This window comes from [Clostridium] scindens ATCC 35704 (genome assembly GCF_004295125.1).
In the GTDB taxonomy this organism is placed as follows: domain Bacteria; phylum Bacillota; class Clostridia; order Lachnospirales; family Lachnospiraceae; genus Clostridium_AP; species Clostridium_AP scindens.
On record NZ_CP036170.1, the window covers coordinates 1,528,186 to 1,638,875 of the forward strand.

General features: G+C 45.3%; 129 protein-coding genes, 1 tRNA gene and 8 pseudogenes (2 of these 138 only partly in view). 112 read left to right on the plus strand and 26 right to left on the minus strand.

What is annotated here, in order from left to right:
• Window positions 1–262: the 3' portion of an ABC transporter permease family protein gene (locus tag HDCHBGLK_RS07785; RefSeq protein WP_004605376.1), read on the plus strand. Its footprint begins 449 nt before the window's first position; only the last 262 of its 711 coding nucleotides appear in the window; its start codon lies off the left edge, out of view; its stop codon occupies window positions 260–262.
• An 89-nt stretch (window positions 263–351) separates the two neighbouring features.
• Window positions 352–894 carry a Cys-Cys-COOH (seleno)protein SaoC gene (saoC, locus tag HDCHBGLK_RS07790; protein ID WP_004605377.1) on the plus strand — a complete coding sequence of 181 codons (543 nt, stop codon included), beginning with the start codon at window positions 352–354 and terminating at the stop codon, window positions 892–894.
• Between the two features lie 55 nt (window positions 895–949).
• Here the strand turns inward: saoC and HDCHBGLK_RS07795 are convergent, their stop codons facing one another.
• Window positions 950–1,645, minus strand: coding sequence for a response regulator transcription factor (locus HDCHBGLK_RS07795; RefSeq protein WP_004605378.1), 696 nt, complete (start codon window positions 1,643–1,645; stop codon window positions 950–952).
• Window positions 1,646–1,732: 87 nt separating this feature from the next.
• On the opposite strand from HDCHBGLK_RS07795, the gene HDCHBGLK_RS07800 reads away from it, so the two are divergent.
• Both HDCHBGLK_RS07800 and HDCHBGLK_RS07805 read left to right on the plus strand, forming a co-directional pair.
• Complete coding sequence (locus HDCHBGLK_RS07800; RefSeq protein ID WP_004605379.1) at window positions 1,733–3,382, plus strand: sensor histidine kinase; 1,650 nt, start codon at window positions 1,733–1,735, stop codon at window positions 3,380–3,382.
• Window positions 3,383–3,532: 150 nt separating this feature from the next.
• Window positions 3,533–5,287 (plus strand): IS1182 family transposase, encoded by a 1,755-nt coding sequence (locus HDCHBGLK_RS07805; RefSeq protein WP_330578474.1) that lies wholly within the window; start codon window positions 3,533–3,535, stop codon window positions 5,285–5,287.
• Window positions 5,288–5,467: 180 nt separating this feature from the next.
• Here HDCHBGLK_RS07805 and saoX read toward each other — a convergent pair whose 3' ends face one another.
• Together saoX and HDCHBGLK_RS07815 are read right to left on the minus strand one after the other, a co-directional pair.
• Entirely contained in the window at window positions 5,468–6,748 is a 1,281-nt protein-coding gene (gene saoX, locus HDCHBGLK_RS07810; RefSeq protein WP_004608625.1) for an ABC transporter substrate-binding subunit SaoX, read from the minus strand.
• 175 nt (window positions 6,749–6,923) lie between these two features.
• Complete coding sequence (locus HDCHBGLK_RS07815; protein WP_004608624.1) at window positions 6,924–8,078, minus strand: double-cubane-cluster-containing anaerobic reductase; 1,155 nt, start codon at window positions 8,076–8,078, stop codon at window positions 6,924–6,926.
• Between the two features lie 185 nt (window positions 8,079–8,263).
• On the opposite strand from HDCHBGLK_RS07815, the gene HDCHBGLK_RS07820 reads away from it, so the two are divergent.
• Window positions 8,264–9,166 carry a selenium metabolism-associated LysR family transcriptional regulator gene (locus HDCHBGLK_RS07820; protein ID WP_009249858.1) on the plus strand — a complete coding sequence of 301 codons (903 nt, stop codon included), beginning with the start codon at window positions 8,264–8,266 and terminating at the stop codon, window positions 9,164–9,166.
• A 108-nt stretch (window positions 9,167–9,274) separates the two neighbouring features.
• On the opposite strand, the gene saoP is transcribed toward HDCHBGLK_RS07820, so the two are convergent.
• The gene (gene saoP, locus HDCHBGLK_RS07830; protein WP_405054987.1) at window positions 9,275–10,108 is read right to left on the minus strand and encodes an ABC transporter permease subunit SaoP; all 834 of its coding nucleotides are present in this window, start codon (window positions 10,106–10,108) and stop codon (window positions 9,275–9,277) included.
• A gap of 190 nt (window positions 10,109–10,298) precedes the next feature.
• Between saoP and saoT the strand changes: the two genes are divergently transcribed.
• The 5 genes from saoT (at window position 10,299) to saoD (ending at window position 13,829) form a co-directional block, all read left to right on the plus strand.
• Window positions 10,299–10,556, plus strand: a complete 258-nt coding sequence (gene saoT, locus HDCHBGLK_RS07835; RefSeq protein WP_267899453.1) for a thioredoxin-like (seleno)protein SaoT — start codon at window positions 10,299–10,301, stop codon at window positions 10,554–10,556.
• Window positions 10,550–11,692 (plus strand): efflux transporter SaoE, encoded by a 1,143-nt coding sequence (gene saoE / locus HDCHBGLK_RS07840; protein ID WP_004608619.1) that lies wholly within the window; start codon window positions 10,550–10,552, stop codon window positions 11,690–11,692. The genes saoT and saoE overlap by 7 nt, the downstream gene beginning before the upstream one ends.
• 3 nt (window positions 11,693–11,695) lie before the next feature.
• Complete coding sequence (gene saoB / locus HDCHBGLK_RS07845) at window positions 11,696–12,487, plus strand: ABC transporter substrate-binding (seleno)protein SaoB (protein WP_004608618.1); 792 nt, start codon at window positions 11,696–11,698, stop codon at window positions 12,485–12,487.
• 1 nt (window position 12,488) lies between these two features.
• Window positions 12,489–13,346 carry an ABC transporter ATP-binding protein SaoA gene (gene saoA / locus HDCHBGLK_RS07850; RefSeq protein ID WP_004608617.1) on the plus strand — a complete coding sequence of 286 codons (858 nt, stop codon included), beginning with the start codon at window positions 12,489–12,491 and terminating at the stop codon, window positions 13,344–13,346.
• A 150-nt stretch (window positions 13,347–13,496) separates the two neighbouring features.
• The gene (gene saoD / locus HDCHBGLK_RS07855; protein WP_004608616.1) at window positions 13,497–13,829 is read left to right on the plus strand and encodes a DsrE-related protein SaoD; all 333 of its coding nucleotides are present in this window, start codon (window positions 13,497–13,499) and stop codon (window positions 13,827–13,829) included.
• Here saoD and HDCHBGLK_RS07860 read toward each other — a convergent pair.
• Entirely contained in the window at window positions 13,819–14,088 is a 270-nt protein-coding gene (locus tag HDCHBGLK_RS07860) for a DUF3343 domain-containing protein (RefSeq protein ID WP_004608615.1), read from the minus strand. The genes saoD and HDCHBGLK_RS07860 overlap by 11 nt on opposite strands.
• 179 nt (window positions 14,089–14,267) lie before the next feature.
• On the opposite strand from HDCHBGLK_RS07860, the gene HDCHBGLK_RS07865 reads away from it, so the two are divergent.
• From HDCHBGLK_RS07865 to HDCHBGLK_RS07915, 11 genes are all read left to right on the plus strand, one after another.
• Window positions 14,268–14,915 carry an endonuclease III domain-containing protein gene (locus HDCHBGLK_RS07865; RefSeq protein WP_004608614.1) on the plus strand — a complete coding sequence of 216 codons (648 nt, stop codon included), beginning with the start codon at window positions 14,268–14,270 and terminating at the stop codon, window positions 14,913–14,915.
• A gap of 84 nt (window positions 14,916–14,999) precedes the next feature.
• Complete coding sequence (locus HDCHBGLK_RS07870) at window positions 15,000–15,581, plus strand: SOS response-associated peptidase (protein WP_004608613.1); 582 nt, start codon at window positions 15,000–15,002, stop codon at window positions 15,579–15,581.
• Window positions 15,582–15,593: 12 nt separating this feature from the next.
• Window positions 15,594–16,067: a YaiI/YqxD family protein gene (locus HDCHBGLK_RS07875; protein WP_004608612.1), complete on the plus strand. Its 474-nt coding sequence runs from the start codon at window positions 15,594–15,596 to the stop codon at window positions 16,065–16,067.
• 465 nt (window positions 16,068–16,532) lie between these two features.
• Window positions 16,533–16,736 (plus strand): hypothetical protein, encoded by a 204-nt coding sequence (locus HDCHBGLK_RS07885; RefSeq protein ID WP_004608610.1) that lies wholly within the window; start codon window positions 16,533–16,535, stop codon window positions 16,734–16,736.
• Window positions 16,721–17,047 carry a PadR family transcriptional regulator gene (locus HDCHBGLK_RS07890; RefSeq protein WP_004608609.1) on the plus strand — a complete coding sequence of 109 codons (327 nt, stop codon included), beginning with the start codon at window positions 16,721–16,723 and terminating at the stop codon, window positions 17,045–17,047. The genes HDCHBGLK_RS07885 and HDCHBGLK_RS07890 overlap by 16 nt, the downstream gene beginning before the upstream one ends.
• A 1-nt stretch (window position 17,048) precedes the next feature.
• Window positions 17,049–17,948 (plus strand): DUF2812 domain-containing protein, encoded by a 900-nt coding sequence (locus HDCHBGLK_RS07895; RefSeq protein WP_004608608.1) that lies wholly within the window; start codon window positions 17,049–17,051, stop codon window positions 17,946–17,948.
• 141 nt (window positions 17,949–18,089) lie between these two features.
• The gene (locus tag HDCHBGLK_RS07900) at window positions 18,090–18,677 is read left to right on the plus strand and encodes a TlpA family protein disulfide reductase (protein WP_004608607.1); all 588 of its coding nucleotides are present in this window, start codon (window positions 18,090–18,092) and stop codon (window positions 18,675–18,677) included.
• Window positions 18,674–18,820, plus strand: coding sequence for a CD1871A family CXXC motif-containing protein (locus HDCHBGLK_RS18940; protein WP_004608606.1), 147 nt, complete (start codon window positions 18,674–18,676; stop codon window positions 18,818–18,820). Before HDCHBGLK_RS07900 ends, HDCHBGLK_RS18940 begins: the two co-directional genes overlap by 4 nt.
• Before the next feature lies 1 nt (window position 18,821).
• Window positions 18,822–19,697: a 4Fe-4S binding protein gene (locus HDCHBGLK_RS07905; protein ID WP_004608605.1), complete on the plus strand. Its 876-nt coding sequence runs from the start codon at window positions 18,822–18,824 to the stop codon at window positions 19,695–19,697.
• A gap of 204 nt (window positions 19,698–19,901) precedes the next feature.
• Complete coding sequence (locus HDCHBGLK_RS07910; protein WP_039910109.1) at window positions 19,902–20,321, plus strand: RrF2 family transcriptional regulator; 420 nt, start codon at window positions 19,902–19,904, stop codon at window positions 20,319–20,321.
• Entirely contained in the window at window positions 20,309–20,521 is a 213-nt protein-coding gene (locus tag HDCHBGLK_RS07915; RefSeq protein WP_004608603.1) for a DNA glycosylase, read from the plus strand. Before HDCHBGLK_RS07910 ends, HDCHBGLK_RS07915 begins: the two co-directional genes overlap by 13 nt.
• An 80-nt stretch (window positions 20,522–20,601) precedes the next feature.
• Here the strand turns inward: HDCHBGLK_RS07915 and HDCHBGLK_RS07920 are convergent, their stop codons facing one another.
• Entirely contained in the window at window positions 20,602–20,847 is a 246-nt protein-coding gene (locus tag HDCHBGLK_RS07920; RefSeq protein ID WP_039910108.1) for a hypothetical protein, read from the minus strand.
• Window positions 20,848–20,927: 80 nt separating this feature from the next.
• Between HDCHBGLK_RS07920 and HDCHBGLK_RS07925 the strand changes: the two genes are divergently transcribed.
• From HDCHBGLK_RS07925 to HDCHBGLK_RS07945, 5 genes are all read left to right on the plus strand, one after another.
• Window positions 20,928–21,734 carry an alpha/beta hydrolase gene (locus HDCHBGLK_RS07925; protein ID WP_004608601.1) on the plus strand — a complete coding sequence of 269 codons (807 nt, stop codon included), beginning with the start codon at window positions 20,928–20,930 and terminating at the stop codon, window positions 21,732–21,734.
• Window positions 21,735–21,852: 118 nt separating this feature from the next.
• The gene (recQ, locus tag HDCHBGLK_RS07930; protein ID WP_004608600.1) at window positions 21,853–23,721 is read left to right on the plus strand and encodes a DNA helicase RecQ; all 1,869 of its coding nucleotides are present in this window, start codon (window positions 21,853–21,855) and stop codon (window positions 23,719–23,721) included.
• A 3-nt stretch (window positions 23,722–23,724) separates the two neighbouring features.
• A complete protein-coding gene (locus HDCHBGLK_RS07935) occupies window positions 23,725–24,513 on the plus strand; it encodes an HD domain-containing protein (RefSeq protein ID WP_004608599.1) in 789 nt (262 codons plus the stop codon).
• A gap of 154 nt (window positions 24,514–24,667) precedes the next feature.
• Entirely contained in the window at window positions 24,668–27,109 is a 2,442-nt protein-coding gene (locus HDCHBGLK_RS07940; RefSeq protein ID WP_004608597.1) for a cation-translocating P-type ATPase, read from the plus strand.
• A complete protein-coding gene (locus HDCHBGLK_RS07945) occupies window positions 27,106–27,318 on the plus strand; it encodes a macro domain-containing protein (protein WP_004608596.1) in 213 nt (70 codons plus the stop codon). Before HDCHBGLK_RS07940 ends, HDCHBGLK_RS07945 begins: the two co-directional genes overlap by 4 nt.
• On the opposite strand, the gene yfcE is transcribed toward HDCHBGLK_RS07945, so the two are convergent.
• The gene (yfcE, locus tag HDCHBGLK_RS07950) at window positions 27,307–27,837 is read right to left on the minus strand and encodes a phosphodiesterase (RefSeq protein ID WP_004608595.1); all 531 of its coding nucleotides are present in this window, start codon (window positions 27,835–27,837) and stop codon (window positions 27,307–27,309) included. The genes HDCHBGLK_RS07945 and yfcE overlap by 12 nt on opposite strands.
• 150 nt (window positions 27,838–27,987) lie before the next feature.
• Between yfcE and HDCHBGLK_RS19980 the strand changes: the two are divergent.
• Together HDCHBGLK_RS19980 and HDCHBGLK_RS07965 are read left to right on the plus strand one after the other, a co-directional pair.
• Window positions 27,988–28,116, plus strand: a pseudogene (locus tag HDCHBGLK_RS19980) (cation:proton antiporter); the annotation flags it as partial.
• A gap of 117 nt (window positions 28,117–28,233) precedes the next feature.
• On the plus strand, window positions 28,234–28,752 hold the full coding sequence (locus HDCHBGLK_RS07965) for a GNAT family N-acetyltransferase (protein ID WP_004608593.1): 519 nt from the start codon (window positions 28,234–28,236) through the stop codon (window positions 28,750–28,752).
• An 11-nt stretch (window positions 28,753–28,763) separates the two neighbouring features.
• Here HDCHBGLK_RS07965 and HDCHBGLK_RS07970 read toward each other — a convergent pair whose 3' ends face one another.
• The gene (locus HDCHBGLK_RS07970; RefSeq protein ID WP_039910106.1) at window positions 28,764–29,573 is read right to left on the minus strand and encodes a tyrosine-protein phosphatase; all 810 of its coding nucleotides are present in this window, start codon (window positions 29,571–29,573) and stop codon (window positions 28,764–28,766) included.
• A 113-nt stretch (window positions 29,574–29,686) separates the two neighbouring features.
• On the opposite strand from HDCHBGLK_RS07970, the gene HDCHBGLK_RS07975 reads away from it, so the two are divergent.
• The 3 genes from HDCHBGLK_RS07975 to HDCHBGLK_RS07980 are packed head-to-tail and all read left to right on the plus strand — an operon-like array spanning window position 29,687 to window position 31,531.
• Complete coding sequence (locus HDCHBGLK_RS07975) at window positions 29,687–30,622, plus strand: alpha/beta hydrolase (RefSeq protein ID WP_130574574.1); 936 nt, start codon at window positions 29,687–29,689, stop codon at window positions 30,620–30,622.
• Window positions 30,623–30,674: 52 nt separating this feature from the next.
• Complete coding sequence (locus HDCHBGLK_RS18945) at window positions 30,675–30,836, plus strand: hypothetical protein (protein WP_004608590.1); 162 nt, start codon at window positions 30,675–30,677, stop codon at window positions 30,834–30,836.
• 17 nt (window positions 30,837–30,853) lie between these two features.
• Window positions 30,854–31,531: an HAD family hydrolase gene (locus HDCHBGLK_RS07980; RefSeq protein ID WP_004608589.1), complete on the plus strand. Its 678-nt coding sequence runs from the start codon at window positions 30,854–30,856 to the stop codon at window positions 31,529–31,531.
• A 54-nt stretch (window positions 31,532–31,585) separates the two neighbouring features.
• Here the strand turns inward: HDCHBGLK_RS07980 and rd are convergent, their stop codons facing one another.
• The 3 genes from rd to HDCHBGLK_RS07995 all read right to left on the minus strand — a co-directional run bounded on the left by rd (window position 31,586) and on the right by HDCHBGLK_RS07995 (window position 33,118).
• A complete protein-coding gene (gene rd, locus HDCHBGLK_RS07985) occupies window positions 31,586–31,747 on the minus strand; it encodes a rubredoxin (RefSeq protein ID WP_004608588.1) in 162 nt (53 codons plus the stop codon).
• A 22-nt stretch (window positions 31,748–31,769) separates the two neighbouring features.
• Entirely contained in the window at window positions 31,770–32,144 is a 375-nt protein-coding gene (locus HDCHBGLK_RS07990; protein WP_004608587.1) for a desulfoferrodoxin family protein, read from the minus strand.
• A gap of 113 nt (window positions 32,145–32,257) precedes the next feature.
• Complete coding sequence (locus HDCHBGLK_RS07995) at window positions 32,258–33,118, minus strand: class I SAM-dependent methyltransferase (protein WP_004608586.1); 861 nt, start codon at window positions 33,116–33,118, stop codon at window positions 32,258–32,260.
• A gap of 197 nt (window positions 33,119–33,315) precedes the next feature.
• Here HDCHBGLK_RS07995 and HDCHBGLK_RS08000 point away from each other — a divergent pair, with 197 nt between their 5' ends.
• From HDCHBGLK_RS08000 to HDCHBGLK_RS18950, 14 genes and pseudogenes are all read left to right on the plus strand, one after another.
• Window positions 33,316–34,227, plus strand: a complete 912-nt coding sequence (locus tag HDCHBGLK_RS08000; RefSeq protein WP_009249089.1) for a substrate-binding domain-containing protein — start codon at window positions 33,316–33,318, stop codon at window positions 34,225–34,227.
• A gap of 1 nt (window position 34,228) precedes the next feature.
• On the plus strand, window positions 34,229–35,104 hold the full coding sequence (gene pstC, locus HDCHBGLK_RS08005) for a phosphate ABC transporter permease subunit PstC (protein ID WP_004608584.1): 876 nt from the start codon (window positions 34,229–34,231) through the stop codon (window positions 35,102–35,104).
• A complete protein-coding gene (gene pstA, locus HDCHBGLK_RS08010; protein ID WP_004608583.1) occupies window positions 35,097–35,960 on the plus strand; it encodes a phosphate ABC transporter permease PstA in 864 nt (287 codons plus the stop codon). Before pstC ends, pstA begins: the two co-directional genes overlap by 8 nt.
• A gap of 12 nt (window positions 35,961–35,972) precedes the next feature.
• Window positions 35,973–36,722 carry a phosphate ABC transporter ATP-binding protein PstB gene (gene pstB / locus HDCHBGLK_RS08015; RefSeq protein ID WP_004608582.1) on the plus strand — a complete coding sequence of 250 codons (750 nt, stop codon included), beginning with the start codon at window positions 35,973–35,975 and terminating at the stop codon, window positions 36,720–36,722.
• 1 nt (window position 36,723) lies between these two features.
• Window positions 36,724–37,395, plus strand: coding sequence for a phosphate signaling complex protein PhoU (gene phoU / locus HDCHBGLK_RS08020; protein ID WP_004608581.1), 672 nt, complete (start codon window positions 36,724–36,726; stop codon window positions 37,393–37,395).
• Window position 37,396: 1 nt separating this feature from the next.
• A complete protein-coding gene (locus HDCHBGLK_RS08025; protein ID WP_004608580.1) occupies window positions 37,397–38,071 on the plus strand; it encodes a response regulator in 675 nt (224 codons plus the stop codon).
• A 26-nt stretch (window positions 38,072–38,097) separates the two neighbouring features.
• Window positions 38,098–39,408, plus strand: coding sequence for a sensor histidine kinase (locus tag HDCHBGLK_RS08030; RefSeq protein ID WP_004608579.1), 1,311 nt, complete (start codon window positions 38,098–38,100; stop codon window positions 39,406–39,408).
• A 70-nt stretch (window positions 39,409–39,478) separates the two neighbouring features.
• A pseudogene (locus HDCHBGLK_RS19985) lies at window positions 39,479–39,637 on the plus strand (BCCT family transporter); the annotation flags it as partial.
• 92 nt (window positions 39,638–39,729) lie between these two features.
• Window positions 39,730–40,629 carry a hypothetical protein gene (locus HDCHBGLK_RS08040; protein WP_004608577.1) on the plus strand — a complete coding sequence of 300 codons (900 nt, stop codon included), beginning with the start codon at window positions 39,730–39,732 and terminating at the stop codon, window positions 40,627–40,629.
• Between the two features lie 94 nt (window positions 40,630–40,723).
• On the plus strand, window positions 40,724–41,416 hold the full coding sequence (locus tag HDCHBGLK_RS08045) for a response regulator transcription factor (RefSeq protein ID WP_009249088.1): 693 nt from the start codon (window positions 40,724–40,726) through the stop codon (window positions 41,414–41,416).
• Window positions 41,389–42,474 carry a sensor histidine kinase gene (locus tag HDCHBGLK_RS08050; RefSeq protein WP_233440747.1) on the plus strand — a complete coding sequence of 362 codons (1,086 nt, stop codon included), beginning with the start codon at window positions 41,389–41,391 and terminating at the stop codon, window positions 42,472–42,474. Before HDCHBGLK_RS08045 ends, HDCHBGLK_RS08050 begins: the two co-directional genes overlap by 28 nt.
• A 104-nt stretch (window positions 42,475–42,578) precedes the next feature.
• Window positions 42,579–43,247, plus strand: coding sequence for an ABC transporter ATP-binding protein (locus tag HDCHBGLK_RS08055; RefSeq protein WP_004608574.1), 669 nt, complete (start codon window positions 42,579–42,581; stop codon window positions 43,245–43,247).
• A gap of 1 nt (window position 43,248) precedes the next feature.
• Window positions 43,249–45,741, plus strand: a complete 2,493-nt coding sequence (locus tag HDCHBGLK_RS08060) for an ABC transporter permease (RefSeq protein ID WP_004608573.1) — start codon at window positions 43,249–43,251, stop codon at window positions 45,739–45,741.
• Between the two features lie 675 nt (window positions 45,742–46,416).
• Entirely contained in the window at window positions 46,417–46,563 is a 147-nt protein-coding gene (locus HDCHBGLK_RS18950) for a hypothetical protein (protein WP_004608570.1), read from the plus strand.
• Between the two features lie 194 nt (window positions 46,564–46,757).
• Here the strand turns inward: HDCHBGLK_RS18950 and HDCHBGLK_RS08065 are convergent, their stop codons facing one another.
• Window positions 46,758–47,165: an AraC family transcriptional regulator gene (locus HDCHBGLK_RS08065; RefSeq protein ID WP_004608569.1), complete on the minus strand. Its 408-nt coding sequence runs from the start codon at window positions 47,163–47,165 to the stop codon at window positions 46,758–46,760.
• A gap of 260 nt (window positions 47,166–47,425) precedes the next feature.
• Between HDCHBGLK_RS08065 and HDCHBGLK_RS08070 the strand changes: the two genes are divergently transcribed.
• The 4 genes from HDCHBGLK_RS08070 (at window position 47,426) to HDCHBGLK_RS08080 (ending at window position 50,297) form a co-directional block, all read left to right on the plus strand.
• A tRNA-Ala gene (locus HDCHBGLK_RS08070) sits at window positions 47,426–47,498 on the plus strand.
• Between the two features lie 212 nt (window positions 47,499–47,710).
• Window positions 47,711–47,911 carry a hypothetical protein gene (locus HDCHBGLK_RS19330; RefSeq protein WP_004608568.1) on the plus strand — a complete coding sequence of 67 codons (201 nt, stop codon included), beginning with the start codon at window positions 47,711–47,713 and terminating at the stop codon, window positions 47,909–47,911.
• A gap of 8 nt (window positions 47,912–47,919) precedes the next feature.
• On the plus strand, window positions 47,920–48,027 hold the full coding sequence (locus tag HDCHBGLK_RS20180) for a hypothetical protein (protein ID WP_230104861.1): 108 nt from the start codon (window positions 47,920–47,922) through the stop codon (window positions 48,025–48,027).
• Window positions 48,028–48,395: 368 nt separating this feature from the next.
• On the plus strand, window positions 48,396–50,297 hold the full coding sequence (locus tag HDCHBGLK_RS08080; protein WP_004608567.1) for an endonuclease MutS2: 1,902 nt from the start codon (window positions 48,396–48,398) through the stop codon (window positions 50,295–50,297).
• 23 nt (window positions 50,298–50,320) lie between these two features.
• Here HDCHBGLK_RS08080 and HDCHBGLK_RS08085 read toward each other — a convergent pair whose 3' ends face one another.
• Window positions 50,321–51,214: a LysR family transcriptional regulator gene (locus tag HDCHBGLK_RS08085; protein ID WP_004608566.1), complete on the minus strand. Its 894-nt coding sequence runs from the start codon at window positions 51,212–51,214 to the stop codon at window positions 50,321–50,323.
• 183 nt (window positions 51,215–51,397) lie between these two features.
• Between HDCHBGLK_RS08085 and HDCHBGLK_RS08090 the strand changes: the two genes are divergently transcribed.
• The 10 genes and pseudogenes from HDCHBGLK_RS08090 to HDCHBGLK_RS08135 form a co-directional block, all read left to right on the plus strand.
• A complete protein-coding gene (locus tag HDCHBGLK_RS08090) occupies window positions 51,398–52,855 on the plus strand; it encodes an SLC13 family permease (RefSeq protein ID WP_039910102.1) in 1,458 nt (485 codons plus the stop codon).
• 31 nt (window positions 52,856–52,886) lie between these two features.
• A complete protein-coding gene (locus HDCHBGLK_RS08095) occupies window positions 52,887–54,143 on the plus strand; it encodes an FAD-dependent oxidoreductase (RefSeq protein WP_004608564.1) in 1,257 nt (418 codons plus the stop codon).
• Window positions 54,144–54,168: 25 nt separating this feature from the next.
• Window positions 54,169–54,729, plus strand: coding sequence for a chorismate mutase (locus HDCHBGLK_RS08100; RefSeq protein ID WP_004608563.1), 561 nt, complete (start codon window positions 54,169–54,171; stop codon window positions 54,727–54,729).
• A gap of 227 nt (window positions 54,730–54,956) precedes the next feature.
• A complete protein-coding gene (locus tag HDCHBGLK_RS08105) occupies window positions 54,957–55,283 on the plus strand; it encodes a helix-turn-helix domain-containing protein (RefSeq protein ID WP_009249079.1) in 327 nt (108 codons plus the stop codon).
• A 163-nt stretch (window positions 55,284–55,446) separates the two neighbouring features.
• Window positions 55,447–56,001: a response regulator transcription factor gene (locus tag HDCHBGLK_RS08110; protein ID WP_004608561.1), complete on the plus strand. Its 555-nt coding sequence runs from the start codon at window positions 55,447–55,449 to the stop codon at window positions 55,999–56,001.
• The gene (locus HDCHBGLK_RS08115; protein ID WP_004608560.1) at window positions 56,001–57,188 is read left to right on the plus strand and encodes a sensor histidine kinase; all 1,188 of its coding nucleotides are present in this window, start codon (window positions 56,001–56,003) and stop codon (window positions 57,186–57,188) included. Before HDCHBGLK_RS08110 ends, HDCHBGLK_RS08115 begins: the two co-directional genes overlap by 1 nt.
• A 70-nt stretch (window positions 57,189–57,258) precedes the next feature.
• Complete coding sequence (locus HDCHBGLK_RS08120; RefSeq protein WP_004608559.1) at window positions 57,259–58,314, plus strand: sensor histidine kinase; 1,056 nt, start codon at window positions 57,259–57,261, stop codon at window positions 58,312–58,314.
• The gene (locus HDCHBGLK_RS08125; RefSeq protein ID WP_004608558.1) at window positions 58,304–59,002 is read left to right on the plus strand and encodes a response regulator transcription factor; all 699 of its coding nucleotides are present in this window, start codon (window positions 58,304–58,306) and stop codon (window positions 59,000–59,002) included. The genes HDCHBGLK_RS08120 and HDCHBGLK_RS08125 overlap by 11 nt, the downstream gene beginning before the upstream one ends.
• Window positions 59,003–59,063: 61 nt before the next feature.
• On the plus strand, window positions 59,064–60,458 hold the full coding sequence (locus HDCHBGLK_RS08130; protein WP_004608557.1) for an alanine/glycine:cation symporter family protein: 1,395 nt from the start codon (window positions 59,064–59,066) through the stop codon (window positions 60,456–60,458).
• A gap of 201 nt (window positions 60,459–60,659) precedes the next feature.
• A pseudogene (locus HDCHBGLK_RS08135) lies at window positions 60,660–60,764 on the plus strand (transposase); the annotation flags it as partial.
• Between the two features lie 310 nt (window positions 60,765–61,074).
• Here the strand turns inward: HDCHBGLK_RS08135 and HDCHBGLK_RS08140 are convergent.
• From HDCHBGLK_RS08140 to HDCHBGLK_RS08175, 8 genes and pseudogenes are all read right to left on the minus strand, one after another.
• Window positions 61,075–61,476 carry a winged helix-turn-helix domain-containing protein gene (locus HDCHBGLK_RS08140; protein ID WP_004608555.1) on the minus strand — a complete coding sequence of 134 codons (402 nt, stop codon included), beginning with the start codon at window positions 61,474–61,476 and terminating at the stop codon, window positions 61,075–61,077.
• A 99-nt stretch (window positions 61,477–61,575) separates the two neighbouring features.
• Window positions 61,576–62,391 (minus strand): DUF368 domain-containing protein, encoded by an 816-nt coding sequence (locus tag HDCHBGLK_RS08145; protein WP_004608554.1) that lies wholly within the window; start codon window positions 62,389–62,391, stop codon window positions 61,576–61,578.
• Window positions 62,392–62,400: 9 nt separating this feature from the next.
• Complete coding sequence (locus HDCHBGLK_RS08150) at window positions 62,401–62,670, minus strand: NAD(P)-binding domain-containing protein (protein WP_230104890.1); 270 nt, start codon at window positions 62,668–62,670, stop codon at window positions 62,401–62,403.
• A pseudogene (locus HDCHBGLK_RS08155) lies at window positions 62,610–63,907 on the minus strand (TrkH family potassium uptake protein). Before HDCHBGLK_RS08155 ends, HDCHBGLK_RS08150 begins: the two are co-directional and overlap by 61 nt.
• On the minus strand, window positions 63,907–64,620 hold the full coding sequence (locus HDCHBGLK_RS08165) for a response regulator transcription factor (RefSeq protein ID WP_004608550.1): 714 nt from the start codon (window positions 64,618–64,620) through the stop codon (window positions 63,907–63,909). Before HDCHBGLK_RS08165 ends, HDCHBGLK_RS08155 begins: the two are co-directional and overlap by 1 nt.
• 57 nt (window positions 64,621–64,677) lie before the next feature.
• Window positions 64,678–64,899 (minus strand): ATP-binding protein, encoded by a 222-nt coding sequence (locus HDCHBGLK_RS19340; RefSeq protein WP_004608549.1) that lies wholly within the window; start codon window positions 64,897–64,899, stop codon window positions 64,678–64,680.
• Window positions 64,900–64,902: 3 nt separating this feature from the next.
• On the minus strand, window positions 64,903–65,673 hold the full coding sequence (locus HDCHBGLK_RS08170; protein ID WP_004608548.1) for a sensor histidine kinase: 771 nt from the start codon (window positions 65,671–65,673) through the stop codon (window positions 64,903–64,905).
• A gap of 161 nt (window positions 65,674–65,834) precedes the next feature.
• Window positions 65,835–67,076 (minus strand): HlyC/CorC family transporter, encoded by a 1,242-nt coding sequence (locus tag HDCHBGLK_RS08175; RefSeq protein WP_004608547.1) that lies wholly within the window; start codon window positions 67,074–67,076, stop codon window positions 65,835–65,837.
• A gap of 712 nt (window positions 67,077–67,788) precedes the next feature.
• On the opposite strand from HDCHBGLK_RS08175, the gene HDCHBGLK_RS08180 reads away from it, so the two are divergent.
• The 32 genes and pseudogenes from HDCHBGLK_RS08180 to HDCHBGLK_RS08330 all read left to right on the plus strand — a co-directional run bounded on the left by HDCHBGLK_RS08180 (window position 67,789) and on the right by HDCHBGLK_RS08330 (window position 87,914).
• Window positions 67,789–68,667 carry a DUF6017 domain-containing protein gene (locus tag HDCHBGLK_RS08180; RefSeq protein WP_330362668.1) on the plus strand — a complete coding sequence of 293 codons (879 nt, stop codon included), beginning with the start codon at window positions 67,789–67,791 and terminating at the stop codon, window positions 68,665–68,667.
• Between the two features lie 15 nt (window positions 68,668–68,682).
• On the plus strand, window positions 68,683–68,895 hold the full coding sequence (locus tag HDCHBGLK_RS08185; protein ID WP_003819042.1) for a DUF5348 domain-containing protein: 213 nt from the start codon (window positions 68,683–68,685) through the stop codon (window positions 68,893–68,895).
• Window positions 68,896–68,965: 70 nt separating this feature from the next.
• Complete coding sequence (locus HDCHBGLK_RS08190) at window positions 68,966–69,301, plus strand: PcfB family protein (protein WP_456300766.1); 336 nt, start codon at window positions 68,966–68,968, stop codon at window positions 69,299–69,301.
• Window positions 69,298–70,357, plus strand: a pseudogene (locus HDCHBGLK_RS08195) (VirD4-like conjugal transfer protein, CD1115 family); the annotation flags it as partial. The gene HDCHBGLK_RS08190 and the pseudogene HDCHBGLK_RS08195, both read left to right, overlap by 4 nt.
• A gap of 133 nt (window positions 70,358–70,490) precedes the next feature.
• Window positions 70,491–70,718 (plus strand): hypothetical protein, encoded by a 228-nt coding sequence (locus HDCHBGLK_RS08200; protein ID WP_004608542.1) that lies wholly within the window; start codon window positions 70,491–70,493, stop codon window positions 70,716–70,718.
• A gap of 95 nt (window positions 70,719–70,813) precedes the next feature.
• Window positions 70,814–70,954: a Maff2 family mobile element protein gene (locus HDCHBGLK_RS08205; RefSeq protein ID WP_004608541.1), complete on the plus strand. Its 141-nt coding sequence runs from the start codon at window positions 70,814–70,816 to the stop codon at window positions 70,952–70,954.
• A 142-nt stretch (window positions 70,955–71,096) separates the two neighbouring features.
• The gene (locus tag HDCHBGLK_RS08210; protein ID WP_009249065.1) at window positions 71,097–71,300 is read left to right on the plus strand and encodes a helix-turn-helix transcriptional regulator; all 204 of its coding nucleotides are present in this window, start codon (window positions 71,097–71,099) and stop codon (window positions 71,298–71,300) included.
• A complete protein-coding gene (locus tag HDCHBGLK_RS08215; protein WP_004608539.1) occupies window positions 71,297–71,566 on the plus strand; it encodes a hypothetical protein in 270 nt (89 codons plus the stop codon). The genes HDCHBGLK_RS08210 and HDCHBGLK_RS08215 overlap by 4 nt, the downstream gene beginning before the upstream one ends.
• Before the next feature lie 96 nt (window positions 71,567–71,662).
• Window positions 71,663–72,715, plus strand: a pseudogene (locus tag HDCHBGLK_RS08220) (DUF4368 domain-containing protein); the annotation flags it as partial.
• A 78-nt stretch (window positions 72,716–72,793) separates the two neighbouring features.
• Window positions 72,794–73,222 (plus strand): desulfoferrodoxin family protein, encoded by a 429-nt coding sequence (locus tag HDCHBGLK_RS08225; protein ID WP_004608537.1) that lies wholly within the window; start codon window positions 72,794–72,796, stop codon window positions 73,220–73,222.
• Between the two features lie 179 nt (window positions 73,223–73,401).
• Entirely contained in the window at window positions 73,402–73,881 is a 480-nt protein-coding gene (locus tag HDCHBGLK_RS08230; RefSeq protein ID WP_233440748.1) for a GNAT family N-acetyltransferase, read from the plus strand.
• 22 nt (window positions 73,882–73,903) lie between these two features.
• Complete coding sequence (locus HDCHBGLK_RS08235) at window positions 73,904–74,776, plus strand: DinB/UmuC family translesion DNA polymerase (RefSeq protein ID WP_004608535.1); 873 nt, start codon at window positions 73,904–73,906, stop codon at window positions 74,774–74,776.
• Entirely contained in the window at window positions 74,766–74,888 is a 123-nt protein-coding gene (locus HDCHBGLK_RS19685) for a hypothetical protein (protein ID WP_004608534.1), read from the plus strand. The genes HDCHBGLK_RS08235 and HDCHBGLK_RS19685 overlap by 11 nt, the downstream gene beginning before the upstream one ends.
• Complete coding sequence (locus HDCHBGLK_RS19690) at window positions 74,875–75,051, plus strand: hypothetical protein (protein WP_004608533.1); 177 nt, start codon at window positions 74,875–74,877, stop codon at window positions 75,049–75,051. Before HDCHBGLK_RS19685 ends, HDCHBGLK_RS19690 begins: the two co-directional genes overlap by 14 nt.
• 8 nt (window positions 75,052–75,059) lie before the next feature.
• Complete coding sequence (locus HDCHBGLK_RS08245) at window positions 75,060–75,338, plus strand: hypothetical protein (RefSeq protein ID WP_004608532.1); 279 nt, start codon at window positions 75,060–75,062, stop codon at window positions 75,336–75,338.
• A 39-nt stretch (window positions 75,339–75,377) separates the two neighbouring features.
• Window positions 75,378–76,091, plus strand: coding sequence for a DUF5131 family protein (locus tag HDCHBGLK_RS08250; protein ID WP_039910096.1), 714 nt, complete (start codon window positions 75,378–75,380; stop codon window positions 76,089–76,091).
• A gap of 6 nt (window positions 76,092–76,097) precedes the next feature.
• The gene (locus HDCHBGLK_RS08255; RefSeq protein WP_004608530.1) at window positions 76,098–76,724 is read left to right on the plus strand and encodes a CatA-like O-acetyltransferase; all 627 of its coding nucleotides are present in this window, start codon (window positions 76,098–76,100) and stop codon (window positions 76,722–76,724) included.
• Between the two features lie 23 nt (window positions 76,725–76,747).
• Complete coding sequence (locus HDCHBGLK_RS08260) at window positions 76,748–77,212, plus strand: hypothetical protein (protein ID WP_004608529.1); 465 nt, start codon at window positions 76,748–76,750, stop codon at window positions 77,210–77,212.
• A gap of 39 nt (window positions 77,213–77,251) precedes the next feature.
• Window positions 77,252–77,611, plus strand: a pseudogene (locus tag HDCHBGLK_RS08265) (pyridoxamine 5'-phosphate oxidase family protein); the annotation flags it as partial.
• Between the two features lie 46 nt (window positions 77,612–77,657).
• The gene (locus HDCHBGLK_RS08270; protein WP_161567388.1) at window positions 77,658–78,278 is read left to right on the plus strand and encodes an SGNH/GDSL hydrolase family protein; all 621 of its coding nucleotides are present in this window, start codon (window positions 77,658–77,660) and stop codon (window positions 78,276–78,278) included.
• Window positions 78,275–78,421: a hypothetical protein gene (locus tag HDCHBGLK_RS19345; RefSeq protein ID WP_004608526.1), complete on the plus strand. Its 147-nt coding sequence runs from the start codon at window positions 78,275–78,277 to the stop codon at window positions 78,419–78,421. The genes HDCHBGLK_RS08270 and HDCHBGLK_RS19345 overlap by 4 nt, the downstream gene beginning before the upstream one ends.
• Window positions 78,411–78,761, plus strand: coding sequence for a class I SAM-dependent methyltransferase (locus HDCHBGLK_RS08275; RefSeq protein WP_050755160.1), 351 nt, complete (start codon window positions 78,411–78,413; stop codon window positions 78,759–78,761). Before HDCHBGLK_RS19345 ends, HDCHBGLK_RS08275 begins: the two co-directional genes overlap by 11 nt.
• A 52-nt stretch (window positions 78,762–78,813) precedes the next feature.
• Window positions 78,814–80,106, plus strand: a complete 1,293-nt coding sequence (locus HDCHBGLK_RS19695; protein ID WP_009249052.1) for a GNAT family N-acetyltransferase — start codon at window positions 78,814–78,816, stop codon at window positions 80,104–80,106.
• Between the two features lie 47 nt (window positions 80,107–80,153).
• The gene (locus HDCHBGLK_RS08285; RefSeq protein WP_004608523.1) at window positions 80,154–80,495 is read left to right on the plus strand and encodes an MmcQ/YjbR family DNA-binding protein; all 342 of its coding nucleotides are present in this window, start codon (window positions 80,154–80,156) and stop codon (window positions 80,493–80,495) included.
• Window positions 80,496–80,499: 4 nt separating this feature from the next.
• Window positions 80,500–81,099 carry a GNAT family N-acetyltransferase gene (locus tag HDCHBGLK_RS08290; protein WP_004608522.1) on the plus strand — a complete coding sequence of 200 codons (600 nt, stop codon included), beginning with the start codon at window positions 80,500–80,502 and terminating at the stop codon, window positions 81,097–81,099.
• 123 nt (window positions 81,100–81,222) lie between these two features.
• Window positions 81,223–81,471 carry an alpha/beta hydrolase family protein gene (locus tag HDCHBGLK_RS08295; RefSeq protein ID WP_004608521.1) on the plus strand — a complete coding sequence of 83 codons (249 nt, stop codon included), beginning with the start codon at window positions 81,223–81,225 and terminating at the stop codon, window positions 81,469–81,471.
• A gap of 34 nt (window positions 81,472–81,505) precedes the next feature.
• Entirely contained in the window at window positions 81,506–82,390 is an 885-nt protein-coding gene (locus HDCHBGLK_RS08300) for a DMT family transporter (RefSeq protein ID WP_039910093.1), read from the plus strand.
• A 308-nt stretch (window positions 82,391–82,698) separates the two neighbouring features.
• Entirely contained in the window at window positions 82,699–84,747 is a 2,049-nt protein-coding gene (locus HDCHBGLK_RS08310; protein WP_004608519.1) for a penicillin-binding transpeptidase domain-containing protein, read from the plus strand.
• Window positions 84,748–84,825: 78 nt separating this feature from the next.
• Window positions 84,826–85,596: a polysaccharide deacetylase family protein gene (locus tag HDCHBGLK_RS08315; protein ID WP_004608518.1), complete on the plus strand. Its 771-nt coding sequence runs from the start codon at window positions 84,826–84,828 to the stop codon at window positions 85,594–85,596.
• A 40-nt stretch (window positions 85,597–85,636) separates the two neighbouring features.
• Window positions 85,637–86,266 (plus strand): lysoplasmalogenase, encoded by a 630-nt coding sequence (locus tag HDCHBGLK_RS08320; protein ID WP_004608517.1) that lies wholly within the window; start codon window positions 85,637–85,639, stop codon window positions 86,264–86,266.
• A 169-nt stretch (window positions 86,267–86,435) separates the two neighbouring features.
• Window positions 86,436–87,635: an FprA family A-type flavoprotein gene (locus tag HDCHBGLK_RS08325; RefSeq protein WP_004608516.1), complete on the plus strand. Its 1,200-nt coding sequence runs from the start codon at window positions 86,436–86,438 to the stop codon at window positions 87,633–87,635.
• Window positions 87,636–87,668: 33 nt separating this feature from the next.
• The gene (locus tag HDCHBGLK_RS08330; RefSeq protein ID WP_009249045.1) at window positions 87,669–87,914 is read left to right on the plus strand and encodes a TM1266 family iron-only hydrogenase system putative regulator; all 246 of its coding nucleotides are present in this window, start codon (window positions 87,669–87,671) and stop codon (window positions 87,912–87,914) included.
• Here the strand turns inward: HDCHBGLK_RS08330 and HDCHBGLK_RS08335 are convergent.
• Window positions 87,909–88,553 (minus strand): PduL/EutD family phosphate acyltransferase, encoded by a 645-nt coding sequence (locus HDCHBGLK_RS08335; RefSeq protein WP_004608514.1) that lies wholly within the window; start codon window positions 88,551–88,553, stop codon window positions 87,909–87,911. The two genes, HDCHBGLK_RS08330 and HDCHBGLK_RS08335, sit on opposite strands and share 6 nt — an antisense overlap.
• Window positions 88,554–88,895: 342 nt before the next feature.
• Here HDCHBGLK_RS08335 and glnA point away from each other — a divergent pair, with 342 nt between their 5' ends.
• From glnA to HDCHBGLK_RS08355, 4 genes and pseudogenes are all read left to right on the plus strand, one after another.
• Window positions 88,896–90,227, plus strand: a complete 1,332-nt coding sequence (gene glnA, locus HDCHBGLK_RS08340) for a type I glutamate--ammonia ligase (protein WP_004608513.1) — start codon at window positions 88,896–88,898, stop codon at window positions 90,225–90,227.
• 49 nt (window positions 90,228–90,276) lie between these two features.
• Window positions 90,277–90,825, plus strand: a pseudogene (locus HDCHBGLK_RS08345) (ANTAR domain-containing response regulator).
• A 29-nt stretch (window positions 90,826–90,854) separates the two neighbouring features.
• Window positions 90,855–91,688, plus strand: coding sequence for a diaminopimelate epimerase (gene dapF, locus HDCHBGLK_RS08350; RefSeq protein ID WP_004608510.1), 834 nt, complete (start codon window positions 90,855–90,857; stop codon window positions 91,686–91,688).
• A gap of 33 nt (window positions 91,689–91,721) precedes the next feature.
• Window positions 91,722–92,936 carry an LL-diaminopimelate aminotransferase gene (locus HDCHBGLK_RS08355; RefSeq protein ID WP_004608509.1) on the plus strand — a complete coding sequence of 405 codons (1,215 nt, stop codon included), beginning with the start codon at window positions 91,722–91,724 and terminating at the stop codon, window positions 92,934–92,936.
• A 130-nt stretch (window positions 92,937–93,066) separates the two neighbouring features.
• On the opposite strand, the gene HDCHBGLK_RS08360 is transcribed toward HDCHBGLK_RS08355, so the two are convergent.
• Entirely contained in the window at window positions 93,067–93,414 is a 348-nt protein-coding gene (locus HDCHBGLK_RS08360) for a YmaF family protein (RefSeq protein ID WP_009249041.1), read from the minus strand.
• 185 nt (window positions 93,415–93,599) lie between these two features.
• Between HDCHBGLK_RS08360 and HDCHBGLK_RS19360 the strand changes: the two genes are divergently transcribed.
• A complete protein-coding gene (locus HDCHBGLK_RS19360; protein WP_039910089.1) occupies window positions 93,600–93,824 on the plus strand; it encodes a hypothetical protein in 225 nt (74 codons plus the stop codon).
• A gap of 360 nt (window positions 93,825–94,184) precedes the next feature.
• Here the strand turns inward: HDCHBGLK_RS19360 and HDCHBGLK_RS18775 are convergent, their stop codons facing one another.
• Window positions 94,185–94,394 carry a hypothetical protein gene (locus HDCHBGLK_RS18775; protein WP_154648395.1) on the minus strand — a complete coding sequence of 70 codons (210 nt, stop codon included), beginning with the start codon at window positions 94,392–94,394 and terminating at the stop codon, window positions 94,185–94,187.
• A gap of 86 nt (window positions 94,395–94,480) precedes the next feature.
• On the opposite strand from HDCHBGLK_RS18775, the gene HDCHBGLK_RS18955 reads away from it, so the two are divergent.
• Window positions 94,481–94,633 (plus strand): hypothetical protein, encoded by a 153-nt coding sequence (locus HDCHBGLK_RS18955; RefSeq protein ID WP_004608504.1) that lies wholly within the window; start codon window positions 94,481–94,483, stop codon window positions 94,631–94,633.
• Window positions 94,634–94,744: 111 nt separating this feature from the next.
• Here HDCHBGLK_RS18955 and HDCHBGLK_RS20185 read toward each other — a convergent pair whose 3' ends face one another.
• Together HDCHBGLK_RS20185 and HDCHBGLK_RS08375 are read right to left on the minus strand one after the other, a co-directional pair.
• Complete coding sequence (locus HDCHBGLK_RS20185; protein WP_368444949.1) at window positions 94,745–94,909, minus strand: DUF6774 domain-containing protein; 165 nt, start codon at window positions 94,907–94,909, stop codon at window positions 94,745–94,747.
• 171 nt (window positions 94,910–95,080) lie between these two features.
• A complete protein-coding gene (locus HDCHBGLK_RS08375) occupies window positions 95,081–95,386 on the minus strand; it encodes a hypothetical protein (protein WP_004608502.1) in 306 nt (101 codons plus the stop codon).
• Window positions 95,387–95,850: 464 nt separating this feature from the next.
• Here HDCHBGLK_RS08375 and HDCHBGLK_RS18780 point away from each other — a divergent pair, with 464 nt between their 5' ends.
• The 15 genes from HDCHBGLK_RS18780 to HDCHBGLK_RS08445 form a co-directional block, all read left to right on the plus strand.
• Entirely contained in the window at window positions 95,851–96,027 is a 177-nt protein-coding gene (locus HDCHBGLK_RS18780) for a hypothetical protein (protein ID WP_004608499.1), read from the plus strand.
• Window positions 96,028–96,076: 49 nt separating this feature from the next.
• Entirely contained in the window at window positions 96,077–96,286 is a 210-nt protein-coding gene (locus HDCHBGLK_RS08380) for a hypothetical protein (protein WP_004608498.1), read from the plus strand.
• Between the two features lie 278 nt (window positions 96,287–96,564).
• On the plus strand, window positions 96,565–97,260 hold the full coding sequence (gene deoC, locus HDCHBGLK_RS08385; RefSeq protein WP_004608496.1) for a deoxyribose-phosphate aldolase: 696 nt from the start codon (window positions 96,565–96,567) through the stop codon (window positions 97,258–97,260).
• A gap of 14 nt (window positions 97,261–97,274) precedes the next feature.
• Entirely contained in the window at window positions 97,275–98,597 is a 1,323-nt protein-coding gene (locus HDCHBGLK_RS08390) for a beta/alpha barrel domain-containing protein (protein ID WP_009249037.1), read from the plus strand.
• A 208-nt stretch (window positions 98,598–98,805) separates the two neighbouring features.
• Window positions 98,806–99,576 (plus strand): DeoR/GlpR family DNA-binding transcription regulator, encoded by a 771-nt coding sequence (locus HDCHBGLK_RS08395; RefSeq protein WP_004608494.1) that lies wholly within the window; start codon window positions 98,806–98,808, stop codon window positions 99,574–99,576.
• A 118-nt stretch (window positions 99,577–99,694) separates the two neighbouring features.
• Window positions 99,695–100,660 carry a substrate-binding domain-containing protein gene (locus tag HDCHBGLK_RS08400; RefSeq protein WP_009249036.1) on the plus strand — a complete coding sequence of 322 codons (966 nt, stop codon included), beginning with the start codon at window positions 99,695–99,697 and terminating at the stop codon, window positions 100,658–100,660.
• A gap of 11 nt (window positions 100,661–100,671) precedes the next feature.
• Window positions 100,672–101,454 carry an SDR family oxidoreductase gene (locus HDCHBGLK_RS08405; RefSeq protein WP_004608492.1) on the plus strand — a complete coding sequence of 261 codons (783 nt, stop codon included), beginning with the start codon at window positions 100,672–100,674 and terminating at the stop codon, window positions 101,452–101,454.
• Window positions 101,455–101,473: 19 nt separating this feature from the next.
• Window positions 101,474–102,415 carry an ABC transporter ATP-binding protein gene (locus HDCHBGLK_RS08410; protein WP_009249034.1) on the plus strand — a complete coding sequence of 314 codons (942 nt, stop codon included), beginning with the start codon at window positions 101,474–101,476 and terminating at the stop codon, window positions 102,413–102,415.
• A gap of 13 nt (window positions 102,416–102,428) precedes the next feature.
• Window positions 102,429–103,133 (plus strand): ABC transporter permease, encoded by a 705-nt coding sequence (locus HDCHBGLK_RS08415; protein WP_004608490.1) that lies wholly within the window; start codon window positions 102,429–102,431, stop codon window positions 103,131–103,133.
• The gene (locus HDCHBGLK_RS08420; protein WP_004608489.1) at window positions 103,133–104,548 is read left to right on the plus strand and encodes a GldG family protein; all 1,416 of its coding nucleotides are present in this window, start codon (window positions 103,133–103,135) and stop codon (window positions 104,546–104,548) included. The genes HDCHBGLK_RS08415 and HDCHBGLK_RS08420 overlap by 1 nt, the downstream gene beginning before the upstream one ends.
• Window positions 104,545–105,897: a DUF4340 domain-containing protein gene (locus HDCHBGLK_RS08425; protein WP_004608488.1), complete on the plus strand. Its 1,353-nt coding sequence runs from the start codon at window positions 104,545–104,547 to the stop codon at window positions 105,895–105,897. Before HDCHBGLK_RS08420 ends, HDCHBGLK_RS08425 begins: the two co-directional genes overlap by 4 nt.
• 86 nt (window positions 105,898–105,983) lie before the next feature.
• Window positions 105,984–107,225, plus strand: coding sequence for a sugar ABC transporter substrate-binding protein (locus HDCHBGLK_RS08430; protein WP_004608487.1), 1,242 nt, complete (start codon window positions 105,984–105,986; stop codon window positions 107,223–107,225).
• A gap of 89 nt (window positions 107,226–107,314) precedes the next feature.
• A complete protein-coding gene (locus HDCHBGLK_RS08435; RefSeq protein WP_004608486.1) occupies window positions 107,315–108,826 on the plus strand; it encodes a sugar ABC transporter ATP-binding protein in 1,512 nt (503 codons plus the stop codon).
• A gap of 3 nt (window positions 108,827–108,829) precedes the next feature.
• Window positions 108,830–109,804: an ABC transporter permease gene (locus HDCHBGLK_RS08440; protein ID WP_004608485.1), complete on the plus strand. Its 975-nt coding sequence runs from the start codon at window positions 108,830–108,832 to the stop codon at window positions 109,802–109,804.
• An 18-nt stretch (window positions 109,805–109,822) separates the two neighbouring features.
• A protein-coding gene (locus tag HDCHBGLK_RS08445) for an NAD(P)-dependent alcohol dehydrogenase (RefSeq protein WP_004608484.1) crosses the window boundary here: on the plus strand, window positions 109,823–110,690 show its 5' portion. It continues 143 nt past the right edge of the window; only the first 868 of its 1,011 coding nucleotides appear in the window; it begins with the start codon at window positions 109,823–109,825; the stop codon falls past the right edge of the window.

The following is a 110,690-nucleotide window of genomic DNA, read 5'->3' on the forward strand; positions in this document are numbered from 1 at the left end:
AAGCGTCTCCTTCTATATCCAGCTGCTTATAAGGTCTGCTGCCACCATCAGCATCAGCCTGCTGGCGCTGTTGATCGGAATGATAGCAAAATCATCCAAGGTCACAGTCATATCGTCCTTCCTGCTGATTATCCTGATGCAGGGAAACGTTGGCGGAGCCACGTTCAAAGACAATTTGGCGGTACCGATCGTGTTCATGGCGATATCCGTGCTGGCTGCCATATTGATCGTGCAGAGGGTGGAGAAGAGAGACGTTATGTGATTTATCAAGAATTTCAATATTAATTGCCAAGATTCATTGGATGTTATAATATATCTGTATGCGAATGTGAGAACATAAGAGGAAAATGTATGGATATATTTAAAAAGTTTTGGAGAAGTGTCAAGGGTAAATGCCTGATAGCCGTCCTGGTCTTGCTGGCAGCCTTTGCAGTTCATAATGCCTTGGAGGGAAGGGAAGGCGACAAGCAGATTACGCAGACTGAAGCCAGAAAGACCAAAAGAGAAGTTAAGTATGCCAAGCCAGTGGATGATAGCAATCAGATACTTGGGAAGTTCAAGGAACAATTTCCGGAAGCCTCTGTAGTGCTTGCCTGCGAGGAAGATGTGACGGACGATGGATGCAAGGATCTGATCGTAATCTATACCGAGAAGGAACTTACAAGGACGGTAGCTGTGATAGACAGCGGAGACGGAGTAAATTATAATTTTTCCACGCCGATACCGGGGCCGATTGAAAACCAGAAGATACAGTTTAAGAATATCGATAAAGAAGGAGAGATTGAGATAATCGTAACAGGAGAGAAAAAGGGAGCGGTAGGCTATGCCATCTACCGTATGATTGATGGAGAAATGGTCGATCTGTTTGGGGAAGGTATGGAAGACTGCTGCTAGAGTGCAAAAAGGGGATGTTTTCGCATCCCCCCTTTTCATTCTTTGCTATTTCATCTTACAGGAAGAACTGATACCCCTTTCCCCATACCGTACGTATATGGAATGGCTGGGAAGGGTCGTCCTCGATCTTGCTGCGTAGCTTTTTGATATATACCAGAATCGTATTGTTATCGGAACCATCATTTTTCCAAACTTCCTGAAATAGTTCCTGTTTCGAGAATGTATGCCCGGGATGATCCATAAACAGGCAGAGAAGGGCGAATTCCTTGGAAGTAAGCGCAATCTCTTTCCCATTCTTAAATATGGTCTGAGAATTCATATGCAAGGTAAAAGGCCCCTTTAGGATAGGTGACTGTATGCTCTCTGCTGTTGTGGCGTATTGGCGTGTGCGGCGCACAATGGCCTGGATTTTGGAGACAAGCACAGTCTTGCTGAAGGGCTTTGTTATATAATCGTCTGCGCCAAGACCCAGGCCCTCTACCTGGGCAGCGTCTTCCGTTTTGCCGCTGAGCAGGATGACAGGCGTATAGATCCTGCGCCTGCGCAGTTCTGACAGCAGGTCAAAGCCGTCCTGCTCCGGCATGATAACATCCAGGAGAATGATATCAAAGGTATTTTCTTTGAGGATATCCAAGGCAAACTGTCCGCTGCCTGCGCAGGATACTTCCATTTGCTCGCGCTTTAAGACTGCGCTGACAGCCTTCTGAACGGCAGTTTCATCATCAATGATCAGGACCGATATATCTGACATATTGTTGCACCCGCCTTTCTGCTATAATAGCCATAGGTAGATTATATCTGCCTGGAATTTTAAAGTCAACCGTCGAAGGAGCATAAGATGAAGAAGGGAAAGAAGACCAGACGAACACGGATAGGGATTACAGCGGCAGTCACGGCGCTGATTCTTTTGATTGCATTCTTCTGCTACCAGACTGTCAAGAAGACGATTGTCAATAACGAGAAAGAAAGCATGGCAGGCATTGCAAGAGTAAGCGCCCATAGTCTTGAGACGAGCCTTAAGGCAAAGAGCAATCTGGTATATGCGGCGTTATCCGGAGATATGGACAATGAAGAGGATATCCAGCAGAATATGCTAAAGACAGGCGAGAAAAGCAGATATATCCCGGAAGATAAGATGGCGGCTTTAAAAAAATGGGAGAAAGAGGCATGCAAGGAAGCCGGGATAAGGCCCGGAGAGGTAATTGCGGGGCCGGTCTTTCATCAGGAGGAAGGCTATTACGCTTTATATTTGACGAAAGCCGTGTACATAGACAGAAGTCTTGCAGGGTATGTGCAGGTAGAATTAAACCTGGATGATATCTATGAAGAAGAGCAGGCATTGTCCAACCTGAAACTTGGAAATCAGGGATACTGCGTGGTAAAAGAGGCTGACGGGACTACGGTCATGTCAGGGGAGCATGTGGAGGCAGAAGAATTCTCCCTGGCGGGGGATGAAGGCGATGGATGCCGAATCGTCTGGTCCTATCAGGTTCAGCAGGGGACTCCCGAGCGCACGCGCAAGCTGGTTGCCTATGACACGGCAGAATTCGCGGGCGAGAAATTCATTTTATGCATTATAGAAAATTATGACAGTATTGTGGAGCCTATAGACAGGATCGCCCTTTATCTTGCCATGCTGGGACTGGCTCTGCTGGTATGGCTTGGCATCTTCTTATGTCGCATGGCAGAGCAGCATAGAGAAGAGGAAAAACTGAAGATGGAATTACAGCATGAAAAGGAACTGAATGAAGCAAATAAGGCGCTTGAAAACCAGGAGAATCTTATGCAGAAGTATAATCATTCGAAAACAATGACGGTGCTATCAGGGGCTATTGCACATGAATTCAATAATCTTATGACGCCGATCGTGCTGTACAGCGAATTGCTCTGTGAAAATGAGGAGGTACAAAAGGAGATGGCCCAGGAGGCAAAGGAGATGTCGGATGCGGTCAGCCGCTGCGAGGTGCTTGCGCGCCAGCTTTTGGAATATAGCAGGCAGGGGAGGGCGAAGAAGGTAATGACCGTCTATAATGCAACCTTCGCAGTCGAAAGCAGCGTAAGGATGGTAGAGCGCCTGATTCCCACTAATATAAAGATTCAGACATCTATATGCAAGACCAAATACTATATCAAAGGACAGATAGGGGCCCTTAACCAAATTATACTGAACCTGGTAACCAATGCAATGAACGCGATCGGGGAGAAATGTGGAAAGATACAGATACAGTTCGGACTGAGCACGCAGGATGAGCGCATGGTCAGGCTTGTGGTAGAAGACGATGGAGGAGGAATACCGGAAGAGATCCGGCAGCGAATCTTCGAGCCATTTTTTACAACAAAGGAGGAAAATGAGGGCAATGGGATAGGTCTTACCGTCGTCAAACGGCTGACGGAAGAGCATGGCGGAGTCATCCGCGTAAAAAGCCAGACGGGAAAGGGAACCACATTTATTTTAGATTTCCCATGGATAGAGAGCAGTCACGAATAAAAGAGATGGGGCTATCGGGAAATAGATAGTTCCAAATAGGGGCAGATGTGACTCATACCAGGTCACATCTGCCCCTGAAATTTTTCCATAAAAGAGAAAAAGATGGCTAACGACAACCATCTCTTCTCCGTTACATGTTATAATGTAACTATGCTAAACAATAAGTATTATAACGAATTTTTTGAATTAGGGCAACAGAAAATTAACTTCAGTTTCTTCGAATTGTGTTTACCTGACGACGATCCAGTCTATACCCTGAAAAAAGTGATGGAGGAATTAGATTTTTCTGGCTTGTTGGCCAATTGTTCAGATAAGGGAAGAACCGGGTATAACCCAATTATGATGTATGCCGTAGTTACTTACGCAAACATGCGTGGGATTAGAGCTGTTGACCGTATTGTGGAATTATGCGAAAGAGACCTTGCATTTATCTGGCTTACCAAAGGTCAGAAACCAAAAAGGGATGCTTTTTATGAGTTCAAGAATAAAAGACTGACTGCAGATGTATTGGATGAGTTGAATTACCAGTTTCTCCGCCGCCTGCAAAAAGAAGGACTGATCACATTGAAATCCCTTTTTATTGATGGAACAAAAATAGAGGCCAATGCAAACCGCTATACATTTGTGTGGAGAGGGACGATCAATTATCATCTCGCAGGCTTACTCGATATGATTGATTCACTGTATCAGAAGTATAATGCATGGATAGATGAAAATGAGTATGGCATAAAATATGACATTCCCCATGCACATATGTTTGTGATCGAAGGAATGGATAAGGTAAGAGATGTCATTGAAAAGAACCGGAAGCGAAAACTGACAAAACATAAAAAGTTGTCCAATAATACGATCATCGAGATTGACAACTGTTCCCCATTGGAGATTTTGAAACTTCAGAAAAATCTGACTCAGATCGCAGAGAAGGAACAGATTGCGTTTGTTTACGGAAAAGGGAAGAGGAAATCGGAGCTCCAGCAGCTTTATGAGGAATTAGAAACCTGCGGCGAACGCCTTATGGGATACAAAGAATGTTTTGAGATCATGGGAAAGGACAGGAACAGCTATTCCAAAACAGATTTAGAAGCCACCTTTATGAGAATGAAAGAAGATCACATGCTGAACGGACAGTTAAAAGCCGCATATAATGTTCAGATCGCAGTAGAGAATTATTTCATTGTCCATGCTTATGTAAGCAATGACCGGACAGACTATAACACACTGATTCCGGTTTTAGAAAAGCATAAAAATGCATTTGGGGAGATTTTGGAAGAAGTAACCGCAGATAGCGGTTATTGTAGCGAGAAAAATCTTCTGTATTTAAAGAAAAATAAGATATCCAGTTACATCAAGCTGCAGGATCATGAAAAACGGAAAACACGCGCTTACAGAGAAGATATTGGAAAATATTACAACATGAAAACACAGATATTTGAGGATGAACGGTATTATGTTTGTCATGACGGAAGAGGATTGCATCATATCCGCACAGAGACCAAAAAACAGCCGGGTTATACCCAGACTTTTGAGGTATACGGATGTGCAGACTGTAGTGGTTGTGAACACAAAGCGAAATGCTTATATAAATATAACGCAGAAAAAGATGCTGAGAAAAACAAAGTTATGAAGATCAATGAACAATGGGAAACATTGAAAGAGGAATCCCATGCAAACATCCAAAGTGAGAAAGGGATTCTAAATCGTCAGATCCGTTCCATCCAGACAGAAGGACATTTTGGAGATATCAAGGAAAATGATAGTTTCCGAAGATTCAACTACCGAACGTCAGAGAAGGTGTATAAAGAATTCATGCTGTATGCCATTGGTCGGAACATGAATAAATATCATCGTTTTCTTCATGAAGAGATTAAAAAATTCGAAGGAAAAACCGAGGAAAAGACGGCTTAAAAAATGTGCATGTTCAAAAATGCAGTTATGGGTGTTTTGCGCCCTAAAATATATACAGAAAAAGAACAATAAGAATCTCCCAAAGAATATCAAGTATGAAAAACACTGATTTTTATGGGAGATTCTTATTTTAGGATTTAGAGTTTAAAAATCGGTATTAACCGACATCCCCATTTTGCTTTATTCATAGGTTTCTCTGTCTTTTAGATCTTTATTCAGATAAGAAGTGGCTGTATCGGCTATATCTACTGCTTCCTTATCTGAGATGCCGTCTATTTCTTTTACTTTGTTATACCAGTCTTCAAAGGTCATGCCTATCGGCATCACCGGATCAATGTTTTCCTTTATAAACGACTCGAAATCATCGACGCCTGCATCCTCAGATATCTCGGTTGATATAAATTTGCTGACGTCATTTACCTGAGGAATTTCTTCTTCCGGTATCTGAGGATACTGTGTGAAATAATGTTCATAATTCTCAATATTCTGTTCTGTAAAATGCCAGGTGATGGTGCGGCCTTCCGCTACCGTCTTCATGTAGATCGTGCGCAGGGCAACGTAAGGATCAACATCAAATCCGTCTGCAAACATCATGGCAGCATTGTAAGGATGCTCGTACATATATTTGATTGCCAGTTGGTGGGCGTATACAAGCCGCCTTGCAAGTTCCGGGTGATTGTCTTTGAACTCGTTGGACATAGCATAGATGCAGCAAAGTCCCCATGTGTCTGCGGTTGATTCGGCATCCACGTCAGCGGCGCCCCAGCCAATTCCCATAATTTTTCCAAATCCTTCAAATTCAGCGATGGACGCATAAGGATCGCAGCAGGTAAATGCATCGATCTGGCCTGCTTTTAAGGCAAAGCAGGCATCCTGCTGACCCATATCTACGATGTTATAACTGCCGGCATCCGCCGGGATTCCAAGTTTCTCGGACCATGTAAGGAATTCCGGGTCAATTTCTGGGGTGGCGGTCATGGAACCAATAGTCTTGCCAACCAGCTCCTCCGGCTTTTTGATATCATTGCTTACGACCAGATAGCGGGAGCCTCCCATGTGGTTCGCGGCAGCCATGCAGAACGGAGCCCCCTTATTGACTGCCAGGATCGCGCCTTCGATACCGGTATAGCCGACATCCATTGCGCCGCTTGTGAGAGCCTTTAAGGTCTCGGCGGATTTGGTCACATTTACATTAAGACCCATGGCCTTGTAGATGCCTGCCTTTTCGCCGATAATCCCGGCAACCATGTGATCGCAGTTGAAATAGCCCATTTCGATGGTGTAGTTCTTTTCCTCTTCCGACAGATCACCGAACTCGAAATCCTTAACCGCTTCTTTGGGATCATATCCCGTAGCCTTTACATCTTTGGTAGCGGTCTGTGTGCTGCTGTCGTGGCAGGCGGTAATCACCGGTACCAGAAGCGTAACGACAAGAAGAGCCGCTAGAAATCTTCTCTTCATAGTTCATCCTCCTTGAAAATATTAATTTTTGTTAATATTTGGTAATATGATAATACCAGAAGGAACGTCGAATATAAAGTTGACGGTCTCAATATCGTAATTTCAAATAAATAAGTAGATAAATATAGGAAATGCAAATAAAAGAAGACAGTCCGCAAACTGTCTTCTATAAATGCTACTGTAATAATTCGATAAAGGCGCCCAGACGGGTATTGATCTGTGCCTGGTCGGATGGAGAATAGTCGGTATTGATAGCAATATAAGGAATGTGCTTTTCCTTTGTGACGAAGGTCTTGACCGCATCAGACTCTATGGCAAATGTATGGCAGGCCTGCAGAAGCACCTCCACGACTCCATCCACCTGATATTCATCGATTTGAACGTCAAGCGCTTCCAGCCTTCCAGGGTTCGGACTCATGACGGAGCAGTTTACCCGGAGATACTTTTCGGCAATTGCGGTGATTGGATCTTTCGTTTCGTCGATGGGATCCTTTTTCTCGCGGGGACCGCAGCAGTTCTCGAATCCCACAACGTCCGCCCCCAGTTCCTCGATACGTCGTATGATTTTGTCCATTACGCCGGTAGTCGGGCATCCGGTAATCAGAATCCTGGGCCTGGAAGGCTTGCCTTGATATTCACGTTCGTACAGATCCTTTAGTTCGGCGGTACGTTTTTCAAGGAAAGCGATCTTCTCTTCCAGGTCAGGGGAAAACTCATTGGAGGAGATGACGGTACTGATTTCGTATCCAGTGATTGGGGAAGGCTTGAGTCTTGCAACCTCAAAAAAATCAAGAACGGCCTTGCGTTCCCTGTTTCTTAAGCGAATAGCGCTTCGTAACTTGTCATCCGTTATCTCGATGTTATAGAACTGTTCCAGGTCTTCCTTCACGCTGATGACTTCCTGCTTCCAGAAATCCAAGGCTCCGCGGCCGGTCTTTCCAGGCGGAAGCTGCATGATATGGCAGTGCTTTAACTCCCTCATCAATTCATACATTTTCTTCTTCCCGTCACAGGTCGTCTCCGCGAGGACCATATCGGAAAAATAGAAGAATGGACAGCGATCCGTTACGGCCGCGCCATAACTTGCCTTGATCAGCGGACACAGGTTTTTGGGAAGCCTGATCTCGGCAGCCGGAATATTGTCATCTCCGATGCCGCATAGCACCACGGCAACCGCATCGGCCGCGTTGATCAGTTCCCAGGGAGTATAAGTACAGAAGACCCCCACGATACGCCGGCCTTGCTCTTTTAGTTCTTTCATAGTGAGAAATGCTTTTTTTCTGGCCTCAGGATAGGTCTCGAAATTATCCGGCAGAACGAATTCAGGCATATGAAATACCTCCTTTGTATTTAGTAAGATTCATTAGATTCATTACTAGATATTATAGAGGAGATTGTACTGAATTTGAAATCGAAATAGTCAATAACTATATAAATACAATCTATTAGACATAATTTAGAATGACTTTTAAAATAAAGGAAAAGACTTACATTTTTGGAGAAAAGAGGAAGCATATGCGCCTGGAGTACATAAGAAGTTTTATCAGTGTCGTGAACTGCAAAAGTTTTTCTGTGGCTGCAAAACAGATTTTCTTATCGCAGCCTACGATCAGCACGCATATCAAGCAGCTGGAATCGGAACTGGGTGTCCAGCTTCTGGTGCGTTCGACCAAGGATGTGATTCTGTCCGATGCAGGCGTTATCTTCTATCCCTTCGCAATGCGGCTTCTTGAGACGGAGAGCGAAGCGCTTGCACAGATACACAAGAATGAAATGGAAATAAAAGGAACCGTGTCGATCGCTACATCTTCGGTTCCCGGTAATTATATCCTTCCGCAGTTTTTTGCATATTCAAGGCAGGCATACCCGGATATCAATTACAGGATATCCGAAGGGGACAGCGCCGAGGTACTGCAGTCAATTTTACATTTTGAGACAGATATAGGGATTGGGAGCATCAGAAGCAATAACGACAAATGCATGTGCCAGCCATTGGCAAAAGACAGGATTGTACTCGTGACGCCGAATACGGAGGAATACCAGAATATGAAGGGGAAGTTTCCTATCGACAGGCTGAGGCAGGAGACGTATGTGCTGAGGGAGTCAGGAAGCGGAACCAGGTTTGCCTCAGAGAGTATCGAGCGGGCGCTGAATCTGGATGCCAGGCCTTTAAAGGTGGCGCTGCAGGTTGAGACTAGCGAGATGGTAAAAAGGGGAGTGGAGCAGGGAATTGGAGTTGCATTCATCAGCAGCCTTGCAATTAAGGATTCGGTCGCGCAAGGGAAGATATTGAAATTCGAGTTTCCGGATATAGATACAAACAGGCAGTTATATCTGCTGTACCACAAGGATAGGATGATGCCGCTTCCGGTGACGAGCGTCATCAAGATCTTGAGGCAGTTCTGCCAGAACTTATAGATTGTTTGGACGCAAAAAGACAGATCTCTTAAATAGCAGACCTGTCTTTTTAATTCCTGAAATATCTGCGATAGCAGGCAATCTGGTGGCCATGCCTCCGTATGCTATCTATTGAGCCCTCCATTTTAGAAGGACCTTTTCTGCCAGAACCATCAATGTGTCAATTAAGAAGCCGATCAGTCCGGCAATTACCATATAGGCAATTACTTTTTCTGTCTGCATCTTTGCCTGGGCTTCCACCATGCAGTAGCCGAATCCGGCACTGGTCGCGATAAACTCCGCTCATATGACGGACATCCAGCCAAGCCCTACGGCAAGCCTGAGCCCGGTCAGCACTCCGGGGAGGGACCCGGGAAGGACGACATCCTTGATGACGCCGAAAGTGCTCGCTCCCATAGACCTTGCAGCATGATAATAATCTTTGCTGATATCCTGTACTCCGGATATGGTGTTCAGAATGATTGTGAAGATGCCGCTGAAAGCAATCAGGAAAATGGTTGGTCCATCTCCGATTCCAAACCATACGATTGCAAGAGGAACCCATGCCATAATCGGAACTTGCCTTAACGAATTCATAAAAGGAGACAAGGCCTTTAGAATCTGGGGGGAGTATCCCATCAGCATTCCCAGAGGGAATCCAATGATGAACGCATAGAGAGAGCCCGTTAGAACTCTTCTCATGGTTATTCCAAGGTTGCGCAGCACGTACAGATCCGTAAGAGAGAATCCCACCTCCTTGAACACATCTTCCAGATACGGAAACAAGAAAGGCTTATCTACAATGTGTGCAGCGGCAAACCAGATGATACAGATGACTGCTAGACCGATAAGCGCCGCGACATTTCGATTCCTGCCCCCGAATTTGCGCCATCTTCCCCGGTCGCCGGCATTCGTGGCGGCCCGCATCCGATCTACCTGCTGGTCATGATTTTCTTCCAACATATTTCCTCCTTTCTTCCAAAATCAGTAAGAAAATCATAACAAAATCAATAAGCGGAAAGTAGGATTATTAAGGAATAAAATATTAACATTTGTTAATATTAGGATTTTTAATAAAGAAACAAAAAAAGCAGATCAACAGATATAATGAGGGTGCTTGTACAAATATTTATTATTAGAAAAGGGTGGGAAAATGGAAAAACCATGTATTGAATATATTAGCGCATGTGCATGATGCGAGGTGTTTGGGGACTTGGTTCAAGTTCTGGAGAAGGAATATGAGGGCAAGGTGCATGTAAAGATTTACCGTGCGGGAAAAGACTTTGACTATATTCCGAAATATGGGGCGGTTACGAAGAGCATGCTGGTGATCAATGAAAAGAAAGCCGTCACAAAACTTACAAAGCCGGCGGTGCGCGATGCTTTTAAGGAGGCACTGAAGTCATGCTAGTGGATTTTGGAAATTTTATACTCAGGATTCTGAATTCTTCATGGAATATGCTGAACAGTTCGTCGGGGTGGATGATATTCAGTTTTATCGTTGCAGGAGTGCTGCATGAATTTTTGAAGCCTGAGAAGGTGCAGAAAACGGCTATTGGGTCATCGAGGGTGAGCGGCGTCTTTTGGACCACGATATCAGGAATGTTTATACCGATCTGCAGCTGTGGTACGATTCCGCTTGGAATCAGCATGTATTATAGCGGCGCGTATCTGGGACCTACGCTTGCATTTATGACGAGCACGCCGATGATCAATCCGATTGCCCTTCTGCTTGCCTTTGGCCTTTTGGGCAAGGAAGTGGCTATCATATATCTGATTACCGGATTTGTAGCGCCGATGATTATCGGAATTGTAGCAAATAGATTTGCGAAAGAGGAATTACATATAGGAATGAAAAGGCAGAAAGAAGAGGCATCGCTTCAGATCGATACCGATGAGGAGGATGGAAGCGAGCCTATGATACAGCTGGAATTCGAGGAGCCGGGGTTCTGGGAGAAGATAAAATCAGGGCTTCGCTGGTCTTTGACGGAACTCAGCGTGACCATCAGCAAGTATACCGTGACGGGTATGCTGATTGCAGGCGTGCTGTTTAATATCGTGCCGCAGTCTTTTATTCAAGATTATCTGGGGAATCCCGGTTTCGTATCTTTATTTGGAATTACGGTGGTAGCGGCGCCGATGTATGTGTGCGCGGTCGGACATATTCCGTTTATTGCCGCATTGGTGGCAAGCGGAGCGGCGCCAGGAGTGGCCATCACATTTCTGATGGCCGGAGCAGGAACGAACATTCCGGAACTTCTTACCATAAGCAAGACGATTGGGAAGAGAGCCATGCTTATGTATTTGGGGATGGTGGTGGTTATTTCCAACATTGTCGGCTATATCACCAACAGGCTTCTGATGCCGGGATTTACGCCGGTGCTGAATTATGATCAGACACAGCATACCATATCCTATGCGAATAAAATGATCGTAGTCATGCCAGGATGGATACAGAATTTATGCAGCGGGATACTTGTATGCTATGCGCTGTATTCTCTTTTCAAGATTATCAAAGGCAGGGCCGGAAAGCAGTGTGTGGCATAAGTCATGAAGATTCAGAGAGCAATCGTCATAACGCTGATCGTTTTTTTGGCAGCCGGACTTGGAGCGGCGTTGTTCCTTCCAAAAGAAAAGCGGTGGAACAAGGAGGCTGAGATAAAGATAGGCGCCGGTGATGACATATCAGGAGTTTTAATGGATGAAACGGTAGAGGCATTAAAGGACTATAAGGTTTCCAGGACGCATCAGAGTTCTTCTTTTCAGGATTGCTGCAGCAATACGGCGCAGTGGGCAATGAATGCTAAGGAGATTAATGTGGGATTTTACTGTACCCATATTGCCAGGCATACGGTGATGCAGAATCAGGATGTAGAGATATATGGCCCAGTGATTATGAACGGCGAGACTATCGTATATAAGGATCACTGGGAGAATGTAGAGAACCTTGCGGTTACGCAAGGCAGAGAAAAATCCAAGGATTTGGCCCAGGAAACGTATCCCCAGATCCAGGGATTCAATGAGATTACCCAGAAAGGAATCCTGTACGCATTGGAGGATGAGCAGGTAGACGCGGCGATCCTGGACATTACGAAGGCGGCCAAAGTGCCTGATTATCGGAATATGCCGCTGTCAGATACGGATTATATATCTTATGTACTGGTGGTGGATAAAGAATTCGAAAAGACAGAGGCATTCCGGGATTTTATCGACAGTTATAACCGGGCGGTATCACGTTTGAGCAATAGCGACTATCTGGCCTGGACGATGGGCGTAAAAGAAGAATGGCTGGAAAATAAGAATATAAAGTTTTTAACATTAGAAGGGACAGGAGTAGATTAGAATGTCAATTTCAGTGCAGGGAATTTCAAAGAGTTTTAAAGGAAGAAGAAAAGGCGAGCCAGAAAATGAAGTATTAAAAGATGTGAACTTTGAAGTGGAAGAAGGGCAGTTCGTATCCTTGCTCGGACCTTCGGGATGCGGGAAGACGACTACGCTTACAATCATTGCGGGGTTTCAGAAGGCAACGGACGGAGTCATAAAGGTCAATGGCGCAGAAGTGGAAAAACCGGGGCCGGACAGGGCGTTTATGTTCCAGAATTATGCCTTGTTCCCATGGCTTAAGGTGGGAGAGAATATTGAATATCCTATGCGGAAGATGAAGATACCGAAGAGCCAGAGAAAAGAGCGGCTCAAAGAACTGCTGGAAATGGCCCAACTGACGGAGTATGAGCATTATTATATCCACGAGATATCAGGAGGCATGAAGCAAAGAGTGGCTCTGCTGCGGGCGCTGGCCTGCGACCCCAAGGTGCTTCTGATGGACGAGCCTTTAGGGGCAGTGGATTTCCAGATGCGCCAGCTTCTTCAGGTACAGTTAGAAAACATGCTGGGACAAAAGAAGACGACATCTCTTATGGTTACCCATGATGTAGATGAATCCATATATCTAAGCGACCGGGTGATCGTCATGTCCAGGAATCACGGAAAGATACTGGAAGACGTAAAGATTGACCTTCCAAGGCCAAGAGACCGCACGACGCCGGAATACCATGCATATGTAGACCATCTGACAGAGATACTGAAGTCTGCATTGGATGGAGGCGTATTTACCCAGGAAGACAAGGATATTATGGAATTCATCCAAGGCGTGGAGAGTGGAAAGGAACCGCTTAGGGAGGCGATGGGCACATCCGCATAATTGAGAGAAAGGATAATGGAGACTTAAGAATACGTTACGGATATGGAACTGGATGCGGCTTCCGTGATTAAGGCAGATATGTTAAAGCAGTGGAAGAGGCGAAAGCGACATTTGAAGTATAATTAGAAAAAAACAGGAGGTACAAAGAGAATGAAGGTAGCTTACTTATTGGAATCAGAACATGCAAGGGAAATCCTGGAGACGATGATTATCCCGCAGTTAGAGGAAGACCGCCATGGCGCAGAGGTGGCAGGCATGATGTTTTTCTTCGACAATGCCTATATGCTGGTAGAGGGCTGTGATATTGCCGCCAGGCTGCAGGCAATAAGCGAGAAGACAGGCATGCTTCTTATGGCCTGCGACCGTTGCTGCTATCAGAGAGATATTGCAGATAAGCTTGTTGCGCCGGCAGGTATCGGCTGCTTCCCTAATGTATACGCAGCGCTTGCGCCAGCTGGCGTTGATCAGGTAATCACATTATAAGGAAGACAGGATGATGTCCATCTACCTTTTGGGTAAACAGTTTATAGAGATGGCCATTGACGGGGGCATCCTTGCAGAAGGCAAGGATGCTTTCTTCATCTTCCTCCATAAATCTTAGCGCCAGCCCGCAGCCGCTGCTGATGGCGCCCGGGATGGGCATGATGGCCGCCTTTATCCGTTCCTTTGCATGTCTTTCCGCCTGCATGGCATCGGTAGTGGTATCGAATGCCATGATATAATAATATTCTGGTCTTCCCATATCAAAAAAACTCTCTTTCTGCTATGCTTGATCTTAAGACTTATTATACCATAGATGCCGGGGAAGCGTAATAGCAGAAGCGAAAGGAAGGCGAGGTCTGGACAAGGCAGATCTGGCATGCTATTATCGAAAAAGACGGTGTAACGATTCATATTTACCAGAAAGATAAGGAGTAAGGTATGATGAAAGAACAATTAGCAGTAGAAGTGATAGAGCGTCTGAAAAAGGAATACCCGGATGCCGGATGTACCCTGGACTATGACCAGGCATGGAAACTTCTGGTCAGCGTCCGTCTGGCGGCCCAGTGTACGGATGCCAGGGTAAATGTCGTGGTGGAAGATCTGTATGCCAGATACCCGGATGTGGAGGCGCTGGCCGCGGCAGACGTAGAAGACATTGAAAGGATTGTAAGGCCCTGCGGGCTTGGAAAGAGCAAGGCCAGGGATATCAGCGCCTGTATGAAGATATTAAAAGAAGAGTATGACGGCAAGATTCCGAGAGATTTTAACGCGCTGCTAAAACTTCCGGGAGTCGGAAGAAAAAGCGCTAACTTGATCATGGGGGATGTCTTTGGCGAGCCTGCCATCGTGACGGATACCCACTGCATCCGGCTGACCAACCGTATCGGCCTTGTGGATGGAATCAAGGATCCGAAGAAAGTGGAGATGGCACTGTGGAAGATCATTCCACCGGAGGAAGGGAGCGATTTCTGCCACAGGCTGGTATATCACGGAAGAGATATCTGCACGGCCAGGACGAAGCCATTCTGTGACAGATGCTGCCTGGAGGATATCTGTGCGAAAGCCGGGGTTGAAAGTTCAATATAATGGATATAATCATAAGACAGGAGTAGCATCGTATTCATGATGTTACTCTTTTTAGCAAGAACCTGAGAATGGAGGGACAAAGGCATGTGCGGCAGATATTATATAGGAGACTATGTTTCTGAAAAACTAGAAGACATTACATCCGGAAGGGGAATCAGCCAGATCAAGACTGGGGATGTATATCCTTCCCAGGAGGCCGCCGTATTAGTAGGAGGCGAAGATGGAGCGCAGACGAGAATGATGTGCTGGGGATTTCCACAGAGCCGTGGCAAGGGACTTTTGATTAATGCCAGGGCGGAGACGGCAATGGAGCGTCCCCTGTTTCGGGATAGCATCCGCAATCGGCGCTGCGTGGTTCCGGCCAGCCATTTTTATGAATGGGATCAGTCCAGGAATAAGGTGACCTTTTGTAGAGAGGATTCGCCGGTACTGTATATGGCAGGCTTCTACCGGTTGTTTGAGGACAAGGAGCATTTTATTATCGTGACTACGAAAGCCAATGATTCCGTGTCCGGCGTTCACGACAGGATGCCGCTGATACTGGAGCAAGAGGAACTAGAAAACTGGCTGCATGACGATGACTGCCTGGAATTCCTGCTTGGCAGAATCCCGGCAGCGCTTAAAAAGGAGCAGGAATATGAGCAGCAGGCGCTGCCATTTATATAGGAGGGATCAGTTATGGCGAGGATACTGGTAGATGCGGATGCCTGCCCGGTGGTGGCGGGAGTTGAGGAGATGGCAGAAAAATACGATCTTCCCTGTAAATTATTCTGTGATACGAATCATGTGCTGAAGTCCTCCTACAGCCAGGTGGAAGTCGTAGGAGCAGGGGCAGATGCAGTGGATTTCGCCCTTATCAGCCAGTTAAATGAGGGCGACGTCGTGGTGACCCAGGATTATGGAGTGGCGGCCATGGCGCTGGGAAAGGGCGCATATGGAATCCATCAGAGTGGAAAATGGTACACAGACGAGAATATCGAACTGCTTCTGATGGAGCGTCATATGGCTAAGAAAGCACGTAGGGAAAAGAGCAGGCATCATCTGAAGGGGCCGGCGAAAAGAACCAAAGAAGATGATGAAAGATTCAAGATTTCCTTGGAAAAACTTATTTTGCAAAAGATCTTTTGCAAAGATTCCAAAGATAATTGCTAGCCAAAAACACAGGCATATATTACAATATGAGCATGCATTTGAAAGTAATGAGGTATAGACTGCGATGATATGTCTCTGGCGCTGGACCTGGAAGGATCAAGCTGATCGAAATGTCGGCAGTCAAGGGCTTTCAGATCATGTAGGACGAGTAGATGGTAGGATTTATCGCTTGCGTGGCGCTCGTATTTAGCATATTATGCTTCTATAAAATACACACGCTAAAAAAGGATAAGACTAAGGAGGACAGGGGCAAGTCCCGGGAAACAGAGGCTGTTCCGGATATCCTTGATCAAGGATGTAAAAGAGATTATTCAGTAAAAAAGCAGTTTAAAACAGTTGCATTGTGCAGCTGTTTTTCTTTTTTTAATAAAACTATGTTGACAGACGACATATGTCGTGGTACGATATAGAAAAATAAGTCGTCAGACGACATAGCGCATGGCGATATATTAGGAGGAATTAGATATGAGAAAAGAATTATATATAGGAATCCTGTTGTTTTTCCTGACACTTTGCGTAAAATACGTAGGGCAGATCCCGGAATTCGCCTCAGGAGCGCTGCTGGGTCTTTCTATCTGCCTGGAAATCATCGGGATACTGCCCCAAGAAAGATATATGAAGTTAAAGAACTTTAAGAAAAGGAGTCTGGAAAGATGGGTAAGAAAGTAGAGCCTTTAACGGAGAGTTATTTCTACATTCTGCTTTGCCTGGCAAATGGACCGAATCATGGATATGGAATCATGCAGCGGACAAAAGAATTGTCTGCAGGGGAAGTAAAGATCGGATCAGGCACGATGTATGGCGCAACCGGAAATATGACAAAGAAGGGCTGGATCGTAGAAAGCAAGGGCAGTACAGAGGATTCTGACCGGCGCAGGATGTATGAACTGACGGAAGAAGGAAGAGAGATCCTGGATACGGAGATTAGGAGATTAAGACGGCTGCTGGCAGGCGCAGAAGAAGTTTTGGAGGGAAAGTGATATGGGCAAGCAGAAAATAAGCCATGCTGCATATGCTGCATGGGATTATAAGAAAGAGATTGAAGACTTGAACAAGAAGTCGCAGGAAGGCTGGCAGCTGGTAAAGGGAGGATGCTTCAAAAGCATATATGAGCAGAATGATCAAGTATGCTACCGCTATCAGCTGGATTATAATACCGATATAGAGAATAAGGTGCTTTATTTGGAGATGTTTGAGGATCAGGGATGGGAGTATATTAATTCTACTTTTAATGGCTGGCATTTTTTCCGGAAGCCTTATAATCCGGAATTACCGGAAGAAGAGTATGAGATTTACACGGACTCTTCGGCAATTCCGGATATGGAGCGCAGGTGGGTACGGCTCGCCTATAGTTTTACTGCCGTGATTTCTGTTTTCCTGATTTTTATGATAGTAAGAATGATACAGTATCCGGAATGGACCAGAATTCCATTGATACTTTTGGAAATCGACTTTATTGTTTTTCTCGGATTGGGAATCTATCGCATCCGGAAAAAGGAACGGCATTTTAAGAAGATATTTTCCTTATCCACGATGATGATTATAGCGGTTGTATGCTGGACCGCGGGGAGCGTATTGGGAGCCTTAAAGCCTGATTGCAGCAATACATTGGAAGGAGATACCAATGGGGGGACTTATTATAAGGATTTTACCGTGCATTATCCAGATAATTTTTATCTGGATCTTGAGATGGATAATGACAGCCCAGTGACGTTTCGTATTGACGATGCAAACGGTGAAGCGGTATATACTAACAGCGATAAGAAAACAAGAGTAGAAAACAAGCGTATCTGGCTGAAAAGAGGAGACTACAGGATCGGCATTGCCAGCGAGAAGGGCGATAAAGCCCGTAAAATAAAGATTTCCTACGAACTTGACTAAAATGATGATAGAGGAGTATGGCGTGCGGCATTAATAAATGATGCTGCGCGCCTTTTTTATATTGACAAAAATAACTGTAACAAGTATAATTACATATAAAATAACTGGAACAAAAGTAATTACAGATAAAAGGAGGCAACTATGAGAAATAAGAAAGCAAAGTCTATTACCGTATTAATACTTAGCCTTGCCCTTGTGCTTACGGCATGTGGGTCAAAGCCAGCAGAAGGCAGTACTGAAAACAAGGCGGAAGAGACAACAGAAGAAGATGGCGGCGGCCAGGCGTCAAAAACAGTTTTTGGCACGTTCGAATCCAAGACTCTTGACGGAGAAGATGTATCTCAGGACATATTTTCCAAGGCAGATCTTACCATGGTGAACATCTGGGGAACCTTCTGCGGACCGTGTATCAAAGAGATGCCGGAACTGGGAGAGTTAAGCCGCCAGTATGCGGACAAGGGCGTTCAGATCGTGGGGCTTATAAGCGATGTATCCGATCCGGGAGATGAGACGGCAGAAGATATTATTTCAACTGCAAAGGCGGATTATACGCATATGGTAGCCTCTAATGATCTGCAGAATGGAATTTTAAAAGAAGTATATGCTGTTCCTGCCACATATTTCGTTGATAAAGACGGAAACCAGGTAGGCAAGGCTTATCCGGGCGCAAGGGATATGGATAGCTGGGCCAAGATCATAGATGAGATGCTTGCCGAGGTACAGCCATGAGCAGGCGCAAGATAATCGGAATCCGCATTGCGCTATTTGCCGCTGCGGCAGTATTTCTCTTCGTAGGCGCTGCTCGCGGCGAAGCCGGTACCGTGTTTACGAAAGCCGTAAATATTTGTCTGGAGTGTGTAGGAATTGGCTAATATGATAAAAGTAATAAAGAACCGTATGAGGCTGTGGGTACAGATCGTCTTTACAGCCGTAACAAATGGATATCTGCTTGGTTTTCTTAGAGGCCGGATATATACCGGCCCAACTAAGGCGGCCTGCGTGCCAGGTCTGAACTGCTATTCCTGCCCGGGAGCGCTTGGATCATGCCCCATAGGCTCCCTTCAGGCAGTTCTGGGAAGCCGGGATTATAAGTTTTCCTTTTATGCAGTAGGATTTCTGCTGTTTTTTGGCTCCTTATTTGGAAGGTTTGTATGCGGATGGCTGTGTCCCTTTGGGCTGGTGCAGGATTTGCTGTATAAGATACCATTATTTAAAAAGAGGAAGAATCTTCCGGGCCATAAAGTGCTGATTTGGGCAAAATATGTTATACTTGTATTATTCGTAATCCTGCTGCCGCTTCTGGTGGTAGATTTCACTGGCCAGGGAGCCCCCTGGTTCTGCAAGTACATCTGTCCCAGCGGTACGCTTGCTGCAGGAATTCCCCTGGTTCTTCTCAATGAGAATCTGAAACTTGCGGTAGGAAATCTGTTTTTTTGGAAGGCAGCAATCCTGATTGTACTGATTATACTGGCTCTATGGGTTTACCGACCCTTCTGCAAGTATCTGTGTCCTCTGGGCGCTATCTACAGTTTCTTTAATCCGGTGGCGCTGTACAGATATCAGATCGATGAGAGCGCCTGTACCAAATGTGGAAAATGCAAGAAGGCCTGCAAGATGGATATCAAGGTATGGGAGAAGCCGAACAGCCTGGAATGTATTCGCTGCGGAGACTGCGTGAGGGCGTGTCCTACGCAGGCGATCAGCAGAAAAAAAGGAGGTTGCCATGAAAAAAATCGTGAAGCGGATTAGTTTTGCCCTGGCAGGCGCAGCATTAGGATTTGCGTACTATTCATTTATCAGCTGCAGCAGCGGGGGATGAGCGATCACATCCAGTCCGGTATGGACGGTGGCTGTAGGAACAATATTGGGCCTGCTCTTGTCCTATTGTTTTGAAGACAGTAAGGATATGAAGGAATAAAAAGGTTACGGACGAATAGAAAAGGAATGAGAGAAATGACGAGTGAATTTGCAATTGCAGTGCATGCGCTGGTGTATCTGCATCATAAGAATGCCGTGCTCTCAAGCGAAGAGTTGGCGGAAAACATCTGTACCAACTCGGCACGGGTAAGAAAGGTCATGGCAAAACTTAAGAAAAAGGAATTGATAGGTACAAAAGAAGGCATAAAGGGAGGTTATCATATGTCCCTGGATGCCTCCGAGATCACTCTTGGGGATATCTGTGAAGCGCTGCAGGTGGATATTGTAAAGGCCGCGTGGCGTTCGGGAAGTATGGACATGGACTGCATGATTGCATCCGGAATGGCGGGGGTCATGGATGGGATTTATGCAGAACTGGACGAAATATGCAAGAAGCGCCTGAAAGGGATTACGATCCAGGATGTGGAAAAGAAAGTAGCCGGATGCAAGAAGTAAGAAGGCAGCTGGATTATTTTGATATTTCGCAGATCTGCGACTCAGGCCAATGCTTCCGCATGTCGCGGCTGGAAGATGACAGTTACGCTGTAATAGCAAAAGACAGGTATCTGAGACTTATACAGAACGATAAAGAGTGCTTGTTTTACTGCAGTGAAGAAGAGTTTGATACCATCTGGAAGGGATATTTTGACGCTTAAGGAATGCAACCTGGGCTATCGCAGCAAATATGTGGTGCGAACGGCGAGTATTTTATCATGAGTTAATGGGCAATCGCTGATCAGCGATTGCCCAATGTTTTTAAGCAGTCTACAAACTCCAGATCTTCGCTGTTCAATTTGATATTAGAGCAATAATTCCTGCCATCCGGGGCGGTGACGGTTATCTCGATGACTGACCCTTCCACAAGCGCTTCCTGTGAGACTGCCTTTAAAAACAGCGGAAACTTCGGATGGCCCGCACGGAAACGGTCCAGGCATCCCTTTAGTTTCTGAAGCATCGCGATCTGGTTAAAATCCATATTCATTGTTCCATCAACTCCTTTGACTATTTCTCTATGAGGCATTATACTTGAGTTAGTAGAAATAGTCAAAGGAGGTATTATTTATGGACGGAATTATGATTCCTTCTTTTGATGGAACGAAACTGTTCCTGAAGAAAGAAGCAGCGGCAGATGCCAGTGCCATATGCGTGATCGTGCATGGACTTTGCGAGCATCAGGGAAGATATGATTATCTGGCAGACCTGTTCCATACGTCGGGAATCGGGACCTACCGTTTCGACCACAGAGGACATGGAAGGTCAGAAGGGGAGGAGTCCTATTACGGCAATTACAATGAGATGCTGGATGATGTAAACGTGATCGTAGATAAGGCAATTGAGGAGAATCCGGGACTTCCGGTATTCCTTCTGGGACATAGCATGGGAGGCTTTGCCGTATCTTTGTATGGCGCCAAATATCCGGATAAAGCGTTAAAAGGCATTGTAACCAGCGGAGCATTGACATTTGATAATGCAGGATTGATCACGGGGGTGCCCAAAGGTCTTGATCCGCATCAGAAACTGCCGAATGAACTGGGCGGGGGCGTGTGCTCAGTTGCGGAAATCGTGGACTGGTATGGCAAGGATCCATACAATAAGAAGACCTTTACTACCGGATTGTGTTATGCGATCTGCGATGGACTGGAGTGGTTCCGGGAGGCAGGCAAGGAATTTGCCTATCCTGTACTGATGATGCACGGGGAGGCAGATGGCCTGGTGGCGGTTCAGGACACCTACGATTTCTTTCAGATGGCAGCATCCAAAGACCGCCAGATGAAGATATATGGGGGCCTGTTCCATGAGATCTTTAATGAGTATTGCAGGGACGAAGTTATCAGGGATGCTATCAGTTGGATTAGAAACCGTATATAAAGCATAATGATTGTATAAGCGAGGGATTCCCGGGGAGCGTCACATCTTTCCGGGATTTTCATTAGACGGTCGGCGGAAGATGCTGATTACCAGAAAAGATTAATCGAGGAATATAACATTGAGTAAAAAAACTGCGGAAAAACTTCTGAAACAATATTTTGGCTATGATGGATTCCGGGAAGGGCAGGAACAGTTGATCGAGGCTGTCCTTTCCGGCAGGGATGTTCTGGGTATTATGCCTACCGGTGCCGGAAAATCTATGTGCTTCCAGATACCGGCTCTGATGATGGAAGGAATTACCTTGGTGATTTCTCCATTGATCTCTTTGATGAAGGATCAGGTAGGAGCCCTGAATCAGGCGGGCATTCATGCGGCATTTTTAAACAGTTCTCTTAGCGTGGGGCAGTATGCAAAGGCCTTGGCGTATGCCCGGGAGGGGCGGTACAAGATTATCTATGTGGCGCCGGAGAGACTGGAGACGCAAGGGTTTCTGGATTTTGTGATGTCGGAAGGCATTAAGATTTCTTTCCTTGCGGTAGATGAGGCTCACTGCGTCTCCCAATGGGGACAGGATTTCAGGCCTAGTTACTTAAAGATTCTGGATTTTCTGAAGAAACTGCCTTACCGTCCGGTGATAGGAGCCTATACGGCAACGGCTACCACGGGCGTGCGGGATGATATTATGGACATTTTGCAGTTGCAGGACCCTTCTGTGATTACGACGGGATTTGACAGAGAGAATCTCTACTTTGCTGTCAGGAAGCCGGTAGATAAGTATAAGGAACTGGTGAGCTATATTCGCAGGAAAGAAAAAGAGATGCCTGGAAGCAGCGGAATCGTCTATTGTCTGACCAGGAAGAATGTGGAGGATGTCTGCTACAATCTGAGAAAAGAAGGATTTTCAGTTACGAGATATCATGCGGGCCTAAGCGATATGGAACGCAAGGAAAATCAGGATGATTTTATTTACGATCGCCGACAGATCATGGTAGCGACCAATGCGTTCGGAATGGGGATTGACAAGTCGGATGTCCGATTCGTCATCCACTATAACATGCCGAAGAATATGGAGAGTTATTATCAGGAAGCCGGGCGTGCGGGGAGAGATGGAGAGCCGTCGGACTGCATTCTGTATTATGAGCCTATGGATGTGCGTACGAACCGATTCTTTATCGAAAATAATGAGGACAATGAAGCGCTGGATGAGATAACGCGCAGGCTCGTAAAAGAACGGGATGAAGAACGGCTTCGCCAGATGACCTTCTATTGCTTTACGACTGGCTGCCTGCGCAATTACATACTGGATTATTTTGGAGAGGCAAGTCCTGGATATTGTGGAAACTGCTTGAATTGCATAACCCAGTTTGAGGACGTGGATATCGCCAGAGAGGCCGCGTCCATTCTCAGATGCATAAAGGCGAATCATATGAACTATGGAGTTACGGTTATCATAGATATCGTGCGGGGAGCAGGCAATCAGAAGATACTTTCAAGAGGCCTTGACAGGAATCCGGAGTATGGGAGCCTGAAGGAGGTTACGGTGCCGAGACTTCGCCAAATAATCCAGGAGTTATTGTTCCGGGGGTATCTGGAATTATCAAATGACAATTATCCGGTGCTGAAAGCAGCAGATGCAGCAGAGCAGTTGCAGCAGGAAAAAGTGCCTCTGCTTATGAAACTGGCGAAAGAAAGAGAGCCGGAAAGATCCGCCGGAAGAGGGAAAGTAAGACGCAAGAAGGCCGGGGCGGCTGCATCCCTGGAGGAAAAGGATTTGGAACTTTTCGAGGCGCTGCGCGCATTGCGAAAGGAGATTGCGGCGGAGGAGAAAGTGCCGCCATACATGGTATTTTCCGATAAAACACTGGCGCTCATGAGTGCCGCCAAGCCAGAGAATTCGAGCGAGATTCTTACGATCAGCGGTGTAGGCGATTATAAGATGGAGAAGTATGGGGCGAGATTTTTAGAAGTAATAGCCCGGAGGATATAAGTTATGGATTTACAATATGCAAGGGAAACGTTTGAACGCTATCTGGAACAATATGATCAAAGTGACGATAAAATAAGGCTTAAGATCGTCCATACTTATGGCGTGGTAGATGCCAGCCGCCAGATCACGGAGCGGATGGGACTTAGCCCGGAGGATATAGACTTAGCCCAGTTGATCGGCCTGCTTCATGATATTGGAAGATTTGAGCAGTTAAGGATATTCGACAGTTTTGAGCCGGATACCATGAATCATGCAAGGTTTGGCGTTCGAATCCTGTTTGAAGAGGGGCTGATCCGGAGATTTGTAAGAGAAGATAAATGGGATGACATTATTCGAACTGCTATTATAAAGCACAGTGATTTTAAACTGGGAGGAATCGAAGACAGCCACAAACTGTTACACGCCAGAATCATTCGGGACGCGGACAAGTTGGATAACTGCCGAGTAAAATTGGAGGATGCTATAGAGACCATGCTGCAAGTAACGGCCAAAGAGGTAGGAAAGAGCGCGATCAGTCCCGAGGTTATGGAGCAGTTCCGGAGGAAGGAGTCCATACGCTCACTGACGAGAAAGACGAAGATGGATTATTGGGTATCCTACCTGGCATATTTTTTTGATATAAACTATCAGGTTACTTTTGATATAATTGAGGAAAACAATTATATAGAGAGATTAATTGCGAGGATTCCTTATTCGAATCCGGAGACTGCAGAACAGATGTTGGAGATAAAAGAAGGATTAAAGCAATATGTAAGCGCTGCCAGATGCAGCAAACATTCCAATTATTTATGAAAATATAGGAGGAGAGCAGGCACAGATCCTGGTGGTGGAAAGTACGCCTGGTAAAGGCTCACGAAAGTCTAAGACATTTTTAAGAAAGTGTTTATAGAATTCCAAGATTTCCCGGCGTATAATAACTACCATACACATGAGGAGGTTTTTTTGTATGTGGCGGAAGTCAAGAAATGCAGTACAGGCAGAGGAAGAAGTATACGGTCATGAATATGAGACACCCAGAAGGCCGACTACCCGTTATCAGCCGGATTACAGAGAGGGGCTTACCAGCCAGCAGGTAAGGGAGCATACGCAGGATGGATGGACAAATGTGGCGGTAGATCCTCCATCTCAGACGACCAGGGAGATCATTCATGAAAATGTATTTACCTATTTCAACCTGATTTTTACGGTGCTGGCAGTACTTCTGTGTCTGGTGGGGTCGTTTAGGAACCTTACTTTTCTGCCGGTCATCATTATTAATACGCTGATTGGGATCATTCAGGAGATTCGGGCTAAAAATACATTGGAGAAACTGAGCATGTTGAATGCGCCCCGCGCCAATGTCGTGCGGGATGGCAAGACGTTAAACGTGGATTCGGAGGAACTGGTTTTGGATGATATCGTCCTGTTTAAAGCAGGGAACCAGATCTGTGCGGATGCCATCGTAGTAGACGGGGAGGTTCGGGTCAATGAATCCCTGCTGACCGGAGAGTCGGACGAGATTACCAAGAAGCAGGGCGACCATCTGATGTCCGGCAGTTTCGTAGTTGCAGGCCAGTGCTTTGCCAGGCTGGAATCTGTGGGAGAGGATTCCTATATCTCCAAACTGACGCTGGAAGCCAAGGCAATGCAAAAAGGCGAGCAGTCAGAGATGATCCGTTCGCTGGACAAGCTGGTCAAGTTTGTCGGCATTGCTTTGATACCGATAGGGATCGTGCTTTTCGTGCAAGGATTCTTTTTTAATGGCGAAGGATTTCGCAATAGCGTCACATCCATGGTTGCGGCAGTCATTGGCATGATTCCCGAGGGACTCTATCTGCTGGCCAGCGTAGCCCTGGCGGTAAGCGCAATGCGGCTTGCGCATAAAAAGGTGCTCCTCCATGATATGAAGAGTATCGAGACCCTTGCCAGGGTGGATGTATTGTGCGTAGACAAGACGGGCACCATCACAGAGAATTCTATGAGTGTAAACAAACTGGTGCCTACAGAAGAATATGACAAGGAAAATATGCCGGAGTTATCCAAACTGGTGGGCGATTTTGTAAAGGCCATGAGCAGCGACAACAGCACCATGGAAGCCATGAAGGAATATTTCAAGGAAGGCACTGGCGCAGTGCCGGCCAAGGTGGCGCCATTTACATCCGCTGCGAAGTATAGCGGAGTTGCTTTTGAAGAGAAGGCATACGTCCTTGGAGCGCCCGAGTTCGTGCTGCGGGAGGATTATGATACCTATCGCACGGAGATTCTTACCTATGCCAAGAGAGGCTACCGGGTGCTGGTATTTGGAAGTTATGCCGGTGTTTTGGATGGAAAGAAATTGACAGAGAAGGTCACGCCTCTTGGCTATGTGCTTCTTTCCAACCCAATCCGCAAGGAGGCCCCGGAGACCTTCCAATATTTCGCTGAGCAAGGCGTGGAGGTCAAGGTTATTTCCGGGGATAATCCGCTAACCGTATCTGAAGTAGCCAAAGAAGCGGGGATCAAGAATGCGGAAGAGTATGTAGATGCGGCAACTCTTGAGACGGAAGAGGATGTAAAGAATGCAATCGCAAAGTATACGGTATTCGGCCGTGTGACTCCGGGACAGAAGCGGCAGTTCGTGCAGGCTTTAAAAGAGCAGGGAAAGACGGTTGCCATGACCGGAGACGGGGTGAACGACGTATTAGCCCTGAAGGATGCGGACTGCAGCGTGGCCATGGCATCGGGAAGCGATGCGGCCGTCCAGGCGTCTCAGGTAGTGCTTCTGGAGTCGGATTTTGCATGCATGCCATCCGTGGTGCTGGAAGGAAGAAGGGTGGTCAACAACATCCAGCGTTCTGCCAGCCTGTTCCTGGTGAAGAATATTTTTTCCTTCCTGCTGTCCTTATTCTCAGTGGCATTTATGATCACTTATCCGCTGGAGCCTTCGCAGATATCGCTGATCAGCATGTTTACGATCGGCATACCGGCGTTCTTCCTGGCGCTGCAGCCGAATAAGGAAGTCATCAAAGGACATTTTCTTACCAATGTATTTTTAAAAGCGCTGCCTGCAGGGCTAACGGATGTGCTGGCGGTTGGGGCGCTGGTCGTATTCGGACAGACCTTCGGGGTGGGCGCCAAGGACATTTCCACGGCAGCCACCATGCTTCTTGCCATCGTGGGATTCATGATCTTGTACAAAATATGCCAGCCGCTGAATACGATCCGTGTTATAGTTTGGGCAGGCTCTATTATTGGCCTTCTGGCATGCAGCATATTCCTTCCGGATTTATTTGCGATTACAGGGATGTCCAGCAAATGCATCATGCTGTTCATCGTATTCTCCATCGCCACGGAACCGGTTCTTAGATATCTGACGCTGCTGGTTGGCGGATTGAAAGGCTTGCATAAGAAGGTCTTTCACAAAGCGTGATAGAAGGCGGGTATGTCGCAAGGAGGCGGATACCAGCCCTACGTGGTTCCGGACAGATGCAGGCTGTGGATGGATCTGAAAAGGCAGCGCCTAGTGCTGTCCATACCATCCGTTCTTTCTTAAAGGAGCATCCGGAGATAGAAGAAGTCCAGATGGTATGTTTTGATGAGATTACAAAAAAATATTATGAAAACGCGCTAGATGGATAAGAGGTTTCCATCCAGATCTTTCCACAGGAACTCGCCGTCATAGGTCATATAGCCGCAGGCGGAGTTTTCTTTTGGAATGGAGATAGAGCCGGGATTCATATAAGTATAAGTTCCCATATTCCGATTGGCCGGTACGTGGGTATGACCATTGAGCAGAATGTCCCCTTCCTTCAGCATCGGAAGGCTTTGGGGATTAAAGTGGTGGCCATGGGACGCAAAAATGCTACACCCGTTAAGTTCAAGAAAGCAATAGTCCGCCAGGATAGGAAACTCCAGGACCATCTGGTCAACTTCCGTATCGCAGTTTCCTCTGACGCACAGGATTTCCTGCTTCATGGGATTCAAAAGGCTGATCACTTCCTTAGGATTATATTCCTTTGGCAAGTCGTTCCTGGGGCCATGGTAGAGGATGTCGCCGAGCAGAAGCAGCCGGTCAGCCTGCTCGCGTTCATAGGCAGCCAGCATTTTCCGGCAATAATAGGCAGAACCGTGAATATCAGATGCAATCATTAATTTCATATATATTTACCTCGCTTTATACGGATTATGAGGGAATTGTAGCATAAAATTGGTGCAGAGTAAAATTCATTTTTCATACGTTCAGGGTTATGTTATACTGGTAACGGAGGTGAACTATGCTGATTTCCCTTACCATAATAGCAATCGTAATCGGATGGAATTTTTAAGATACCGTTTGACGACTTTGAGTTCGTGGAGCAGGTATGTACAGTTGCCTTGATATTTATCATGTTTTATGGAGGATTCGGAACGAATTGGAAGGAAGCAAAGCCTGTCGCCCACTGTTGCCATCATAAAACTTGGCGGCCAGACATTTGTACCGGTGGGAGATACCAGGATACTGGAAGGCGATATGCTTTTAACCATTGAAGATATGCCGCGAAAGGAGAGGGGAAGATGGACCAAAAGATTGAAATCTGTTATGCAATAGAAGATGATGTCCCGGATATTATGTCTATAATGGATATAGCCTGCCAATTAGCCAGGGATGCGTCCTGGTATAGCGCGGATGATGAAAACTATGTCAGAAAGCATCTTCATGAGAACGGGTTTATATTGAAGGCAAAGGCAGATGGCTGCCTGGCTGGATTTCTCATCGTCCGCTTTCCCAAAGACGCAGGTGATAACTTGGGCAGTTACGTACGCCTTACGAAAGAGCAGAGGCAGTATGTGGCACACATGGAGTCCGTTGCAGTAAGCCCGGATTACCGGGGAAATAAACTGCAGAGATGCCTGATGGCAGAAGGAGAAAAGAATCTTAAGGATACGCAGTACAAGTATCTTATGGGAACAGCGCACCCGGAAAACATTTATAGCGTGAATAATTTTCTTCAGCTGGACTATGAGATAGTAGCCGAAGATAATAAGTATGGCGGCCGGCCCGGATATGTGTTCTTCAAGAAGATAGAAAAATAAGAAAAGCGCTGTTACTCAAGGTACAGCGCTTTTAATGTATCAGCCAGGGATTCAGAAAGTCCGATCCTGTCTTTTAGAAATTGCCGGATGCTGCCGGAGGTTTCTTCCATAATCTGAAAGACTCTCTTTATGTAATTTTTCTTGACGCCCATACAGATTCGAAGGCTTTCAATTTGACCGGGATCGGTAATGGCTGCGGACAGTCTTTTGAGTATCAGTTCTACCTCATCTTTTAGAAAGGCAGCGGTCATCATATAATCATCAATAATAGTATCCATATCTACATCCAGGGTATACAGCAGCATGGCAGTCCCCATGCCTACGCGGTCCTTTCCTGCGCTGCAGTGCCACAGCGTGGCCCCTTCTTCCTGCCCGGCTAGAATACGGAAAAACTGTGCATACTGCTTCAGGGAATAATCGCTGGTGATGATATCTTCATATAATTTCTGCATATAGAATGACGGGTCTACGCCATTCTCCTTCATAGCCAGCGTGGCTTCCTCCAAAGTCATTTTTTCGGATGCCTCATCGTGGGTTATGCCGGCAGTCATAGTCTGCAGGATGGGATTGCTGATGTGCGTAGCGCCTTCTATATGAGGATCAGGCTTCTCAGCCTGTTCATCCAAAGTCCGAAAGTCTACGATGGACTTTAAGCCGTATTCATCTGAGAGCACCTTTTTGTCGTTCTCCGTCATGTGGTAGAGCTGCCCGCTGCGTATCAGCCGCCGTGGACGGACGCGGTATCCGTCCATGGTCTCTATTCCTCCCAGGTCCCTGGTATTAAAAAGACCCTCAAGTGGGATTCGTTGTATAGGATTCATAATAAGCCTGCCTTTCCAAATGATATTTCTAATTATTACGTTACTTTTCAGTATAGCATATTTCATGCTATAATGGACAAATGAATATCTTAAGAGACAAAAGAGGAGATGTTATGGGGAAATATATTCGCAAAATTATGGTTGCGCTGCTGTATGTAGCCACCTTTGGCATAAGCGTGGCAATCTTTGTCAGCAATTATCTGTGCAAATTCATGCTGGGATCAAGAAAGCATTTGAGAAAGGCGAAAGAAAAGGATCTGCTGACCCGGAAACAGGAACAGAACCGGCTCTTCATGAGCGCCAATGGAATAGACGCGTACATAACCAGCTGGGATGGCCTGGAACTTCACGCTCTGGAGATTCCGGCAAAGGAAGAGAGCCATAAGTATGTCATTATCTGCCATGGCTACAAGAGCAATGCGCTTAATATGGGAGGCGATGCGATCCGCTTCCGGGAGGCGGGCTACCATATCCTGGCGCCGGATGCCAGGGGGCTTGGCGAGAGCGAGGGAAACTACATCGGAATGGGCTGGCCCGAACGCCGGGACGTAGTGGACTGGGCAAGACGGATCATTCAGGAAGATGGACAGGCGAGGATCCTGCTGTTCGGCCTTTCCATGGGAGCGGCAACCGTCATGATGGCGGCTGGAGAGGAAGACCTTCCGAATCAGGTCAAGGCAGTCGTAGAAGACTGCGGCTATACTTCCGTATGGGAAGAATTCCAGGTGCAGATCCGTAAGATGTGCCATCTTCCGGCATTTCCATTCCTCTATATAGCATCGGCGATCATGAAGAGAAGGGCCGGCTATGATTTTAAGGAGGCCAGCGCCCTTGCGCAGGTGGCAAGATCAAAGGTCCCGATCCTGTTCATTCACGGAAGCGAGGATCTGTTTGTTCCCTATGAGATGCACGGGCGTCTATTTGAGGCTGCAAGGTGCGAGAAGGAAAGGTTTGTCGTTGGCGGCGCCGCCCATGGGGAGGCCAGTATTATCGACGAAGACAGATATTGGGAGCGCGTGATAAGTTTTGCGGACAAATATACGTCATAGATGGGAGAATATGTTATACTGGATATATAAAAATAATTAAGGGGGTATTCTTATGACAGAAGAATTGATTAGAGAAGTTAAGCATATCCAAAAATGCCTTGTAAACAAGGAAATGACGGGTGAGGAATGGGAAGAGAAGATGGCGGCTGTCAATAAGCTGGAAGAAGTATCGGACTATCTGAAGGATGCCCTTGGACGGGGAATTGAGTTTTAAAAAGGAATTTGAACAGGATGATTGATGGAAGTGTAATTGAAGGAATTGTATTTGACATGGATGGACTGCTGTTCGATTCGGAGCGTATCGTTCAGCGGTCCTGGGAGGATGCCGGGAACGAGCTTGGCATCCGGCATATGGGAAGCCATATCTACCATACGCTGGGGATGAATGTGGTAGGAAGGAATGAGTACTTCCTGCGGGTATTCGGGCCTGATTTTCCCGCGGAAGAGTTTGCTGGCAGGACGAGAGTCCGATTCCGGGAGATTGTAGAGGAAGAAGGCCTTCCAATCAAGCCGGGCGTATTGGAACTTCTGGAATATGGGAAGAGCAGAGGCTATAAGATGTCTGTGGCTACGTCATCCAGAAGCGGCTATGCTATACATAATCTGGAAGAAGCAGGGATATACAGGTATTTTGACGGGGCCATATTCGGAGATATGGTACACCTGGCAAAGCCCGACCCTGAGATATACTTAAAGGCATGCGAGGCCATTAAGACAAGGCCGGAGTGCAGCATTGCCCTTGAGGATGCCCCGGCGGGAATCCGCTCCGCGTATGCGGCCGGCATGATTCCTGTTATGATTCCGGATCTGGTGGAGCCGGATGAAGAGATCAAAGCATTGGTCCACAGGCAGTTTAAAACTTTGCATGAGGTGATTGGACTTCTGGAACAGATGGACATTGGAAAATAGCAGGAATGACAGGCATTTTGCCTTTCATTCCTGCTATTTAATAAACCTGGCTTTTTATTCTTCTACAATGAATACTTCTTTCCCCATTCCGCAGATCGGGCATACCCAGTCGTCCGGAATATCTTCGAATGGTGTACCCGGGGCGATTCCGCCGTCCGGATCTCCGATTTCAGGATCATATACATATCCACATGGTTCGCATAAATATTTCTGCATGACTTCTTACCTCCAATTATTTTTAGTTATTGTCTTTTTTCCATAATCCGTGAAGATTACAGTATTCATATGCCGCAACAAACTCGTCCCCTTCCGGAAGAATGAATACAGCCTTGGGATCCATACCCGGCGCAAGTTTTCTGTACTGCGCGCCAAGCTTAGTCTCGATATAGATGCCTGTAATGTAATGCTCATCCAGCATAGGGTGAGTCACGGAGCCGACCGACACCTCCACTACATTATCTTTTATGGTAACGACAGGAACGTGTTTTTCCTGTGCGGCATCCGTTGTGTTCGCCTTGATTTCCTCAAGTGACGGAACAGAAGCGCTCTCGCTAAGAGAGATCAGCTCCTGGAATATATTATGTGAGTTCTGGTCTTTATAGAATCTGCCCATAAAAAAGCCTCCTTCATGTTTTCTATTAGTTTTTGCTGTTTCTGTTAATAGAATACATCAAAAAGGAGGCTATTTCTGTGACTTGGTTACAAAACTATCCGTTTTTTAAAATTTTACCGGGATTCCCATCTGCCGGAGGCGCCGCATGGAAGCACCAGCCCGGAGCGTGTCACCGGAAGTCCGATCTCCTGCGAATCTACATTCCCGTCATAGTTCTTTAGTTCCGTGGCCAGCATGTAGGTGAGCACGGCAGGCGCAAGGCCCGTAGTATAGGAGTTGACCAGAAAAAACAGAGGCTGGTCGGACAGGATCTGCGTGCAAAGTCTGATCAGAGGATGGATGGCATCCTCGATCTTCCAGATCTCGCCTTTGGGACCCCTTCCGTAGGAAGGCGGATCCATAATGATGGCATCGTAATGGTTCCCCCTTCTGATTTCCCGCTCCACGAATTTGACACAGTCATCCACCAGCCACCGGATCGGCTTGTCGGACAGGCCGGAAGAAGCCGCATTTTCCTTGGCCCAGTTTACCATGCCTTTGGATGCGTCTACATGGGTGACGCTGGCGCCGGCCCCTGCTGCTGCCAATGTAGCGCCTCCGGTATAGGCAAAGAGATTTAAGACCTTTATCGGGCGACCGGCCTTTCGAATCTTTTCTGAAAACCAGTCCCAGTTTGCAGCCTGTTCCGGGAAAAGACCGGTGTGCTTGAAACTAAAAGGCTTCAGATTAAAGGTTAAGTCTTTATAATGAATCTGCCATTGTTCTGGGAGGCTTATGAATTCCCATTCTCCGCCGCCCCTTTTGCTGCGGTGATAGTGCCCGTTCCTATGCTTCCATCCACGGTCATTTCTGGGAGTGTCCCAGATGACCTGGGGATCCGGTCGGACAAGGATGTATCCGCCCCAGCGCTCCAGTTTCTCTCCCTTGCTGCAATCTATCACTTCATAATCTTTCCATTGATCTGCAATCCACATGATTATCTATTCTCTCCTGTTTCTGACATTATAATCCACAATCACTTAGGATTATAGCATGAAGGAATGAAAAAGAAAAGAAGAGGGTTTTGGAACTTTACATAGATTTAACATTGAGCGGATTTCAGATTTTACATTCATCCTTTATGATAGCAATTGTGAAGAAGATATTTGATTGATAAAGGAGAGAAATGACTATGAGATTGAAAAAGTTTATCGCAGTATTGGCAATTGTAGGTATGGCAGCGGGACTTGCCGTCGGCTGTGGAAAATCAGATGCTGGTGATGGAAATGATAAAAAGGCAGAAGCATCTGAATGGGATGCTTCCAGGGATATCACCATTGTATCCAGGGAAGATGGATCTGGGACAAGAGGGGCATTTACCGAATTGTTCGGGATTGAAGATGAGATAGACGGCGAGAAAGTGGATATGACTACGCAGGAGGCCCAGATTACCAATAGTACTTCTGTAATGATGACAACCGTTGCAGGAGATGATTATGCGATCGGCTATGTATCCCTTGGCTCGCTTAATGATAGCGTGAAGGCCATGAAGATTGACGGGGCAGAGGCAACCGCTGAGAATATTAAGAGCGGCACGTATAAGGTGTCCAGGCCGTTCAATATTGCAACCAAGGAAGGGGCAGATAATGCGGTGGCTGAGGATTTCATCAACTTCATCCTAAGCGAGGAAGGACAGAAAGTAGTAGCGGACAATGGATACATTTCTTTAGATGAAGCAAAACCATATGAAGGAAGTGCGCCGGAGGGAAAAGCGGTCGTTGGAGGCTCGTCTTCTGTTTCACCCGTGATGGAGAAGCTTATCGAGGCGTATAAAGCGGTGAACGACAAGGCAGAAATCGAACTTCAGACTACCGATTCTACCACCGGCATGACATCCGCTATTGACGGAAGTTATGACATTGGCATGGCATCCAGAGAATTGAAGGATACAGAGACGTCCGAAGGCCTGGTTCCCCAGGTGATTGCGACGGATGGAATTGCAGTCATCGTAAATAAGAACAACACGACAGATGAACTGAGCAGCGATCAGGTAAAATCCATTTACACCGGAGAGACGCTTACATGGGATGAGGTAGTAAAATAAAATGAAATCAAAAGCATGGACTGAAAAATTCATGCGGGGAGTGTTCTTCATTGCCGCCTGTACTTCGGTACTGGCGGTAGCTCTCATTTGCTTATTCCTTTTTGCGAATGGCATCCCCGCAATGAAAGAAATTGGATTTGGCAAGTTCCTGACCGGCCAGATGTGGAGGCCCAAGAACCAGATATTTGGAATCTTTCCGATGATTATAGGAAGCTTGTATGTCACTGCGGGGGCCATACTCTTCGGAGTGCCGGTGGGAATCCTGACCTCCGTATTCATGGCTCATTATTGTCCAAAGAAGATCTACAGGCCGCTCAAAGCGGCGACGGAACTGCTGGCAGGCATTCCATCGGTTGTATATGGGTTCTTCGGCCTGGTCGTGCTGGTGCCATGGATCAGGGAGATGGGCCGGGGGCTTGGCTTCGGAGGAAACGGGAGCAGCATCCTTACGGCATCTCTTCTGCTTGGCATGATGATCCTTCCGACGATTATCGGCGTGACAGAGTCGGCAATCCGTGCGGTGCCTGCCCAGTACTATGAAGGAGCCGTGGCTTTAGGCGCCACCCACGAGAGGGCGATCTTCCGGGTGATCCTGCCGGCGGCCAAGTCCGGCGTCGTAGCGGGGATCGTGCTTGGCATCGGCCGGGCGATCGGCGAGACGATGGCAGTCATCATGGTGGCAGGAAACCAGGCCAGGATGCCGGCTGGCATCTTCCGCGGAATCCGGACTCTGACAGCCAATATTGTGATAGAAATGGGATATGCCACAGACCTGCACAGGGAAGCGCTGATTGCAACAGGCGTAGTTCTCTTTGTGTTCATCCTGCTGATTAACTTCAGCGTAGCACTTCTAAACAGGAGGGGAAGCCATGAGTAGTAGCCAGGAAAGATTCAAGCAGAGACTTAAGTCGTACGCCAGGACGCCGGGATCATTCATCGTAATGCTTCTGGTCGTACTGTCTGCGGTTCTGACTTTTACCGTACTGATATTTCTGATCGTCTATATTTTGATTCACGGGATTCCGTATATCAAGCCATCTTTATTTTCTCTGACCTATACGTCGGAAAACGCGTCGCTGATGCCGGCACTGATCAATACCATTGCCATGACGTTTTTGTCTCTGGTGATCGCAGTGCCTTTTGGCATATTTTCCGCCATTTTCCTGGTGGAATATGCCGGACGGGGCAACAGATTTATTGAAATCATACGTCTGACTACGGAGACCCTATCAGGCATCCCGTCCATCGTCTATGGATTGTTTGGCATGCTGTTCTTTGTGACTGCATGCGGATGGGGATTCTCGATGCTGGCTGGCGCATTTACCCTGTCTATCATGATCCTGCCGCTGATCATGCGAACCACGGAGGAGGCCCTTAAGTCGGTGCCGGATTCCTTCCGGGAGGGAAGTTTTGGCCTGGGCGCGGGAAAACTGCGGACGGTGTTTCGAATCGTTCTTCCATCCGCGGTGCCAGGCATTCTCGCCGGGATAATCCTGGCGGTGGGAAGGATTGTGGGAGAGACGGCAGCCCTGATCTACACGGCGGGTACGGTGGCCGATGTGCCAAACGGCGTCATGGGATCGGGCCGGACTCTGGCCGTACATATGTATAATCTGGCGAGCGAAGGACTGTACATGGATCAGGCGTATGCCACAGCGGTCATACTGCTGCTTCTGGTAGTGGGAATCAACACTTTGTCCGGCGTTGTGGCCAGAAGATTAACGAAAGCGTAGAGAGGAAGAATCATGGGGAAAATTAGTATTAAGAATCTGGATTTATATTATGATGATTTCAAGGCGTTAAAAGATGTGAATCTGGAAATAGAAACGAATAAAATCACAGCGTTTATCGGGCCTTCAGGATGTGGAAAGTCTACCCTTTTAAAGTCCATCAACCGCATGAATGATCTGGTGGAAGGATGCAGGATAGAAGGGGATATTCTTTTGGATGGGCAGGATATATTTAAGGAGATTGATGTAAACCTGTTAAGGAAGCGGGTGGGCATGGTGTTTCAGAAGCCCAATCCATTTCCGATGAGCATCTATGACAATATCGCTTATGGGCCAAGGACCCATGGAATCCGTTCCAAGTCCCGGCTGGATGATATTGTGGAGAAATCCTTAAGAGACGCGGCAATCTGGGAAGAATGCAAGGACCGGCTTAAGAAAAGCGCCCTTGGAATGTCAGGCGGGCAGCAGCAGAGGCTGTGCATAGCCAGAGCTCTGGCCGTGCAGCCGGAAGTCCTTTTGATGGATGAGCCCACGTCTGCTCTGGATCCCATATCTACATCGAAGATTGAAGACCTTGCGATGGAATTGAAAAAAGATTATACTATTATAATGGTAACGCATAATATGCAGCAGGCGGTCCGCGTGTCCGACAATACGGCTTTCTTTTTGCTTGGCGAGGTTGTGGAGTACAATGATACGGAGAAACTTTTTTCCATACCATCAGATAAGCGTACGGAAGACTATATTACAGGGAGGTTCGGTTAGGATGCGGAATAAGTTTGATATGCAGTTAGAGCGCCTCAATGAGCAGCTGACTTATATGGGAGAATTGTGCGAGATTGCCATTAACAAGGCGACCAAGGCGCTTCAAAATGGAGACATGGAGCAGGCAAAGGCGGTTCGGGAGGCGGATGATGAGATTGACCAGATGGAAAAGGACATTGAACGTCTGTGCCTGAAACTGCTGCTTCAGCAGCAGCCGGTGGCAAGAGATCTGCGGCAGATATCCGCGGCGCTTAAGATGATTACGGATATGGAGCGGATCGGGGACCAGGCGTCTGATATCGCTGAGATCATTATCTCTGCCAGGATGACGGAGGCGATGGACATCTCGAGAATTGGGCAGATGTCGGAGGCAGCGGCAAAGATGGTACGTGACAGCGTCACGGCCTATGTAAAGAAGGATCTGGAACTATCCAGAGAAGTGATGGCTTCCGATGACATCGTGGATGAGATGTTTGAAGAAAATAAGAGAGAACTTGTCAGTTTTATTGCGGAAAATAAGGGCGGATATGGGGAGCGGGCGATCGACTTGATCATGGTTGCCAAATATCTGGAAAGAATCGCCGATCATGCCACCAATATTGCTGAGTGGGTGGAATTCTCCATCACTGGAGTACACAAGGGAATGGAAACAATGAAGCTAAAGGAGAATTAGCATGATATTTTGCGTGGAAGATGACAGCAACATACGCGAACTGGTCGTATATACACTGGAAAGCACCGGGCTTAAGGCGCGGGGATTTGAGGAGGGAAGTTCCTTTCTGGAAGCGCTGGCGCTGGAAACGCCGGATCTTGTCCTGCTCGACATCATGCTTCCGGGAGAAGACGGCATGGAACTGCTGAAAAAACTGAAGGCCTCGCCTAAGACGAGGGATATTCCGGTCATCATGGTTACCGCCAAAGGCGCGGAATATGATAAGGTCATGGGACTTGACACCGGGGCGGACGACTATGTGACTAAGCCATTCGGAATGATGGAACTGGTATCCAGAATCAAGGCCGTCCTAAGGCGAAGCGCCAGAGAAGGAGTCCGGAAGGAAGACTCCATCGTGATTGGCGAGATAGAGATGAATCTGAAAAAGCATGAGGTGACGGCAGCAGGGGAAGTCATAAGCCTGACGCTCAAGGAGTATGAGCTCCTGAAGCGTCTTATGAAGAATTCCAACATTGTGCTGACCAGAGACCAGCTGCTGGAAGATATCTGGGGCTATGACTTTGACGGAGAGACCAGAACCGTGGATGTGCATGTCAGGACTCTGCGCCAGAAGTTAGGGAGCGCGGGGGAGCGGATTGAGACGGTCCGCGGCGTTGGATATCGGATGAGAGAATAACTTGCTTGAAGGGACAGGAATCAGTAATGAGAAGAAAGATACAGCGAAGCATGATACTGGTAATCACCACCACCTTGCTGATTACCTATGCGATCACCACATTCGTGGTGTATCGCCAGACGATCAGCCTTATGGAAGATGAGATCCGCCAGGAGGCTGACTATATCTGCGCAGCCGTCGGAATCTCCGGCGAGGCATACCTGAAAGAGATGGACGCGGTGCGAAAGAACACCAGGGTTACCATGATAGACAGGCAGGGCAAGGTGACCTATGATTCCAAAGAAGACGAAGTGACTTTGGAAAACCATAAAAGCAGGCCGGAGGTCAAAGAAGCGCTTAGTACCGGAAGCGGCCAGGATATCCGCAAGTCCGATACCCTGGGACAGGAGATGTTCTATTATGCTCAGAGGCTTGCGGACGGCAACGTCTTAAGAGTTTCTAAAACGGTTGATACGGCATTCTTTACGGCAATAAGAATCCTGCCGGCAATGGGCGTGATAGCCGTGATGATGCTTTTAATCGCATGGATTCTGGCAAGATGGCAGGTAGCAAGACTGATCCGGCCGATTAATGAACTGGATCTTGATAACCCGATGGAAAATGATGTGTATGAAGAATTGACGCCACTGCTTATGAGCATAGACAGACAGAACAAGGAAAAAGACGCGATCGCCAATATGAGAAAGGAATTCTCGGCCAACGTTTCCCACGAATTAAAGACTCCGCTGACCTCCATATCAGGCTATGCGGAGATTATGAAGGACGGCCTGGTAAAGCCGGAGGATATGAAGAAGTTCTCAGAGCGTATTTATAATGAAGCCAGCAGGCTCATTACCCTGGTAGAGGATATCATTAAACTGTCCCGGCTGGATGAAGGAAAGGTAGAACTGGAAAAAGAGGAAGTGGATCTCTATCAGCTTGCAAGGGAGGTATGCAGCCGGCTGGCTCCCCAGGCGAATGCAAGAGACATCCGTATAGAGGTTACCGGGGAATCCGTGGTTTACCGGGGAATCCGTCAGATCTTGGATGAGATGGTATATAATATCTGCGAGAATGCAATCAAGTATAATAAGGACGGCGGTACCTTAAGTGTCTGGGTAGGCAGCACGCTGAAAGGAAAGAAGATAATCGTGACAGACACCGGCATTGGGATTCCGGCGGATCAGCAGGAAAGAATCTTTGAGCGGTTCTACAGGGTGGACAAGAGCCACTCCAAAGAAAGCGGGGGAACCGGCCTTGGCCTGTCTATCGTAAAGCACGGGGCGATGATCCATGACGCGGATATCCGGGTGGAAAGCGAAGTGGGAAAAGGCACCAGAATGGAACTTACATTCTGATGCCTGCAATAAATGCAATGGCTTTTATGATGTTCTCCTTCAACTGCCGATCATCCAGCTGTACCCGATCGGTATCGTGCAGTCCCTGATGGCAGCGGGTCTTTTGATTGAAGGAGGCCTTAAGCCGCTGCAGATTATCTCTATAGCGGCAGCGTTCCCATTTATATTTATCATGCTCTTTGCCTGCGTATCTCTGGTAAAAGCGCTGAAGACAGAGGATGTATCATAAGAAATAGTCTGGAAAGTGGCGTCTTGACGTGTCAAGGCGCCACTTTCATTTATGCTCTGTTCATCTTATAATTTAAGCAGCGAGGTGTGAGCATGGAAGGAATCTTGAATTGTACGATACCCGGAATCAAAATATGCATATTGTGGAGGCAGATTGCAGGAAGCGCTCTGCTTGCAGCGGTATTGGCATGCCTGTATATCTTTGCATGGTTCCAGAGCACGGCATATGACAGCCTGCCGCAAGGACGGTCTGCCAGTCCCGTGATGAACGGACAGACGGGTAGAGTCGTAAGCGGGATGTTTCCGGAAATTGCATTGGGAATTACAAAACAAACGGTAGTGCTGTCTCTTGATGAGAGGAAAGAAGAGGCGAGAATATTCCCGGAAGTGAATCAGAAAAAGAAAGAGGACCTGAATGTTCAGGTTATGACATCTTCGGACTCCCATCCGGCGGAGACGCCGTTGATAGTTGTCTGCCTATATGGAAACGGAGGAATGCCAGAGAAGACCATATATTCCTGCGAAAGTACTAATATAGAAGTAGATGCTTTTCAAAGACCCAGAAGGCTTGGCAAAGAATTTACCGGCTGGTATCTGGACCCGGCATGTACCATGCCCTTTACAGGTGTGGAAGGAACCCCGGTGAATTTGGCGTTATATGCAGGATGGAAGGAATTCGACGGCTTTGTGTCCGATGAGAACGGACGGATCATTGGATGTACAAGCCCATCGGTTGCCACTGACGGCATCCTGACATTTCCAAGAAGCATGGATTGTACAGGAATTGAAAGGAATTCCCTGGGAGGGCTGGAAGAAGAGGTGATTGAGGTCTACATTCCTTCCAACATCACCTATATTGCGCCGGGAGCCTTTGATCACCTCCATCTCCTGATGTTCATCGAGGTGGCTGAGGATAATCCGGCTTATTACAGCGAGGATGGAATTCTGTATGCGGCAGATGGAGAGATCATCGCATATCCTGGCGGAAGGTAGGCTTTTGCCTGTTGCAAAGAATCCTGGGAAATATTATAATCTAGGAAAATGGCATTTTTGTATGATGATGCATAAGTATAAATGGAGTGTGGACATGGGGAAGATATTACTGCTGGAAGATGATGAAAGCCTGAATCGGGGAATAAGCCTGAAACTTAAAAAAGAAGGGTACGAAGTTTTAAGCGCCACCGGAGTGGCGGAGGCGAAGGAGATGTTCCGGGAAAATGAGGTAGACCTGATCATCAGCGATATTTCCATGGAAGATGGGAATGGGCTGGAATTTGGACAAAGCGTTCGCAAGGTCAGTGATGTATACCTGATCTTCCTTACAGCGCTGGATCAGGAAGTCGATATTGTAAATGGATATGATGCGGGGGCAGACGACTACATTACCAAGCCTTTCAGCCTGATGGTGCTGATATCCAAGGTCAATGCGCTGATGCGCAGGATTGAAAGTACGCACGAAGAGGGAAATGTGCTGACATCCGGAAGCATGCAAGTGTGGTGCAAGGAGATGAAAGTATTTCAGAAGGAACAGGAACTTTCTCTTAGCAAGAAGGAGATTCAACTGCTGCTTTATTTTCTGGAGCATCCGAAGCAGATTATCTCGAAGGAGCAGATATTAGAATCGGTATGGGATATGGACGGGCAGTTTGTAGATGACAATACGGTGCCTGTAACCATCAGCAGGCTGAAAAAGAAACTTGCGACAGAAGAAGACTATGAATATATCAAGAATATAAGGGGGATTGGCTACCTGTGGACGACAGAAGTATTGAAAAAATGATAAAGAGCCGGGAACAGGGATATATCTGGCTGGAGCAGGAGTTGAAGATGAAACTTGGCATAAGTACTGCATTCATTGCAGTATTTTTCTTTGTAATACGCTGCCTTGAACAGAATTTCCGTTATTGGCTGCCCTTTCTTGTGGGCGCGCTTGTAACGAACGGTATATGGAATTATTTTTTGTATAAGCGGGAATACGGCAATTACCTGTCCATCAGTCGATATCTGAATGCGTTTGAGGAAGGAGATTATGATTTTCATACAGAAGAAGATTATATGAAAAGTGGGATTCATTCCCAGATTACAGAGCATCTGGAACGGCTCGGAAGCGCATTTGGAACACTTCGGAACCGCCTGGTGGAGGAGAAGGAGAATACAAAGGCGCTAATCACAGATATTTCCCATCAGCTGAAGACGCCGATTGCCGCCCTTGGCTTGAGTTTTGAACTGGTGAAGGATGAAGATATCACAGCGGCGGAGAAGATGGAATTCCTGGAGCGCGCAGAGCAGGAAGTGGGGAAATTAAACTATCTTCTGGGGACGCTTTTGAACCTGTCAAGGCTGGAGGCAGACATGATAAGGCTTGAGCCTAAAGAGGCCAGCCTTAAGGAAACGCTGGTCCGGGCAGTCAATGGCATCTTTATCAAAGCAAATGAAAAAAAAATAGAGATAGAAATGGAAGGTTTTAAGGATGTGAGCCTACAGCATGATCCAAGATGGACAGCGGAAGCATTTGCCAATGTTATGGATAACGCTGTAAAGTATTCGCCGGAAAAATCTAGAATACAGATACGTGTTGAACGGGAGGTATCCTATGTACTGATCGAGATCGAGGATGAAGGAATCGGAATACCAAAAGAAGAATATTCCAATATATTCAAGCGATTCTACCGCGGCAAGTCTCCAGAAGTGGAGGCCATGGAGGGGGCAGGCGTCGGCCTGTATCTGGTACGCGAGATCATGGAAGCGCAGGGAGGCAGCGTGCGCGCCCTCCCTTCCCACAGGGGAGGAACCATATTCCAGATGATGCTGCCGAAAAAGAAGTATTCTCTAGAATAACAAAACTGTTATTTTATCTGATATGTTCCTGTAAGACTCCTTTGGTAGGATAGATACAGACAAAGAAAGAATGCCCGGTCGGGTGTTAAGAAAGGGGTTCAATTATGAGAGCAATATTAGAGACTGGAGATCTGGTAAAATATTATGGAGATGGAGACAACTTGGTTAAGGCCATCGACCATACAGATATATCCGTGGAGCGTGGAGAATTCGTCGCGGTGGTGGGCCGCTCAGGCTCAGGCAAGAGCACGCTGCTTCATATGCTGGGGGGACTTGACCGTCCCGACAGCGGCAAGGTATTCATTGAAGGAAGGGATATATTCGGGCTGAAGGATGAGCAGCTGGCCATATTCAGGAGAAGAAAGATCGGATTCATCTTTCAGGATTATAATCTGATGCCTGCATTGAATGTATGGGAAAACATTGTGCTTCCGATTGGATTGGACGGAAAAAGAGTGAATAAGGATTATGTGATGGGCATTGTAAAGAGCATTGGCATGGAGGACCGTCTGACTGCCACTCCAAGCATGCTGTCAGGCGGGCAGAAGCAGCGCGTAGCGATCGCAAGGGCAATCGCCTCAAGGCCGGCGATCATTCTTGCGGATGAGCCTACTGGCAATCTGGACTCCAAGACAGAGATGGAAGTCATCTCAATCCTCAAGAACTGCGTTTCCAAGTATGGGCAGACCCTGGTCATGATTACCCACGACGAGACCATTGCCCAGATGGCAGACCGCATTATCATTATTGAAGATGGTAAGGTGGTGAAATAAAATGAATATTATTACGAAGACCGCAACATCGAACTTGAAAAGAAATAAAAGCAGGAATATTCTGATCGGAATTGCGATCCTTCTGACGACGCTGCTTCTTACGATCGTGCCGACGGTTGTCTTTGATGCTATAGATATGGAATTCGTAGCAGTAAATAAGGCTTATCCTACCTTTCACGCAATGTTTCGGAATGTAGATGAAAAGTCTGCCGAAGAGATGCAAAAGGATGAAAGAATTACGAAAGTAGGCTTAAGGGAGGACCCTGCCTACATGGTGTGTAGCAATCCGGATGTAAATATCAGCATGGTATACTGTGATGCCAATGCCGCCAAGTTAAACCGGCTGAAGCTTAAGGAAGGAGATTTGCCGGAAAAGGCAGATGAAATCGTCGTGTCCAGGCACCTCCTCAAGGCTATGGGGCTGGAAGGAGAGATTGGCGATAGAATTACGGTGCCGTTTCAAGCAGTAGAAGACGGCGGGCTTGGGATGGAACAGGTCAAGGAATTTACCATTACCGGTTTTAGCAAGGATTCCAAAGCGACGATTGAAAAAGGGATATATTCTGCCATGGTTTCTAAAGCATTTACAGAAGAAATCATTCCCGAGGGAGCCCACAAGTACCGGGTATATTTTCGGATCGCCGGACCAGAGCGCATGACGACGGATGCGATCGAAGCGCAGATTAAAGAGATTGGAGAGGAATATAAGCTGAATGCCACTGACATCGTAGATAATGGAGAGTATCTCAACGCCAATTATGTGGACCCGGCAATGTACAGCGGTATGGCAGGGCTGATGGTTATAATCGTCCTGGCGGGCATCATTACGATCTACAGCATCTATTACGTGTCCATGATGAACAAGGTACAGGAATATGGAAAGTTAAGAGCGATTGGCGCGACAAAACGCCAGATAAGGAAACTGGTCTTCCGGGAAGGGTTCGCAGTGGCTCTGATCGCAATCCCTATTGGTTTGGCACTTGGATCGCTGGCAAGCATACTTATCGTCCATGGGATGCTTGATACCAGTACGGGCGTGAGCAATTCCCTGGCGAAGTATATGAGGGAAGCTGTGGAGTCATCAGAAGTAGCGCTGATCAAGCCGTGGATACTTCTTCTGGCAGCCGTGGTATCTCTGGCAGCCGTATATCTGTCTCTGGTGCGCCCGATGCAGGTGGCGAGCAAAATATCAGCAATTGAGGCAATCCGCTATCAGGGCCAGGGAAGCAAGAAGAAAAAGGCAAAAGAAAGAAAAGGCTATCAGGAACTGAATACCAGGAAGTTAACGATGTCCAATCTGGGTAGGAATAAGAGCCGTACCGTGATTACCATAGTGACTCTTGGCATTACCGGCATCTTCTTTATGGTGGTAGCGACCGTGCTAAGCTGCATGACTCCAGAATCCATGACCACCCAGGACATCCGTGGAGACGTGTCCATTTCCATAGATTTCGAGAGCGGAAACCAGATGCATCCGGAAAGAGAATTGTATAAGATACAGCAGAATAATCCGCTGTCGGAAGAGTTAAAAGAACAGATACTGGCAATTGATGGAGTAAAAGAGATCGAAGTGCAGACAACGGCTCAGGCAGCAATCCAGGAAGTGCTGGAAGAAGGAAAGCCAATGGAGACTTTTCCGACAGGCATCGAGGATGGCGCGCTTGAGGAATTGAAGAAGTATGTGGTAGAGGGAAGCCTTGACGATGCGAAATTAAAGGATGGAAAAGGAATTATCCTTAATTCGAATGGCTTTCTACTATCCCAAAGTGGAAAAGGATTCAATATCGGAGACAAGGTGCATCTGGATATCAAGGATGGAGAAGACTCTGTCAGCAGGGAATTCGAGATTGTCGCGATTACTAAGCACGCGCCATATTCGCTGGCGGGCTACGATATTTCTCTGCCAAGTTCGGCGCTTCAGGAACTTTGTAAAAACAATCTGACAGACAGATATAACATTATGGCAGAAAAAGGAAAAGCAGCCAGTGTTACCAAAGCGGTAGAGGCGCTGGTAGAAAATCAGGAATTTCTGGATATTGATACTTATCAGGAATTATATAAGCAGGCGGAGACGCAGATTGGCTTCATGATGTATGGATGCTACGGACTGCTGTTCGTATTCGGGCTGATCGGCATCCTGAACCTTGTAAATACCATGATCAACAGCGTCTATGTCAGGCGGAGAGAACTTGGCATGCTGCAGGCCATCGGCCTGTCAGGGAAACAGACTGTGAACATGCTGCAGCTGGAGGGCCTGTTCTATACGGCGGGCACGCTGGTACTGTCCCTTGGCCTGGGCAGCCTTCTGGGATATCTGGCCTTCCTTTGGGCAAGGGAAGAAGGGATAATGTCCATCCGGACCTATCACTATCCGGCAGGGCCGGCAATTATACTGGTAGTGGTGGTACTGCTTGTGCAGCTGCTGATTACCTATTTGGTAAATCTGAACTTTAAGAAATCAAGCTTGATTGAGAGAATCAGGTTTGCAGAATAAAGGATAGGAAGGAAAGGGATGAATCCTTTTGGAGGGCTTCATCCCTTTCTTTATTTACAATTTTGGATAATCGTAAAAGATTAAGAATGGTATCACGTACCTGTCGCGCCTGAGGGGAGAGGCTATAATCTTTTGCGGATATAAGAGCTAGTTCCCAGTGCGCCTCTTCTGACGGAAGCGGGACTACTTCCTGATCCGGACAGACTTGCATCATATTTTCTACCATAACTGCCGTATCATAGATCATCGGTTCAAAGCCGTGGAGGCGGCAATTTCTTTGCGGTATCTTTGGAATCGTCCTTACTCTGGCAGGCCGCCAAAGATAGCGTCAGTACCGCAATCATCAGCACGGCGATCAGTTTCTTTTTCATAGATATTTTTCCTTTCTTTCCTTAAGGTGGGGCTTGCTAAGACCATGATAATTATATATGGAAAAATGATGAAAGTATATGGGGGCCTTTGTAATGACATATTATTCCATAATATTACAGTTTAGAATTCGGCATTCCGAATTCCTGAGTTGACGCAATACATTATAAAGAATGTAATTGCAATATGAAGTTCGAACTTCAGAATTAATGGAGGCACCTTGAAAATAGAATAATAAGACTGGACGAAGCGTCTTTCAGTACATAAAAAGCATCTATTCTGGCATACTAATTCCGGGGTGATAGTATGGATAAAAAGCAGCAGGAGAAACAGAACCGGCAGAAGAATTTGGATCAATACAACAGTGTGACCGAGAAGGTAAAGCCGGAGAATCAAAACCAGGAGCATAACGCAAGAAAAGAAGCAGTAGATGTGAAAATGAGACAGGTATAAGACTGGAACAAAGCAAAGAAAGGCATCCGCAATGGGTGCCTTTCTTTGCTTTTGATATCCAAAAATAGTAGTATGTGTTGTTCTTAACGTACAAGTCTATCATAAGCCATTTTTTGTCCATTTCCTTGTACTTTTCTGCCATAAATGGCTTTGTAACCAATTTGTGATTTGGAAGCCAAGTTTCAAACAGATATTTATTTGCTTGATTTAAAGCAGTAGAGACAAGGTACATCGATTCCCGTACTTTCTCCAACAGGAATTTGTTCAGCAACATTTACTGGTTTTTCAAAACCAAAATATGTTTCAGTTGTCCTTAATGTTTTTCTTTGAATTTCTAAAACAATATCGCCTACAATCAATGGGACATTTTCATCAATCATGACATAACGTGAAGAAAGTTTCGGCTTATCAAATGTATTTAACATTGGAATACTCTTTCTATATTCATCAGGTGATGATTTCTTGACTAATCTTTTAAACAAGTGTTGATAATAGAATGTAGAGAGACAAGCGATTTTCGCCAATTTCTCTGTTTCAATTTTCTCATTCAAATGCTGTTCAATATAATTTAATGACATCTCAATAGTTTCATATGCGTACATATCTGTACCTCCTAATATAATTCATAGTTAAAGTATATATAAAAAATTTTTATTCGGCTTGTCGCACAATGCTAATTTATTCAGTAATTAAGAAAAACACTTGGATAATACGTTTTATATTTTCCCTTGCAAATCCACCTACTGTTTAATATTATCCTATAATCTTCCGGTTACTATCTTTATGTCGTAGAAATAATAAAGAAAAGGATTTTTTAATGCAACTCTTTACTTTTGGCTGGTAAGTGTTATACTAATTTCATGGGGTATTAGCGCAGTTGGGAGCGCGCAACATTCGCATTGTTGAGGTCACGGGTTCGAATCCCGTATACTCCATTTTTTATTTTCTTTCATAAATCCGCAAATCCCGTATTTTCAAGGGACTGCGGATTTTAAAGTTATAGGGTATATTTCTTTTTAACTAAGAAAACATACCCACGTGCAACACGAAATAGTATAGAGACTTTGCCGAAACTTCCTAAGGGCATGAAGCCGCGGCATGTCCATGTAATGGATGTAATCGGAGAAATGGAGGAGCGAGGGCGGCTATGGCAGAGGAGAATAAAAAGGAAGCATCATTTACACAAGGTCCTATCTTTGGCTTAATTGTAAGATTTGCCCTGCCAGTGCTGGTGGTCCTTGTGCTGCAGGCAGCCTACGGCGCCGTAGACTTACTGGTAGTCGGGCAATTTGGGGATGTTGCCAGCATATCGGGGAGAAGAGACCTAAGGCTGCCGGAGACGCGGTAGGGACGACAATCGTACTGTTTTTCATCATTGGCATTACGCTTACCGTGATTTTAGAAATCTTTGCGGGAAATATCGCCGAGATCATGAGAAGAAGAAAACAGAAGAAAACAGCCTGAAAAGATGTATTGACATGAGGTGTTCCATAGTTTATAATTGAGACAAATTTTTAGACAGAGGTAGTTTATGTTAATTGTAGGGAGAGTCTTATAGACAACGAATTGAAGAGTTGAGAAGAGGTAACTATAGGTTAGAGGTATAGTTATGTTCTTTTTGTCTGCCTTACAAGATGCTAACATACACTTCTGACAGAGAACGGTAAATGGAATGATAAAGCATGGCTGTATGGTCATGCTTTTTTTATCCTATTTTGTAGAATTCTATTTAAGATAACTCTGTCCGATAACGCCACAGAAGCGGTATGCCCATACAAAGGCAGAAGTTTTTGTGGCGTTTATAAATATATGATTCGAATGGAGAGATTGAAATGACAGATACGGAAAAGATATTAGAATTTGACCGGATAAAGGAAAAACTGGCAGAATTGGCATGCACAGAAAAAGCCAGACTGCAGATACAGGAGCTGAAGCCCAGCTTAAGCGAGTTGGAGGTAAAGGCCTTTCAGAGGGAGACTACGGAAGCCAGAAAAATGATAGAAATCTGCGGAAATCCGCCGGTCACGGCACTACAGGGAGTTGACGGATGGATAGAATTTGCGTCCAAAGGCGGCTGTCTGACTCCCCGGCAGCTGGAACAGATATCCATGGTACTGGCTGCGGTAAGGCGGCTGAAGGACTATTTGCGCAGGGGAAAGGAGCATGAGATAGGCCTGGCTTATTATGAGGAGAATCTGGACGGACTCGATGACATTCGAGAGGAATTGGGCAGCAAGATCAGGAACGAAAGGGTGGACGATTATGCGTCCAAAACGCTTAAGTCGCTGCGGGAAGCGATCGATCGGGCGGAAACAAAGATGCATGAAAAGGCAGACGCTATCCTGAAGGCAAATAAGCAGTATATGGCAGATAATTTCAGCACGTTAAGAAATGGGCGCATCTGCGTACCAGTGAAAAAGGAATACAAATTCAAGATCCAAGGCTCCGTCATAGATAAATCGTCCACAGGGAGCACGCTGTTTATGGAGCCTTTGCAGGTTGCCAGACTTTACGATGAAGTGCAGGAATTGAAGATTGACGAAGAAAATGAGGAAATCCGCATTCTGTACACGCTGTCTTCCATCCTGTCGGATAAGGAAGAGATAATCCGGTCAAACAGCCGAACCGTAGAAAAACTGGACTTTATCTTTGCAAAGGGTAAGCTAAGTCTGGAACAGGAGGGGATTCAGCCGGAGATAAATACGGACAGACATATCCGGATCAAGAATGGAAGACATCCTCTGATGGATAAGGCAGTGAACATACCATTGAACTTTGAGATCGGAAATGGGATCAATGGGGTGATCATTACCGGTCCTAACACAGGGGGCAAGACGGTGGCGATTAAGACCGTGGCCCTCAATTGCATGATGGCCCAGTGCGGCCTTCACGTACCCTGCGAGGAGGCGGAGATCTGCATGAATAATGCGATTCTGTGCGACATAGGGGATGGGCAGAACCTCTCTGAAAATCTGTCCACATTCTCGGCTCACATCACGAATGTCCTGGACATTCTCAAAAAGGCAGGAAGAGATAGCCTGGTTGTTATGGACGAACTGGGATCAGGGACGGATCCGGCAGAAGGCATGGGGATTGCCATAGCCATCTTGGAAGAATTGAAGAAGAGCAAAGCATTATTTCTGGCTACCACGCATTATCCGGAGGTAAAAGAGTATGCCCGCAGAACAGAAGGGATCATCAATGCCAGAATGACCTTTGATAAGGAAAGCCTGAGGCCTCTTTATCAACTGGTTATCGGAGAGGCTGGGGAGAGTTGCGCCTTTTATATCGCCGGGAAACTGGGAATGCCGGGATACATGCTGAGCAGGGCGGCAAAGGCGGCCTATGGCAGCGAGGGAGAAACTAAAATAGAAGGAATGGCAGGAAATGAAGGATTGAAGAAATCTTCCCATCCGAAGATACAGAAAATAAAGAAGGCCGTCACGCAGAAGGAGGCTAAGAAGTACCGGATCGGCGATAGCGTGATGGTATATCCGGAGAAGAAGATTGGGATCATATGCAGGATGGCGGATGAAAAAGGGATGCTTCAGGTACAGATGAAAAAGGAAAAGAGGTGGGTCAGCCATAAGCGGATAAAGCTGCATGTGGCGGCGGAACAGCTTTATCCGGAAGACTATGATTTTTCTATTATATTTGACAGCGTCGAAAAACGGAAGGCGCAGCATGACATGAAGCGCAAATACGTGGACGCCGAATTGACATATGAAGAATAAAGTAGATCTGCTGCCTTGGAGGCCTAGAAGAAGGGATATTGGATGACAAAGTCAGTGAAGGACCGTATGGCTGGATAATCCAACAGTTCCTTAAGCGTGACGTAGTAAATGGTACGAAGGAGTACATTTTCCAAAGGAACAATCCTGCAGTCCTCCGTTTTCAGAGCCTGCGCGATAGAGTTTGAGGCAAATCCTATAGCCAGGTTCTGGCTGGCCAGCTGCATGACGATATCAGACTGGCTTGTCTCGCAAAGTATGCGGGGCGCAATATAATGCTGATCGAAGACCTGCTCCAGTTCCTTGCGAAATGCAGACTCTTTTGCAGGCATAATGATATTTTCCGACTGCAAATCCTGCATGGAAATAAATGGCCGGGCAGATAGAGGATTCTGCCGGGAAACAATGGCCACATAACGGTCATCCATAATCCGGTGGGAAAATAAATCTTCCTTATGCTGGAGCGCAGCCTCGGAACTGATTACAAACGCCGCGTTGATAGAGCGGGAATCCAGCATCTGCAGCAGCGTATTGCTGCCGTCTACGGTCAGCGAATAGGAGATGCCAGGATAAATGCGGTGATAATCCGTAAGTATATGAGAAAGATTCAGATAGCTGGCTACCCATAAAAGCCCTATGCGGAGCGTTCCATTCTGAAGCTGGCTGTGCTTCTGCATCAGGTCCGATAATTGATCGACTTCATTTACGATACGCCGGGCAGACTTTAGAAACTGCTCTCCGGCATCCGTCAGGGTGACGGATTTGGGGTGGCGCACGAACAGGGCAATGCCAAGTTCTTTCTCCAGATTGATGATCTGCTGGGACAGAGATGGCTGCGCGAGGAATAATTTCTTCGCGGCGGCAGAAAAACTTTTATTTTCAGCAACTGCAAGGACGTAGCGTAATTGGTGGATTTGCATAATAAATCTCCCCTCATGAAAGTGAATGGCGTGCAGGATTGGGCATTCCTACGAAAATTGAAATACCTATAGGATTAAACTATCGACTATATAATATATGAATATTTTACAAATAGCAAGCGGACAGATATGATAAACCTATCAAAAATAAAAGACTTGAAGGATGAGAGGAGAAGAAAGAACATGGGAAAAAGAGATACAAAAGCAAATGTATTCTTAATACTGGCTCTTGCAGTTATCATAGGGTCAAGGCTGATGCCGGGAATAGGAGGATTGTCGGCGGATGCGATGGCAGTGCTGGGAGTATTCTTCGGATCATTGATTATGTGGATCGGGATATCCATTGACTGGCCAAGCATGATCACGCTGCTGGCGCTTGGAATCATACCTGTATTTGGATTTTCCGGCACCTTTGCCGGAGCCTTTGGCAATACGACGGTGGCGTTCTTGATATTCACGTTCATGCTGGTATATCCGTTGTCAAAGACAAATTTTGTAAGAAGATGTACGATATCATTTATTACGAATAAAATTGCGCGCAAGGGTCCGTGGTATTTTATCTGCTTCTTGTTAGCGGCAGTGACATTTATGGGATTATTCATTTCCCCTTCCGTGCTGTTTGTAGCGTTCATGCCATTCCTGGAAGACATTTTCCAGGTTTTGGAGTTAAAGAAAGGCGGAAAGGCAGCCAATGTAATCATGATGGGAACGGCATTCTGCATAAGCCTGTCCTCAGGCATGACTGCCATCGGGCACGTATGGCCGACTATGGCCATTGGCTACTATACGGCAGCGACAGGAAATGACGTGAACCAGTTCCAGTATATGGCAATGGGGATTCCTACGGGAATCATTCTGATCATACTTCTGATTCTGGTATTTAAGTTTCTCTATCGCCCGGATGATGTAGGGGAGATACGGCCGGAAAAGGCAATGAATCTTCGGGGGACTGTGCCTGCGGCTGACCGGAAGGAAAAGATTATTCTGGGAGTCATGTTTCTGACCGTCTTGCTTTGGGTTGCGCCAAGCCTGATCAAGGGAATTCTGCCGGAAGTATATACGATGGTAAACAGCTGGTCAACGGCAATGCCTCCGCTATTGGGCTGCGTACTGCTCTTTATCTTCCAGGTTGACGGGGAACGGATTATGAACTTCCGGGAAGTTGCCAGCAAAGGCGTATTATGGGGCAGCGTACTGATGACCGCGGCAGCCACCCAGTTAGGCGCGTGCCTGACCAATGAGAACATTGGCATCAGTACATGGCTGACTGGTACGCTTGAGCCGCTGACCAAAAGCCTGCCCGTGATCGGACTGATCCTATTCTTCATGACATGGGCGGTTGTAGAAACGAATTTTTCATCCAATATTGTTACGACGACGGTTGTCAGCGCGGTCGCGTTATCGGTACTGACCGCGTTGCCAGAAGGCTCTGTCAATGTTGGGGCGGTAGTGTGCATGGTAGGATTTGCGGCAGGAATCTGCAATATGACTCCGGCAGGGCAGAGCACAGTCAATACGGTTGCCATTGGCTCAGGATGGACGGATACGAAATCCATGTTTGTCTGGGGCGGCGTATTTGCGGTAATGGCGATTCTGGTGCTGAGTTTTATCGCATATCCGTTGGGAACGCTCGTAATCTAGGAAACGCAAAATAGCAGGGAGGAACAGTAGCGTGAGAGAATATCAGTATGATGTTGTGGTGGCAGGCGGCGGCGCAGCCGGAGTGGCGGCTGCAGTAGGCGCCAGAAAGGCAGGAGCCAGAACTCTTTTGGTGGAAAGGAATCCCTATCTCGGAGGCGAGGCTACCCATTCCGGGGTAGCGGCCTTTTGCGGATTCTATACATGCGGCGGCAACCCTGTGAAGGTGGTGGACGGAGTTGGCGGGCTGGTTTTAAAGGAGATGGAGCGTCTGGGGCCAACCCTGGATTATATCGTATCTCCGACCGGCAACAAGAATATTAATTTCCAGCCGGAATATCTGAAATGCGCGCTGGATAATCTGGTGAAGAAAGAAGAAGTGTCCTGCTTCTTACATACAAGAATCATCGCGGCCAAGGCGGAAGACGGACGGATATGCGCAATCATCTGTTCCGACGATGAAGGCGTATTTTCCGTGGAGGCCTCCTGCTTTGTAGATGCGACAGGGGACGCGAACCTGGCCCATCTGTGCGGTGCAAAAACCGTGTGGGGGGATGCGCAAGGCCATGTCCAGGCCGCAACCCTTCCGTTTCGCCTCAGCGGCGTTGACACGTCCTGCGATATGTCTCCTGCCGCAGTAGAAAAGGCTATTGTGAAGGCCAAGCAGGAAGGGATTCCGTATTTGACCAAAGAAAAAGGGTTTATTCTAAAAAAAGAGAATTCCGATACGGTAGTGGTACTTCTCCCCAGCGTTATCCCAGAAGGCTTAGACGCTGAAAAACTGACTGCCATAGAGCAGGATGCCAGAAGACAGGTCCTCTATTATGTACAGGCTTTACGAAAGTATATGCCTGGAATGGAGAATTGCGAGTTAGCGGTAATAGGGCCGGCGGTAGGCTATCGGGAGACCAGAAGAATGGCCGGAAAGGATCAGATAGCCACGGAAGACGTCCTAAGAAGGCGTAAGCGCGAGGACGGCGTGGCAAGAGGAGGCTGGAAGCCGGAGATCCACAAGGATGTCAACAAGATGGCAGATTATATAGAAGTAAAAGAAGGAAGTTACTTTGACATCCCGATCGGCGCGCTTCAATCAGTAAATATTGAAAATCTGTATGGAGCCGGAAGAATCGTATCATCACAGGAAGAAGCGTTTGCGGCAGTGCGCGTTATGGGCACCTGCTTTGCCACCGGACATGCGGCTGGCGTTGGAGCGGCAGTACAGGCCGGGACTGGGCAGGCAGATATCGAAGAGATACGCAGGGAACTAATGGAACAGAATGCATTGATATAGACAGATGGATTAGGGAGGGAACAGTATGACGTTAGACGAGATCCGTGTACGGATAGATGCAATAGACACGCAGATGAAGCCATTATTTGTAAATCGTATGGAATGCGCGGCACAGGTGGCGGCAGCAAAGGCGAAGACGGGAGGAGACGTATTCGTATTAGAACGCGAACTGGCCATTATCGAAAAACGCGCATCTGATATTGACGCTGATATCTACGATGAATATGTAGCATTTCTTAGACACATGATGAGCGTAAGCAGAAGATATCAATATGGGATTCTTACGGATATGCAGGAGAGAGTCCTTAAGGACGCGCTTGAAGAGTCCGGGTTTGACGGGGGCAAGCCTCATGATCAGGTAGAGATTTCATTTACCTGTAAAAAAGAAGCAAGCGATCTTAACCTGTTTATGAATATGATCAGACTGAATAAGGTAGAGATAGACGGTATGAATCTTACGTCAAAAGACGCCGTTCAGACGATTGATATGACACTTGACGGCAATATTCATGACGGCAATATGAAACGCCTGCTCTGCCAGATTGGAAAAGAGGCAGATGGATTCAAAATCCGGGATTTAAAGTAGTATCCTGCCGTATCTACGCAGCGTAGGTTGTAAGTAAAAAACTCCTGAATTAAGATAAAGACAGCGAAAGAAAGGAGCAAATATATGAACTACGTTGTTAGAGTACGCTTGAAATAGCCAGCCTAAGACCAACAGAAACAGCTAATCTCAGTCCATTAGAAAAAGCCATTACCGTATGGTTTCATACTCTATAATGGTGTTAGCCAATGCACCATGAAAGGAGAAACATGAACGAAATCAACAACAGTAATGACTTGCAATCTATCATAACACAAGCCTTTGAAGAAATGAAGTCAGAACAGGCAGACAGGTTCGACATCAATAAAATCAATCTTGCTGAACTTGAACGTCGCACTGGTCTGACAAGAGCCCAATTACGGCGGTTAAAAAAGAATAATTTTCAGGTAATACCGCATGCACTTACCGGAAGAAAGGCTGATACTACAATCATTTCAGGTTATTCCGGTGTGATCGATGACCTTCTGAAAAAAGGAGTATCTAATTCAGAAGTTATTCTTGAAAGGATCCAGGAACAGGTGTTTATTGTAAAATAGAATTACCGAAAGTTGCAAACGGGAATTGGAGAATGTTACATCTCCAAATTGGAGAAAGTTGCAAGGCATTCGCTAGAAGCTCTCAGGAACGGTGTAGCGCTTGAGTGGCAGCCACCAATTATTCCGCCGATGCGGATTATGACTGTGTTGAGGCCTGGAGTATTTGGATTCGAAAAACTATGACGGTTTGATCCTTGATATTATGATGCCAAAGCTGGATGGCATCTCCGTACTGAAAAAAATAAGATCCGAAGGAAATTCGATTCCGGTGCTGATGCTTACCGCCAAATCCGAGATAGATGATAAGGTGCTGGGATTGGACTGCGGTGCGAATGATTACTTAACGAAACCTTTTAATACAAAAGAGCTATTGGCACGGATTCGGGCGATGACGCGCAGAAAATCTGAGCAGATGGATTCGAAGGTGAAATTCGGCAATGTTGTGTTAGACCGGTCCACTTTTGAACTTTCCTCACTCTACGGAAATTTCCGGTTGGCAAATAAAGAATTTCAAATGATGGAAATGATGATGATGAATCCGCACAACGTCATTTCAGCAGACCATTTTCTGGGAAAGGTTTGGGGATATGACAGTGATGTGGAAATTAATGTGGTGTGGGTGTATATTTCTTATTTGAGGAAAAAGTTGACGGCGCTTCATGCAGATATACAAATAAAAGTACAGCGAAATGCCGGCTATTCATTGGAGGAGATGTAATGCTGCAGAAACTTAGAATTAAGTTTGTCGCATTAGCGATGTGCGTACTGTTTATTGTACTTGCAATCATTATCGGCACAGTAAACCTGCTGAATTACCGGCACATAGTGACTTCTTCGGACAGCACTTTAGAAATCCTGATGGAAAATGACGGCAAATTTCCCGATGCATTTGGTATGAGAGGCAAGCCTTTTCGCAGGATGGAATCCGCTGAAATTCCATTTGAAACCCGTTTTTTTACAATCCGGCTGGATAAAGGAGAAAATGTTCTATATGTGGATACGATGAAAATTGCCGCTATTACAGAAGACGATGTGGTCAGTTATGCGAAACAGGCTCTCAATTCAAAAAAGGACAGGGGATTTATCGGCGATTATCGATATGCGGTACAGGAAAAACCAACAGAATATTTAATTGTGTTTCTGGACTGCGGCAGGCTGTTAAATGCAGTAAAATCCTTTTTGATGATCAGCGCAGGAATCTCGCTTGCGGGATACGGTATTGTTTTCGTTTTCCTCTATATCTTTTCAGATCGAATTGTAAAGCCGATTGCTGACGGTTATGAAAAACAAAAGCAATTTATCACCAATGTCGGACACGACCTTAAGACGCCGCTTACAATCATAGATGCGGATACAGATATTCCGGAAATGGATTATGGTGAAAATGAATGGTGTCAGGATATAAAAAAACAGACGAAAAGGCTTACCGGACTGATACAGGAACTGATATTCCTCTCGCGCATGGAAGAAAAAGGGAATCAGTTCCAAATGATTGATTTTCCGATATCCGATATCGTAAGCGAAACAGCACAGTCTTTTGAATCTCGTGCGCTTACGCTGGAAAAGAATCTTGTTATACAAGTAGAACCCTTTCTGTCCTATTGTGGTGACGAAAAGTCTGTTCGGCAGCTGGTAACGATTCTATTGGACAATGCGTTGAAATATTCTGATGATAGGGGAAGTATTGTGCTTTCTCTTACGAAAACAGAACGCATTCTTCGATTGACGGTGGAAAATACTTGTCCGCCGATTGCGGCAGAAGATATGAAATACCTTTTTGACCGGTTTTATCGTACGGATAAGTCAAGAAATTCTCAGACCGGCGGATATGGAATAGGATTATCTGTTGCAAAGGCCATTGTGGAAGCGCACAAAGGCACAGTGAAAGCTATAATGGGCTCATAAATTAAGACACTTTTTGCCGGATCTTAACCGCATATATGATAAAATGAAAACAATCTCAAGGAGACGCATCATGAGAAAAAATTTGATCCGCAATATAGGAATTTCAGTAGGAATATTTACACTTGCTATTGCAGGAAGCAGGATTCTGCAGATACTTGATGTACAGAAATACAGTACAACGGTTTTCATTTTTGCAGTCTTTCTGATTTCTCTTTGTACAGACGGCTATGTGTACGGCGTGCTTTCCGCATTTGCCGGAATGCTGATGGTTAATTACGCTTTTACATATCCGCTTCTCCAGTGGGATTTCATTGCTACAGAGAATGTGATTTCAGCGTTTATTATGATCATCATTGCTATACTTACCGGAACGTTGACCACTAAGCTTAAGGCTCATGAAGCAATAAAAGCGGAGAGCGAACGAGAGCGTATGAGAGCGAATCTGCTGCGTGCCATTTCCCATGATCTTCGCACACCGCTTACGACGATCTACGGCGCAAGTTCTGCCTTGCGCGAGAAGGGGGACAGCCTTTCAAAGGAACAGCAGGATACGATTCTTAAGAGTATACAGGAAGATTCCAAGTGGCTGATCAAGATGGTGGAGAATCTTCTTTCCATTACAAGAATCGGCGACGGGCGGATTAAGATCATTAAGACGCCGGTAGTTCTCGATGAACTGATCGACTCGGTCATGACAAAATTTAAGGCAGGATATCCTGACCGGGATGTTCAGGTTCATGTGCCGGATGAGATTATTATTATTCCGATGGATGCGATTTTGATCGAGCAGGTGCTTGGAAATATATTAGAAAATGCGGTTATACATGCAAAGGGAATGACCAGACTGTCTTTGAACGTATTTTCATTAGGTAATAAAGCGATATTTGAAATAGAAGATGACGGCTGCGGTATTAAAAAAGAGCGGCTGAATCATATATTCAAAGGAGATTATGAAGTGTTGGAAAGCAGTTCCGACAGCCGCAAGAAGAATGCGGGAATAGGATTGTCAGTCTGTGCAACGATTGTCAAGGCGCACGGCGGAGAGATCAGCGCGGAAAATAAAAAGAGCGGTGGTGCGGTATTCCGTTTTGAACTCGAGAAGGAGGAAATGACTGATGAAGAATAACAAATACAAGATTCTCCTTGTGGAAGATGACGGTAATATCAGAACCGTAATTGCCGCACTTCTGGAAACTTCGGATTATCAGGTGATACAGGCAGAGACAGGAGCGATGGCAGAAACTTTGTTTTCCTCTTATCAGCCGGATCTCATCATACTGGATCTGGGACTTCCGGATATGGATGGAATGGAATTTATTTCTTTTGTAAGAAAAGAATCACTGACACCGGTTATTGTCCTTTCGGCAAGAACGAATGATGATGATAAAGTGCGGGCGCTGGATGAAGGAGCCAACGATTATGTGACAAAGCCTTTCAGTTCGGCAGAACTTCTTGCACGTGTCCGTACAACGCTTAGAAACTACAGACACAGTTCTATAGAAGGAAAATTTCCGGGAGGAAAATTCAAACTTCGTAAGATGGAGATAGATTATGATGCGAGACAGATATTTGTCTGTGGAGAAGAAATAAAATTGTCGCAGACGGAATATAATATCGTGGCATTACTATCTGAACACTGTGGAAAAATGATGACGTACTCATCTATCATAAAGGCAGTGTGGGGCTATTCGAATGAAGGCAGTACGAAGAAACTGCAGGTGAATATGGCAAATATACGAAGGAAGTTTGGTGTGAAGCCGGGTGAGAGCTGGTACATTACCAATGAACTGGGTGTCGGCTACCGTATGAGCTGATAACAAAGGATAATAACAACAAAAGTTGTTGTTATAGATAATGCGATAGGAGGGAAATTATATGGTAGAAACAATTCAAACAGTTGTACAGACGATCAATGCTTATCTCTCAGACTATATTCTTGTATTCTTGCTGATCGCAGTAGGTCTTTGGTACACAATCAAAACGGGGTTCGTGCAGGTACGTTATCTTGGAGCGGGTTTAAAGAAAATCTTCGGAGAACTTTCTTTCAAGGGTGGAGATCACGGCGGCGGAATGAGTTCATTCCAGGCAGTAGCAACAGCTATCGCGGCACAGGTAGGTACAGGCAATATCGTGGGTTCTGCAGGAGCTATCTTAACAGGTGGTCCCGGGGCAATCTTCTGGATGTGGGTTATCGCGTTCTTCGGTATGGCAACAATCTATGCAGAAGCAACATTAGCTCAGAAAACACGTGTAGTTGACAAAGACGGCAACATTCAGGGTGGTCCTGTTTACTACATAACAACAGCATTTAAGGGTGGCTTAGGAAAATTTCTTGCAGGATTCTTTGCAATTGCAATTATCCTTGCACTTGGTTTCTTCGGATGTATGGTACAGTCTAACTCTATCGGGTCTACGATCAGCACAGCGTTTGGAGCTCCGTCATGGATCGTTGGAGCTGTATTAGTCATCATCTGTGCATTTATTTTCATAGGCGGTGTATCCCGCCTGGCATCTGTTACGGAGAAACTTGTTCCGATTATGGCGCTCATATTCTTACTTGGCGGACTTGGAGTCCTTGTTGTGCGTATCGCTTACATTCCGGAAACATTCGGTTTGATTTTCAGATATGCATTCCAGCCACAGGCAATCATCGGTGGTGGATTTGGTGCGGCCATTAAGATCGCTGTCAGCCAGGGCGCAAAACGTGGTCTTTTCTCGAACGAAGCAGGTATGGGTTCTACACCACACGCACACGCGCTTGCTCAGGTTAAGAATCCTCATGAACAGGGTATAGTTGCCATGGCGAGCGTATTTATTGATACGTTTATCGTATTAACATTAAATGCATTAGTAATTATCTCAACATTATATGCAGGAAATGGTCCTTTGGCAAACGGATACACGGGAGACGTAGTAAATACACTGAACAATACAAACCTTGCGCAGACAGCATTTGGTTCTGTATTTGGCGAGAGTATGGGCAACATGTTCGTAGCAGTATGCTTATTCTTCTTTGCATTCTCTACGATCCTTGGATGGAATCTTTTCGCAAAAGTGAACGTAATTTACCTGTTTGGCAGGAAAGCACAGATTCCGTTTATGCTGATTGCATTAGTATTTATTTTCCTCGGAACAATCGCATCAAACTCTTTAGTTTGGGATCTTTCCGATATGTTCAATCAGCTGATGGTTATCCCGAATGCCCTGGCATTATTTGCTCTGACAGGCGTAGTAGTCAGCAGCTACAAAAAGGATACAGGAAGAAAATAGTGAATAAATAAGCCAATTTCCGCAGGCGGGCAAGGATGTCCAAAAAAATCCTTTGCCCGCCTGTTTTTTTGTGTCACAGTAAAAATAAACCCCCTGCTATGCAGGGGGAGGGCAGATCTTTAGATATAAGTATGAACTCCTGTGCTAGAATAAAAGTGGGTCTGCAAAACCACAAATAAAACAGCACAGGAGGTCCTAAGAATGGACGTAAATAGTTTAGCTCATACAAAATGGGAATGCAAGTATCATATCGTTTTTGCACCAAAATATCGCCGTCAGGTAATCTACAAAGACATAAAGGCAGATAAGAATTCAGAAAACATTTGAAATCTTTTTTTATAAGATTTAACCATATACACCCCTGTCTATATTTTAACATAAAGAAAGGAACCTGTGGTCAGATTCCTTTTCGTTTTCCTTAAGTTTATGATGTTGGGCTAAGCCGGTGTTCTTGACTGTCTTGCCCGGTAATAAATTGGAGATGGAAAAAGCATTGCACAAATACAAAAAAGACGAAAAATGTTAAAAAGTTAACATAAAATCGTTCGTGTAACTATGTGCAGTAATTTAATGGATTGCTATAGTAATCGAGCCGCCCATTACTGGACGGCTCCTTTTATGCCCGGAAGCGGTAACCCACGCCACGTATCGTTTCAATATAGCGTGGTGCTTCCGGCTTATCTTCTATTTTCTTTCTCAGGTTCTTAACCAATCCATAGACACGGTTATTCACTTCTGCTTCCACATCCTCATAAATATGCTGATAAATCTGTTCTTTCGTAAATACCCGATTGGGAGATGAGGCAAGATAAAGAAGCAGGTCATATTCATATTTGGTAAGCTCCACAACCACATCTGCTCTTGTAACTCTCCGCTGAAGCTGGTCTACTTCCAGACCTCGGAATATCAACTTTTCAGAGTGTGTAATCTTCATAAACTCTATCGTACTTTCGCAGGCTAGAACTGATTTTATCTTATTCAGAATTTTCTCCTCGGAATCAGAAACTGTAAGAATCATTACTTTCCCACCTTATCACCTACTTTTCAAACATATCACGTCTATCACTTTTCTTTTAAGTATTGTCATAGTTAGGAGCAGCAGCAGATAAAAAGCTTTTTATTTTTTATTATTTCCGCTGATATCTCCTAAATAATACGAAAGTATAAATCCAAACACTCCAAATAAGCTTGCTTCGAACAGACTATTAGGATTATCTATAACACAACTGCTATTTAATATACTGGGGATAATTGACAAAAATAGCCCGAAAATCACGGAATAGGTTATGGTATAAAAACGATTAATTAAAAAACTCATAATTGTTGATATTATAAATGCACCAATCACAAGACCAATCCCTGCCGGAATTAAAATCTGCATATTAAAATCAGCAATTGAACTTACATATAATTCATATAAACCGAGTGCTGACAATATGACGGCACTATCTACCCCCGGTATAATTGATGAACCAGCGACTGCCACGCCTAAAAAAATTGATTGAAATAAATTAGGATCAGTCACAACCGAAAATAAGTTTTTATTAAACGAAAACAAGAAAAATCCCAAAATCAAAGCAACAGCAACCATAACATAGTTTCTTTTTTCAAATCCATTTTTTCTTACTGATTTGTAAAAAAGCGGAACCGTTCCAATTACTAATCCAAAAAATAAATATCTTGTTTGAAATTCATAATGTTCTAATAAAAAATCTACAACTTTACTAAAAACAAGTACACCACATCCAAATCCAAGAACAAGCGGCATAAGAAACATACTATTTCCTTTAAAATCTTTAAATAGAGTGCTTATGGCTTTAAGAGCTTTTTCATATAATCCAAGAATCAAAAGCATGACACTACCACTTAAGCCTGGAGCTATACCTCCTATTCCCACAACCATTCCTTTAAAAAAATCAACTAAAAATCTCATATAAAACGATTACTCCTCCATTCTATCTTCTTTGTTATGGTCTTCTTTATCTTTGCTTTTACCATTTTCTAACCTATATCCCCATATTGTTGCTTTATCTATTACAAGAATCTCTGCCCCTGCTTCTGCAAGATTCATTGCAAGAGCCTTACCAAATCGTCCGAGACCTATAATCCCATACGTTGTTATTTTATTATTCTTAAACATATTTTCACCTATTACCCAATCATTATATTTCCTTCTGGATATTTGATTCTTTCGCCTTTCCCAAAATGCCATACAGTTGCCACCGTCAGCAGTCCAAGTCTGCCAATCAGCATGATTAAAATCGATAACAGCTTACTGTCCACTCCTAATGTTCTTGTAATTCCGGTAGAAAGTCCTACTGTTCCAAAGGCACTTGTTATCTCAAATAAAATATCCATCAGTGCCAACTGCGGCTCAAAGAGCACCATTAGATATGTCCCTGTTATCACCACTCCAAGTGCTAATAGAAAGATTACCGATGCCTTTCGGAACGCATCTTTTGGCAGAGCGTATTTAAAAGCCTTTTCTGAACAATTTGTTGATGATGCTTTTATTCCCTGCAATAATACAAAAAATGTACTTGTCTTGATACCACCTCCTGTTGAACCAGGAAATGCACCTATAAACATCAATACAACTAAAGTAAGTAAACCGGCATTTGAAAATGAACCCAAATCATAAGAAGAAAAACCTGCCGTTCTCGCAGACACACTGTGGAAGAATGCACCGAGCCATGTAATATTTTCTGTCATTCTTAAAAACACTGTTCCAACAGCGATAAGCAATATACTTACACTCAGCACAACCTTCGTATGCATGGAAAACTTCTTCCATTTAAATCTGGTCTTACCTATTTCCCAAATAACCAAAAAACCTATACCGCCCCAAAATATAAATCCACTTGTTACAAGGTTCAGTAATACATCACTCTGATACGGAATCATATTCTGATAGTTCCCAAGGATATCAAACCCTGAATTGTTAAATGCAGCTACGGAATGGAAACAACTGATGCCTATCGCTTCAAGTAGCGGATAATCTCTGGAGAATACAAGAAAACTGAGAACAGCTCCTGTTACTTCAAATAATACCGTTACATAATTACTTTTCGAATCAGTATAACTAATCCTTTTCCTGATCCTACATTTAAAGTTTCCCGTATAAGAGTTCTACCCTTCAGGTTGATTTTCTTACCCATTGCAATAATTACGCCTGCTCCGACTGTTGTCACACCAAGACCACCAAATTGGATCAGCATCGCAAGGAAGAATTGTCCGATTGGCGTAAAGGTATCTCCTGCATCTACTGCAATCAATCCGGTTACACACACAGCACTTGTTGATGTATAAAGTGCATCTATGTATTTCAGTTCCACTCCGTCCTGCACACTGATCGGCAGACTTAGAAGTATTGATCCGATCAGAATCAACAATGCAAATCCCAGCGTAATAATCTGTGCCGGTGTTAATCTTTTTATCTGTGCAGTCATTATAGTGATTCCTCCTGTTCACACATTCGGTATCCTACTCCAAGCTCATTTTCTATATAATTATGTTTGCCGGGCTTTGCACCAAACTTCTTCCGTATATTCGCCATGTTTACCTGCAGTTTCTTTTTACTGTTCAGATCATTATATCCCCATATTTCCTTAATAATCGCTGCATATGTCATAACTTTTCCTGCATGTTCGGATAATACGGTAATAATGTTATATTCTATCTGGGTAAGCTTAATTTCTGTATTATCAATAAAAACTCTTCTGGCATCATAATCGATCAGTAATCCTTTAGACCGGAACGTTCCACCCGGAAGCTTTCCATCCTCACTGCTGTGTCTAGTTATTCTAAGTGCTGAACGGACTCTTGCAACTAACTCTGCAGACCTAAATGGCTTTGTTACATAATCATTCGCTCCCATGTCCAGTGCACCAACCTTATCCGATTCATCTGTTCTTGCAGAAAGTACAATTATCGGAGTTAATGAAACTTTACGAACCTCGTTTATAAATGTAGTCCCATCTATATCCGGAAGTCCAAGGTCTAAAATAACCAAATCCGGTCTATGAGACTCATACATCATTTTTCCTGTTGTATAATCACCTGCCACAATCGCTGCATATCCATTCGTCTCTAACAATGCCACTAGCAGATTTCTAATATTTATTTCATCTTCCACAACAAGAATTTTATACTTATTATTCATTGGCTACCTCTTCCATATCTAAAATAAACTTGAATTCACAGCCACCTTCTTTTAAGCTCACTGCCTGAATATCCCCCCATGTGCCTTAATGATGGTTGCACATACAGACAAACCTATCCCGGCATTACTCTTGCTTCCATCCGCCGGAATATTCTCTTTATAAAACTGACTGGTGAAAATATTCTTTAATTTTTCTTTTTCAATACCACAACCATTATCATTTATTTGAAAAATCACTTTATTTCCCTTTACAATTACTCTTAACAACAGTTTTGTCATACCTTACGCATGCTCTACTGCATTTTCCAGCAAATTTATTACGACCTGTTCAATAAGGATTGCATCCATTGGTATCACAATAAAGTCATCCGGTATATCAACTTCCACTGTCTGATCAGGATATCTTTTTGCAAATTTAATTAATATAGAATCAATAAGTTCATCCAAAACCGTTTCTGTCTTTACAATTTTTACTTTCTGACCGTCAATTCTTGTTACGGTCAGAAGATTTTCAACCATTCTACTTAGCCACAGTGAATCCTCTTTGATTCCCTGAATCATCTGCCTGTTTTGTTCCTCGCTAAACTCATCATAATGTTCTAATAGTGCAGAACTGGAACCGAAAATAGTAGTAAGCGGTGTTCTTAAATCATGTGAAATTGCCCGAAGCAGATTTGCCCGCATCTTCTCTTTTTCACTTTCTGCCTTGATCGCTTCCTGACGCTTTATGGTCGTTGTCAATCCACAGGTAATCACTGCAACAACAAGCAAAATAACTCCTGAAATTATGTTTTCCATTACCGTAAAATCAAATGAAAAATACGGAAAAGTAAAAGCAAAATTAACAGCCAAGACACTTACCAGTGCGGATACAACCCCATAGATATACCCTTCTGTAATTACAGATGTCAAAAATGCACCTAATACAAAAATAGTCGGAATCAGGAAATTATCTTCAAATATATTTTGGTTACACAAACATAATAAAAAACTCATCATTAATATCACAATCGTTATCACAATATCTTTTATTACAGAGTGCTCTTTTTTCATATTTCACATCACCTCGATTACATATATTAACAACAAACCGGTAAATTAGTGGTTAAGAAAATATAAAGTTATACTGTTTTATATTCTCTAAAATCAAAAAACAAATACCGGCTCAAAAACAAATTAAAAGAATCTGTTCTTCATCCGGCTTTTTACTTCTGTTAATTCTTTTTAATCAATACTTTCTCTACACGCTTCTCATTTACACTGAGTACGGTAATCTTATATCCCTTATACTCAAATGTATCACCCTTAACTGGTATACGTTCTAATTCCTTCATAACCCAGCCGTTTACTATTACCGGTATTTCTTCATCCTCCGTAATTTCAATATTTAATACTTCAAACAGTTTTTCTACATTAGCACTGCCTAGTGCTATGACTTCATCTTCTGATTTTATCTCAATTTCCGAATTTACTTCATCATGTTCATCCCAGATTTCTCCAACGAGTTCCTCTAAGATATCTTCCAATGTAACAATACCGATTGTTCCGCCAAACTCATCCAACACAACCGCAAAATGCATTTTTCTCTGCTGTAATTCTTTCAATAAGACACCAATTTTCTTATTTTTATGTACATATAATGTAGGTCGCACAATTTCAGAAATATCTTTATCTGTATGATAAACGTAATTATGAAAATCTTTCTGATAAATAATTCCTATAATGTGATCCACAGATTCATCATATAGCGGAATCCTTGAATATGCTGTTTCTGCAAATATTTCTGCAATCTCTTCCTTAGTGGCCTGTGTCGAAACAGCTGTAATATCAATTCGCGGAGTTAAAACATCAATTACTTCCTGTTCCGTAAACTCCAGAGCACTGTGTATTAATTTACTTTCCTGTTCGTCAATTCCGCCATCCTGCTCTGCTTCATCTACGATGAAAAGCAATTCTTCTTCTGTAATCCCTGTGTCATCAGAAGATTTAAAAAGCAGGGACAATAACTTTTTCCACTGTCCAAAGAGAAAATTGAACGGAGTCAGAATCTTGACCAGCATATTTAAAATCGGAGCTGAAAACATTGCAAATTTCTCAGGAGATTCCTTTGCAATACTCTTTGGTGAAACCTCTCCGAAGATAAGCACAACTACCGTTGTTACAGCCGTAGATACACTTGGTCCAGCTTCAGCACCAAGCATATTCACAAACAGTACCGTTGCAAGAGATGCACTGGCAATATTAACAATGTTGTTACCAATCAATATGGTCGATAATAAACTGTCATAGTTTTCAGAAAGCTTCATAACAAGCTTTGCTTTTTTGTTTCCTTTTTCTGCCAGATTTTTCACACGGATTCTGTTTAATGATGAAAACGCTGTTTCCGTCGCCGAAAAATATGCTGACATAACAATACATGCTACAATAATTATGAGTGAAATTGAATCACTACCCATTTATTTTACCTCGTTCTTTCAAAATACTATTTTAAAGTTTCTTTCATTTTCTAATTGTAACTCCTGCCTTTGTCCATAAAAGCACAAAAAGACACAGCCCATATTTATTCTCGTAAACACAGGCTATGTCCCATTATAGTTAAAATATGGCTCGATGGTGGCTTACAACTGTCGCCGTCGTCATTCATAATGCATGATCTCCTTAATTAAAATAATTTTATGGTAGTTTAGCAATTATGAGAAATGATGTCAATCTAAGCGGATACTTCTTAACCAAAACTTAGCCAACAATGAGATATTTTTAGAATATCTTTTTCATCTACAGTACACAGCACACAAATAAATTAAAATATTATTATTTTTAATATAACAACTCTGATTATCTCCAAAAAGCCCGGAAACACGGGCATTTCACGGGATATAAGAACTGAATTTACTACCGATTTACTACTTTCGGATTGAGCTTTGACACGCTTCTGCCTCCCGTGAAGCCCACCGCCCAAATAGTGACACATCGAAAATTGAATACGACACCGCAGATCATTTTGACAACGGCGAGGCCGGAGCGCCGGAGGACTGCGGCACCTGCCGTTTCTACCGCCCGCACTGGAAGTACCAGTTTTGTGTGTATGATGAATGTCCCTACCAGCCGGGCAAGCTCACCGCCCTTGACGGCGCGGTGAAATTTCAAGTGAAAGGAGTGGACGACGAGATGGCAGTTTTTCGAGTGGAGAAAAACCGGGGCTACACGGTGATGTCCAACCACCACCTGCGGAACAAGGATTTGTCCCTGAAAGCCAAGGGCCTGCTGTCCTTGCCGGAGGATTGGGACTTTACGCTGAAAGGCTTGTCCCTTATCAACCGAGAGCAGATCGACGCAATTCGGGCGGCAGTTAAGGAACTGGAACAGGCGGGCTATATCGTGCGTTCCCGTGAGCTTGACAGCCAAGGCCGCCTGCGCAGGGCGGATTACATCATTTACGAACAGCCCCAGCCTGTGCCGGATTCACCTACATTGGAAAATCCAACATTGGATAATCCAACGCTGGAAAAGCCTACGCAGGAAAAACCAACGCAATTAAATAAAGATAGATCAAGTAAAGAGAAATCAATGACTGATGGATCAAATACCGATTCCATTCCTATCCTTTCCCCGCCCTCTCCTTTGGGGGAAGAAGCGGCTGCGCCGCCAGAACGGAAAGGAACGGGAGCGAAATCACAGAGCGCCGTAGAGATTTATCGGGAGATCATCAAGGACAACATCGAGTATGAACACCTTTGCCAGTATGCCAAGGGGATTGACCGGGATATGCTGGACGAGATCGTGGACTTGCTGGTGGAAACCGTATGCAGCGCCCGAAAGACCATCCGCATTGCCGGGGACGATTACCCCGCCGAGCTAGTGAAATCCAAGCTGATGAAGCTGGACAGCTCTCACATTGAGTTTGTCTTTGACTGTATCAGCAAAAACACCACGGAAATACGGAACATCAAAAAATACCTGCTGGCGGTTCTGTTCAACGCCCCAAGCACCATCAACGGCTATTACACGGCGCTGGTGGCCCACGACATGAATAATGGCAAAATCTGAAAGGAGGACGCCCCTATGAAACAGGGTGCTTTGATTTTTGACGAGCAGACAGACCGCTACGACATCCGTTTTGACCTTGCGGATTATTACGGCGGCCTGCACTGCGGAGAAACTTTTGATGTGATGGTGGGCGGCAGATGGAGGCCGACCCGCATTGAAATGGCCGAGAACTGGTATCTGGTGGGAATCCATGCCGACGATCTCTCCGGCCTGCGGGTGAGGATTTAAGCCATCCGCCTGCCTGCTGACTTTCCAAAGGAGGGAGAAAGGGACGGGCAAGGCCCATCACGGCCAGCAGATCTTACGGCAGCTCAAAAAGGACGGTTCCGCCCTGTCCAACATTGAGATCACCGACGCCAACATCGGCTTGTTTAAGCCCTGCGCCAAGAAATACGACATTGATTTTACCCTGCGGAAAGACCGCACCACCCATCCGCCCCGGTATATCGTAATCTTCAAATCCAAGCAGGCGGACAATCTGGAACAGGCGTTTAAGGAGTTTACGGCCAAGAAGCTCAAACAGCAGGAACGCCCCTCCATCCGAAAGACCCTTGCCGTCCTGAAAGAAAAGGCAGCGGCCAGAAGCAGCCAGCAGACCAAGGAGAAAATCAAGGAAAGGGGGCTGTCACGATGAAGCCGGAAATGAAAAAGCTGATAATCGTCAACCTGCCCTACCTGCTGTTTGTTTACCTGTTCGGCAAGCTGGGACAGACCTACCGGCTGGCGGCTGGGGCGGACTTGTCGGAAAAACTATTGCACCTTGCGGACGGCTTTTCCCTTGCCTTTGAAAGCGCCGCCCCCAGCTTCCACCTGTTCGATCTGGCGGTGGGCGTGGCCGGTGCGGTGGCACTGCGGCTGATGGTGTACCCCCAAGACCGCCCGGAACAAAAATGTGCTGGTGATCGGCGGTTCCGGCAGCGGCAAGACCCGGTTCTTTGTGAAGCCCAACCTCATGCAGTGTCCAAGGACTACCTGACCTCATTCGTGATTACCGACCCGAAAGGAAGTCTGATCGGCGAGGTGGGCCAGCTCCTTGTACGGTGCGGCTACCGACATCCATTCGGAAAAGGACATTTTGAAGATGGTAAACACGCTGATCTGCAACACCAAGGGCGAGGGCGAAAAGAGCGCCGAGGATTTTTGGATCAAATCGGAACGCCTGCTGTATTCGGCCCTTATTGGCTATATCTGGTACGAAGCGCCGGACGATGAAATGAATTTCACCACGCTTCTTGAAATGATAAATGCCAGCGAAGCCCGCGAGGACGACCCGGAATTTCAATCCCCGGTAGACCAGATGTTTGAACGGCTGGAAGAAAAAGACCCGGAACATTTTGCGGTGCGCCAGTACCGCAAATTCCTGCTGTCGGCGGGCAAGACCCGCAGCTCCATTTTGATAGGCTGCGGAGCCAGATTAGCGCCTTTTGACATCCGGGAGGTGCGGGAGCTGATGGAGGACGACGAGCTGGAACTTGACACCATCGGGGATAAAAAAACGGCCCTGTTCCTGATTATGTCGGACACGGACACGACCTTTAATTTCATTCTGGCAATGGTACAAAGCCAGCTTATCAACCTGCTTTGTGACCGGGCCGATGACAAATACGGCGGGCGGCTGCCCGTCCATGTGCGGCTGATTCTGGACGAGTTCGCCAACATCGGCCAGATTCCAAACTTTGACAAGCTGATCTACCTGTCGTCCCTGCGCCGGAAAAGGCGGCGCGTGGTAACGGAGGACGAACCCTTTGACCTCTACGACATTGAGCTGTCGGATGAGGATTTTACCGCGGAATAAAGCGGCCATAGAGAAAGGAGCGTGACCGATGGGACACTCGGACGAATCTACATTTGCGGATTATTTCAAGTATGAGCAGGAAATCTACCGGGCTATCATTTCCGCTGCGGTTCTGTGCCAGTGGATCGCAGAACATGATACCCCGCCCACGGACGGGAAAGCCGAAGAACTGGCAAGGGAAATAGACCGCAGACTGTGTGAAGCATGGGGCGAGATTTTTTCGCTGGCTGTGCTGGAATGGCGGGACGGCCAGTAACTCCGGGTCGTCTGCGGATTGTGAGGCTGCCGCTGTGTACGGCGGCTTTTTTGCACCCAAACACCATCACAATCTGAATTTATGGAGGTAAATTTATGGAATTTTTCAATAGTGCAGTTGATACTTTGCAGACCATCGTTGTGGGCCTCGGCGGCGCGCTTTGCGTATGGGGCGGCGTCAATCTTTTGGAGGGATACGGGGCGGACAACTCGGCAAGCAATGCTCATGTGCCATAAAGTAACACATAAGAATTTGATAGACAGAAGCCCACTATTCCATAAAAAATACACCCATAATGGAAAGGACACTTGACATACAAAACCTCTGTTGCTATAATAGGTGTATGGAAAGGATGCTTTCCATAAAAAGGAGGTCTTTATGAAAAACCGCTTAGAGGAATTGCGAAAAGAGAGAGGTATCAAACAGGAAGAATTAGCTGCTGAATTAGAAGTTTCAAGACAAACTATTGGTTCGTTGGAAAACGGAAGATACAACCCATCTATTTTGTTGGCTTTCAAATTGTCGAAATATTTCGGCTTAAAAATCGAAGATATTTTTATCTATGAGGAGGAAGAAAAATGAAACATAAAGAATTGTTGACACAAAGCGAAAGAAACGAAATAAAACAATTAAAAATCGAAGAAAAAGACGAAAGAAATATAGCATTAGCCAATGCAGCAAAAGCCAGAGCATACGAATTGATGATGTGGCTCTATGCAATATCAATTTCATTGCTTGCACTTTTTAATATTATCAGTGTGTTAGCCTTTTTTATCTTGTTGAGTGTATTTGCTATTTGTCAAATATATTTTATTATCAGGCTATGGAAATATCATAAAGAACTATAAAAAAGTGTCTTCGACACTTCAACTCCCCTGCCCCTCAATCATGAGGGGTTAGGGGTTTCTTTTTGTGTCGTTATGCTTCATAATAGACAATATCAGGAGAAGATTTTTGACCTTGCCGTACTCGGACGGGGAGCCGCCAGCATTACAAGGATTCTGGTGGAGGAAAAAGTACCTACCCCCGGCTGGTTGAACTATGACAGGTACGGGACTTTCGCAAATATCTACGCCGGTGCGCCCGCAGAAAAAGCCTATGCGTGGACGATTGCACAGGTCAAGAGCATTTTGAAAGAGAAAACCTACATCGGTCACAGCGTTCACAACAAGCAGAGCAACATTTCATTCAAGAACAAGAAAAAGGTGCGGAAGCCGCAGGAAGAATGGTATCGTGTGGAAAATACCCACGAAGCCATCATTTCCGAAGAAGTGTTCCAAAAAGTTCAGGAGTTGATTGCAAGCAGACGCAGGAAACGCAGAAACGGTATGACGCAGATTTTCGCAGGATTGATAAAATGTGCAGACTGCGGATGGTCTTTAGCCTATGGGGAAAACAGGCAGAACAAAAACCCATACGGGTACTACCATTGCAGTAAGAACGGACAGGGATTACGCCAGTGTTCCATGCACTATATCCGCTATGATGTGCTGTATGCCTATGTGCTTGCCAGACTGCAATACTGGTCTATGCTGGCACAGAAAGACGAGGACAAGCTGCTGAAACGGCTGCTCAATGCCAGCGACAGAGAAAGAAACTCTGCGAAGAAAAAGCAGGCTGCGGAGCTGAAAAAGGCGGAGAAGCGCAAAGTCGAGGTTGACGGGCTGTTTGCTAAAATGTATGAGGACTGGTCTGCCGGACGAATTACCGAGTATAACTTCAATATGCTGTCCGAGAAGTACCAGAACGAGCAAAAGGAGCTTGAAATAAAAATCCGGCAGCTTCACGAAACGATGGAAGCCGCCGTACAGACCGCAGCGGACGCTGAAAAGTGGATTGCCCTGATGAAGCAGTATGTCAACCCTGTGGAGTTGACCGCCGAACTTCTGAACACTCTAATTGAAAAAATAACCGTCCACGAAGCTGTCAAGAGCGAGGACGGAAGCCGTGAGCAGGAAGTAGAAATCTACTACCGCTTCATCGGCAAAATCGACTGACCTTTCTTTTTTACCCAACAATATCTTTAATTAAGGGAAACGGGTAAAGGCCTGCCTGATATTGGAATTATCAAGGAATTGGCCGAAGCGCTGCAGGTATCTATTGCAGAACTGCTGACAGGAGACGTGGTGAAAAACGAGAACATTTCAGGGAACATGAAGAAAATGAGTTTTTACGTGTGCCCCATCTGCGCGAATGTGATACAGTCGGTTGGCGAAGGCGCTTTCTGCTGCTGCGGGATCACGCTTCCCAGGCTTGAAGAGGAAGAAAAGGATGATATCCATATGCCGCAGGTGGAAGTTATGGACGGTGAATTCCATGTATTCCTGGAGCATGAGATGACCAAGGAGCACTACATCTCATTCTTTGCATATGTGACATCCAACTATGCCCAGTTTGTAAAACTGTATCCCGAGCAGAACGCAGAATGCCGCTTTACCAGACGGGGGCATGGCGCTGTCTATGCTTATTGCAACAGGCACGGGCTATATAAAGTGCTGGTCTAATGTGTCTATAAGGCATCCGGAGGGACATTCCGGATGCCTTTTCGTTATAGATGGCGAATAGCAAAATTTATTTTTATACGAATCGTAAATTATGATAGAATAAAAGTAGAAATGATAGATTTTGCATCGTTTTCTGAACACTATTGGCAGTTAGGGATCTTAGAATGGAGATGCACCCTATGAAAAAGATGAAAATGGAATATAAGAAGGCTATGGCAAATGATACGGGAAGGATCGTAAGCCTGGTACATCATACGATCATGACGGTCTATCCCCAGTATTATCCGGAAAAAGTGGTGGATTTTTTCTGCGGCCTTCACTGTGAGAAAAACATCAGGCGAGATGTGGAAAAGGGCAATGTTGGCATCGTATATTCCGGAGAACGGCTGGCGGGTACGGGCAGTTTTGACAGAAATCATATCACAAGGGTGTATGTGGCTCCTGAATTTCAAAGACAGGGATACGGCAGTTTTATCATGGAGCAGCTGGAGGAGCGGATCGGCCAGTATCATGATGAGATTATTCTGGATACCTCGCTTCCGGCAAGCACAATGTACGAAAGGCGCGGATACAAAACACTGAGGCATGAACGTATAGACGTTGGCGGCGGGGTTATGCTAGTCTATGAGGTTATGAAAAAAGAGTGCAAGGAAAGATAGGTGATTCAAGGAGGAGACTAAAATGTCCCAGGATAGAACCTACATCTGCATAGATTTGAAATCTTTCTATGCTTCCGTGGAGTGCCGGGAGCGCGGGCTGGATCCGCTGATGACGAATCTTGTGGTCGCCGATCATATCGGAATCCTGGAAGAAGAGTCCTACAAAAGAACCTTGTGGAGCCATAGGCCCCTGACGGATTTCTGGAGAGTCGGATCCGGCATTGCCAGGCGCTTGGAGAGTGCAGGAATCTACACGATGGAGGACATTGCAAAAGCGGATGAGGATATGCTGTACCGCATGTTCGGCATAGACGCGGAATTGCTGATCGACCATGCCTGGGGAAGGGAAACGACGACCATAGCCGACATCAAAGCCTACAGGCCCAAGGAAAATTCTATTTCAAGCAGCCAGGTGCTGGGATGCGACTATGACTTTGAGGGTGGAAGGCTGATCGCAAAGGAAATGGCGGATCTGCTCTGCCTGAAACTGGTGGAGAAAGGGCTGGTTACAGACCCTATTTCTTTATATGTAGGATACTCCAGACGCCTGCAGAAGAAGTCCGCCCATGGGACTATCACCATGCCCGTAACTACAAGTTCCGCGAAAAAGATCATGGGCTATACCCAAGAACTATTCGAGCAGATCGTCGACAGGAATGCGCCAATCCACAGAGTGACGCTGGCATTTAACCGCGTGGTGGATGAGATGTACCAGCAGTATGATTTGTTTACCGACCCTGCGGAGATAGAAAGAGAGCATAAGATACAGAAAACCATGCTTGAGATCAAAGAGAAGTTTGGGAAAAATGCAATCCTTAAGGGAATGAATCTGGAAAAGGGTGCAACCACGAAAGAACGCAACAGGCAGATCGGAGGACACAAAAGTGGAGAATAAAATGAGCCGGGAAGACCGGGCAAAACAGTTTATGCCGTTTGCCGCATTAAAGGGATATCCGGAGGCGCTGCGCAAGAAGGAAAAGGAAGCTCTGCCAGGTGCGAAAAAATGACAGGGTGACGGTGGTTTATTTTTGCAAGGATGAATATCTGAAACTGACGGGAATGGTTACAAGGATAGATGAGACGGCCAGAGTGCTGAAGATTGTCAATACGAAGATTGCGTTTGAGGATATCTATGAATTGATCTGTGAAGAGAGGGCGACCGGAATATAAGGCGGCATATGCATTTAAAGAAGTTGGAACAGGATTTTTCTGTCTGCAAGGTAGAGGATCTGTCAAAGGTGAATCTGGATAGCGAATTCTGCTTTATTGGAAAGACGGATGAGGAAAGATCGGTCGTATGCGTAACGACGGACATCCCCTGTAATGTCGTAGAGAGGGAGGATGGCTGGAAAGCCTTTCGGATAGAGGGAACCAATACGGACTATATCCTGACCAAGTCAGATAATTATGACAGAGCCATAGAAGTGCTTGAACAGGCAGGATACCAGTTTATATAGACGGGAGAGACAGAATGATCAGGAACGGAGGTGATTTCCATGTCCATGTGGAATCCCTGGCGGGGCTGCCACAGGCATAGCGAAGGGTGCAGATATTGTTATATCCATAAGGGGGATAAGAGGAAAGGGATTGATACCGGGCAGGTGGTGCGTACGGAGAAATTCTATGCGCCTGTGGAAAAGACCAAGTCCGGCATCTATAAGATGAAGCCTGGGCAGACGGTGTATCTGTGCTTTTCTTCGGACTTCCTGGTGGAGGACGCGGATCCCTGGCGCAAGGAGTGCTGGGAGATGATGCGGGAAAGGCAGGATCTGCAATTTCTCTTCCTGACAAAGCGGATCGAGCGGTTTGCGGCCTGTATGCCCGCTGACTGGGGCGACGGGTATGAGAATGTAACGGTGGGATGTACCGTTGAAAATCAGGAGATGGCAGACTATCGGCTTGCGATTTTCCAGGAACTGCCGCTTAAGCATAAGAATATTATCTGCCAGCCTTTGATTGAGGCGATCGATATCAGGAAATATCTGGATGGAGTGGAATTGACGGTAGTAGGAGGAGAATCCGACAAAAATGCCCGGCCCCTTTCCTATGAATGGGTACTATCCATCCGGCAGCAGTGTATCAGTCAGAACTGCGCGTTTGAATTCCGACAGTGCGGCACTCATTTTATAAAAGATGGAAAACAATATATGCTTAAGGTAAAGGATTTGGGAAGCCAGGCGAGGAAGGCGAATATTAATTGGAAGGGATGATGAGATATGAGTAATAAGTATGAACTGATCGACGAAAAGAACTGGAAGCGCGCTATGCATTGCATGGTATTTAGGGATAGCGTTGAACCGGCATTCTGCGTCACGTTCGAATTGGACATCACGAAGTTTTTAAGGAAGATAAAAGAGAGCGGGTATTCATTTACCATGGCTATGATCTTTGTTGTGTCAAAGTGCGCCAATGAGATAGAAGAATTTCGCTACCGTTTTGTTGATGGCCAGGTAGCGCTGTTTGAGAAGATTGATACGGCGTTTACCTACCTTGATCAGGATACGGAATTATTTAAAGTAGTCAATGTGCCTATGCAGGATATCATGGAGGATTATGTAGAACTGGCAGCCAGGACGGCAAGAGAACAGAAGGAATATTTTACCGGACCGCTTGGAAATGATGTATTCCAGTTCTCACCCATGCCTTGGGTGTCCTATACGCATATCTCTCATACGAATTCGGGAAAGAAAGATAATGCGACGCCCCTGTTTGACTGGGGAAAATATTTTGAACGGGATGGAAAGGTGCTTCTTCCATTTTCTGTACAAGCGCATCATTCTTTTGTGGACGGCCTACATGTGGGACGGCTGGCAGAAGCAATCCAGGACTATCTGGAACAGTAGAATGTAGAGAGGAGGTAAGAGGGATGTGTAGGGAGTGTTATGCAGATGACAACAGAATCACGCCTCTATTGAATCCGCAGGATTGTCTCAGGAACCATACCCAGTATATCTGTGGATCCTGCGGCCGCTGCATCTGTATCGAGCAAGACGGCAAGCGAGGGCTTCGGAGGTGGAATTTCCCTTTTAAGACGCTGGATATTGCAAAACTTTATCTGCGCACTGCGGATTATACTATGAAGAAGCCCTGTGGGATTTATGAGATCACGAATGTAAAAGGCAGAGTCTCTTATAAGATATTTCCAGGGGAGGAAGAATTGCAGGCTTTTTTGAAAAAGAACAAGGATAAGTCCTGCAACGGCATGGCACCAGTATTCCGACAGAAGGAGTATCAGGAATTCCCGGGCACGCAGGTGCGCAGGATGACAGAAGAAGAGATCGAAAAGTATATGGATGAACGGCAGGTGGTTGGAACTTGCATGCCGGATTAGCAGAACAAGATTAAAAGCAGACAGGAGGATCATACGATGATGAGAGATCCGCAACAGACGATTGGCAATATGGCCGACAAATACAGCACTGCCCTGATCAGTTATATAGACGAAGAGAGGTACCCTGTCACAAAGGCAATGCTTAAGCCCAGAGAACGCCGGGGAATTAAGGAGTTCTGGTTCACCACCAATACTTCTTCCAACAAAGTCAAATGCTTTCGGAAGAATCCAAAGGCAAGTATTTATTTTGTAGATAAGCGGTACTTCCGCGGCGCCAGTTCAGCTGGCACGGTAGAAGTGCTGGAAACCCCGGAGGCAAAGGAACGAATCTGGCGTGAAGGGGATACCATGTATTACCCGGAAGGCGTGACGGATCCGGATTACTGCGTGCTCAAATTCATACATACGTTATCTCAGGCATCCCTTAGAGGTAATCAACAAGGGGGTGAATGGGGATACGACCCACGGCGCTTTGAAGCGGCTAAGAAGGATTGTCGCTTATCCGGAGTACGAAGCGGTAGACACCTATATTGTCGGCATTGGGACGAATGACGTATTGCTGCCGTATCTGACCCGGATATCATGGCTGTGGAAACTACAGATGGAGCCAAGATGCAGACGGCTTCAATGCAAGACGGACATGAAGGAGTTTGCCGTTGAGTATGAAAAGTATCTGATACTTCTGGCTGATAGGCAGAAAAAGATGATCTTGATAGGAATGCCTTATATTGAGTTGAAAGGCTATCCTCATGAATCGATAAGAATCAGAAATAAGATTATCGGGCGCCTGGCAAAAAAGTATGAGGTACCATTTATTGATATTTATGCTTTGCAGATGGAATTGGCTTCGCAGCCAGGGGAGTATACGTGGAAGCATAGGAATCTGACCCGCGTGGGCGAAGGCGTATTTACGGCAGTACTTCCATTTACAAAGGACTGGCTTGGACGGATGAGAGGACTAAAGCTTACGGTGGACGGCGTCCACTATAATACGGAATCAGCCAAGGCCCTGGCCATGGAGGTACAGAGACATTTGGACAGATTAGTAAAGGAGAGAAATCATTGATCAATCAGAAAGAAATGAACAATATTTATGATAACGAACAGTTCTTCGAGCAGTATGCGCAGATGTCGCGCAGCCGTCATGGACTGTCCGGGGCAGGAAAATGGCACCAGTTTAAGGATATGTATCCTGATTTTGGGCATTGACTTAAGCGAAAAGATGATTCAGGAGGCAGAAGAAAAGAACGCAGATCCTAAGATTCGGTATGAGGTCTGCGGATTAGAAACGTACGGCTATCCAGCGGACTCCTTCGACTGCGTGATCTCTAATCTGATCCTGCATTATGTCAGGGACCTGGATGAGATCTATGGAAGGGTCTATAGAACCCTGAAGGAAGACGGCGTATTCCTGGTGAACATCGAGCATCCGACTTTTACGGCGGGGATCAATGAAGACTGGGAATATGATAAGAACGGAAATCCAACATGCTGGCCCATTGATAATTATTTTTATCCGGGAGAGCGTACGACTCACTTTGGCCAATGACGCTGCTGGTCAAGGCGGTGAAATAAAGGCTGGAAGCGATACGGGAGGTGTCATGAGATATAGTATAAGGCAAATGAAAACTTCGGAGTATCCGCTTCTTGCGGAGTTTTTATATGAAGCAATCTTTGTAAGAGAAGGAGAAGAGCCGGCTCCAAGGAATATCATAGAAAAGCCGGAACTTCAGGTATATATAAAGGACTTTGGCTCGGATAAGGACGATCACTGTTTCCTGGCACAAGCGGATGGAAAAGTAGTCGGCGCCGTCTGGGCAAGGAATGTAAAAGGGTACGGAAACATTGACAATACGACTCCTGAGTTTGCGATTTCCTTATATAAGGAATACCGGAGATGTGGTATTGGAACTGCATTGATGGGCAGGATGCTTGAACACCTGCGGGAAGCCGGTTATGAGAGGATTTCCCTGGCAGTACAAAAGGATAATTATGCCTTAAAGATGTATCAGGCAGCAGGCTTTTATGTCGTAGGAGAGAACGAAGAGGAATATATTATGGTGAAGGAACTACGGACTGATTATGAAGCGGATATCCGGGAGATATTGTCCCACAGGCATGATAATGGCGCGGATCTGTGGACTACGCCGGACAAGAAACTGTTAAAAGGCGCGCCGTTTACCACGCTGGAGAGCGTGCTTTATCTGCGGGAACTGGGCGTTCCCGCAGATGATCCAGTGCTGGAAGATGCGGCGAGCCTGATCTTTAGCACATGGAAAGAGGATGGAAGATTCAAGATCTCTCCCAGCGGCGGAATCTATCCTTGCCAGACGGCGCTGGCAGCGGTGGCGCTTTGCCATATGGGGTATGCCGCCGACCCGAGGATGCAGAAGACATTCCGGCACTTTCTTGATACGCAGCAGCCGGATGGAGGATGGAAGTGTAACAAGTATAGTTTTGGCAGAGGACCTGAGACAGAGCATTCTACGCCCTATACCACGTTAGAGATACTGGACGCATTCCGCTTTACGGATAGAAAAGAAGCAGGTCCCGCGCTTGATCAGGCGGTAGAGTTTCTGCTAAAGCATTGGCGGATCCGAAAGCCCATAAGCCCCTGCCATTATGGCATAGGGACGCTGTTTATGCAGATTGAGTATCCGTTCCGCGGATATGGCCTCTTCCACTATGTCTATGTGCTGTCATTTTATGAATCTGCGAGAAAGGATGACAGATTTAAGGAAGCGCTGGAAGTATTGGAGTCTAAACTAGCGGACGGGCAGATTGTCGTGGAGCGCGTAGTTCCTAAACTTGCGAAATTATCTTTTTGTAAGAAGAACAAGCCAAGCAAACTTGCCACGTACCGTTATCAGGAAATATTAAAGAACCTTGAATAGCAAAGGCTTATGGAAAACGGGAGGAAATAACGGGGAGGTGTTGAAAGGTGACGGAGAGAAAAGACGTTATCTCCCACTGTCTGACATATAAGAGCGTCTATGAGGATTATCCTTTCCGGGATAAGAATTGGTGCGTGATCCGCCACAGAGAGAATCGGAAGGTATTTGCCTGGATATTTGACAGGGAGGGCTATGTGTGGGTCAATGTAAAATGTGATCCCCAGTGGAGAGACTTCTGGAGGACGGCCTACGATTCTGTGGTTCCGGCCTACCATTTAAATAAAGCGCACTGGAATTCGATCATTCTGGATGGAACGATTCCGGAAAAAGAGATCAGAAGGATGATCGGGGAGAGTTACGACCTGACAAAGAAAGAGAGGAAGGGATAAGAAGATGTATGAATCAAGATGCGGGGGTTGCTGCGAAGGCATCCTGGAAACCGAACGTCTATTCCTGCGGCCTTGGAGGGAGTCAGATGCGGAAGAATTATATAAATATGCGAAGGACCCCGAAGTGGGGCCTATCGCAGGGTGGCCGATACATACCAGCATAGAGGACAGCCGGGAGATAATCAGAACGGTGCTGTCCGCGCCCGGAATCTATGCTGTGGTATTAAAAGAAACGAACCTGCCGGTGGGAAGTATTGGACTGACGGCAGGGGCTGCCAGCAATATGGATCTAGGACCGGAAGAAGCCGAGATAGGATATTGGATTGGAGTACCCTACTGGGGACAGGGACTGATTCCAGAGGCTACGAAAGAAATCATGCGGCACGGATTTGAGGATCTAAGGCTTAAGACGATCTGGTGCGGATATTTTGAAGGCAATGAAAAGTCGAAGCGGGTACAGGAAAAATGCGGATTTCATTCCCATCATATGGAAAAGGACAAACTCTGGCCTCTGATGGATGACATTCGGACAGAGTATATTACTTATATAACCAGAGAAGAATGGGAAGAACAAAAAAGACAAGGAGGAGTGACAGGATGCTAGAACTGCCAAAAAAGTCATCCGCGTACTGCCGCCTACGAAGAACCATAAGTTCTGCTGGTATAACGGCGAACCGGAAGAATACAGGATCTCTTTGTCTGTTGGGACAGTCCTAGGGCGGAATATATGCGCCGCCATGCGGCGGAAACGCCAGGGAATGACGTGCCGGAAAAGTTAAGGGATATCAAGACACCAGCGCTGATTGTAAGCGGAGGGGATGATCTTTGCACGCCATACATTGCCAAGTATATGTATGACAGAATCCCTGAATCCAGATGGGAGTTGTTCCGCACTTGCCGTCATATGTGCTTTGTAGAAGAAAATGAGCAGTACATCAAGCTGCTGAAAGATTGGCTGAATGCCAATGACGAATGAGAAAATAGATAGTAAAAGGTTAGGGAATGAGACTATGGAGAGAAGAAAGGGCTATATTGCCGCATTTATGGCGGGGCTTTTGTGGGGGGCGTCGAGCCCGATCGCCCAGTTTTTATTTGAGAGCAAAGGAGTCGTATCAGGATGGCTGGTGCCTTACCGTCTGGTGATGGCGGGTATCCTGCTGTTTCTGTATGCGGTAGTGTTCAAGAAGCAGAATCCGGTTGAGATATGGAAAGACAGAAATGAGGCGATCCGCCAGATCGCATTTTCTGTTCTGGGAATGATGGGCATGCAGTACACGTTTTTTGCGGCCGTCCAGGAGACGAACGCAGGTACGGCAACCATCTTCCAGTATCTTAATCCGGCAATGTTGATCCTATATTTTGCGGTGATCTACAGAGTCGCGCCGAAGGCAAAGGAGATCATCGCGGTACTATGCTCCGTATCAGGAATCTTCCTGGTGGCGACTCATGGCAATATCCACGCCATGTCCATCTCGCCCAAGGGAATCGTCATAGGGCTTTTGGTGGCGCTTACCACTTGCTTCTATGGCGTGATTCCCGGCCCGCTTCTTAAGAAGCATCCGGCGGAGATGGTGTGTGCCTGGGCAATGATGATTGGCGGAGCGGTCTTAATGGTCGTAACCAGGCCGTGGAGGATGACGATCCAGATTGACTGGCAGGTAATAGTCGCATTCCTGTCTATCGTGATTCTTGGAACCATCTTCCCATTCTGCTTCTACCTGGCATCCTTAAAGAGCATAGGCTCGGTCTACGCGGGCCTGCTATCCAGCGTAGAGCCGGTGGCTGCAACGGTGCTGGCAGCCCTTTTCCTTGGAACTACCTTCCAGGCCATAGACGTAGTGGGATTCGTGCTGGTACTGTCCACCATGTTTATCTTGAATTACAAGAATACATAAAAAGCTACAATACATTCGGACGCTTAAGTCGTGGAATCTCTGGACTAGCATGGCGTCAATCTTGGCGGTGATAATGCTGATATATTCATAGCCTTTTGCAAGGCTGGCATTTTCAAGAGTACAAATACTTTCATAATGGCTGCTCCTTTTATCATATATTTCTTATGGACGGGTATATCTGTAAGCCGGCCTGCAACGCTATTATAGCACCAAATAAAAAAAGAGCGAAATAAATTGACTTTCAATTCCTACAGTTGTAAGATGTATACAAATATGTATCTGAGTATAAGTGTTCTAAGGAGGTATTCATGAAACGTAAAAAGATTATAGGAACAATGGCCGCGATACTGATCCTGCTGATCGTAGGAGCCGTGGCAGTCGTGCTGGTAAGAAGGCCCTTTGATGCGGGAAAGCCGGATGAACTGCTGGCTGATTATTTTGCATGTATTGAAAAAGGCGCTTATGACAAGATGTATGGCATGCTGGATGAGGAGAGCAAGGCCAATATCTCTAAAAAAGACTTTGTTACCCGGAATCAAAAAATATACGAAGGTATTGAAGCAAAGAATGTGAAGATCAGCGTAAAGGATGCGAAGAAGGCGGATGGAGGGGAGAAGGTATCATACCTGGCATCTATGGACAGCGTGGCAGGAAAGATCGAGTTTGAAAATCAGGCGATGTGTACCAGAGACTCCTACTTTGATGAGTTCAAACTCTCCTGGGATGACAGCCTGATTTTCCCGGATATGAAGGATACGGATAAGGTGTCCGTATCCACCAGCCAGGCGGTCAGAGGCCAGATACTGGACCGTAACGGCAACATGCTGGCAGGTCCTGGTACAGCGCCGTCCGTCGGGCTGGTGCCAGGAAAGATGTCCGAGAACAAAGAAGCGGATATCGCCCAGCTGGCCGGGCTTCTGGGAATGACAGAAGAGGAGATTAACAGCCAGTTATCGGCAGCATGGGTTACGCCTGACTCTTTCGTGCCATTAAAAACCCTGAACAGCCAGCAAAGCCAGGAATTGACGGAGCAGCTTCTGACGATTGCAGGGGTTCTGATCAATGATACGGAAGTAAGGACCTATCCTCTGGGAGAAAAGGCAGCACATCTGATCGGCTACGTGCAGAGCGTGACGGCAGAGGATCTGGAAGAACATAAAGGAGAAGGCTATACCAGTTCAAGCGTCATCGGCAAGAGCGGGATCGAAGGACTGTATGAGAAGGAACTCAAAGGCGAGAACGGTGTCAAGATCTCTATTATGACGGAGGATGGTGTGGAAAAGAACGTAGTTGCATCCGTGGATAAGCAGGATGGAGAGAATATCCGGCTGACCATTGATTCGGATCTGCAAGGGCTCGTCTATGACCAGTTCAGGGAAGATAAGAGCTGCTCGGTGGCCATGAACCCGTTTACCGGAGAAGTGCTTGCACTGGTCAGCACGCCTGCTTATGATGATAATGAATTTATTCTTGGCATGTCAGGCGAGCGTTGGGATCAGCTGAACAATGATGAGAATAAGCCGCTGTATAACCGGTTCCGCCAGGTATGGTGCCCAGGATCTTCCTTCAAGCCGATCACGGCGGGAATTGGCCTTACCACGGGAACCATCAATCCGGAAGAGGACTATGGAAGCGAGGGGCTTAGCTGGCAGAAGGATGAGAGTTGGGGGGATTACCATGTAACGACGCTTCATGAGTATTCTCCTGTGAATCTGGAAAACGCGCTGATTTATTCAGACAACATCTATTTTGCCAAGGCTGCCTTAAATATCGGTGCGGACAATCTGATGAAGTCGCTGAAACTGCTGGGATTTGGCCAGGAACTGCCATTTGAGATCAAGATGTCCCAATCCCAGTACGCCAACGACGGGGGAACCATCGATTCTGAGATACAGCTGGCGGACAGCGGCTACGGGCAGGGACAGATTCTTATCAACCCACTGCACCTTGCCACCTTATATACTTCCATCCTCAATGACGGCAATGTGATCCGGCCTTATCTCACCTACAGCGAGACGCCAAAGAGCGAAGTATGGATATCCCAGGCGTTTTCATCCGACGCGGCCTCCAGAGTGAAGACTGCGCTTGAAAAGGTGGTCAATACCCCGGAAGGAACCGGGTACGGGGCGCACAGGGAAGATATCGCATTGGCGGGCAAGACGGGAACTGCCGAGATCAAGGCAGACCAGAACGATACGACGGGCACGGAACTTGGATGGTTCGGCGTATTTACAGAAGATGCCGCCGCACAGAAGCCAGTACTTCTTATGAGCATGGTGGAGGATGTAAAGGACCGGGGCGGAAGCGGCTACGTAGTGGATAAGAGCGCGGCCATCCTGCAGGGATATCTTCCATAATAAATATTTATTTATGAAGTAGGACGAAACTCCGGAACATATATTATCAATAAAGGCATATGTTCTGGAGTTTATCATATGAAGGAAGAGAAAAAAAGAAAATGGAAGAACCGAAGCGTTCTGGCATTGGTGCTGACGGTGGCCCTGGCAGGGTCGTACAAATATATATCCGGATATGTAACGGTCTCCAGCAATGTAAACGGAAGAGAATTGCCCATCTATTCGGTGGAGACAAAGGAGAAGAAGGTTGCCCTTTCATTCGATGCCGCTTGGGGCAATGATGATACGCAGAAGATTCTGGAGATATTGAAAAAGCATGGACTACACGTGACCTTCTTCATGACTGGAGGCTGGGTGGAAAAGTATCCGGAGGATGTAAAGGCAATCCAGGCAGCAGGCCATGATCTTGGAAACCATAGCGAGAATCATAAGAACATGGCACAGTTATCTGTAGAGGAACAGAAGACAGAAATCATGACGGTCCATGAAAAGGTAAAGCAGTTGACCGGAGTGGATATGCAGCTGTTCCGTCCGCCTTACGGAGAATACAATGACAATCTGGTCCTGACAGCGAAGGACTGTGGATATTTTCCGGTAGAATGGTCGGTTGACAGTTTGGACTGGAAGGATTATGGTGTAAACAGCATCCTCGATATGGTGCTAAAGAACAAAGAATTAAGGAACGGGGCCATCATCCTTTGTCATAACGGTGCGAAATATACTTCGGACGCGTTAGAGCAGCTGATTATCGGACTAGAAGACAAGGGCTATCAGATCGTTCCAGTATCCCAACTGATTTATAAAGATAATTACCATATGGATGTGACGGGACGACAGATAAAGGACTAGTGTACGGTATGCCTGGGCATACAGGAAGGAGAAACGATACATGGAGTATATGACCATCATAGTAATGATCCTGTTTGGAATTGCCTATGCCTGCCTGCGGGAACGGGACAGGAGCCGGGCTTTGGCGTGCAAAGCCCTTGCCACTTCCATGGCGGTTACCGCAGGCCTGTACGGCGCAGTGCAAAGTCAGGATACCGCCGGATGGCTGATTGTGGCTGGGCTCGTATTATGCATGATTGCCGATGTAGTGCTGGAGATAAGGATGGTGGGAGGGATCGGCATATTCGGGACAGGACACCTGTGCTTTATCGCCGCCTTTTGGCTCAAGTCCCCTCCCACTCCAGGCACGCTGCTGCTTTTCCTGGCCATATATGTGGCTGTCATAGGAATGTTCCGGCATGAGATTGCGGGCCTGGATGAACTTAAGGTTCCGGCGTTTCTTTATATGGCGGTTCTGGGATTCATGGTATCGATGGCCGTGACGTCGGGCTGGCCCACAGGTGGCAGGGAGGGTGCGTTTCTGATGGCAGGGGCATTTCTGTTCCTGGCATCGGATTGTATGATCGCGTGGCGCACGGTGAAGGATATCCGGCAGAACGCTTACGGAGCCATCCTGCTTATCCTTTATTACGCAGCCGTATATCTGATTGGAAGCGCGTCCTGGATCTGATTGTGGATTATATGCAAAAAAATTGATGGTCCACGCCCTAATTTCTCTGATTATTGAAAATGAACTATGTTATAATAGAACTGCGCCGCCTGGATAGAAGGCGGCTGCATGACAGTATATGATAGACAAATTTTGGTACAATATTATATGATAGGAGGATTATAGAGACATGCAGAGTACAAGAAAGGTAACTGAAGACATTAGGTGGGTAGGGTGCAACGACAGAAGGCTTGCTCTTTTTGAGAACTTGTTTCCGATACCCAGAGGCGTATCCTATAATTCTTATCTGATTATGGATGAGAAGGTTACTCTGATGGATACGGTTGACGCATCCGTAACCCATCAATTTATTGAGAATCTGGATTACACGCTGGAGGGCAGAAGCATAGACTATCTCGTAATCCAGCATATGGAGCCGGACCATTGTGCCAACATCGAGGAACTAATGCGCAGATATCCGAATATGGAGGTGGTTGCAAATCAGAAGACAATGCAGATGATCGGCCAGTTCTTTGATATCAGCACGGAGGGGAGAACGGTTCTGGTGAAAGAAGGGGACGAGCTCAATACCGGAAGCCATACGCTGCGCTTTTTGATGGCGCCTATGGTTCACTGGCCGGAAGTCATGGTGACTTATGATGAAAAGGACAAGGTATTATTCTCAGCAGATGCGTTTGGAACGTTCGGCGCGTTGAACGGCAATATATTTAATGATGAGATAGATTTTGAAAAAGACTGGCTTTGGGATGCCAGAAGATACTATGCGAATATCGTTGGAAAATATGGATTGCAGGTACAGGCGCTGCTTAAGAAAGCGACTGCGCTGGATATCCGGATGATCTGTTCCCTTCACGGGCCGATCTGGAGGACCGATCTTTCCTACTTTATTGACAAGTACGACAAGTGGAGCAAGTATGAGCCGGAAGATCAGGAAGTGGCGATCATCTATGGATCAATCTATGGAAATACAGAGCAGGCAGTGAATGCACTGGCACTGCGTCTGGCTGAAAAAGGCGTTAAGAATATCTCAGTCTATGACGTATCCACCGTCCATGTCTCCGACCTGATCGCGGAGATATTCCGCTGCAGCCATCTTGTATTTGCATGCTCTACCTATAATGGCGGAATCTATCCTCCGATGGAGAATCTGCTTGCGGATATGAAGGCCCTGTCTGTAAAGAAACGTACGGTAGCGGTGATGGATAACGGGACTTGGGCGCCTTCGGCAGGAAAGCAGATGATTAAGATGCTGGAAGAAATGAAAGATATGACCATTCTGGACATGCAGCTGTCGATCAAGTCTACGCTGAAGCAGGAACGGGCGGAGGAACTGGCAGCTTTCGCGCAGCAGATCGTAGACGCCATGTAGCGGGCAGATGACAGAAGAGAAAGAAGGATGGCTATGGATAACAGAGTATCTGTAATCAGCATTATTATAAAAGAAGAGGAATCCATCGGGGCAGTCAATGAACTGCTCCATGAATTCCGTGAGTATATCGTGGGACGTATGGGAATTCCCTATAGGGACCGTGGCGTCTCCATTATCAGCGTCGTGCTGGACGCGCCAGGCGATGCCACCAGTTCTCTGTCCGGGAAGCTGGGCATGCTGGAAGGCGTAAGCGCAAAGACGCTGACTGCGAAACTATAGCCGATGGATGCCGCTTTGCAGTTCCTCAGCCCATTTCTGAAGGTTATAGGTTCTGCCTCCGAAAAGTTTGAGAATAACGCCGGTGGGATGATTCTCATTGGCAAATGCATTGGCTTCGTCCGTATCCACATGCATGGCAAGCGCAAATTGGGGACTGACGCGGACGATGACATCCGCAAAGATGAGGGATCGCTCATAACTTTCCATGATCACGAACACCTCGTCATTGTCTTTTACATTCATCTGGACAGCCTGTACAGGCGTCATGTGGATGTGCCTTTTGGCCACGATGACGCCGTGGTCCAGTTCGATGCTGCCCTTCGGGCCCATCAAGGTACAGCCGGGCGTGTCTTTCGTATCCCCGGACTGGCGTATGATTCCCGGAACCCCAAGCTTGCGGCTGTCCGTCATAGATATCTCCAGTTGGGTCTCCTTGCGGAAAGGCCCCAGTATGGCAACATTCTCAAACGAGCCTTTCGGCCCCCGGACGCTCAGCCGCTCCTTGGCCACGAACTGCCCGGGCTGGCTTAAGTCGGCTTTGTAGGTCAGTTCGCTGCCCTCGCCGAACAGTGCTTCAAAGTCATTGCGGCACATATGGATATGCCGCGCGCTGGTTTCAATTGGTATTGCAACGCCCATATATGACAACTCCTTTCATTGCGCGATCCTAGTATTCCTATTTTAGCAAAGTGTGCGGGCTTTTTCAATCGAAAGGCTTTCCTTTCTTCCTCAAAAGTCATATAATATGGAATATAACCAATTGGACGATCGGTACTGGCTGGATGACGAAGAATAAGGCAAATCCTACAGGAATGTTTGGCATTTTGTCACGTTGACAAAGTGCCTTTTTCTATCTATAATTTAATATTGTAAAACAAAGGCGTTTTCATCATGGCATGAGAACGCCCATTTTTATATGCGAAAGTAACTAATAAAGGAAGGCAGGTTCTGAAAAAATACATATATCAGGAGGTTGAGGCAATGAATTATTATACGAGAGCAGATATTTTAAGAATAGTAGAGGAAGAAGATGTGGGCTTCATACGCCTTCAGTTTACAGATATCTTCGGAGTCATGAAGAACGTCGCGATCACTGCCAGCCAGCTGGAAAAGGCGCTGGATCATCAGATTATGTTTGACGGGGCCTCAATCGAAGGCTTTGCGAGGATTGAAGAGTCTGACATGTATCTATACCCGGATCTTGATACCTTTGAAATATTTCCATGGAGGCCTCAGCAAGGGAAGGTAGCCCGTCTGATCTGTGATGTATATAAGCCGGATGGAACCATCTTTCAAAGTGATCCCAGATATGTGCTGAAAAAGGTAATGTTCCAGGCAAAGTCAATGGGATTCGAATTCGATGTGGGGACGGAATGTGAATTCTTCCTGTTCCATACGGATGACGATGGACTGCCAACGACTGTGACCCATGAAAGCGCGGGCTATTTCGATCTCGGGCCTCTGGACTTAGGAGAGAATGCGCGGCGTGATATGGTGCTGACGCTGGAGGATATGGGATATGAGATCGAGGCATCCCATCATGAATCCGCTCCCGCGCAGCACGAGATTGATCTCCACTATGACGAGGCATTGGCTTCAGCGGACAGTATTATGACTTTTAAGTTGGTCGTAAAGACCATTGCCAGGCGCCATGGACTGCATGCTACATTTATGCCGAAGCCAAAGTCCGGTATAAATGGCTCAGGAATGCATATTAATATGTCTATGAGAAAAGACGGCATCAACATATTTCATGATTCAAAAGATCCCGCAGGATTAAGCAAGGAAGCCTATTGGTTCATCGGCGGACTTATGAAGCATATGAAGGCCATCTGCTTTATCACCAATCCGGTGGTCAATTCTTATAAACGCCTGGTTCCAGGCTACGAGGCTCCAGTGTACATTGCCTGGTCAGCCAGGAACAGGACGCCGCTGATCCGGATCCCCGATACCAGGGGAGATGCCGTAAGAGTCGAACTCAGAAGCCCTGACCCATCGGCCAATCCATATCTGGCGCTGGCGGTTTGCCTGGCGGCAGGGCTTGAGGGAATCCAAAATGAGATCATGCCGCCCAAGAGCGTTGACTGCAACATCTATGAGATGTCCGAAGAAGAGAGGAAGGCTTCCGGGATAGAGATGCTTCCGGGAAGCCTTCTGGAAGCGGCCAGGGAATTTGAGAAGGATGCATTCATACAAAGCGTGCTGGGAGAAGATCTGTCTAAGAAATATATCGAGGCGAAGACAAGAGAATATGCAGATTACCGCGCCCAGGTCACGGATTGGGAGATAAGCAGATACCTGCACCGCCTGTAGACATTCCTGTTGGAACACGTAGACAAGGAGCAAAACAGGAGGTGTCAGCTTGGTAGGTATTATTGTCGTATTTCCCAATAAGGGCAATGCAGCCAATATTCGGAACCTGCTGGTTCGCGGCGGCATGGATGTGACAGGAGCGTGTACCACAGGCGCCCAGGCACTGAACTATGCGGATGCCTTGGATGAAGGAATCGTGGTATGCGGTTATAAGTTAAAAGATATGATGTATACGGAACTGCGGGAATATCTTCCGGAGCAATTCGAGATGCTTCTGATCGCATCTGCGGATAAATGGAGCACAGGCATGATCAATGGCATTGTAGGGCTGTCAATGCCTGTTAAGGCATATGATCTGATGAATACCATGGATATGATGCTTCGCAATATAGGGCAAAGGAGAAGAAAGCGCAAGCTGGAACGAAAAACCAGAGACCCCAGGCAGTAGGAAGTGATCAGGCAGGCGAAAGAACTGCTAATGGCGCGCAACAACATGTCGGAGGAAGAGGCCCACAGATATCTGCAAAAGAGCAGTATGGACAGCGGGACGAATATGGTAGAGACGGCCCAAATGGTGCTAAGCATCATGGCCGAATAAGAAGAGTAGTCATAAAGGAGAGTATTGGTATGAGATTTACAAAAATGCATGGTTTGGGGAACGATTATGTCTATGTGAATTGTTTCAAAGAGAAGGTGGAACATCCATCCGAGGTGGCCAGGTTCGTAAGCGACAGACACTTTGGGATTGGTTCGGATGGGTTGATCATGATCAATCCATCCAAAGTAGCGGATTTTGAGATGGAGATGTATAATGCGGATGGATCCAGGGGGGAGATGTGCGGCAACGGCATCCGCTGCGTGGCGAAGTATGTGTATGATTATGGGCTTACGGATAAGACCAGCATATCTGTGGAGACCCTGGGAGGCATCAAATATCTGGATCTTACCGTCAAGGATGGCAAGGTCGCTCTTGTAAAAGTGGATATGGGAAAACCAGAACTTAAGCCGGAACGAATTCCTATCGTATCAGATGAAGAGCGCGTGGTGAACGAGCCGATCATCGTGGGAGGCATGGAATACCGGATGACCGGGGTTTCCATGGGCAATCCCCATGTAGTCGTCTATGTGAAGGATCTTGAAGGAGTGAAAATCGAACATGTAGGCCCCAAATTCGAGAATCATGAGAGGTTCCCAAAAAGAGTCAATACGGAGTTCACCAAGGTTCTGGACCGCAAGACCGTAGAGATGCGCGTGTGGGAGAGAGGCTCCGGCGAGACTCTAGCCTGTGGAACCGGCGCCTGCGCAGTGGCGGTAGCCAGCATATTAAACGGGATGACGGAAGACCAGGTTACCGTGAAGCTGCTGGGCGGAGACCTCTTGATCGAGTGGGATCAGGAGGCTGGCAGAGTCTATATGACCGGGCCCGCCACCGTTGTATACGACGGGGAGATTGCAATATAAACAGACAAACATTATAAAAAAGGAGACGGGAAGATGTTTAAAGTAAATGATGATTACTTGAAGTTACCAGGAAGTTACCTCTTTTCCACGATTGGCAAAAAAGTGGCGGCTTTTCAGGAAGCCAATCCGGATCAGGACATTATCAGGCTTGGAATCGGCGATGTGACTCAGCCGTTGGCGCCGGCGATCATTGACGCCCTCCACGGCGCGGTAGATGAAATGGCCCATGCAGAGACCTTTCATGGATATGCCCCGGACTTGGGATACGAGTTCCTAAGAAGCGCCATGGCAAAGAATGATTACCAGGACAAGGGATGCGATATAAAGGCAGACGAGATATTCATCTCAGACGGAGCGAAATGCGATTCCGGAAACATCCAGGAAATATTCGCGAAGGATAATAAGATTGCCGTATGCGACCCGGTCTATCCCGTCTATGTAGATACGAACGTAATGGCCGGGCGTACCGGAGTCTATGACCAGAAAGCGGAGACATGGAGCGATGTGATCTACATGCCTTGTACGAAAGAGACCGGATTTGCGCCCCAGCTGCCGAAAGAAACGCCGGATATCATCTATCTGTGCTTCCCGAATAACCCTACCGGATCTACCATTACCAAGGCTCAGCTGCAGGAATGGGTGGACTATGCCAATAAGGCGGGCGCAGTCATCATCTATGACGCGGCCTATGAAGCATACATTAGTGAAGCGGACGTGCCGCATACCATCTATGAGTGTGAAGGCGCAAGAACCTGTGCGATTGAGCTTCGAAGCTTCTCCAAGAATGCCGGATTCACAGGCGTAAGGCTTGGGGCTACCGTGATTCCTAAGGATCTGATATGCAAAGACGTGATGCTGCATTCCCTGTGGGCGAGACGGCACGGAACCAAGTATAACGGCGCCCCATATATTGTCCAGAAGGCCGGGGAGGCAGTGTATTCCGAAGCCGGAAAGGCACAGTTAAAAGAACAGGTTGCCTATTATATGAAGAATGCCGCCGTCATCTACGAAGGGCTTAAGGAGGCAGGTTACAACGTGTCAGGAGGCGTGAACGCGCCGTATATCTGGCTGGAGACGCCGAAAGGGATGACTTCCTGGGAATTCTTTGACTATCTGCTGGAAAGGGCCAATGTGGTAGGAACGCCGGGCTCCGGGTTCGGGCCAAGCGGCGAGGGATATTTCCGTCTCACTGCCTTTGGATCTTATGAAAATACAGTCCGTGCGATCGAACGGATTAAGAAGATATAGCCTAATAGCGGCCTTGCCTGGAACTACGAGCTGTACACGCAGGCCAACAAGAGGCGCGAGAAGCGAAAAAAAGAGGGGGAGATCATGAGATATGCGGAATACCCCGGAATAGTTCCGGGGTATCCATAGACTATTTGCACTCGAAGTCGATAGGACTGTCGATAAGCGTTGCAGCCTGAAATTTATGCTTATGGTTATCTTCCTCTTCGGTAAAGTCTTTGATGAAGTGAACATGCTTGCCGTTTCCTACGTCAATTGCGCCGGAGGTTTTCCCGCAGAATTCATGGAAATGTTCGTCTGAGAAGTCGGTGCGGAATTTCACTTCATGGAAGTGGTCATGCTCATTGTGGTAGATAGCCTCGCCGGTTACGGTACAGAATCTATGATTATGGCAATCGCCGCATTCATTAAAAATTTTTGTGCTTCCGGTCAGTTCATGAACATGTTTCTGGTCTTTGCAATAATTTTGATTATACATTTTGAAATCTCCTTTTTCTTTTAAAATATGATAAAGGGGAATAGGTTGTGAAAGTGAAGGTAGAAGGTGGATTAACTTAGGGTTTAATTAAATAACAGAAAGGAAACGGAGCATCGACTGGCATAGAGATGGCAACGGGATATAGTGTTGACATTGCAATAAATCACGACCCGGAGGCTATACGGATGCATAAGGCAAATCATCCTAATACAAGGGATTATTGTGAGAACGTCTGGGACGTGGATCCAGTAAAGGTCTGCAATGGTAGTCCGGTGGGATTGGCATGGTTTTCACCAGACTGCAAGCATTTTTCAAAGGCTAAGGGCGGCAAGCCAAAGGATAAAAACATCCGCGACAGTAAGACCGCGTTACCAACGGTAACATCATGGGACCATAACAGCCAAGGATAGGTTCGGACTAGTCACTATCGAAGGTGTAGATTACCAGATAGCTGATATTAGTTTGCGGATGCTGGAACCGCGAACTATATGGATGCCAGGGATTTCCGGATGATTATATAATTGACCGTGATTATACAGGCAAGACCTATCCAAGGTCAGAGCAGGTAAAGCGGTGCGGTAATGCGGTATGTCCACCAATTCCAGCCGCACTGGTTAAAGCGAACCTGCCAGAGTTATGTGTAACTAAGCGAAATGGAAACATGAGGATATTCGAGGAAAAAACAGGTCAGATGAGATTTGTGTAATAGGTTTCGGGAAGTTTGATTGGGGGAAAAAAACGGAGCTGCCGAAACAGCCCCGTCAATATCATTACCAAGACCGATAGCGGTCACATCTGCCCCAGCGGTCACGGTCATCGCGGTCACATCTGCCCCAGCGGTCACGGTCATCGCGGTCACATCTGCCCCAGTGGCCACGGTCATCGCGGTCACATCTGTCCCAGCGGTCACGGTCATGGCAAGGATTGCAGTTGCGTCTGCGGTTATTTTCCCAAGATGAATCATTAAAATTATCAGTCATTTCTAAAATCCTTTTTTATTTAAAATATGCGGGGGGTGAAAAAGAGTGAAAATTAGAACTAAGCTTATATTTAGTGGAGGTGGAACATGAAATTGAGTAGAACAGTGGATAATCTAAGATTTATGGAAAATGAATTAAAAAGAGAGCATGGTAAAAAACCAAAGCATGAGACTCTGGTTAGAATCAGAACGTTTGAAAATGCAATAAAGGAACTAATGGAAAGAGATGGATTCCGGTAACGGAGCGGATACCAGAGGTTGGAATATATCTTGTGACTTGTGATATTCAGTAAAGGTAATGAGGTTTAAGGAGTCGGAAGATACGCTTATACTACCAGAACCATGTCATACCTAATCTTTATTTTTACACGCTGCCTGTCTAGCGATAATAACTCCTAGCATATCTCCAAGTGCTGTGAGACTGGTAGCAAGTACAGAAAGTTCATCTTCGGAAAGACATTCGGAAAGTTTACAGGCAATTATAGAGAGAAAATATAAATCCGCACAGTTATTCATGATGGGAAGTACCTTAAAAGCATTTTGGTATATGATATGTTGAATGAGAGGATAAAGTGATAGGTATTTAGAGAATAAAAGGAGTATTGAAAATGGCAAGTATTTAGTGCCTAAGCGATTATCGTTGCGAAAGAAAAAATGTATGTAAGTAGGGCACAGTAGCCCTACAGTTTAAGATTCACATTCTGGCTTGTGATGTGGCTTATCACAGTTATCAAGAATCGGATTTATCAAATCCAGTTTTGTCTTCAAGACGGTTTCGAGGGTGATAAGTTTATCGACCATATTTTCAACAGATTTGTTGATTTCGATCAATTCTTTTAAATTGCAGCTGAGAGAAATTCCTTTTTGAAGTTTTTCTCCTTCAGCGTTTAGAATGTGGGATATGGCGGTTTCTTCCAGGGCAATAGACTGGAGAAGGGAAGATGCAGCGCAGCATTTGTCAATGTGCTCACATTCAATTTTTGGCATACTCATATAGGTTTCTCCTTTATTTTAAAATCTATATATTGTATGCGAGACAGTTGGAAAGTGCTATTTATAAAATGGGCGTTTAGATAACAAAAAATAGCCAGCCGGCCTGCAGATAAATTGGTGGTATAAATCAGGCCCATGTACTGGCAACACAATTATTATAATACGACAAGCCTGAAAAGGCAAACAGAACAAACGAAGGGAATGGAGATGATAGATTGAAGAGGCAGAAGAGGGACAGGCATACGCTTGAGAGCGATCGGAACAGCGATCCCGGGGAAAAGGCAAGGGAGCGGATACGCCGGCCAGCCTAGCCCCTGGGGAGTTATCCTTCTAGGCAAGGCTAGTGATCAGGAGCCAGGGCAGGAAGATGGAGCATAAGACGGTAGAGGAGTATATCAGGTATAAGGGGATGTTGCGTATTGGACAAGAAGATACTGAATGACTACATTTAGAGCCGAAAGACCGTGATTGATAAGGTGAGGGGAAGCAATCCGGACTTCCCGTATCAGCCGCAGAGTTTCGAGATTGCCGGGACAACCGATACTTACGCCAATGCCGATCTGATCCGGAGCGAAGAGCACATCCCTATCTTGATGCGGATCAAAAGAGCAAACTGCATGATGAGTTGCCGAAATACCTGATTGAACAGAACGAGTTCCGCCGCAGCATAACCCTTAACAAGAGAGTGATATGAAAAGCAGTACTAAAGGCGAAATGAAAAGTGATATGAAAAATGAAATGAATGCCATATCACTTTTGGCAAGGCTACCTACATATTTGCCGCAGATTATGCTGCTTAGGAGGGGGAACAAGGTGAATGTTGAAAAAATCGTAAATAACATCGGCTCTTCGGCAAGAGATGTAGTCAGAGTGTTAAAAACAATTCAACAGAATATATAAGGTCACAGGAGACTGGTCTGAGTCGGGAACACCTGCTACACTATGAAATGTAGTGCGGCAGGTGTTTTTTTGGAATGTCGTTATTGTATATAGCAATTTAAAAGTTTCATTTTTCTACAAATTCAAAATGATAATATATGTTCAATACAGAATTAAGTACGATAAGTTTTAAAACAAAATGATAATATATGTTCAGAAAATGTTGACATATTAACAATAAAATGATAAAATATGAAACATAACAGAGGAAAAAAATAAACATAAAAAGGAGGGTAATTATGTTAACGGTAAGAGAGTTTGCAAAACATTTTGATTTAGCACTATTAGCACCAAATGTGCAGGAAGCAGCAGTAGTTGAGGCTTGTGCTACAGCAGCAAAGTATCAGGTGAATTCAGTAAATGTGAATTCATGCTGGATTGATGTGGCTCGCAGAGAGCTGGCAGGAACAGGTGTTGGACACAGTGCTGTTATTGGATTTCCATATGGTACAGCCATTTCAAAGGTAAAATACTTGGAAGTAGATGAGATGTTAAATGCAGGTTGCTCCGCTTGTGATATGGTTATCAACGTTGGTGCACTGAAAGATGGAAATCTGAAACTGGTTGAAGATGAAGTAAAGACTTTTGCAGATGTGTGTAATGCAGCAAACTGTGACAGCAAACTGATCTTCGAAGTTGGATTCCTCAGTGATGAAGAGATCGCAACGCTGACAAAGATATGCTGTGCTCATGACATTACATACGTAAAAACAGCAACAGGAACACAGGCATTCCCAGATATGAAACATGTTCAGATCATGAAAGAGAACCTGTCCGGCAACACTAAGATTAAAGTATCTGGAGTTCCGAGAACATTTGCACTTCCGGCAACATTGTTCATGTTCGAACATATGGGAGTTAGCCTTTGCGGAACAAGAAGTGCAGGTATCCTGACTCAGCAGTATGAAGATTATCTGAAAACAATAGAGAAATAAGGAGGATGACAGCAATGTATAACGTACATTATTTCCTGAATTCCCTTCTGGGTGACAAAGTAAAATGCGTAGACGGTGATGAGAAATACATCAGCCGTGCGATTAATGAAGAACTGGATTTTGAAGAGTATAAGTTCTTATCCAACGAGGTAAAATACATCGGTGTAACTCCTGAGTTTAAAAAGGTAATTGATCTTTTTAAGGTACCGGAAGGAGAGACACCTGCTGGATTCCGTGTAGAATACAACTTATCTGAAAACAAGCAGCTGATAATCGACTTAAAGAGAGATATCTCATATGGCAAGAATGGTATTAAGAGACCAACTCCATTCCTGTTTTCAGCAGATACGGCAAATCCGTATGAAGTTGCTCCGATGAAGGATCTGATCGCTAACCTGACATGTAATCCGGGAATCATTTATGACCTCTTCATTAATAACCCGAAAGAGAATATTGGAAATAAATTTAAAAACCGTGATGAAGTAATGCAGGAAATCGGCAATATTCTTGGACCTGGATGTGATATCAGCGTTGAATTTAATGATCCGTTTGCTGATATCAATCAGCTTCTGGAAGAGGCAGAACATTTTAAAGAGATGCTTTCAGAGTATCGTGTAGTAATTAAGGTTCCACATACAGGTGTTGTTAACAGAGATAATGCACATTATCTGATTGAAGGCAACAAAAAGATGCCGGTTGCACACAATGCTGGAACAACAGAAGACTACTTCTACAGCCACAATCTTGCATTGAAGCTGAAAGAAAAAGGCTTCCGTGTTAACTATACACTGATGTTTGAACCATGGCAGACTGGCATGGCTTTGCAGGCTAAGCCCTACTTCATCAACAGTTTTATCAATAAGAGAATGCTGACCAGTACTTATGTAAAGGGAATGCTTTCTGCATTTGATTCAACAAGAGATCTTCAGTTCCTGAAAAATCTTCGCAGTTACTTTGTTGACGTTGACTTCCTTCCGGAATCAGCAAAAGATGCTGATCTTGCAGAAGTTGAGAAGATTGCACGTGAAACACTGACTTACAGAGATTTTGATAATGTAAGAGGATTTGATGGAATGGACGGTGTACGTCATAACCTTCGTATGCTGCGTGATAGCAATCTTGAAGATACGAGACTTATTATCTGTTCTATTGCAGGTACAAGAGAGTATCCGGAACTTGATAAGCTGCTTGTTGAAGATGAATTTAGAGATGTGCTTGATAAGATTGTAATCACAACAGAACCAATTTATTTTGCACAGTATACTTCATCACCACAGATTATTACATATCAGCGCAGATTCCTGAATGCAGTTAACAATACTGCTGACAAGAGATAAAACAGCTGCAGATGAACATGTACGCCTTGTGTGTATTAAAGCGAGGCGTACATGCATAAAGCGCAAATGGTAGGCGCAAATAGGATGTTTTGGCGGTTTTTTGGCAAATAATGGGAATAATATCTTTGCAAAATCAATTTTTTGTGTGATAATGAAAAACGGTGTGAATTAAACCTGCTTTATCACATGAAAAGGAGATTAATAATCTATGGATAAGAAGCAAAAAAGACGAAATGAATTGTTAAACCTGGTGAATTCAAAAGAAAGAATATCAATCAGGGAATTATCGGGAATTTGCAAGGTGTCTGAATTGACAATCCGACGGGACATCCAGGAGTTAGAGCAGCAGGGGTTTGTACAGAACATCAGAGGAATCGTGTTTGCAAATGCAACGAAAAAAGAAAACAAAATCTATAATTTGAATGATGCCAGTGCGGAAAATTACAGTACGAAAGACAAGATTGGTTTGTATGCGGCAGGGCTGATTGAAGACGGTGATATTGTCATCATTGACAATGGAACCACAACGGAAAGGCTTGCAGCGCATTTCCCGGAAGATATTAATGTAACGGTGTTATGCTATAACATTAATATTCTGAATCACTTATACGGGAAACCGAATATTTCACTCATTTTTGGCGGTGGTTACTTTCACCCGCAGACATTGATGTTTGAAAGCAGGGAGAGTCTGGAATTGATTCGAAGAACGAGAGCAAGAAAAGTATTTGTTTCCGCAGCAGGGATACATGACTCTCTGGGAGCTACATGTACCAGCACCTATGAAGTCGAAAGCAAGAGAGAAATACTGAAAGCAAGTATGGAGAAAATACTTCTTGTTGACTCAAGTAAGTTTGGACAGGTTTATGAGAATTTTATATGCGAAATCACTGCATTTGATTTAATTATTACAGACAAAAATCTATCGGATGAATGGATCCGAATCATTGAAAATGCCGGAATAAGGTATACATTGGTATAAATTATACAACAGTCTGTAAATATTCAAATACATTCAAATATATTCTAAATAATCTTTTCTCTCCGTTCCGCTGTTAAATCAGTATGGATAATTGCTGATGTCGGGAAGAGGCGATAATGTGAGGACTATATACAAGTACATGGGGTTATGTGCACTGCTGATATTGTCTGTTTGTCTGATAAGTGGATGTGGCAACAAGGATGCGGATGTTCTGGTCGTACTTGGCGGTCAGAATGCGCTGGATTATGATGATTCAGAGAAAGCAGCAAAACAGTGGGCAGAGGAAAAGAGTATTTCTATAGAGATTGTTGCACCCGAGATGTCGACGGTCTGGGAGCAGCAGAAAGTTCTTGAAGATTCAATCAGAAAAAATAAATGGGATCTTATCGTTGTGGAACCATTAGGTGATGACGAGTTGTATTCGGTTCTTGATTATGCAAAATCACAGGGCAGTGTGGTAGTTGCGATGCAGGGAGCAGAGGGACTGGAGGCGGACTATACGGTACAGCCGTGTGACTATCAGAAACTGGGTTCATCTATGATGGACGTATTCGCCGGTTTGGTGGGACAATCCGGTGAATATGTGACGATTGTGCCAGCGAAAGATTCAGATATTGTAATGCAGGAAGAGACAGCCTGTGTCAATCAACAGAAAAATACTTATCTTCAGATGCTTCCGGCCTCCAGGCTTCAGGAGGGAGCAAGCATTCAGGATGCTTATGACATCACGGAGTCTCTATATGGTACCTATGGTATGAGGGGTGCATTGTTTTTTTCATACAGTAATGGCCTGGGAATTTCTCAGTGGATACAGGATACAGGAAATGACATTGTAAGTGTAGGGGTAGGTACTCCGGATTTGATGAATACAGCCATTGAAGCGGGGACGGTAGATGCTCTGTTCTACTGGAACAGAGATAATCTTCTGAAAGTAACGCTTGAAGTGGGATATCGGGCGCTGGAAGGCAGTGTGAAAGAAGGCGACGAGGTTATTACAACCAGTATAGAAGGTTATAGAACCTTACGTTCTTCAGGAAGTGGAACATATTATGGAGATGATATATCTTCAGAAATATATGATTAAGGAGAGAAATAATGATGCATGTATTAGATTTATTTAGATTGGACGGAAAGTTAGCAGTGATAACAGGAGCTGCACAGGGACTTGGAAGAGCGATGGCTGAGGCACTGGCGGATTGTGGCGCAGATATCGCGATTCTGGATCTGAATGTAGAAAAAGCTGCTGTGACTGCAGATGAAATTGCAGAACAGTATCAGGTGAAAGCAAAAGCTTACAAGGTAAATGTAGCCTCTGCGGAATTCTGCCAGGAAGCAGTAAAACAAGTACATGATGATTGGGGACATATTGATATTCTTCTGAATGACGCAGGAATCTGTATCAATGAGAATGCAGAAGATGTTCCGCTTGAACACTGGCATAAGGTAATCGACATCAATATGAATGGCGTATGGTATATGTCTCAGGCAGTTGGAAAGATCATGATTGAGCAGAAAGGCGGAAATATTATCAATGTATCTTCCATGTCCGGTTTTATCGTAAATGATCCACAGGGACAGGTATCCTATAATACCTCCAAAGCCGGTGTTGCACATATGACAAAATCACTGGCAGCTGAGTGGGTAAAATACGGAATCAGGGTGAATTCAATTGCACCTGGATATATGGATACAGAACTGGTTCATAAAACTTATGTAGAGGATGGCGAGTGGGCAAGACGCTGGAATTCCATGACTCCGATGAAACGTCCGGGAAGGCCGGAGGAACTTGGACCGTTAGCCGTATATTTGGCAAGTGATGCATCTACATATATGACAGGCTCAGTAATCCTGATTGATGGCGGATATACTATTTGGTAGAAGTAAAGGAACGTGTAATATGATTGAGCTTCAGAATGTTAGAAAATATTATGGCAATAAACTTGCTTTAAATGATGTGTCTTTTCAGATAGAGGACGCAAGTATCATTGGTTTGCTGGGAAAAAATGGAGCAGGTAAAAGTACGCTCATGAATATTATGACGGGATATTTGCCTGCTACGGCAGGAAATGTATGTGTTGATGGATTATCAATCGATGAAGCACCACAGGAAGTGAAGGGCAAGATCGGATACCTTCCGGAAAAACCACCTCTTTATGACACGATGTCAGTCAGGGGATTTCTGGAGTACGTTGCCAAACTAAAGAGGGTTTCTGGTAAAAATGCTGCTTCATCGATTGATGACATAATAAAACGTACAGGCCTGGATGTTGTGGAAAATCGGCTGATTCGAAATCTGTCAAAAGGATATCAGCAGAGAGTAGGTATAGCACAGGCGATGGTTGGAGAACCGAAGATACTGATTCTGGATGAGCCTACGGTAGGCCTTGACCCGTCACAGGTAGTAGAGTTCCGGTCATTATTAAAGGAATATGCGAAAGAGCATGTGATCATCATCAGTTCACATATTCTGGCAGAGATTGCAGAGATATGTGATAGAATATTGATTCTGAATAAAGGAAGTCTGATCAAGGACTGTCGGATGGAAGAATTAAATCATGCGGGCAGGAATCGTGTATTTGTAAGAGTCAAAGCTCAGAAAGATCGGTTTGAAGACATCATTTTAAAGGAAATAGCTGATTGCAGATATCAATACAAGGGCCAGGGAGAACCAGGCTGCAGTGACTGGGAGATTGGCTTTGATAAGGAGACGGGAGATATCAGAGAAGAAGTGTTCTATGCAGCGGTAGCGAATCATATAGAACTTCTTCAGATGATTCCGGTACAGGAGGAAATCGAGGATGTTTTCCTGAATCTTACATCGGCGGAGTATAGCAAGTAATAGAGGATAAGATATGAGAGCGACTTTTGAACGTGAATTTCAGGAATATTTTAATACAATGCTGGGATATGTATTTGTTAGTGCATTTTTGTTTCTGGCGGGAGTGTTTTTTTCTGTCAATAACATTAATGAACTAAGTGCAGAATTTAATACGACACTCAATGACTGTATCTACGTATTTTTGCTGACTTCTCCCCTTTTGACAATGAAACTTCTGTCAGAAGAGAAGAAGATCAAGAGGGACCAGTTGCTGATGACAACGAAGACCTCGTTTTCGTTCGTTATTGTCGGCAAATTTCTGGCTGCTTTAAGTGTTTTTGCTGTTACACTGTGTTTCACTCTGATATATCCAATAATCTTATTGACTTATGGAACCATATCAGTACCACTTATTGTCAATGGTTACGTAGGCTTTTTCTTCCTTGGCATGGCATTTATTGCAGTCGGAATGTTTGCATCTTCAATAACAGAAAGTCAGTTGACGGCAGCGATCTGTACTTACGGCATTTTGTTGTTCCTACTCTGTCTGGATCTGATCATCTCAAAAATACATGTGGAAACTGTAACTTCATTTCTTCAGTGGTTTTCACTGTTTGAGAGATTCAAGCCATATCAGTATGGAACCTTTGGAATTGCTTCTGTCATATATTATATTTCTTTTTCCGTTGTGTTTCTCAGCTTCAGCATTGCAGTTATGAAATATAGGAGGGTGAAATAATGAAACAGAAAGACAGAAAGGGTTTTAAAAATGTAGTCCTCCTTGGTTTTGTAGTCCTCATAGTGATATGTGCAGTTGTAATTACACTGGTAGCAGAGAAGATTGAGGATAAATTTAATCTTCGATGGGATGTAACAGACAGTCAGATCTATTCCATAGGAGATACAACAAAAGCACTTCTGAAAGATTTAGATAAGGATATTACGGTATATACCACATTTCAATCCGGACAGGAAGACCTGACGATTCGGGAAATATTAAAGCGTTACAAACAGGAAAGTGGTCATATAAAGACAGTGAACGTTGATCCTGTAGAAAAACCTTTTTTTTTACAGCAGTATGAGACGGATGGAGAGAGTATCGAAGCTTCATCTCTGATCATACAGGATAATAACAGTGAAGAATTCCGCGTGATCAACGGACAGGACTTATATGAATGGGAACTCAGTGAGGATCAGTTATATGCAACCGGTATGATTGCCGAACAGCGTATAACGGCTGCAATTGCTTCCATTCAGGGAGGAAGTCAGACGACAGCATACTTTGTTACAGGTCATGGAGAGATGAATGTAACGGAAGAATATTATCTGGCGGATACTCTGGAAAGTGACGGTTATAAAGTGGCGTCTTACGATCTGGTCTATAACAATGCAGCATTAACTGACAAGGATTGCCTGTTGTTCCTGTCACCGACTACAGATCTGACAGATGAAGAGTATCAGATTACAAAAGAATTTATAGATAACGGAGGCAGGGCGGTATATCTGATTAACCTGCTTGCCGGCGAACTGAAAAATTTTGGGAAATTATTTGAAGATTTTGGATTGATCTTAGAAGATGACCTGATTGTTGAAGCAGATAGTAAATATTATCTGAACAGTCAGATCATGATAAAGCCTGAGCTGAATGAAGAAAGTCCGGCGCTTCGATCTATTATCGAAGCTGATGCGGGAGTTGTTCTTCCAAGATGCAGGGGAATCTCAGTTGAAGATAAAGAAAACATTGAGTTAATCCCAATTGCATACAGTTCAGAGAGCAGCTATGGAAAAGTGAATCCATATACGGAAACTCTGGAAAAAGAGGAAGGCGATACGGCTGGACCGTTTTTGCTTGGCGTAACTGCGGAAAATTCTCAGACAGGTGCGAAAATGCTTTTGATGGGAAATAATGATTTTGTATCAACGTTAGATAATGCAAAGCATGATGGAAATATTGCACTCTTTATGGATTCTGTAGCGTGGACTTCTGGAAAAGAAGAATCAGTAGTAATTCAGCCGAAAACACTGGTTTCGGCACCGCTGAATATAACAAGTACAGCAGCAAGCTACAGGCTGAAGGTTCTGGTGATCGCAGTAATTCCGATTCTGATATTGATATTTGGGTCGATTGTCTGGCGTAGGAGGCTTAGCCGATGAAACAAAAGAGAAAGATTATTGTTGCGGGTGTTCTTGTTTTGATCATTGTGTGTGGGATCTATTATCTGACAGCGGATGATCGGAGTAAAACAGACAGTAGTGAAGGATGGATATGTACAAAGGGGACGGAGAACATTACATCTATTGCTATTAACAGTGGAAAAGATAGTCAGACCCTGATTTTTACCAAGGAAGAAGAGTCCTGGATGGGGGATGACGGAAGCTCGTACGATAATGATCGCTTTGCACCATATACAGCAACTTTGGGGTATATGAAGGTTGAAGAAAAGCTGAGCGCCTCAACTGCAGATGAAAAGGAAGAATATGGGATCGATGATTCATCATATACGGTATGGGTGTCCTATGATGACGGAGAGGAATATGAGTATATTTTGGGGAAGGATATTGATAATCTCGGAATGTATCTGTCCGCGGATCAGGGGAAAAGTATATGTCTGATTGATTATCGGCGAACAGAGGATATTCTGGAAATGGTGGAATCGCTCTATGATGTAGCACTCAATGGTGTGAAGTTTGATGAGATCAGAGGAATCAGTCTGTATTCTCCGGAAGATGGAACCGTATCCATGAACCGTTCAGAATCTCCGAGAGCTGGAGGGGACTTTTACTGGAATATTTTTAAGCCCTATGGATGGATTGCGGATACGGAAAAAGTGAATGAACTGATCAATACGATAGAAGAAAACGATGTTCTGAAAAGAACAGATGAAGATGTGACGTTAGAGAGCAGTGGTCTGGATGCAGCAGAAGAGGAACTTCCTTCTATAGGCTTATATGACACCTATGACAGTGAGATGATCATATACCTTGGGAATACCGAAGGGGATTACGTATATTGTAAGACAAATTATTTGGACAATATCTATCTGATCAGCAAAGAAATATTGAAGGTTGCAGATAAACGTGCGGAAGATCTGATTGATCTGACACTTTATTACTATGAAACCCCATCTATTGAAACATGTACGATTGATTTTAATGGAGAAGTACATGTTCTTGAAGCAGAATGGGAGACGGCTGAAAACAGTAATACACGCGGACAGAGATATTATCTGGATAAAGAAATGCTTACAGGATCACAGTACAGTTCTATCGTCAGCTGGTTTACGGATACAAAGGCAGAGAAGATTGAAGCATCTGCATCCGGGGGAGAAGGCGCGATACTGGGGACGATAACGATAGACAGACTGTCGCCGCCGTATCAGCAGATCATGACGTTTTGCGAAGTAGCAGATAATCCACAACTGGTACAGGTGGATCTGGAAAAGACCGGAACGGCTTATATCAACAGAAAAGAATTTGAAGAATTTCAAGCTTCGTTTCAATAACAGGTTTTTTGAGTATGGCAGATGCCGAACATATATAAGTAAGATAACGGGATCTGAAAATATGCATTTTCATTGAAAGGAGGAAGATGAAAGACCCGAAGTCTGAGGGGATATCAGGAAGCATCTCTAAAAACGGAAAGTACTCATGGAACAAAATAGAAAACAAAGGAGGTAAAAAGATGAAAAAGATGAACATTATGAAAAGGGTTATAGGGTTAGCATTAGGACTTACTCTTATTTTCTCTATGGCAGCGTGTGGAAGCAAAGAGGAAGCAACAGATGAAGGGGATTCTAAAACAGAGACAACAGAAGAAGCTAGTGGTGACGATACATTAGTTTGTTTCGCTAACAAAGGTCTTGATTATTACTTTTGGACAGTTTGTCAGAAATCTGCAGAAAAAGCTTGTACTGACAGAGGATGGTCTTTTGCGGCATCTGATGCGAAACTGGACAGTGCAAAACAGTTTGACCAGTTTGTAAACTTTATCAACAAGAAACCGGCAGCTATTATCGCAGATTCTATCGACTCTGAAGGTCTGATCGCAGCAGCTGATCAGGCAGTAGCAGCAGGAATCCCGGTTGGTATCGTAGATACACCTCTTACCGGCGGTGATGTTGCAGTTACAGTAGCATTTGATAACTATGATGCAGGTTGTCTTGCAGCAGAAGCAATTGCTAAAGCTTTAACAGACAAATATGGCGAGCCAAAAGGAACAGTTGTAAACTGCTACGGCGCTATGAGTTCTGAAGCTTGGAGATTAAGAAAAGAAGGTATGGAAGCTACATTTGAGAAATATCCGGATATCAACTATATTGCAGTTCCTGCAGAAGGTGAAATCGCATTAACTCAGGATGCAGCACTGAACCAGTTCGCTTCCGGTGTTGAAGTTGACGCTCTTCATACTCCATCTGATAACCCTGGACAAGGTCTCGTTGCAGCTCTGAAGATGGAAAACAAGTGGTTTAAACGTGATGAAGATGGACACATCATCGTTGTTACAATCGATGGTGAGCCAATCGCAAACAAGTTCATCGAAGAAGGATACTATGATTATTCTATCGCACAGGATGGATATTCCTATGGTATGATCGCTGTTGAAATGCTTGAGAAATACTCCATGAAGGGTGAAGATGTTCCGTTAGGACCATACGAGAACTCTGATTATTACTGGGAGAAATGTGAAATCATCGAATCCGATGCTGGTCCGTATGTAAAAGTTCCTGCATATGAGATCAATTCTGATAACTGTACAGACCCACGTCACTGGGGTATCGTTGCAGAGAAGGTATTAGGAATCGAATATGACATGTCTGCTGTTGAGAACTAGAATTGTCTACATAATGAATCAATGGTTAAAGTATCAATTCGGTAGGGCGAAAGCTTTACCGGATTGACAAAGAAGGGAGAACCTTTCATATGGGAAAAGAAGTAATACTGAAAGTAGAGCACATTAATAAGAATTTCGGAGAAACAGTTGCTCTCAAAGATATTAATTTTTCAATTACAAAGGGCTCTATTCATTCCCTTGTTGGTAAAAATGGTGCGGGGAAAAGTACAATTGTAAATATTATTGCAGGTGTATATAAGCAGACGAACGGAAAGGTTACTTTCGAAGGGAATGATATAGGGAACCTGAGCTTTAAAGAGAGACAGGACAGAGGAATTGAACTTGTTACACAGCATGCAAGTGTTGTGCTGGATATGGACGTAGCAGAGAATATTTTCCTTGGATTATGGCCAAGAAGCAAATTCAAACTTGTGGATCGCAAAGCAATGCATGAAAATGCACAAAAAGTATTGGACGAATTTGGACTGAAAGTTGATCCATATGAACTTGTTCGCAGGCTTACACCTGTAGAACAGAGAAAACTGAATATTATCCGTGCACTGTTCAGTGGCGGTAAATTAATTATATTAGATGAACCTACAACATCACTTTCAATTGATGACAGAAATAATTTGTTCCGCTTTGTAAAAAAGCATGCAGAAAATGGAGTTACATTTATACTGATCTCCCATTATCTGGAAGAAATCCTTCAGGTTTCAGATGCAATTACTGTACTTCGTGACGGAAGTGCATATGATGGAAATGTTGGTGAAGGTGTCGGATATGACAGGCAGATGGAACTTGCTAAGATTATTGCAGGTGAAGATGTAGAACTGACATTTCGCGATGAAGATAAGGTGGTAAATGAAGAAGTAGCTGTAGAGTGCGAAGGAATCAGTGCTAAATTCCTGGACCAGGCAGATCTTAAGATCCATCGAGGTGAAATTGTCGGATTTGTGGGATTCTCAGGATCCGGAGCCCGTGAATTATGTCTTGCGCTTTATGGATTAATGGAAAAAAAGAGCGGAAAGGTTAAGATTCTCGGCGAAGACGTTGATATTAAGAATCCTACTGATGCTCTGAAGTATAAGATATGTCTGGTTCCAAACGACAGACATGCAGAGGGTATTGTCCCGATTATGAGTGTGGAAGAAAACATAGGTTTATCCTGTCTGAAGACTCGATTAAAAGGTAAATTTGGACTGTTGGATAATAGCAAAGAAGTTGAGCTGGCTGATGATTATGTAAAGCAGCTTGCTATTAAGACGCAATCTATCTATGCAGCCAGCGGAAGTCTGTCCGGTGGTAATCAGCAGAAGGTAGTATTGGCAAAAGTATTGGCAGTAAATCCAACTTTGCTGATCCTGGATGAGCCTACGATTGGTATCGACATCAAGAGTCGAGAAGAAATTATGGGACTGATCAAGGATTTGACGAATGAAGGTATGAGCGTAATCTATCTGACGAACGATTTTGATGAGCTCCTTCGTATCGTTGACCGTGTAGTCATATTTAACGAAGGAAAGATAGTCGGAGATATGAAAAATGAGAATTTATCTCCTGACAAGATAGTAAATATTCGAGATCGGAGGGCAGTTTAAGTCATGAAAAAAAATACAAAAAACTGGAAATTAAAAGTAATAGATAATATTGTATGGGTGTTATTGTTAATTGGAGTTATCGTGTTTATCATCTTAAAACCAAACTATTTTAATCCGATTGCAAACCCTAGTTTATATTTGAATATCCCAATGCAGGCTTCTGTAATGGGCGTTATGACAATCGGTCTTGCCGGAACGATTCTTCTCGGTGACATTGATCTTTCCTGCGTAGGTATCATGGCAGTATCTGCAGCAACAGGTATCCTGATATTCAAGAATGGAATTGTTCCTATCCCAATCGCTATGATTATCATTCTGATTATGGGTGCTTTACTTGGATTTGTCAACGGTGTTCTGATTGCAAAGCTGAAAGCAGTTGCGTTGATTGAAACACTGGCAATGAATACTCTGTTAGCCGGAGTTGTGCTTGCGATTACAAGAGGACGCACCATTACAATTAATGAAAAAGGATATACCATCCTCGGACAGGGAAAAATTGGTGGGTTTCTTCCATTCCTGGTAATCATCTTTTTGCTGGTTTATATAATCATGTACTTTGTATGGAACAGAACAGCTCTTGGAAGAAGCCTCTTTGCAGTAGGTGGAAATGCAAGATGTGCGAAGGTATCTGGTATTAACGTAGACCGGATCAGAATTGCAGCATTTACAATCTCTGGTTTAATGGCAGGTCTTGCAGGTCTGATGCTTTCCTCTAAGATGGGATCTATCAACAGTGTATTCGGTTCCTCTTATTCGATGGATATCATTGCAGCAGCTGTAATCGGTGGTACATCTCTTGCCGGAGGTGTTGGAAAAGTATCAGGAGTTCTGGGTGGAGTACTGCTTCTGAACTTCATTCAGGTAGGTCTTCAGGTATTCGGAATGGATTCCTATTATGTTGAGGCAGCAACTGGTCTTATTATCCTGCTTGCAGTTCTGATCGACTCCTTCCGAGTGCGTCTGTCTAACAAAGAATAAAGATAGGAGGGGTGAAGCGTGAAAGCGATATATTTGGATAAAATTAATACATTTTCAGAAAAAGAACTGGCGAAGCCTGAGTGTGGAGAACGTCAGGTACTGGTTCGGATGAAAGCTGTCGGTGTGTGTGGTTCCGATGTTCATTACTGGAAAAACGGACGTATCGGACAGTTTGTGGTAGAAGAACCGCTGATTCTTGGTCATGAGTGTTCCGGAGTTATTACTGATGTCGGAGAGAAAGTATCTAAATTCGCTGTCGGAGACAGAGTCGTGCTTGAACCGGGAATTCCATGTATGAAATGTGAACATTGTCTGAAAGGCCGTTATAATCTGTGCCAGAATATCGTGTTCTTTGCAACTCCACCTGATGATGGTGTTCTGGTAGAAGAAATTGCTTATGATGAAGATTATGTATTCAAGATTCCGGATGAAGTCACAGACTATGGTCTTGCTACAATGGCAGAGCCACTGTCCGTAGGACTCTTTGCCACACAGAGAATTAAACCGGCTCTTGGCGAAAAAGCAATTATCTTTGGTGCCGGAATCATTGGAATCACCTGTCTGCTTGCAGCAAAAGCAGCAGGCTGTAAGGATATTACCGTGGCAGATATTCGTGATGACAGATTGGCATGTGCAAAAGAGATGGGTGCAGATCAGGTTGTAAATACCATGAAAGATCAGATCCCGGATAATACATTTGATTTTGGATATGAGGCAACAGGAGCAGATGCCTGCTATAATCTGGCAGTCAAATGCATTAAGCCCGGTGGACGAATTGCCATGATTGGAATGGGACCGGAGATACAGAAAGTAGATATGGTGGATTACGTTTGTAAAGAAATTACCATCGTTCCTTCCTTCCGTTATTCGAATACATATCCGTTGG

Excerpts from the sequence above, each read along its gene's own strand:
- saoC (WP_004605377.1), top strand. The coding sequence starts at position 352 with ATGGATATATTTAAAAAGTTTTGGAGAAGTGTCAAGGGTAAATGCCTG.
- HDCHBGLK_RS07795 (WP_004605378.1), bottom strand. The coding sequence starts at position 1,645 with ATGTCAGATATATCGGTCCTGATCATTGATGATGAAACTGCCGTTCAG.
- HDCHBGLK_RS07800 (WP_004605379.1), top strand. The coding sequence starts at position 1,733 with ATGAAGAAGGGAAAGAAGACCAGACGAACACGGATAGGGATTACAGCG.
- HDCHBGLK_RS07805 (WP_330578474.1), top strand. The coding sequence starts at position 3,533 with ATGCTAAACAATAAGTATTATAACGAATTTTTTGAATTAGGGCAACAG.
- saoX (WP_004608625.1), bottom strand. The coding sequence starts at position 6,748 with ATGAAGAGAAGATTTCTAGCGGCTCTTCTTGTCGTTACGCTTCTGGTA.
- HDCHBGLK_RS07815 (WP_004608624.1), bottom strand. The coding sequence starts at position 8,078 with ATGCCTGAATTCGTTCTGCCGGATAATTTCGAGACCTATCCTGAGGCC.
- HDCHBGLK_RS07820 (WP_009249858.1), top strand. The coding sequence starts at position 8,264 with ATGCGCCTGGAGTACATAAGAAGTTTTATCAGTGTCGTGAACTGCAAA.
- saoE (WP_004608619.1), top strand. The coding sequence starts at position 10,550 with ATGCTAGTGGATTTTGGAAATTTTATACTCAGGATTCTGAATTCTTCA.
- saoB (WP_004608618.1), top strand. The coding sequence starts at position 11,696 with ATGAAGATTCAGAGAGCAATCGTCATAACGCTGATCGTTTTTTTGGCA.
- saoA (WP_004608617.1), top strand. The coding sequence starts at position 12,489 with ATGTCAATTTCAGTGCAGGGAATTTCAAAGAGTTTTAAAGGAAGAAGA.
- saoD (WP_004608616.1), top strand. The coding sequence starts at position 13,497 with ATGAAGGTAGCTTACTTATTGGAATCAGAACATGCAAGGGAAATCCTG.
- HDCHBGLK_RS07860 (WP_004608615.1), bottom strand. The coding sequence starts at position 14,088 with ATGGGAAGACCAGAATATTATTATATCATGGCATTCGATACCACTACC.
- HDCHBGLK_RS07865 (WP_004608614.1), top strand. The coding sequence starts at position 14,268 with ATGATGAAAGAACAATTAGCAGTAGAAGTGATAGAGCGTCTGAAAAAG.
- HDCHBGLK_RS07870 (WP_004608613.1), top strand. The coding sequence starts at position 15,000 with ATGTGCGGCAGATATTATATAGGAGACTATGTTTCTGAAAAACTAGAA.
- HDCHBGLK_RS07875 (WP_004608612.1), top strand. The coding sequence starts at position 15,594 with ATGGCGAGGATACTGGTAGATGCGGATGCCTGCCCGGTGGTGGCGGGA.
- HDCHBGLK_RS07885 (WP_004608610.1), top strand. The coding sequence starts at position 16,533 with ATGAGAAAAGAATTATATATAGGAATCCTGTTGTTTTTCCTGACACTT.
- HDCHBGLK_RS07890 (WP_004608609.1), top strand. The coding sequence starts at position 16,721 with ATGGGTAAGAAAGTAGAGCCTTTAACGGAGAGTTATTTCTACATTCTG.
- HDCHBGLK_RS07895 (WP_004608608.1), top strand. The coding sequence starts at position 17,049 with ATGGGCAAGCAGAAAATAAGCCATGCTGCATATGCTGCATGGGATTAT.
- HDCHBGLK_RS07900 (WP_004608607.1), top strand. The coding sequence starts at position 18,090 with ATGAGAAATAAGAAAGCAAAGTCTATTACCGTATTAATACTTAGCCTT.
- HDCHBGLK_RS18940 (WP_004608606.1), top strand. The coding sequence starts at position 18,674 with ATGAGCAGGCGCAAGATAATCGGAATCCGCATTGCGCTATTTGCCGCT.
- HDCHBGLK_RS07905 (WP_004608605.1), top strand. The coding sequence starts at position 18,822 with ATGATAAAAGTAATAAAGAACCGTATGAGGCTGTGGGTACAGATCGTC.
- HDCHBGLK_RS07910 (WP_039910109.1), top strand. The coding sequence starts at position 19,902 with ATGACGAGTGAATTTGCAATTGCAGTGCATGCGCTGGTGTATCTGCAT.
- HDCHBGLK_RS07915 (WP_004608603.1), top strand. The coding sequence starts at position 20,309 with ATGCAAGAAGTAAGAAGGCAGCTGGATTATTTTGATATTTCGCAGATC.
- HDCHBGLK_RS07920 (WP_039910108.1), bottom strand. The coding sequence starts at position 20,847 with ATGAATATGGATTTTAACCAGATCGCGATGCTTCAGAAACTAAAGGGA.
- HDCHBGLK_RS07925 (WP_004608601.1), top strand. The coding sequence starts at position 20,928 with ATGGACGGAATTATGATTCCTTCTTTTGATGGAACGAAACTGTTCCTG.
- HDCHBGLK_RS07935 (WP_004608599.1), top strand. The coding sequence starts at position 23,725 with ATGGATTTACAATATGCAAGGGAAACGTTTGAACGCTATCTGGAACAA.
- HDCHBGLK_RS07940 (WP_004608597.1), top strand. The coding sequence starts at position 24,668 with ATGTGGCGGAAGTCAAGAAATGCAGTACAGGCAGAGGAAGAAGTATAC.
- yfcE (WP_004608595.1), bottom strand. The coding sequence starts at position 27,837 with ATGAAATTAATGATTGCATCTGATATTCACGGTTCTGCCTATTATTGC.
- HDCHBGLK_RS07965 (WP_004608593.1), top strand. The coding sequence starts at position 28,234 with ATGGACCAAAAGATTGAAATCTGTTATGCAATAGAAGATGATGTCCCG.
- HDCHBGLK_RS07970 (WP_039910106.1), bottom strand. The coding sequence starts at position 29,573 with ATGAATCCTATACAACGAATCCCACTTGAGGGTCTTTTTAATACCAGG.
- HDCHBGLK_RS07975 (WP_130574574.1), top strand. The coding sequence starts at position 29,687 with ATGGGGAAATATATTCGCAAAATTATGGTTGCGCTGCTGTATGTAGCC.
- HDCHBGLK_RS18945 (WP_004608590.1), top strand. The coding sequence starts at position 30,675 with ATGACAGAAGAATTGATTAGAGAAGTTAAGCATATCCAAAAATGCCTT.
- HDCHBGLK_RS07980 (WP_004608589.1), top strand. The coding sequence starts at position 30,854 with ATGATTGATGGAAGTGTAATTGAAGGAATTGTATTTGACATGGATGGA.
- rd (WP_004608588.1), bottom strand. The coding sequence starts at position 31,747 with ATGCAGAAATATTTATGCGAACCATGTGGATATGTATATGATCCTGAA.
- HDCHBGLK_RS07990 (WP_004608587.1), bottom strand. The coding sequence starts at position 32,144 with ATGGGCAGATTCTATAAAGACCAGAACTCACATAATATATTCCAGGAG.
- HDCHBGLK_RS07995 (WP_004608586.1), bottom strand. The coding sequence starts at position 33,118 with ATGTGGATTGCAGATCAATGGAAAGATTATGAAGTGATAGATTGCAGC.
- HDCHBGLK_RS08000 (WP_009249089.1), top strand. The coding sequence starts at position 33,316 with ATGAGATTGAAAAAGTTTATCGCAGTATTGGCAATTGTAGGTATGGCA.
- pstC (WP_004608584.1), top strand. The coding sequence starts at position 34,229 with ATGAAATCAAAAGCATGGACTGAAAAATTCATGCGGGGAGTGTTCTTC.
- pstA (WP_004608583.1), top strand. The coding sequence starts at position 35,097 with ATGAGTAGTAGCCAGGAAAGATTCAAGCAGAGACTTAAGTCGTACGCC.
- pstB (WP_004608582.1), top strand. The coding sequence starts at position 35,973 with ATGGGGAAAATTAGTATTAAGAATCTGGATTTATATTATGATGATTTC.
- phoU (WP_004608581.1), top strand. The coding sequence starts at position 36,724 with ATGCGGAATAAGTTTGATATGCAGTTAGAGCGCCTCAATGAGCAGCTG.
- HDCHBGLK_RS08025 (WP_004608580.1), top strand. The coding sequence starts at position 37,397 with ATGATATTTTGCGTGGAAGATGACAGCAACATACGCGAACTGGTCGTA.
- HDCHBGLK_RS08030 (WP_004608579.1), top strand. The coding sequence starts at position 38,098 with ATGAGAAGAAAGATACAGCGAAGCATGATACTGGTAATCACCACCACC.
- HDCHBGLK_RS08040 (WP_004608577.1), top strand. The coding sequence starts at position 39,730 with ATGGAAGGAATCTTGAATTGTACGATACCCGGAATCAAAATATGCATA.
- HDCHBGLK_RS08045 (WP_009249088.1), top strand. The coding sequence starts at position 40,724 with ATGGGGAAGATATTACTGCTGGAAGATGATGAAAGCCTGAATCGGGGA.
- HDCHBGLK_RS08055 (WP_004608574.1), top strand. The coding sequence starts at position 42,579 with ATGAGAGCAATATTAGAGACTGGAGATCTGGTAAAATATTATGGAGAT.
- HDCHBGLK_RS08060 (WP_004608573.1), top strand. The coding sequence starts at position 43,249 with ATGAATATTATTACGAAGACCGCAACATCGAACTTGAAAAGAAATAAA.
- HDCHBGLK_RS18950 (WP_004608570.1), top strand. The coding sequence starts at position 46,417 with ATGGATAAAAAGCAGCAGGAGAAACAGAACCGGCAGAAGAATTTGGAT.
- HDCHBGLK_RS08065 (WP_004608569.1), bottom strand. The coding sequence starts at position 47,165 with ATGTACGCATATGAAACTATTGAGATGTCATTAAATTATATTGAACAG.
- HDCHBGLK_RS19330 (WP_004608568.1), top strand. The coding sequence starts at position 47,711 with ATGGCAGAGGAGAATAAAAAGGAAGCATCATTTACACAAGGTCCTATC.
- HDCHBGLK_RS08080 (WP_004608567.1), top strand. The coding sequence starts at position 48,396 with ATGACAGATACGGAAAAGATATTAGAATTTGACCGGATAAAGGAAAAA.
- HDCHBGLK_RS08085 (WP_004608566.1), bottom strand. The coding sequence starts at position 51,214 with ATGCAAATCCACCAATTACGCTACGTCCTTGCAGTTGCTGAAAATAAA.
- HDCHBGLK_RS08090 (WP_039910102.1), top strand. The coding sequence starts at position 51,398 with ATGGGAAAAAGAGATACAAAAGCAAATGTATTCTTAATACTGGCTCTT.
- HDCHBGLK_RS08100 (WP_004608563.1), top strand. The coding sequence starts at position 54,169 with ATGACGTTAGACGAGATCCGTGTACGGATAGATGCAATAGACACGCAG.
- HDCHBGLK_RS08105 (WP_009249079.1), top strand. The coding sequence starts at position 54,957 with ATGAACGAAATCAACAACAGTAATGACTTGCAATCTATCATAACACAA.
- HDCHBGLK_RS08115 (WP_004608560.1), top strand. The coding sequence starts at position 56,001 with ATGCTGCAGAAACTTAGAATTAAGTTTGTCGCATTAGCGATGTGCGTA.
- HDCHBGLK_RS08120 (WP_004608559.1), top strand. The coding sequence starts at position 57,259 with ATGAGAAAAAATTTGATCCGCAATATAGGAATTTCAGTAGGAATATTT.
- HDCHBGLK_RS08125 (WP_004608558.1), top strand. The coding sequence starts at position 58,304 with ATGAAGAATAACAAATACAAGATTCTCCTTGTGGAAGATGACGGTAAT.
- HDCHBGLK_RS08130 (WP_004608557.1), top strand. The coding sequence starts at position 59,064 with ATGGTAGAAACAATTCAAACAGTTGTACAGACGATCAATGCTTATCTC.
- HDCHBGLK_RS08140 (WP_004608555.1), bottom strand. The coding sequence starts at position 61,476 with ATGATTCTTACAGTTTCTGATTCCGAGGAGAAAATTCTGAATAAGATA.
- HDCHBGLK_RS08145 (WP_004608554.1), bottom strand. The coding sequence starts at position 62,391 with ATGAGATTTTTAGTTGATTTTTTTAAAGGAATGGTTGTGGGAATAGGA.
- HDCHBGLK_RS08150 (WP_230104890.1), bottom strand. The coding sequence starts at position 62,670 with ATGGCATTTTGGGAAAGGCGAAAGAATCAAATATCCAGAAGGAAATAT.
- HDCHBGLK_RS08165 (WP_004608550.1), bottom strand. The coding sequence starts at position 64,620 with ATGAATAATAAGTATAAAATTCTTGTTGTGGAAGATGAAATAAATATT.
- HDCHBGLK_RS19340 (WP_004608549.1), bottom strand. The coding sequence starts at position 64,899 with ATGACAAAACTGTTGTTAAGAGTAATTGTAAAGGGAAATAAAGTGATT.
- HDCHBGLK_RS08170 (WP_004608548.1), bottom strand. The coding sequence starts at position 65,673 with ATGAAAAAAGAGCACTCTGTAATAAAAGATATTGTGATAACGATTGTG.
- HDCHBGLK_RS08175 (WP_004608547.1), bottom strand. The coding sequence starts at position 67,076 with ATGGGTAGTGATTCAATTTCACTCATAATTATTGTAGCATGTATTGTT.
- HDCHBGLK_RS08180 (WP_330362668.1), top strand. The coding sequence starts at position 67,789 with ATGGCAGTTTTTCGAGTGGAGAAAAACCGGGGCTACACGGTGATGTCC.
- HDCHBGLK_RS08185 (WP_003819042.1), top strand. The coding sequence starts at position 68,683 with ATGAAACAGGGTGCTTTGATTTTTGACGAGCAGACAGACCGCTACGAC.
- HDCHBGLK_RS08200 (WP_004608542.1), top strand. The coding sequence starts at position 70,491 with ATGGGACACTCGGACGAATCTACATTTGCGGATTATTTCAAGTATGAG.
- HDCHBGLK_RS08205 (WP_004608541.1), top strand. The coding sequence starts at position 70,814 with ATGGAATTTTTCAATAGTGCAGTTGATACTTTGCAGACCATCGTTGTG.
- HDCHBGLK_RS08210 (WP_009249065.1), top strand. The coding sequence starts at position 71,097 with ATGAAAAACCGCTTAGAGGAATTGCGAAAAGAGAGAGGTATCAAACAG.
- HDCHBGLK_RS08215 (WP_004608539.1), top strand. The coding sequence starts at position 71,297 with ATGAAACATAAAGAATTGTTGACACAAAGCGAAAGAAACGAAATAAAA.
- HDCHBGLK_RS08230 (WP_233440748.1), top strand. The coding sequence starts at position 73,402 with ATGAAAAAGATGAAAATGGAATATAAGAAGGCTATGGCAAATGATACG.
- HDCHBGLK_RS08235 (WP_004608535.1), top strand. The coding sequence starts at position 73,904 with ATGTCCCAGGATAGAACCTACATCTGCATAGATTTGAAATCTTTCTAT.
- HDCHBGLK_RS08245 (WP_004608532.1), top strand. The coding sequence starts at position 75,060 with ATGCATTTAAAGAAGTTGGAACAGGATTTTTCTGTCTGCAAGGTAGAG.
- HDCHBGLK_RS08250 (WP_039910096.1), top strand. The coding sequence starts at position 75,378 with ATGTCCATGTGGAATCCCTGGCGGGGCTGCCACAGGCATAGCGAAGGG.
- HDCHBGLK_RS08255 (WP_004608530.1), top strand. The coding sequence starts at position 76,098 with ATGAGTAATAAGTATGAACTGATCGACGAAAAGAACTGGAAGCGCGCT.
- HDCHBGLK_RS08260 (WP_004608529.1), top strand. The coding sequence starts at position 76,748 with ATGTGTAGGGAGTGTTATGCAGATGACAACAGAATCACGCCTCTATTG.
- HDCHBGLK_RS19695 (WP_009249052.1), top strand. The coding sequence starts at position 78,814 with ATGAGATATAGTATAAGGCAAATGAAAACTTCGGAGTATCCGCTTCTT.
- HDCHBGLK_RS08290 (WP_004608522.1), top strand. The coding sequence starts at position 80,500 with ATGTATGAATCAAGATGCGGGGGTTGCTGCGAAGGCATCCTGGAAACC.
- HDCHBGLK_RS08295 (WP_004608521.1), top strand. The coding sequence starts at position 81,223 with ATGCGCCGCCATGCGGCGGAAACGCCAGGGAATGACGTGCCGGAAAAG.
- HDCHBGLK_RS08300 (WP_039910093.1), top strand. The coding sequence starts at position 81,506 with ATGGAGAGAAGAAAGGGCTATATTGCCGCATTTATGGCGGGGCTTTTG.
- HDCHBGLK_RS08310 (WP_004608519.1), top strand. The coding sequence starts at position 82,699 with ATGAAACGTAAAAAGATTATAGGAACAATGGCCGCGATACTGATCCTG.
- HDCHBGLK_RS08315 (WP_004608518.1), top strand. The coding sequence starts at position 84,826 with ATGAAGGAAGAGAAAAAAAGAAAATGGAAGAACCGAAGCGTTCTGGCA.
- HDCHBGLK_RS08320 (WP_004608517.1), top strand. The coding sequence starts at position 85,637 with ATGGAGTATATGACCATCATAGTAATGATCCTGTTTGGAATTGCCTAT.
- HDCHBGLK_RS08325 (WP_004608516.1), top strand. The coding sequence starts at position 86,436 with ATGCAGAGTACAAGAAAGGTAACTGAAGACATTAGGTGGGTAGGGTGC.
- HDCHBGLK_RS08330 (WP_009249045.1), top strand. The coding sequence starts at position 87,669 with ATGGATAACAGAGTATCTGTAATCAGCATTATTATAAAAGAAGAGGAA.
- HDCHBGLK_RS08335 (WP_004608514.1), bottom strand. The coding sequence starts at position 88,553 with ATGGGCGTTGCAATACCAATTGAAACCAGCGCGCGGCATATCCATATG.
- glnA (WP_004608513.1), top strand. The coding sequence starts at position 88,896 with ATGAATTATTATACGAGAGCAGATATTTTAAGAATAGTAGAGGAAGAA.
- dapF (WP_004608510.1), top strand. The coding sequence starts at position 90,855 with ATGAGATTTACAAAAATGCATGGTTTGGGGAACGATTATGTCTATGTG.
- HDCHBGLK_RS08355 (WP_004608509.1), top strand. The coding sequence starts at position 91,722 with ATGTTTAAAGTAAATGATGATTACTTGAAGTTACCAGGAAGTTACCTC.
- HDCHBGLK_RS08360 (WP_009249041.1), bottom strand. The coding sequence starts at position 93,414 with ATGTATAATCAAAATTATTGCAAAGACCAGAAACATGTTCATGAACTG.
- HDCHBGLK_RS19360 (WP_039910089.1), top strand. The coding sequence starts at position 93,600 with ATGCATAAGGCAAATCATCCTAATACAAGGGATTATTGTGAGAACGTC.
- HDCHBGLK_RS18775 (WP_154648395.1), bottom strand. The coding sequence starts at position 94,394 with ATGACTGATAATTTTAATGATTCATCTTGGGAAAATAACCGCAGACGC.
- HDCHBGLK_RS18955 (WP_004608504.1), top strand. The coding sequence starts at position 94,481 with ATGAAATTGAGTAGAACAGTGGATAATCTAAGATTTATGGAAAATGAA.
- HDCHBGLK_RS20185 (WP_368444949.1), bottom strand. The coding sequence starts at position 94,909 with ATGAATAACTGTGCGGATTTATATTTTCTCTCTATAATTGCCTGTAAA.
- HDCHBGLK_RS08375 (WP_004608502.1), bottom strand. The coding sequence starts at position 95,386 with ATGAGTATGCCAAAAATTGAATGTGAGCACATTGACAAATGCTGCGCT.
- HDCHBGLK_RS08380 (WP_004608498.1), top strand. The coding sequence starts at position 96,077 with ATGAAAAGCAGTACTAAAGGCGAAATGAAAAGTGATATGAAAAATGAA.
- deoC (WP_004608496.1), top strand. The coding sequence starts at position 96,565 with ATGTTAACGGTAAGAGAGTTTGCAAAACATTTTGATTTAGCACTATTA.
- HDCHBGLK_RS08390 (WP_009249037.1), top strand. The coding sequence starts at position 97,275 with ATGTATAACGTACATTATTTCCTGAATTCCCTTCTGGGTGACAAAGTA.
- HDCHBGLK_RS08395 (WP_004608494.1), top strand. The coding sequence starts at position 98,806 with ATGGATAAGAAGCAAAAAAGACGAAATGAATTGTTAAACCTGGTGAAT.
- HDCHBGLK_RS08405 (WP_004608492.1), top strand. The coding sequence starts at position 100,672 with ATGATGCATGTATTAGATTTATTTAGATTGGACGGAAAGTTAGCAGTG.
- HDCHBGLK_RS08410 (WP_009249034.1), top strand. The coding sequence starts at position 101,474 with ATGATTGAGCTTCAGAATGTTAGAAAATATTATGGCAATAAACTTGCT.
- HDCHBGLK_RS08415 (WP_004608490.1), top strand. The coding sequence starts at position 102,429 with ATGAGAGCGACTTTTGAACGTGAATTTCAGGAATATTTTAATACAATG.
- HDCHBGLK_RS08420 (WP_004608489.1), top strand. The coding sequence starts at position 103,133 with ATGAAACAGAAAGACAGAAAGGGTTTTAAAAATGTAGTCCTCCTTGGT.
- HDCHBGLK_RS08425 (WP_004608488.1), top strand. The coding sequence starts at position 104,545 with ATGAAACAAAAGAGAAAGATTATTGTTGCGGGTGTTCTTGTTTTGATC.
- HDCHBGLK_RS08430 (WP_004608487.1), top strand. The coding sequence starts at position 105,984 with ATGAAAGACCCGAAGTCTGAGGGGATATCAGGAAGCATCTCTAAAAAC.
- HDCHBGLK_RS08435 (WP_004608486.1), top strand. The coding sequence starts at position 107,315 with ATGGGAAAAGAAGTAATACTGAAAGTAGAGCACATTAATAAGAATTTC.
- HDCHBGLK_RS08440 (WP_004608485.1), top strand. The coding sequence starts at position 108,830 with ATGAAAAAAAATACAAAAAACTGGAAATTAAAAGTAATAGATAATATT.